Origin of the sequence: Mucilaginibacter sp. JRF (assembly GCF_015223065.1) — a bacterium.
Classification (GTDB): Bacteria; Bacteroidota; Bacteroidia; order Sphingobacteriales; family Sphingobacteriaceae; genus Mucilaginibacter.
This window is the reverse complement of record NZ_JADFBY010000001.1, coordinates 288,358-403,700: the sequence shown is the minus strand read 5'-3', so window position 1 is coordinate 403,700 and position 115,343 is coordinate 288,358. Positions and strand designations below refer to the sequence as shown.

The following is a 115,343-nucleotide window of genomic DNA, read 5'->3' as shown; positions in this document are numbered from 1 at the left end:
GCTGGTAATGTTATGGTTGATACCGCGTTTGTAATTAACGATAGTTTACGTATAACGCCATCATTACCATCAGCTATGTACATATTACCATCATCAGTTAACTGGATACCGGCGGTGTACAAAAAACGGGCATCAGCACCAACACCATCAACCAATGTTGATCCGCTGGTGTAGTAAGCACCCGCTATAGTTGAAACCTGATTAAGTGTGGGCGAGGTAGCCGCGGCACGCAACTCACTATCGCTATCTCCGGGATCAAGTTCACTTGCTTTTTTGCAACCAATGGCACCGCAAACTAAAGCCATCAGTACCCAAACTGTGATTTTCGCTTTCATAACAACACAATAAGTTTAGCTTATTAATCGGTTTATAATCAAATATTAAATATAGATCATTATTAACATACCTACTCTGCATATTTAATATTGAGCCAAAACTGTGCATTGCTGATACCTAACAACTTAAGAGCTGATACTACATCAGGCAAAACAACTTATAATATATAGATATTGACGGATAATATATATGTTGAGCCTATGTATGATTTGATTTTCAAAAACCCTTCTTAAATTATTTAAAAAGATTAAATTGCAATGTCCTCACCATTTAATTTACTTAAGCGCTTATGAATAAAGTATTATCTATCCTGACCGTATGCTGTTTATTACAAACGGCAACTATGGCTCAAACAAAAACCGGTATAGCCATCATCCCCGAACCTGTAAAACTAACCCCACACACCGGGCAGTTTATTTTACCCAAGGAGTTAACAGTGCAAGCCCCCACCAGCGAAAAAATGGCACCGGTGCTTGATTTGTTAAAGAAGAAATTTTCGGCCGCTACAGGTAAAATGGTTCGCGTAAAGGCTGTTGCCCCTGCCGCCGCCATCAAGCTGAGTTTAAATAAAACGGCTGATACTGTTATTGGTAACGAGGGATACTACCTGTCATCAACAGCTAAAGGTGTAAACATAAGAGCCAATACCGAGGCCGGATTATTTTATGGTTTGCAGACCTTGTTTCAGCTGCTTCCGAAAGAGATAGAAAGTAAAGATGTAGTAACGGGTGTTAAGTGGACAGTACCCGCGGTTGAGATAACCGATTACCCGCGCTTTGGATGGAGAGGCTTGATGTTCGACGTATCACGCCACTTCTTTACCAAAAAGGAGGTAATGAGCTACATAGACAATATGGCCAAATACAAGCTAAACCTGTTTCACTGGCATTTAACTGATGATGAGGGCTGGCGTATCGAGATAAAGAGTTTCCCGAAACTGACAACCGTTGGCGCTTATAATGTAAAACGTGAAGGTACGTTCGGCGATTTTATTCCGCCAAAGCCGGAAGAACCACGTAATTATGGTGGATATTACACGCAGGATGACATACGCGAGGTGATCAAATACGCGCAGGATAGGTTTGTGAATATACTGCCCGAGGTTGACGTACCCGGCCATAGTTTGGCAGCGGTAGCCTCCTACCCTGAATTATCGGCAACTGCTGGTGCTGATAAGTATACCGTACGATCAGGAGAAAAGATAATGGACTGGAGCAAACCCGGTCACCCGGCATTGGTTGATAATACTTTGAACCCGGCAGGTGAATTTACTTACCAGTTTTTGGATAAGGTAGTTGGCGAAATAGCCGATCTGTTTCCATTTGGGTACATGCACCTGGGTGGTGATGAGTGCGCCAAAAACTTTTGGGAGCAAAGCGATGCCGTAAAGGATTTAATGAAGCGCGAAAACCTGAAAACACAGGAAGAAGTGCAAAGCTATTTTGAAAAACGACTGGAAAAGATAGTAGAATCAAAAGGCAAAAAATTTATGGGTTGGGATGAGATACTGGAAGGTGGTATAGGCCCTAATGCCGCAGTGATGAGCTGGCGTGGTGTAGATGGCGGTATACAGGCCGCCAAATTAGGCCACGAGGTAGTAATGAGCCCTACCACCTATGTTTATATTGATTACATGCAGGGCGACAAAGTGATGGAACCACATGTATATGCCAGCCTTCGCCTGAGTAAAACTTACGAGTTTGACCCGGTACCTGAAGGCGTTGATGCCAAACTGATAAAAGGCGGACAAGCCAACTTATGGACAGAGCAGGTATACAACATTCGCCAGGCCGAGTATATGACCTGGCCACGTGGTTTCGCACTGGCCGAAAGCGTATGGTCGCCAGCGGCTAAAAAGAATTTTACTACATTTTTCAGCAAGGTTGAACAGCATTTTGCCCGTTTTGATGAAGCCGAGATAAAATACGCGCCAAGCGTTTACGAGCCCGACTTTAAAGCAGGCATGAATACCGACGGTAGCCTGAACGTAGCGCTAACATCCGAAGTAACAGGCCTTGACCTGTACTATAGTTTTGATAACTCCTACCCCGATAATTTTTACCCCAAATATACCGGCGTACTAACCGTACCTATTGATGCTACGCAGCTAAAAGTTGTTGCCTACAAAGGCAAAAAACAGGTTGGCCGCGTAGTAACTATGCCAATTGCCGAATTAAAAAGCAGGATAGTTAAAGCAAAATAACACTTTCTGATATTTTTTTTCGGTACGTAAATAGGTGCCCGGCAGAACATTTCAATGTCATTTGAAAAATGCTCTGCCGGGCACTTATTGTTAGCAAAGGGGTAAATTCTATCTTTGCCGCCATGAATCAACCTGTGCGACTTGAAGCCAATACCGGTAACCGTATATTTTATTTTACTGTTGATAAACTAACCGAGAACGAGGTTAGCATTATGATGTACAACGCATCGTATACCTTTATTCGCACCGGCGCAAGCTGGACAAACCATGTGCTGAACAAGTTTATTATGGCGCAGCACCTGATAAACGAGGTAGTAGCCGTGGCTCAAAAAGCACAATAAATCTTAAAATCTAATTCCCCGTCAGTATACCTGATGTTTAATCTATTAATTTTTCTATCATGAACAGATCAACTAAACTATTGGCCGCGATAATCGCGCTAAGCACTCTTTTTTTAAGCAACACCGTTAAGGCGCAAACCGCACCAGGCCCATGGCGTTTAGGCTTTGGCATTGAGGGTGGCTTACCAACAGGTGATGCCAACGATTTTTATAACATTCAGATCGGCGGTACGGTAAGGTTACAATACAGCCTTAAAAAGAATCTTGCACTAACATTAACTTCAGGCTACTATCACTTTATCAAGAAAGATGAAATAGCAGGTCTGTCTGATCTGCAAATGATACCGGTTAAGGTTGGTATCAAATCGTTTTTCGCGCCGCACTTATATTTTGGTGCCGAAGCCGGTGCTGGTTTTGAACTCAATGAAAGCAATAACACCAAATTACTGTTATCACCGGCATTGGGCTGGGCAGGCAAATCATGGGATTTTGGCGTTAAATACGAGAATTTCTCAGGCCAAAAAAACAACTACGGTGTAGTGGGTTTGCGTGTGGCTTATGGCTTCGGAATATAAAATATTAACGTAGTAAAAAATTCATTATGAGTAATTTGAAAGATAAAACCGCGATAATAACCGGCGGTGGTCAGGGTCTGGGTAAGGCTGTGGCTATAGCGCTGGCTCAGGAGGGCGTACACATTGGCCTGATAGGTCGTAACGAAGAAAAGCTTAAAGCTACATTAGCCGAGCTGCAAGCACTAAACGTTAAGGCATACTACAGCGTTTGCAGTGTTGACGATGAGCAAGCGGTTATAAAAAGCGTAGCTGAACTGGCTGAGGTATTGGGCGGAATAGATATCCTGATCAACAATGCCGGTATCGGCAATTTTGGGTCGATAGAAAGCATGCCATCTGATGAGTGGCAGCAAGTGATCAAAACCAATCTGTTTGGTCCTTATTTTACGGCTAAGGCGGTTTACCCTTATTTGCAAGCCAAAGGCGCGGGCGATATTGTAAACGTATCATCAACAGCAGGCTTGAAAGCCGGTGGCAACATGTCGGCCTACGCGGCATCAAAAGCCGCATTGATATCGCTATCGCAATCCATGATGGCCGAATGGCGCAAGCAAAATATCCGCGTGATCACGCTCACACCAAGCACCATAGCCTCAGAAATGAGCATCAACGGCGGCCTTACCAATGGCAACCCCGAAACGGTATTACAGCCCGAAGACTTTGCAGAATGGGTACGCGACATCCTTAAAATGAACCGCAGAGCCCTGATAGCTAATGGGTCGATATTTTCGAATAATCCTTAAAATGACAATGGCATCAGCAATTATTTTGCTGATGCCATTGTTCCTATTGAACAAATATATCTTAACAGGTTATGATCCTGAGAAATATGCGATCTTCTCAGAAAAGCTCAAAACCTAATTTGCTATCTTATGCTTGGTAAGCTTCCCTCCTATACGCACAAACCTCCGTTCAATCAACATATAAACCGCATAACTAAGCGTGAATGCAATCACGAATGACAGTGATACAAAAAGCACATCACTTGATTGTGGTAACGCTTTTTTTAGACCGTCGAAAATTAAAGGATGTAGAAGGTAAATGGAGTAACTTATCTCTCCAAAAAACAGCAGCGGCACATGTAAAAATTTGGGCAATTCAACTTTGAATTTATAAAAGCCAAGGCAAATGAGTATGCACAATACCGAGAATACTATCCTGTTCACTCCGGTGATTATGCCTGTTCTATCACCATATACAGGGTAAAAAGTAAAGATCAATATACCGGTGACTATTATTCCGAATGCAACCCATGCATTAACAGATACCTTTTTGAAAAAATGCCCCAACAAAAAACCCGACAGGAACAAAAACACCTGATTTAACGGGTTTTGATATATGCCAAATTGAGTAGGTAATGCTTTGCTTGCATCTATCTTGAAAAATGCGAAATAGATAGCTAAACCATAAATAACCGCTGCCAGCAACCAAAATAAAGCGCGTTGCTTAAGCAGCAATATCATAAATATTAAAAAGAACACATAAAACACCAACTCGTTACCTATTGACCATGCGCCTACCGCAATGGCCTTATTCCAGGCAACAAAACCAAAAGCTCCTGTAACGTTTAATACTATCGACTTGGCAGATATATTACGATCAGCTAAAAACACTGTGCTCAAGGTTACCAAGCACAATAAAGGATATATTCTGAATACACGCTTGAGTATAAAGTTTTTTATATCAAGAGCCGTGATCTGAAACCGATCAGCATAAACAATATAAAGTGTAAGCCCGCTTAAAACATAAAACACACTTACCCCATACAAGCCCAACCGGCCTAAAAATGTATCGGCATCAAACACACCTAACAACCAAAGGGCATGATGATAAACCATGATACCCAGTGCCGACATGCCACGCAAGTAATCTAAATTATGAACTCTTGAAGTACCGCTTGTATTCATAACCAATTAATGCTTATACTCTTTGTTAAATATCAATCTAACACAAGCTTCGTTACAATGTATACCATCGTAAAAATAACTTTCATCAAGTTGGTTCCCCGCCGGATCTAATGAACCGATACAAGCAGAACCAGTTTTATCGGCAAGCTCACGATATACACCTTCCGTTTCAATCACTTTTTGGTATGATGGCTCTGTCTTAAAATAATCGTACACCACCGGGTTAAATGGCGACAGGAAGAAGGTAACCTTTACGCCTTTAGCTTTCAAATAGTCAACGAAGCGGGTTAAGGTATTCAGATTTTCAGCTGATATCTTATCGAAGGTTACCTTATCAAAATTCTTCTCCAGTGTAACCGGGTCTTCTACATACTCGGTTGCTTTTTTGCGGACCTCCAGTACCGATACCTCTCTCCTCTTTTTTCCGTATGACATTATTCCATCCGGCGCACGGGTATCACCTTTATTGTACAAACTATCTGATGGTGAATAGCTTGTTTGTTTCATATACAAATTTTTCAACGCGCTTTGAAAGTACGACAGCGACAATAATTGCGATACTGTACCGGCATTGAACTCGTCGGGCTTTATGCTGTCGCGATAGGCAATATTCAATTTCCGGAGCATTGAATAGTAATGTTCACTTACCAGGTGCCACATTTTATGCGGACTGTTCTCGTTTAGCATCCTCGGATCAAGCGTTAAAATAACTTCTTTGGGTTTGAATGCCTGCTGCTCGCAAACATCGTATATGGCCAAAAAATCTTCAATGGCGGCAGATTGCACCCAGGCATTAAAAAACTTTTTTCCCGGAAACATGTCAGCCCCTATGAACTGCCCCCGGCTGGATGATAGCACCAGCACATCGGGTTTATGATTCAATAGCTCAATGGTATATTTTTGCAGTAAACGGCCATCGTAATTGGTAACATTGGTGGCATACTTGCCCTGCGACAGTATACCGGCAACGCCTCTTTCATATTTACCCTTGTTAAATAAATTAGCCGGATCAACAAAGTAATTAACCAGCATAACCACCAGTAATACAGGCAGGGTTAAAGTTAATTTTGATAAAAACTTTCTCATTTAAAACTGGAAGTATATAAATTCATTAGCGCCATAATACCCGAACACTACTATACTTATAATTACAGCATAATAAACCATCCAACGGAAGGCAGCAGGTTGCTGCTCATCAAACTTAAGCGCATGTGTTTTTTCCCTTTGTATCCATTCGGCAATTAACATTACTACAACAAATGCAAAGGTTAACTTAGGGAATGCCTGCGGTTTTGATAGTATTGATGTACTTAGTATGCCTTTGATGTAGATAGCGGCATCTTTTAAACTGGCAGCCCTGAAAAATATCCAGGCAAAAGTGGTGAGCGCGAAAGTTACAGCTATATTGAACACTTCCTTTAAACTTGGCAAAAGCTTTCCCTGGGCGGCAATTTCCAGGTTGCTTCTGTTTCGGTCTGAAAGCAATAAGGGTAAAAAATAAAGCGCGTTAAGGCCACCCCATACCACAAATGTCCAGTTGGCGCCATGCCATACACCGCTCACTATAAATATGATGAAGGTATTACGTATTCGCTTTAACAGGCTAACCTTACTACCACCTAATGGTATATAAATGTAGTCTTTAAACCATGATGATAGCGAGATATGCCAGCGGCGCCAAAACTCTGCGATATCTCTCGAAAAATAAGGGTAAGCGAAGTTTCGCAACAATTCAAAACCAAATAACCTGGCTGTACCAAGGGCTATATCTGAATAGCCTGAAAAATCCCCATATATCTGGAACGCAAAAAAAACAGCGCCGCAAACCAGCGTAGCGGCATTGTATTGTGTTGGATCGTGAAATATTAGGTTGGCATACTGCGCGCAATTATCAGCTATAACTATCTTTTTAAATAAGCCCCAAAATATCTGGCGTAAACCATCGGTAGCTAAAACATAGTTAAAAGTGCGCTTTTTTTGTATTTGAGGCAGCAAATGTGTTGCCCGTTCAATAGGGCCGGCAACCAGTAGCGGAAAAAAGCTTACAAACACCGCGTAATCAACAAAACTACGCACAGGCTTTATACGATCTTTATAAATATCAATAACGTATGACATGCCGTGGAAGGTGTAGAATGATATACCTACCGGCAGTAATATCTTCAGCGTCCATACATTGATCTGTAAACCGAATAACGACACTGCCGCTGTAAACGAGTCGATAAAAAAGTTGTAATACTTAAAAAAAGCCAAAAAGCCCAGGTTGACTATTATACTCAACCAAAACCAAAACTTTTTATGATTACGTGATGTAGCTTCGTGAATTTTTATACCGGTATAAAAATCAAGAAAGGTGGAGAACATTAATAAGAACAGGAACTTATAACTCCACCAACCGTAAAAAAAATAACTGGCAACCAGCAACAGTATGTTTTGAACCTTTAAATTTTTCTTGGTAACAAACCAATACAGAATAAATACAATGGGTAGAAATACTGCAAAATCAAATGAATTAAAAAACATTAAGGTGTCAGTTAGTTGGGATAATGATTTTTGGCTCTGTAATGTAACGCTGCGTGAAGATATTAATTTTTAAACAAATGCGATAATAATGTGAATAATTTACAATTTAGTCAACATAATATTAACTGTTTAATAAATAATCACCTTTAAACAAAGGATTGAAAAGACCTTAAAAAGTGAACGCTCCGATATTTCCCGGAGCGTTCGCTTTTGCTAAAGGATTTAATGATACCGATAAACATTATTCAGCATTGAAACCCCGTTATGCGTTTCAAATGAGCTGAGTACCTGGTTATCGGGTGTGCGGATGCCCCATTTACCCCACATTACGCCGCTGGAGTTGCGTACACCCCAGGCCGCGGTTGCGTTATCATCCAGCCATTGGCCGTAGGTGCTCTGCAAGTTTGCTGATGCTACATAGATACAGGCCCAGCGGGCAAATATTCCTTTAAAGCCCTGGGTGTCGCCGGTATCATATTCGTCGGGTAATATACCGGCAGCATTACACATATTGTTTTTGGTGTAATTCATGGTGTTATTGGCCATGGTAGTATAGTTCACCGCAGGGTATTCGTTACGGAGTACATCGCAAGCGCCTATAAATGTGCCCTGCGTGTAGGTGCGTGTGCCTTCGGTAATTACGTCGGCGGCATTTACAGCGCCTTTCACTTCGCCGGTTGATACGTAGAATTTGTTTACCATCCAGTCCATTATCATTTTGGCTTTGGTTTTATAGTCGGCATTGCCGGTGGCTTGATATATCTTCATGGCACATATTACTGCCGGGGCATTTACGCATACATTTTTCGACTGCTTGTCGGTTTTCCACCACAGGCCGCCGCCTAATTGGGTGTCCCAGGCACGGTTCCAAACAATGTCGAAGTTATTTTTAGCCATATCCAGCATACCACCATCGTTTGTTATGGCATACGCCCTGACGCACATCAGCGCGCCCCAAATAATATCGTCGTTAAATTCATTGTTTTCCCAGGTTACGCCGTAACCATCTCGCATGCCGTTGTACAGGTAATGTATCTTATCCTTAAAATCCTGACTTGGGTTGGCATCATAGGCATCGATAAACATCTCGATAGCTTCAGCCTGCATCCAAAAATCCATACGATTGGTGTGGTTCTGATCTTTCCAGAAATAAGCCTTGTATGATGGCCCGTAGGTGCCATACTGGTTATAAAAATTATTATTGAACACCTGCATAGCCACCAACGCTTCGTTTAAAGTGGGTAATGCCGCGGTGCGCTTCTTAACATCGGTTGACCTATCAGCAGCGGCAGCCAATGGCTCGCTCTTTTTACAGCTTACCGCCAGGCCGATCAATAATACTGATCCCGACAGTACACACATTAGCTTTAAGCGGGATAAAATGGTTTGTTTTTTCATTAGATAGTTTTAATTGGTATGATGAATTAATTGGTTTATAATAGAAAGGCCTTCTCCCGATCAAGAGAGAAGGCCTTGAATGATTATTGAATTTTTATTGACGACACCGCATCGTTCGCGTTAGGCGACAGACCTACAAAATTGGTATTGTTTGAAGTAAGCGTCCACGATTGGCCGGTGAAGTTATCGTTGGCGTACATGGTCACCGTCCAGCCGCTTGGTATTTTTATGGATGATGCCCAATCATTCTCAAACCCAAACTTTTGCAGCTGGCTCAGGGTATAATTTCCTTTCGGGATGATGCCTGTACCATAGCCCGCGTAGTTTACATCAGCAAAAAAGCGTACACCGGTACCCAAACTGGTATCGTACACTGTTGCCTTGCCGTATAAGTTGTTCGAGAAACTCGACAGATAGGTATGCACATCGTTATTTGGCAAATTATAAGTAAGGTAGATACCGTAATTATTGTTGACGGTTTGTGTAGCCAAACTGGCTGCCGTTGCCGAACTTGTTGCCTGAATATCAATAGCCGCCGGACCAAGATTAGCCGCGCTCAACCCCGGAACTGATGGCACGGAATAAGTACCATACATAGCATTCCAGCTGTAGTTTATTTTTGAACCTACAGTAACTCCGTTGTATGATAAGCGTGAAGCTGCGGGGCCGTAGTAGTAAAAAGATATGATCTTGTTAGGCAACAGCTGGCGCAGGGCAGTTACTAAATAAACGAACGAGCTGGCGTTGGGTTGCCCTGTTCCGTTAGCGCCGTAGTTGGCGTACTCGTCGTCAAAGTCAATACCATCTAAATTATAGGTATTAACCGCGTTAGCTAATTGCTGAGCAAAGGCCTGTGCCGCAGCCTGATTAGGGAAGTTGCAAATACCCGCTCCCTGGTGATTACCGAGGATAGATAGCAGCACCTTTATGCCTCTATCCTGCAAAGGCTGTATGTAGGTATTGCGGTTAGTGAGCACATTGCTAACCTGCTGGTTAAAATACAATTCGGCAGTTTGAGTGCTGGTATTGTAATTAATATTTGCCGCGAAGATGATGCCTATATCAAACAACTGCTCGCCGGTGGTTAATTTGTAATTGCCAACATTACGTATATCGGCATAGTTCACCTCTACATAACATACACTTTTGGGTCCGCTGGCACCCAATGCATCGGTACGTTTAGTGGTTGTAGTTTCAACTTTGTTTACTTCAGGATTGGTTTCTTTTTTACAGGCTGAAGATAAGAGCATGAGAATGCCTGTTGCCGCGAAAGCAGCATTTTTTAGTACTAAGTTTGTTTTCATAATTTGGTTTGTAGATTTATAATTGGTGTTAGTTAATACAGATAGCACAAAATTTATCCATAGGCAAATTGATTTAGCTGACAATACAAAACCATACCTCACCAATAATATGGCTGGTAAAAAACATAAAAAAGCACATCAATAGTTTAGGTGCGCAGCACCATCAGGAACAGGGAAAAGGTTTAGCAGTACTAAGAAAAAGCGAAATTTAATTAATTGGTTTACATCAAAGATATAAAAGTTAATTGAAAAGCAAATTTTTGAATTACAAACAGTTGTAAAAAAATAAAGGCCGCATCATCATAAATGATAATGCGGCCTTTAAAATGCTCTTAGGTATATCTACAACTCCCTCACCCAAATATTACGGTAGCTGATAGGTTCGCTTGGATCGCCGTGCGATTGGAGCTTTATTGGTGCAGAGCCGTGAGCCTTGTAAGCAGGCTTACCGATGTAAGGCGTATCGCCCTTTAATTCATAATTGTTTTGCACCAGCACACCATTGTGTATAGCCGTAACCCGCGCGGGCGATTTCAGGCTGCCATCATCATTAAAACGAGGGGCTGTCCATATAACATCGTAAGTTTGCCATTCGCCGGGCTTGCGGGCGGCATTAGCCAGTGGTATGGATTGTTTGTATATGCTGCCTACCTGTCCGTTCACGTAGGTTTTGTTCTCGTAATTATCTAACACCTGCAACTCATAACCACCTGCACCCCAGGGTAAAGCTGCCAAAAAGATACCGCTGTTGCCCCTGCCCTGCCCGGTGCCATGTATTACGGTAGGTATACGGTACTCAATATGCAGCTGATAGTCGGTAAACTTGCGTTTGGTGCACAGGTCGCCTTTGGTTTTATCAACCGTCATAGCGCCACCGGCCAGCTTCCATTTTTGGGTGGCGGTGCTATCCTTTTGCAGTATCCATTCGTCCAGATTCTTGCCATCAAACAAAACAATAGCGTCTGACGGGGCTGCACCTAACACCTTAGCCGGTGTGATCACCTTTGGTTCAGGCGACCATACCTCGGTATCTTCAGGCTTCGCGTTTTGGGCATTTACGGTTAACGAGCATAGGCTTATAGCGCCTATCATATAAAATATCTTCATCGTTTTGTACAATTATTTTTCAAGCGATTTTATCCATAAAGCGATCTTGCGGGCCTCCTCTTTAGGTACCTGTGGCATTGGCGGCATCGGGGTTGAATAATCAGGCCAATGCTCGGGCTTGGGTTCATGTATCAGCGCTATAATTTCTTCAACACTGTACTTACGTTTGGCTACATCAACATACGCCGGGCCTACCTGGCGGGTGTTGGCATTATGGCAGGCTAAACAGGTATTTTTGGTAAGCAAGGTTTTTACCTCGGCATAAGTAGGCGCTTTGCTTGTTGCAGGTGTTGCAACAGCCGGTTTTGCCGGGGTGCCTTTTACCGGCTTTTTAACCGTAGCTGCAACTTTCGCTGCTGCCGTATTTTTAGTGCTTACTGCTGCCATGCTTAATTTTTGCCCTTCGGGAATGTTGTTCAGGGTGTAATATCCTGTTGGGTGTACCAATGAGTATGAATCCTCGGCATCGCGTATACCATCAATGGTAATGGTGTGGATATAATAACGGCGAAGCTTGCTCACGATCAGCCTTGCTTTCAATCCATCATTAGATACCTTTACACCCAGTATAGGGCATTTTTGCTCGTTAACCGGCGGACTACCATACACGCTATGATATTTGTAGATATAACTTTCAACAGAGTATGAAGCGATATCCTCGGCCGTTTTCTTATCAACAGGTTTGGTAAATTCTATCTCAAACCCATCAGGCATGGCACGTACAGCACGCATTTCAAAAGGCACCTTGTTGTTCCATACCAGGCGTTGCAAACCCTCGGTAGCCTCGCCTGCCGAACCCCAGCCACGGTTGGTTTCGCCGGCAAATAAGGAACCATCCTTACCCCAGGCCAGCCTTACTACACCCGATTGAAAACCACTGCGAAAAGGCCATGCCATACCCTGATACTCACCATTCACTTTTTCCATAAACACACGGCTTACCATGCTCTGCCCCTGATCTCCCACTAATAGCTGCCCCTCAAACGGACCGAAAACGCCTTCGGGTATCTTCACAATTTCGGAGTTCGATATACCCAATATACCATGAGGCAGCCAAACCGCAGGCAATTGCAATTGCGGGAAGCTCGGCTTCATTTCAAACTCGGTGTTGAATTTTTCATTAACGATATTTTGCGGTTTAACAGGTTTACCTGCTTTGTCAAACTCCTCACGTAATTTGTTTTTGGCGAAGAATTGCTCTGAGGTAATATTTACCGGCGATCCGGGCAAACCAGCCCAAACCAAACTTGCCGGATGCCCCATGAATGAGCCTTTCTTAACCTGCATTATACTGCCCGATCCTACCCAATCGCCTTGGTTATCGGTATAAAACAGCTCATCATCTATCATGCTGATACCGCATGGCGAACGCATACCTGCCGCCCACGGCTCTACCCTGCCATCCTCAAAAATGTGCAGCGCCCAGCCACGCCAGGGTACCATGCTTTTAGGTATCCACCACGTTGGCGGGAAACCAAGGTTAAGCGTAACAAAGAACGATCCATCGGCAGCCAGTTTTGGGCCGAAGCTATACTCATGATAATTGCCGGATAATGGCCATGCGTAAACGGTTTGAAAGTCATCAGCCACGCCATCCATATCGGTATCGGTCATTTTAGTGAGTTCGCCGCGCTGTACACAGTATAGTGATCCGTTTTTGTAGGCCACGCCCAATACCTCATGCAAACCCGAAGCGAACTTGCGGAAGAATGGTCGCTGGCTTGATGGGTTCTCCACAATAAAAATATCGCCACGGCGGGTTGATACAGCCAAATTGCCATTAGGCATCAGGCAAAGCCCTCCAACTTCCAGTATATTACCTTCGGGAGCAGGCACACGCATTATCTTAAAATAATCATCCTCCTTTGGCGATTCGGCCTGGGCCAAACACGTGATCGGCATTAGCAGGCTTAACAAACTAAGCTTTATATATTTAATGATGCTATTCATTGTTCTTAATTAAAAAAGTATGGAATAGGTTACTTTTTTGCCCATAAGCACTATCAACTCCTTTTTACCCCCGCTATCGCGAATGATGGGTTTTGCGCTTTCATCATTCAGGTGCAGGTAATAGGCCTTATCGTTAACATAATACCAGCCCTTACCTATCTCGTCTATCTTGTCTGCCGCTAATAAGCGCAGGTACAATTTATCTTTAGGTTGGGCAATTTCAACGGTGCGTTCAATACCGTGGCCGCCATCAAGCACGGTGGTAGCGTCGGTTACCTGGGTACCATAAATGGCATATCTAAAGGTGGGTTGCTTATCCTTATCCAGTTTATAGCCGCCGGGTTTAAATCCGGTACCTGCGGTGTCGGTTCCCCATGCGGTTTGTGCGTTGTCCAGCATTTCAATAGCGGGCATGGCGCTGCCAAATTGCAGGGCATAACCCGTAGCGCGCGATGATCCGTCGCCACGCTCGTGCCACATCGGGGTGGCATCTAAAAAACCGCCGCGCCATAATTGTACCAGCATGCCGTTATCAGCATCGTAAGTATAATGTACCTGGGCGCTGCTGCCTATGTTGATGGCATGGGTAACGCGCTTGCCATCCTTCAGATCGATAAAACAACGCAGCAAAGAGTTTTTGCCCGTAACGTTGATGAGTATCGGGTCGATCATATCGTTCGATATCACGTTGGCATCGCTCAATAAAGCCTCACGTACGCCCGGCCCTGAAACTGATAGCGCCAGCGCGGGCTTAGCCCAATCCACTACCTTGGCATAATACAGATCGAACGGCGTTGTCCCTTCCTTTAAAGTGATCTTACCCGTACTGCGGTTATCCTTCAGCGGAACAGCAATGTTTCCACCCACCCGCATAACACCGCTGCCGCCGGGTACACTCAGGTTAAAGGTGTATTCGCCGGGGTTGGTCACTTTAATTTCGCCTGTATAGTGTATCAAAAAATCGTTTTGCAGCGCGCTAACGTTTGATGACAGCAATACCGATGTGCCTTTAGCTTCAGGCTTAGCGGTTTTGTAATCAGGCTCGCCATCAAACTTACCCGTATAAACAGCGTATGCCAGATTCAGCAACTCCGGCCGTGGTTTATCAAAAATGGTATAGCTAATGTTACGGAAAGCTACCGACCCATGATCGCCCTGCAAGCGCAATGGCCCCGAAGCGGTTTCCTGCTGACTAAGCGCGCCACGTGTTGGGCCTGATAGTTCAACATCCTCCTGTATTTTGATGCCATTCAACTCAACCAATAATATACGTGCATTAGCTGTTTTTTTGCCGGATGCATCAAACTTTGGTGCCTGGAAAGATATTTTGATATGCTGCCACACGCCCGGTGCACGGGTTACATTTTGCCGTGGGGCATGGCCATCATAGCCTTGCTGCCCTTCGGGTTTGGTATCATCCCAACGCTCGTAAATGCCGCCATTATCGCCCGCACGGGCATCGGTTACGCCCCAGCTATCCAGTAACTGTATCTCATACAAACCTTGCAGATAGATACCTGAGTTTGAGCCCCGGGCCATCATGTAATCCATCTCGAGGTCAATGTCGCCATGTTGCAGATTGAATAAAAGATCTTGACCGCGTTTTTTATCGTCGGAGATATTGACCAGCACTCCCGATCCTTTTACCGTCTTCACGTTATTAGGTTTATCGGGTTCCATAAAAACATCGCCTGCAATTTGCCAGCTTTTAGCGGGTTTAAAGGCCGACAGATCAGTTAACGGAAGCTTATTAAGCTGCCCGTCTGTTTGTGCCTTTACTGTGAAAGTGCTACATAAGCATATAGCCATGTGTACACCACATATAATGCGTTTACTTTTATTCATTCGGTTTATAATGTTTTTGCGCTGAAGGCCTTTTGCAATCGATTGCTTAATAAATGCTGAGCAATCCGCATATCATAAAAGTGATCTTATTTATTTAAAACCCCTTGTATAATTTTAACCTTTATTTGTATTATATTAACCACATATAGTTAATATATGTCACAACCAGCAAAACACTGCGGGCAATTAAGTGTTACAATTTCTCAGCTATATAAAATACCTATTTAATGGTATTTACGTTTTGATAACAAATACATATATTTGAACTAACATCTACTCAATTTTTTAGAAAAAGCAATGGTCAAACTATTTATTGGCGGGCACCCGCTAAATATGGACGAACTGCAACTGGTGCAGCTTGTGAGCCCTTATGGGCAGGTAGCCACTATTAAAATGGTGCGCGACAGACAAACCAGAAAATCAAAAGGATATTCATTTTTAGAGATAACAGATACTGAAGGTGCCGAGCGTATAATGGAAGCCCTGCAAGGAACCCCCTATGGCGATAAGGAGCTAAAGATAAATATTGTACCGCCCGAAGACGCGTCGGCACCGGCACGCAGACCACAACGCCCGGGTGGCGGTGGTTTCCGTACACCCACTTACGCTAAGGTTGAACGTCATGGTTCGCCATCGTACGGTAACAATGATGGCAATCGCCCACGTCGCCCGCGTAAGCAGTTTTAATACTGATCACATAAAATATATAGATAGCCGTACCAAAAGTGCGGCTATTTTAGTATTCAACCTCTACATTAAAGCCTAAGCCGCCAACCCCTACCCGCTCCCAGTGCGCCTGGCTGGTTTCGCGCCAGATGAATGGCCCGCTTAAAAAGCTTGATGAGAACATGATGCCGCCCCGTGCCGATTGTATCCACTCCAGGCTTACCAAAAAATCATCCTCCACATAAATATTATACGGTTCAAGGTTTATACTGATCTGCTCGTCGTCACGATGTACGGTCACAAAAATATTCTGATGCTGCAAAATTTGATCGGGCAGGCCATTTTTGATGCTGTAAAAGTTCAGTCGTAGCTTAACAGAATCAACAGGGCCTGATGATATGGATGCATTGAACCTTTTAAGGTATGTAGGCGAACGCTTTATTTTGATGATGCGCCCTAACTCGTGCCCCAACCTGCTGCTTGAAAATCCTGAATTTGATGATTTGGATTTGGTGGTATTACCCAATATGGCCTTTTTCCACTTTTTAGGTTTAACCGTAACCTCTTTTAGTTTGATGTTATCCGGCTCCAAACGTACTACCTTACCGCCGGATACAAACACCGCTGATAGCATTAACTGTGGCTTATAGCCTATCATTGATACTTTAACGGTATCGTTGGTACTACCTTTAAGGTCAATTTTATATTGGCCTTTATCGTTAGTAACGGTGCCTGTAGCCTTACCCATAATGCCAACGTTAACGTATGGCAATGGCTGTCCATTTTGGGCATCGGTTACTGTACCTTCAACCACCTGCCCGTATAATATATTACCTGTAAATAACGCGGCAAACAGGGCAAGGATGATCTTCATCGGTATAATTAATATTGGTTAGTGCAGCCCTTTGCGTTTCAACAAGCCGCCGGTGGTATCCTCAATACTTTGTTGTACGATGAATGCCTTGGGGTCAACCTCTAAAATCACCTGTTTTATGGATGGCACTTCGAGGCGGGTAGCCACAGTGAAAACAATATCGCGGGTATCGTTGATCTCACCATCCTTACCGTAGCCGCTTTTGCCCTGGTAAATGGTAACACCACGGCCAAGCTGGTTGGTGATGATGCGGCGTATCAGTTCGCTTTTGGTTGATATTACGGTGATGCCTGTGTATTGTTCCAAACCGTTGAGTATCACATCTATCATTTTGGATGCCGCCAGGTAAGTGAGGATGGAATATAAAGCCGATTCAACACCTAAAAACTTAGCCGCGGTAATGAAGATGATCACATTGAAGATCAAAATAACGTCGTTAACCTTTACTACCTGCGCTTTTTTACTTACCAGCAGAGCGGCAATCTCGGTACCATCAAGCACCGCACCTCCCCTGATAGCCAGGGCGATACCTATACCGATAAATAAACCGCCGAATACCGCGGTCAATAACTTGTCCGACGTAACATCGGGCACGTTAATAAACGCCAGCGCTAAGGATAACCCGGCAATAGCGGCCGTACTTTTTACAGCGAAAAGTGTACCCAGCTTATTATAACCCAACCAAAGGAAAGGCACATTAATAACAAATATGAGTATGGCGATAGGGATATCAAAAATATTTGAGAGCAGCATAGAAATACCGGTTACCCCGCCATCAATAAAGTGGCTTGATAACAAAAATCCTTTTAGTCCGAAAGTTGCAGAAATAATACCCAGAATAATAAGAATGGTATTGTTGATAATGGTCCTTTTAGAGAAGGTAGACATTTTCTTCATTCCCAAATATAACTTTTTTGAGCCTAAAAGCCATTCTTAAATTTTGTTACCTTTGTATTAAACTATTTACTAAGTATTTATGAAAACATTGTTTTTACTTGCAGCCAGCTTATTCATTAGTATAGCAAGCTTTGCGCAAGACGAAATTACCCCGGCCGCTCCGGGTGTAACCTATGGCGATAAAATCAACGCTGCCAATGCCATTCAACTTACTGAATTGAATACCAAACTGGCAAAAGACTCTGTTTATCAGGGTAAAATAACCGGCAAAGTGGTTGAGGTTTGTAAAAAGAAAGGCTGTTTCATGACCCTTACCCAGCCAAGCGGATCGCCTATTATGGTGCGCTTTACCGACTACGCCTTTTTTATGCCGCAAAACATAGTTGGCAAAACTGTAGTGGTTGGCGGTACTGCCAAAGTAAAAACCATACCGGTTGAACGCTTACAGCACTTTGCTGCTGACGCGGGTAAAAGCAAAGAGGAAATCGCTAAAATAACCCAACCGAAAAAGGACATCCAGATAATGGCCGATGGTGTGTTGGTGATGGATTAAGCATCAGCATACATAATTAAATAAAAATGCCCGGTACTTATTGTGCCGGGCATTTTTTGTTTAGCGAAGAACGAACTGCGCTGTATTTCGGCTTTGCTGTTCAAGCAACACCTCCTTACCGGCAACGTACGGCTCAATTGAACTGTTCTTGTAGTGCCTTAAGGTAAGCAGGCTAAGCCCATCGTTATATTTTACTTTGAACTCTTGTTTCAGATCATTTACCAGTCCCTCAAATCGCTCGGTATTCAGATCGATACAAACCGAAAAGCTGAGGGCTGAGGTTTGCAACACATTAGTTTTTACGTGATGTTTGGCGAATATGGCAAATATGCCACTCAGGTGATCTTCGGTTATAAACGAATAATCCTTTGTGGAGATAGATACCAATACCTGATCCTTCTTTAAAATGATAACCGGTTTGGTAAATACTGGCACTACACCCTCTTTTATCACCGTACCCGGAGCATCAGGCTGATTGAATGACTTTACCAGCAGGGGTATATCCGCGTTTTGTAGCGGCTTGATTGTTTTGGGGTGGATAACCGTGGCACCATAATACGTCATCTCGATGGCCTCGTTATAGCTGAGCTCATCAAACTTCACTGTATCAGCAAACAGCTTAGGGTCGGCATTCAGAATGCCGGGTACATCTTTCCAGGTGGTAACCGATTCGGCCTTTAGGCACGATGCGAAGATGGATGCGGTATAGTCCGACCCTTCACGGCCCAGCGTGGTTGTAAAATTTTCGGATGTGCCGCCTAAAAAGCCCTGGGTAACTACAATGCCTTTTTGCAATAATGGTGGTATACCCTGCTCTATGGCTTCGCATGTACGCGGCCAATCAACAATACCCTCGCGGTAGGTATTATCGGTATGTACGTAACTGCGTACATCAACCCACTTGCTGGTTAAGCCGGCATCGGCTAAATAAGCGTTAACAATACGGGTTGATACCAGTTCGCCGATGGATACTATCTGATCGTAAATAAAATCAAAGTCGTCATGCGGTTCGTCCTCTATCGTCCAGTCTATCTCAACAAAGGTATTTTGTATATCATCAAACACCGGGTGCTCGGCATCAAACAACTCCGACATGATGTTGAAGTGATAGGCCTTGATAGCCTCGTAAACATCGTGCATATCATCACGCTGCTCCACGTAGGCACGGGTAAGATCCTCAAGCGCGTTGGTGGTTTTACCCATTGCCGATACCACAACAAGCAGTTGCTGCGCTTCATATTGTTTAACTATGCGGCCAAGGTTTTTAATACCCTCAGCATCCTTTACCGAAGCGCCTCCGAATTTAAATACAAGCATTTATTATTTAGCGTATTGTGTTATTACGGTATTAGGCCGTAACAGTGGTTTAATTTGCTCAAACGGCACAAGCAATTCCGTTTGCCCGGCGGCATAAGGTTTTATCTCGTACTGGTTGTACAAAAACTTTAAGCCTAACGGCGATACCATAAAATTTTTGTTCAGCGCAAATTTATCATTCTCAAAAAAGTAATTGTTAGCTAATGAAGCCTTGTCGCTTAAATTTTCGTTCTTTCTGAATATTTTTTCGGCAATGGCATTAAGCTTAGCGCTGTAGCCATCAATCAGCAGATCATCCAGCGTCAGATCCTTATTGGTATGCGTATCCCAGTTAATATAAGCCGTTGTACTGGCACCATGCGCCCCACCCTGAAAGGTATAACCAGCAACCTCAATAGCCACCAGGTTCGAGTCCTGATGCACTACGCTGGCATGGCTATCCATCTCAAAGTACATTTTGGTATCAGGGTTTTCCTTTTTAAAGGTTTCGTAATCTCCTAAAAAACGTTTGGCATAGGCGTTAAGGCTACTATCTGTTTTACCATCGTAAGCAAACAGCACCAATAACTTATGCTGAACACTATCATTTAACTTAGGTTGCCCGGCAAATTCAGGATACTTTACATTAAAGTGCGTGCAGGTACTATCGGGTTTCTGTCCGCAATCTGCCGCGTGCTGGTTTATGGTTTTGTACTCATAATGCAGCGTGTCCCTAAATATGGCATCTTTTTGTTCAACATGTTTATCGCCCCACTGGCACGATGCAAGCGTGGTTAGCATGGCTGCAATTACGGTAAGGTAGTGTAATGTTCTCATGCTGATAATAACCCTAAAAGTTGAGCAATTGTTCTTTACTTAACGATGCATTTAACCAGCCGGCCTCAATAGCGGCGTTATATTTATTATAAAAATTAATGGCAGGTTCGTTCCAGTCAAGCACCTGCCAGCTCATGCCGTTAAAGCCAAGCTCCTGCGCCTCCTGTACAATACGATCGAACAATATTTTGCCCAAACCACGGCCACGCATGGTTTCGGTAACATAAAAATCTTCCAGATACAGGCGGCAACCCTTCCATGTAGAAAAACGAACATAGTACAAAGCAAAGCCTACTATCAGCCCGTCAATCTCGGCAACAAAGGCCTTCCATACCGGTTTGGCACCAAAGCCGGCCTCCTCCAGTTCATCAAGGGTTATGGTAACCTCCTGCGGGGCGCGCTCGTACAGGGCTAACTCGTTAACCAACTCTAAAATACGGCGGCAATCAGCCTTAATGGCTACTCGTAAATGCAAGTTCATGGCGGCTTAGTTGTTTTTCCAGTGTTTAATTACGCGGTTACCAAAAACGGTGCTGCCCAGGCGTACCAGGTTACTGCCCTGCTCAATGGCTATCTTATAGTCTGACGACATACCCATTGACAGTACATTAAAGCTCTCCTCCTTACGGAAATAAGTTAGCTTGATACCATCAAACAAAGTATGCAATTCATAAAACTCCTCCTTTATCTGCTTCTCGCTATCGGTATTGGTGGCAATACCCATCAATCCGCGTATGCGGATATTCTTTAGTTCAGCCAATTCAGGCGCGCGCAGCAGCTCTATCAGCTCATCATATTGCAGGCCGAACTTGGTTTCTTCATCGGCGATGTATACCTGCAACAGGCAATCAATCACACGGTCGTTCTTCAGGGCGTGTTTGTTTATCTCCTGTAAAAGTTTCAAACTATCAACCGCCTCTATCATGCTGATGAACGACGCAATGTACTTTACCTTGTTGGTTTGCAGGTGGCCAATGAGGTGCCACTCAATATCTTTTGGCAATTGCTCATACTTTTCTACAAGCTCCTGCACGTTGTTCTCGCCAAACAAACGCTGCCCGGCATCGTAGGCCTCCATAATATCCTCAACAGGTTTTGTTTTTGATACGGCCAGCAACGCAACATTTATGGCATCTGTTTCGTTTTTTAAAGCGCGTATGTTATCTGCAATGCTCATTTTTATACGTAATTTTGCTCAATTAAGCCGCTAAATTAAATAATGCGTAAATATATAATCCTGTTTTTTTCAGCTTTGGCTGTTTTATGTTCTTGTGGTGATAATACACCCGATGGTATTTTAGATGAAAAACAGATGGCCGATGTACTCACCGATGTACACGTGGCCAATGGCACTTTGTTTATGATACCCAGCATGCCCGACAGTTTATATAAATACGGCTTAGGCAAATATTTGCTGGTATTTAAACAACATAATACCGATTCGGCACAGTTTACCCGCAGCTATAAATACTATACCAGGGATATTCAACAGTTGGTGGCAATTTATGATGTGGTTAGCAAAAACCTGCAAAAACGGTCAGATTCGCTGAACAAGGTCTATCTGAAAATGCAGCAGAAACCTAATAAGCCAAAACCGCAAAACCCTAAGCCACCGCAAAGTAGCGATACGGCTAAACTAAAGCCTAATAAGGCGGTGAAAGACACGGTTAAAAAGGCAAAACAAAAAGACCTTAAACCGACAAAAACTATCAGCAACCCTGCAAAACCGCAGCACGACAAGCTGATAAAAGATACAGTAAAAAGGATAAAGAGGAATGCTATACCCAAATAACAGTGCTGATAAACTCGGATTTAACGAGATTAAGGAACTGATAAAAGCTCATTGCCTGAGCACCATGGGCCGCCAAATGGTGGACAAGATACAGGTGATGAACAACTACGATAACATCAAGAAATTTTTGAGCCAGGCCGCTGAATTCAAAAATATACTTACCAATGATGCCGCCCTGCCTATTCAGCATTTTTTTGATATAAAAACGCTGGCCAATAAGGCACGTATTGAGGGCGCTTTTTTAAGCGAGGAGGAATTTTACCAGGTACAGGCATCACTATCAACCGTATTCGCGGTTATCGCTTATTTTAACGAGCGCGAAGGCCAATACCCTAACCTGGAGGCTTTATTTGAGCACTTGCCTATCGAGAAATCGATATTGAAAAAGATAGGCCAGGTAATTGATGAAAAGGGCAAGATAAGACCCAACGCATCGCGCGAGTTGATGGATATCACCAGCTCGATAGCCAAGGCCGAGCAGGAAGCCCGCCGTAAAATAGACCAGATATTTAAAAGCGCGGCAGCCAACAATTGGACGGCAGATGGATCGCTCACCATACGCGACGGACGCTTGTGTATACCTTTATTAGCCGAGAACAAGCGTAAGCTGAAAGGATTTGTGCATGATGAATCGGCATCGGGCCAAACGGTTTTTATGGAGCCCGAGGAGGTTTTTACCCTTAACAACCGCGTGCGCGACCTTGAATTTGAACGCCGCCGCGAGATCGTGAAGATACTTACGCAACTAACAGACGAGCTACGCCCTTATGTGCCCCTGCTGCTATCATACCACGGCTTGCTAACCAAGCTCGACTTTGTGCGAGCTAAGGCGTTGTTCGCCATTGATATTGATGGCTCACTGCCCGAAGTAACCAATGATGCTACAATAAACCTGGTTAACGCCCGCCACCCCCTGCTATACCTCAGCTTTAAAAAGGAACAGCGTACCGTGGTGCCGTTAAATGTTAATATTGATGAATCGGCAAGGGTGATCGTGGTATCAGGGCCTAACGCGGGTGGTAAATCGGTATGTATGAAAACCGTTGGTTTACTGCTGATGATGGTACAGGCCGGTTTGCTTATCCCTGCTGATGATACCAGCCGCATGGGGGTATTTAAACAGTTGTTTGTTGATATTGGTGATGATCAGTCTATCGAAAGTGATTTGAGTACTTACAGTGCCCACCTCTCAAAAATGAAATACTTTGCCGAGAATGCGAATGGCAAAACCATGATACTGATTGATGAATTTGGTACTGGTACTGACCCACAATTTGGCGGCCCTATTGCCGAGGCGGTACTTGAATCGCTCAACCAAAAAAAGGTAAAGGGTATGGTTACCACCCACTACTCCAACCTTAAAATATTTGCCAGCAATACCGAGGGATTGGAAAATGCCTCGATGTTGTTCAATAACGTGGAGATGAAACCGCTTTACATATTGGAAGTGGGTAAACCCGGCAGCTCCTACGCTTTTGAGATAGCGCAAAAAATTGGCTTGCCATCGCATGTGCTTAACCTGGCCAAAAACAAAATAAGCGCCGGGCAAAAAAAGGTAGATACTTTGTTGGTTGATCTGGAGCGTGAAAAGAAAGAGATTTACGATACCCGTATAAAGCTGAACAGCCAGCAACAAAAGGTGAATACCCTGCTGGCCGAAAATGCCAAGCTGAAAGAGTATCTGGAAGAAAATAAAAAGAACCTGATACGCGAGGCTAAGCAACAGGCACAAAGCATTATACTAAATGCCAACAAACTGGTTGAAAACACCATTGCCGAAATAAAAAGCAACAACGCCGACAAGGAAAAAACCAAGGCCCTACGCGATAACCTGACCGTTGAACTTAAAAAGAACACGGTTAAAACCGAACAACCCAAACCCGCCGCCAATACCGAGGAAATTCAAAAAGGCGACTGGGTAAAACTTACCGACTCCGAAACTACCGGACAGGTAATGGAAATTAATAAGGATAATGTGGTAATTGCCATTGGCGATCTGCGTACCGTGGCCAAGCGTAAACGGGTGCAAAAGGTATCAAGCTCATCTGTACCGAAGGAGATCAGACGCAGATCAGCCTCAAGCGTGGGCGATTATTCGAGCTTTAGTCCGGAGATTGATGTGCGTGGTATGCGTGGTGAAGAAGCCCTGTACACCATTGAAAAAATGCTTGACCGTGCGTTGATGATGAGCGTTAACAGCATCAAAATACTTCACGGCAAAGGCGATGGCATTTTGCGGAAATTAATACGTGATTATCTCAAAAAATACGATCAGGTTGACCGCATGGAAGACGAGCACGCCGACCGTGGCGGCGATGGTATTACGTATGTATATTTAAGATAGATAGTCTTATAAAAACACCAAAGCCCCGCTAAATAAGCAGGACTTTGGTGTTTTAAACGATATTTTTTCAACCTCGTCATTTTTCACATCTAAACATGTCATTTCGAGCGATAGCGAGAAATCTATCTGCGTTCATAAAAAAGCGGACAGATTTCTCCTCGTACCTCGTTCGAAATGACAAAAGTTTAGGTTACTTTAAATCATCTTGTATAAGTATACGTACCTGCTGATACATTATATGTTTTGTAATCTTTACCGGCGGTATCAGGTACGTTCACTTCGGCGGTGGTACCCTTGGGTACGGTTACCTTTAGGGTGAGTTTGCCGTTCTCTATCTTCCAATCGCTGCTGATGGTGCCGTTAACGCTGTTAAAGCTGGCCTTTGCCCAGGTAAGCTTGCCGCCAATAATGGGTTTAATAACTATCTTTTTATAACCCGGCGCCGCCGATTGTATACCGGTGATATTTTTGTACATCCAATCGCCAATGGCGCCGTAGGCATAGTGGTTAAAGCTGTTCATCACAATGGTTTGGAAGGTACCATCAGGTTTAATACCATCCCAACGCTCCCAAATAGTGGTCGCGCCCATCTTAACCGGGTATAGCCAGCTCGGGAAGGTATCCTGCAACAGCAGCGTGTAAGCCAGGTCTGGGTAGCCATTATCGCTCAGCACATGACACAGGTATGGTGTACCCAAAAAGCCTGTAGTTAAGTGATTATTGTACTGTTTAACATTTTCGGCCAGGTAGGCAGCCGCTTTTTTGCGTGGTTCGCCCTCGGGCAACATGTCAAATTGCAGAGCCAAAACATAGGCTGTTTGTGTGTTTGACAGCACCCTGCCGCTACCGGTAACATACTCCTTGTTAAAGGCATCCTTTATGCGTTTTAACAAAGCTTCGTAACGGGTAGCATCCTCGGTTTTACCTAATACGTTGGCGGCGTTTATTAACAATTGGGTTGAGTAGGCAAAAAAGCATTGCGCTATCTGGTACTTATCGGTTACAGCCTCGGTGCCATCATCATTACCGGGGCGGTAGCTCAGCCAATCGCCAAAGTGCGAACCGTAACGGTACAGATCATCCTTGTTGATGTGGCCTTCCATGTAGCCTACCCATTTCTTCATGCTCTCGTATTGGTCAACAAGCACCTGCTTGTCGCCATATATCTCATACATTTCCCATGGAATGATGGTCGATACATCACCCCATCCGGCCGAACCAAAATCGCCGCCGCCCAATACATGAGGCACTACGTAAGGTATGGCTCCATCCTCACGCTGATCCGCGGCGACATCTTTCAGCCATTTGCTAAAAAAGTTCTTCACGTTATAATTATAAGCCGCAGTGCTGAAAAACACCTGCGCATCGCCCGTCCAGCCCAGGCGCTCATCGCGCTGCGGGCAATCAGTAGGTACATCAACAAAGTTACCGCGCTGCCCCCAGGTAATATTGTGCTGCAACTGGTTAAGCATCGGGTTTGAGCACTCAAAGGTACCGGTCGGCTTCATGTCCGAATACACGGCAACCGCTGTAAAGTTCTCCGGTGTTATCTCTCCGGGGTAGCCCTCTATCTTAATAAACCTAAAGCCGTAAAAAGTAAAATGCGGCTCAAAGGTTTCGCCCACGGCATCGCCGCTTAGGGTGTAGCTGGCAGTGGCTTTAGCGGCACGCAGGTTGGCGGTGTAAAAGTTACCTTCCTTATCCAGCACCTCCGCATGTTGTATGGTGATACGGTCGCCGGCTTTACCTTTGGCTTTAACCACAACCCAACCTACCAAATTTTGCCCAAAATCGATCACCTTTTCACCTTTTGGCGTGGTGATCACCTTTAGGGCCTTAAAGGTTTCGTGTTTCTTTACCGGCTCATTTTCTGTAGGTATCAGGTTCTTATTATCAAACGTTGCTACGGTTACCGGTTTCCATGCGGCATCGTTAAATGTGGCATTGTCCCACCCCTTTTGTGTTAGGGTGTGGTCAACCGCCTCTCCATCATATATTTCATTACCCTGAATTTCGCCATTGGCGGTTTTCCAGTTGTTGTTGGTAGTTATGTTTTCCTTAGTGCCATCGGTATAAACAACCTGTAGCTCGGCTAATAAACCCAGCTTTTTACCCCAACGATCCTTATTATCACCCCAGGCTAAACTGCTTCGGCTCCAGCCATTACCTACGGCCACACCTATAGCGTTTTTGCCTTTGGTAATAAGCTCCTTAACATCATACCGCTGATATTGCAGGCGTTTGTAATAGCTTGTCCAACCGGGAGTAAGATAGCTATCGCCAACACGTTTGCCATTAATATGCGCCTCGTACAAACCATGCGAGGTGATCAACAGCGTAGCTGATTTTACCTTTTTCTTAAGATCAAAAGTAGTACGGTAATACTGCGCGGGCCGGTTAGGGGCTTCATCCGTTGAGGTTTCGATCCAACTGGCCGTCCAGTTTACCGGTGCTTGCTGTGCATATAATGCCTGTTGCGAGCCAAGCATTATCAAAAATGCCGCTAAGGTTTTCTTCATTGGTTATTGCGATAGTTTATAGCCTACTAATTTATACGATCTGAAAGAGCAACTATCACGAACTGTCTGAGGAAATAGATTTATCATCGTAAGATAGTTGTTCGGGCAATGGTTTTATCCGCTTGCCTGAACATCAATCTTAATGAATTTTTCGCAGATACTACGAATTTGGCGCAAAAAAGCACTTTTACGTCGATATTACTTACCCTGCCTGCTCTCGGTTAACCACACACGATAGGCATGGTCGCCACGGTTACCGAGGGCGAAGAATGGTATGGCTGTGAACTGCGTTTTGTTATCAGCCCCCCAGGCTTCAATTACATTTACGCCGCCAAGCAATTGCGGTTTGTTAACTTCTTGTAACAGGATTTCTTTTGTTATGCTGATATTTTTAACATCGGCATTATCATTACCCTCTAACCCATAAACCAGCGGACCGGCGGCAATAGCCAGTTTGTTCTCCAATGTTTTTACTTGCTGGTTAGGCTCAACCAAACGTGGTTCAACAGGCAGGTTAAGTTCAATACGGTCGCCCTTTTTCCATTGACGCTTTATTACCGCGTAGCCTTTGTCTATGTTCAAAGGCTCATCTTTACCATTTACCTTTAATGTTACCTTACCCTTTGTGGCTGAGGTATACAGCCCGTACGGATTTTCGTTACCCTGAGCCCAGCCCGGTACGCGTATCCGCACAGCAAAATTTTGTGCCGATGCAGGGTCAACCGTTAACTCTACCCGGCCTTTCCACGGATATGCTGTGGTTTGTTTTATACTGATATTTTTATTATTCAGTTTGAGTTTGGCTCTGCTGCCAATGAACAGGTTTACATAAACATCCTTATCATCCTGCGCGTAAATAAAGCCGGGCAATGCACCTGCCATCTTCAACAACATAGGCGGGCAACAAGGGCAGCTGTGCCATACCCAGCGAGGGTGTTTATCGGCCACCAGCGGATTTTCGTAATGGTAATGCGTACCATCAAGCGATAAGCCCGACAGGATATTATTGTATAGCGCACGCTCAAACAGATCCATATATTTACCATCGGCCTGTAACTCATTCATACGCTGACTAAAGAATGCCCCGCCAATGGAAGCACAGGTTTCCAGATAGGCAGATTCGGGCAGAAAATAATCATCGCCAAACTTCTCATCATTGGCTATAGCACCCTGCCCGCCTGTGATGAACGTGCGTTTGCCGGCCATGTTATCCCAATAACGGTTAGCTACGCTGATGTAGCGGGCATCATTAGTATGCTCGGCCATGGCCACAATGGCTGTACCCAGCAGGGTTGCCCGCACGGCGTGGCCCTCAATAGTTTGCTGATCAAACACCGGTTTATCATCCTGATTGTAGGCACCAAATGTTTCGCGCTTTCTGGAGCCATCGGCATCGGCAAACACTCCACGTTTTTCAACCCAGTATTTAGCCAAAGCGAAGTAGTCATCAGCCTTTACCGGGGCGCTGACCTGCTTTTGCAGCGCAGGGTTATTTTTAAACAGCAGATACATTTTAAAGAAAGCTTCCTCCGGCCCGGCATGGCCCGGTATTACATTCATCTTTGGGGCATCGCCCATAACCTTACTCATGTAATTGGCCATTTTAACCGCAACGGTTAGCAGCTTGGTTTTGCCTGTGGCCTGATAATAATGAACACCGGCCTCAACCAGCATACCGGCGTTATACATATCGTGTTGCCAGCGGTCGTCACCTCCATTGGTGCCCCAGCGTTGATTCGGGCGGTTAAGGGTAGTGTAAGTATTGATATAGCCCTCCTTATCGGCGGCCTGCGCGGCGGCTATGCGGTCAATATAACCATCCATTTTTTGCTCCAGCTTTTTATCAGGATAAGCCACCAGCAGATCGGCAGCGCCACGTATGGTTTCATAAACCAGGCCATCATACCACGGCGGGCCATCACTTGTGCCGATGTTGGTTTTGCCCTGTGCCACACGGTCAAAGTTCAGAAAAGCATCACGGGTACGGCCTGTTTCCTTTTTTTCCTTAATGATATCCTCACGGTCTGGTTCATATTTACCTTCCAGCTTATCGAAAACATCATACGCGGTAACCGTATGCCAAACCTTTAACTTGGGCGACCAAAAGGCATCGTTCACCTGCACATCGCGCAGGTTAAGGGGTTTGATAATGTATGTTTTTTGTGCCGATGCAGATACGGCCATAGTGCCTGCTATTAGCAGCGAAATATATCTTTTCATAATGGTTTATTTTTCGAACCGTAGGATGGTGTATGATCCTGCCGGGAGTTCATAATTGATGATATTGCCCGGCATATTGCTACGGGTGGTTTTAGCACTTATTCGTTCGGCTCTATAGGCGTATTCACATCGCTTAGCTTACCACTCATTTGTGTGATGGTAGCCTCAGCCTTTCGCCCATCGAAACCGCTTAGCTGCAAACTTGCCGCGATCGGTTTTTCGGCAGGATTTACAATATGTATCACCAATTGCCGGCCATCCTCGCTGCGTGTGGCGGTAACATCAATATCGCCATCGGTACCCGCCTTTACAAGCAGAGGTTGGTGGTTAGCCGATGCCATTTGCTGCGAATAAAAAGGCGGCATTCCCCAAACCTGTAAGGGTGTAAAAAATATCTGACCCTGATCCCACCCGTTATCATTTTGACCGAAAGGTTGTAACGCGTTTGCCGGGCACGAGGTAAGCACAAACTCACCATGACGGCGCACCGCGTTCAGCGTAGTGGCATGCCCCAACGCGCGGCCAACATCGTGCCTGCCGCCGTTTTCCTCAAAAATAGCGCATTTCATTTTGGTTTGCGGGTCCCACTGCTTAAATAGTTGCTGCATGCGGGTAAGGGTGCTATCTACTTTTGAGCCTGAGCGTGGTGCATCGGCGTCGGTATGCAGATCCCAGTAATCGGCCTTGCCGTTAACACCCTTAAACACCCGCTCCATATTTGGCGACTCCGGCCGCCACCATGCCGATTGAATGAACTTTATACTTGCATCCTTAGCATGCATGGCATCATAAAGCAGGTTAAAACGCTCTACGTAATGATCGTACTCCGATGCCACATCGCCATTAAATATTACTTCCTCATTGCCTATCTCAAAGTATTTAACCTTGTATGGCGCCGGATGCCCGTTTTGCGCACGGCGCTTGCCCCATTCGGTATTGGCATCGCCTTTCAGGTACTCCACCAGATCGGCGGCATCCTGTGGTGTTTCCTCAATATTGATGGCGAATGCGGCCTCAAAGCCTGCCGCCTCGCAAAATTGCAGGAAATCCTCAATACCGAAACCATTGGTTGAGTATGGGTACCAATGCCCCGTATAAGGTGGCCGCTTATCGCGCGGACCTATCATCTTTCTCCAGCGATAACCCGCTGCGTTGACCATAGTACCGCCATAGCGTAAAAAGTTAAGCCCCTGCTGCTGCATCTTTGTGCCTATATCAGCACGCAGCGGCAGGGGCTTAAATTGTTCATCGGCACAAATTAAAGTAGCCTGATCTATCCATAATTTGCCTTTGTTGTTTATGGAGATAACAAAACGGGCTTTAGCATCGGTATGATCAGGTTTAAGGTTAAATTCATATCGACTCCAATCAGCAGTAATGCCTTTTAACTGGGTGGTAGCGTAAGTAGTTTTACCGTCTGCGCTCTGCAAACTAAGAGTTACATTACCTTGCAAACCACTACCTTTTAAGTAAACGCTACCTTGATAATTTAGATTGCTACGCAAGCCTATCCCCCACCTGTTAAGCCCTTTGTTGGCTACACCGATAATACCATTGCCGCCATTGTGCACCAGCACTTGCGCCTGTTTACCATTATAAGCATCGGCAACATCTAATTGGTAAGTGCCGTTGCGGGTTGTGTTCACGGCATCCCAAACACTACTTACCTGCAACAATGGCGCGGAGTTAAATTTCTCGCTAACCATTTTGCCATTCTGCGTGATAGAGAATTGGCCGAATGTAACATCAGATCCAAAAGTCCGCAAAGCTATCTTTCCCGCTTTTAATGGTGAATTGCTATCAGCCAATACCGCGACTGGTTCGGTAAAATCGTTCACATATATATTGAATGCACCTGTTTTGGCTACTACTTTCAGCTTAATCCAATCGCTGGGATTTATGTTAATCTTTACTTCCTTTAATGGCGTCCAGTTATTGGCGTGCTTACCTAAAACCAGCATTTGCCTTTGCGGATCAACGCTTACCTCGTAGCCGTCAAAACTATCGGCACCGGTGCGGGCGTTGTTTACATTGAGCAGCAAACCGGCATTGGTACGCTCCCGGCCAAATTTCAGGGATATTTGAGCGCTGTATTCGGCAGGCAATGCTTTGTTCAACACCAATTTATAACCCGGTCCGGCTTTTACGCTTACCTGCCCCGCCTTTGCCGACCATATACCGCCTAAAGTTGTAAAGCCGGTAATAACCGGGCTGGCAGGTGGCTCCTCAAAGCTTTCGCCGTAAATACGCTGACCATATAAACCGCCATAAATTTCGTGGTTAACATCCTCAATACAGGCACCATACAGTCCCGCCGGAATACGGTTAAGTACCGTTAATGCGTCAACCATAATTTTTGCTTGCTGCCCAACCGCCAACATGGGCAACAGCAATGCACCGGCAATACAGGTAAAACGGTTTAAAGTAAATATTTTTAAAGGCATAGATAGTGTTAAAATATTTTTATAATTGTTAACTGTGTACAAAAATGATAGCCAGTACCGATAAAAACCTACACGTTATTGTCCAATATTAACACCATATTGACCGAATGGAACTATTTGAAGAGAAAATACTATTAAACGACCGCCTTTTTGTTGCCAAAGAGGAGCATTTTTCGTTCAATGATTTTCCGTTGCATATCCATCCGGAGTATGAGTTGATCTATATTTTAAAGAGCAGCGGCACCCGTTATGTAGGCGATCATATTGATATTTTTCATGCCCGCGAGTTGTGCCTGTTTGGCCCGAACCTGCCACATACCTTTTACAACAAACACCTGCCCGCCGACCGTGAGGTACACCAATTTGTGATACAATTTAATGAGGACTTTTTAGGTTCCGGCTTTTTTGACAGGCCGCAGTTCAATGCCATAAAATCCTTGTTTCAAACATCGCTTAATGGCATCAGGTTCAGCCAAAAAACAATGGATGATGTTGATGATAAAATAAGGGCATTGGTTTGCGATGATGAAGCACAAGCCGTTGCCGGGCTCATCAGCGTGCTGGCCACTTTAGCCCAAGCCGATGATTTTGAGGTACTGGCTTCGCAGCGGCAAACATCATCAAGCATAAAAAAAGATACCGCCCGCATGAACCGCATTTACCATTACCTGCTCGATAATTTTAAGGAAGAAATAACCGTGCAGCAAATGGCAGCCATGGCCAACTTATCAGTACCCGCTTTTTGCCGATATTTTAAGGCACATACCCGCAAAACCCTATCCGATTTTATTAATGGACTGCGTGTAAACTATGCCTGTCAGCTACTGCGGCTGAACGATAAAACCATATCGCAGGTTTGCTTCGAGAGTGGCTACAACAACATATCGTACTTTAACAGGCAGTTCAAAAGCATTACGGGCACATCGCCATTGGTGTTCAGAAAAAGATCGGCTTGATAAGCAATTATGTAATCAGCCACAGATCAATGATTTGAGGCTGATTACATGGCTAATGCTATTTGTCGTAAACTATACTAAAATCATCAAACTCGGCATGATCCGATGTTGAACCGTAACCGTTGTAATTCAAACCAATGCGGGGGCTCCTGTCCCACTGCGGCAGGTAGCTTGCGGTTACACCTTGCGCTAACGGCACAGCCAACCAACCACCTTTATCTACCTGGTAGTAAAAGGTACAATTGTGCTGGGCATCTACCTTTAACTTTACGCCGATGTTTCGGCCCGCGGCTAATTGCAGGCCGCCGGCCTTATCAAACTTACCGTCGCGCACTGTCCAGCATATTACGCTGTCGCCTTTTACGCCTATGCCCAACGCGGCATTGGCATCGCCATAATAGGCCAAACCTTTCAACTCATTGTTTTGGTTCAGCACAGATACCGATGCATCAAAAGCCGACGCATAAGGGCGCATTGCCAATACAACACCTGTTTTATTATCCTGCGTGGTGGCGCCGCCTAATTGTAGCTTACCATTCAATTGCAGGTAACGCGGTACGCTGTGCCTGAAATCCCACTGCCAGTATTTGGCAAGGCTCATGCCCGTAAAACTATCTGTTAATGATTTTTGAACAGCAGGCACTCCCGGCATAGTTTTAAATACCGGCCAGCCCGTAGCCTTATTCCATTCTACCTGCGCAATCAATCCTTCACGACCTGAAAATACCGTATTATCCTTACTGTAAGCATGGTGCAGGTAATAATATTTACCGGCAGCATCGGTTACAAAGGTGCCGTGCCCCATACATTTCCAGTTGGTATTTTCGTAAAGCACCGGGTTTTTATCATACAACTCATACGGCCCTTCAAACTTGGTTGAACGGGCTACCCTAACATTATAACTACAATCAATACCACAGCAATTACCGGCCGAGTAAAACAGGTAATAGTACTTGCCTATCTTTAAAATGCTCTGCCCTTCAAGCCCTATGCGGGGAGTATCTTTCAGCATCGAAAATGGTTCGCCCTCAAGCTTCAGGCCATCGGCAGATAGCTTACTGCCCAGTATTTCGATAGGCCTGTCATCCAAACCATAAGCCTTAAAGGTGATGTATAGCTGCCCTTTATCGCGAAACAAAAAGGCATCAATGGCCTCCTTACCATAACTCACTACCACACCCTGATCCTTAAATCCACGATCAGGATATTTTGAGGTGGCCACGCCGATGCACGATATACCGTCGGATTTGCGGCGGGCGGTGTAGTATATGTAATAGGTATCGTTTATCTTATAATACTCCGGCGCCCAAAACGAGCCTGATATCCACTCCGGAGTTTGATCAAACACATAGCCGGTAAGCTTCCAGTCCTTTAAATTTTTAGATTGATAAATAGGATAATGCGGTGCCCATTCGGATGATGTTGCTACAGAATAATAGGTATCGCCTACCTTCATCACAGAGGGGTCAGCATAATCGCCGGGAATGGCTGCCGGTATCTGGGCCATGCACACAGCCGTTACGCTAAGCTGTACTAATAACAGCACCACCCTTTTCAAGTAAGTATAGTTCATTGGTAATTGGTTATAGTTTGTCCCAAAAATAACATTCTGTCGCAATTAGCGTGTAAAAGCTTCAATTAAGGTATAAGCCATTATATTAGCACTATGGCTCAACCCTCGCGCATACAACTATTTATTAAAAAGCAGCTAACGCTTTCGGGTATTTTAAACATCCTGTTTATGCTGGCTGTAGTAGCCGTTATTGTTAGCGCTGATGCGAAAGCTTTGCTAATAAGAGGATTATTGAGCATGAAGTTATTTAAGGCAGATGTATCATCCATAGAGCAACCGAAACCCGCTCCGCAATTAATATTTAAGGATAACAAGGGTAATGTAATTCAAACTAACAACTTAAAAGGAAAGGTTATCTACATTAACTTTTGGGCTACCTGGTGCCCGCCTTGTATTGCCGAGATGCCTTCGGTTAATGAACTTTACACCAAATTCAGCAGCAACCCTAACGCCGTTTTTATTTTGGCCGATGTTGACCACGACATGCCAAAAGCCGAGGCATTCCTTAGAAAGCATAAAATTGACGCGCCGTTGTATGTAATGGAGAGCGATATACCTAAAGAGCTGATGAGCGGCACCATCCCCACCACCCTGATCATTGATAAGCAAGGTCGCATAATTTACCGCCACGAGGGTGTTGCCGACTACGCGAGCGATGATTTTATCAAATACTTTGATGGCCTTTTAAAATAGCCGACGCTCTATTTTCTGCTTTCGGGTTTAAACAGTACTGATCCATCGCGTTTAATTTGCCATGAGGTGATGGGGTTTAAGTGATAGCCACCCATATCGGCACCGCGGTAATCAACTAACTGTTTTAAGGTGGGTTGAGTATAGCCGGTTTCGTCGGTAACGCGACTGGCTATTTCGGTTTCGCTGCCATCCCAATACCATAACAGCCTGAAATAAGTATGCGCCTTTGATAGCACCGGCTCCTGCAATTGTGCCACCTGCCAGGTGCGGCCGGCATCGGTAGTAACTTCAACCTTGGTTACCTTGCCCCTGCCCGACCATGCCAGGCCACGTATTTCGTGCCAGCCCGGTTCAACCTTGGCCGGGTATGATGGCGAAGTGATGATAGAGCGTGCATCCATCTCAAAACTAAACTGCCGAATTTTATCCTTTACGGGATAGGTGTATTTACTGGTTTCTTCACGCGTCATAAAAGGTTGGTCAGACAATTCAATGCGCCTGAGCCATTTAACGTTCATGTTCCCCTCCCAGCCCGGTAACAGCAACCGTGCGGGATAACCTTGCTCCGGGCGAATGGCCTCGCCGTTTTGGCCGTAAACTATCATGGCATCATCCCAGGCTTTGCTGGTGGGTATACTACGGGTAAGGTAAGCGGCATCGGCGCCCTCGGCTAAGAACCAATCGGCCTTGGGTTTTATACCTACCTCACGAAACAGCGTTGACAGCATTACACCCGTCCACTCGCTTTGGCTGGTAAGGCCGCAAACTTCCTGCGCGGTCATGTTCTCTTTACCCGAACGGAAATTACCCGAACACTCCAGAAAACATATCCTGCTCACTGCCGGAAAGCGTTTCAGGTCGCGCAGCGTGAATTTCATTGGCTTATCAACCATGCCGTGTATCAGCAGCTCATATTTTTCAGGGTCGATGTTGGGCACCCCGCCATGATGGCGTTCATAATGCAGATCGGATGGTGTTATGGGGCTTAACAGATCCTGCAAGGGCGTGCGTGATGATATATCTGATGGTAAACGCTGCGGCCGCTCATATGGCGACCGCCCGCCTACTTTGCTTGGTCCAGGTCCGGGAGTTATCAGATCATTTGGGGAAGTATCACTCTTACGCCATTTAGCGGGCAGCACCGGTTTTAAGGTTTTGCCCAATGATGTTTGAATATACAGTATGCCCGCCGCCGCCATACCGCCCAATATTTTTCGGCGCGATAGCTTTGCGGGTTTGCTGTTATTGGTTTCGTGGTTCTGCTCCATTTATTATGTACAGCTATTTAACTTCGGGGCCGCCTTTACGGTCGTCATTTATATAATACTTGCGGGCGGGCATCTCTACCCGGGGCAATGTTGCTGCATTCATTACCGCGTTAGCTGGTATTATTTTATTGGCATTAAGTAGGTAGGCCGTAACCGCGTACACCTCGTTATTAGTTAATGATTGCGGTGCATGGTAAGGCATAGCCCGGCGTACATAATCAAAAACCGTTGAAGCGTAAGGCCAGTAATTGCCAATAGTATTGCCTTTACGGCCAACAAAAACGCTATCGCTCACTAAAGCGGGCCCTAATAGTTTTACACCGGCCTCGGCCTCACCCGTTTTACCGTGGCATGCCGCGCATTTGGTTTGGTATACTATTTTGCCTGCCGCCGCCGTGCCCTGCCCCGCGGGTAAGCCTCGCCCATCCGGACTAACATCAATATCCCAGGCCTTGATCTCGGCAGGGGTTGCCGCCTTGCCTAACCCAAAGCTTGCCGGCCAGGGGATGGTATCGGTTGCAGGTACAGCGTTGCCTTGCTTTGTGGCTCTGCCAGCCACAAAAGCGGCGGCGCTTACCCAAAGCAAACCGGCTATTACCGGCAACCATATCAGTTTCACACCTGTCCGTAGGTTATGCATCACTTAATATTTACCTGCCGAGAGCGTGCTTTTTGGCAACTCGTATTTACGCTCGTACCTATCAAGCACCACGTAAATAGAATCGCGGTTTTCGTTAATACCTTGCAGTATTACACGCGAACCATCCCTGGTTTGGTAGTGCAGCACCAAACGCTCACGTTTTGGTTCCTTAACTTTTTCGGCAAACTCACGGTCGCGGCGGGTTGACCACGCTCTTTTATCGATCAGGTCGCGCTCGTTACCAATGTGTGCCAGCGCGGCTTTACTTATCCAGTTATCGGTTTTCTCCTTTTTAGCTGCTGATCTTTCGCCTGCCGCATCAGCGCCGGGTTGCCTGCGTCGCCTGTTGCCTGCAACGTTTTTGTTTTGCAGGTAGAGTACATGATCAACCGTATCAGCAAAATAATGGAAGGCACGCTGCCCGCCCGCTGTACCGGTTATCTCGAAGGTGCGTAAAATATCCCTCATCGGGCTGCCCCCACCGTTTGACAGATCGAGCCATGCAGGTTTGTTCACCTTGAACGTTAATGTAGTCCAGTTCTCAAACGTGGCCTGCTGCCAGCGCGTGGTATCTAAAGGGGAGTATGGTATAACCTGGTTATTTATCCTGAATTCGGTTACATGATAATTGCCACGCAAAGTTTTTACACCTGCTGTTGATGGCTGTTTATATGGATCGTACTTAAAGTTGGCAACCTCGGTATAAGTCAACACGCCAAAAAATATAACAAACGTTAATACTTTTAAGCCGATGCGCGCGTATTTGCCAAAGCCTTTCGACAGATCGGGATAGTAACGAAGCGGCACGGTGGTTTTTTCCTGTATCAGCAGGCGATATAAATTCGGCACATCATCAGCGAAGATGAAACCGCCTAACAATACAAAGTAAAAGGCATAAACGTGTACACCGCCATCGTAAGCGTAGTTTACATAGGTTATATCAAACAACGCGGCAGCTAACAGCAAGCCGCCATAGGTGCTTGTTTTACGGAAAAACAGCATGGCACCGGCCGCAACCTCAACAATACCGCCAAACACCTGGTACCAGGGCACAATACCTACCGACATCCAATAGATCTTTTGCGTAGTAAAATCGCCAAAATCGGTATTCAGTAATCCTAATGATGGATAAGGCATTTGCGTTGGGAATAACTTGGTAAAACCAAACCCGATAATACCGATACCCGCACGGTAGCGAACCACCACGCGCAGCCAGTAGTAAAGTATATTATATTCCTTCCGTTTACGATCAAGCGCGGTCCATATCAGGGCACCTGCAACTGCTATCAGCAAGGCATAACCCCATTCCTGATAATCAGAAAAGAAACCACGCTCATTGGTTTGGGCTGCGGTATTTACTTTTTTCGCGCCGAATGCCTTGATATTTACCGTGTCAGACTGTGTTTGGGTAACGGTTTCGTACCCTCTTTTCTTGCCAAAAAACTGGCTGTAATTGGGCGAGAAACGGGCAATATCATAAATATCGCGGTAATGCGGATGCAGCCAGTCAATGGTAGCCACGTTCTCATACCATCGCCCATCCGTGGGGATAGACAGCAGGATAAAAAAGATGAACGCGATGCGAAAGGCAAATCTTTTTAGTGGCCGCCAGGGTTTACGTTCCTGAGCGGGGGCATTGAGTTGAGCCGGTTTGGCTACTGCCACTTGTTCTTCTAAAACAGACATAGGTTTGTTCGTTTAAAGTTTTATTCTTTCTCTCCTGTCCTGCAACAACAGGTACTTTTTAGGTACCCTGTCAAGCACTACATAAATGGAATCCTGATTTGGTGTGCGGCCCGATAAGGCCAGTGTAGAATCGCTCAGCCAGCTATAGTTCAGCGTTAGCTTTTCGCCCGTGTAATGGCGGTTTTTGTTTTGCAGATGCAATACGTGCTGAAGCGTATCGGCTGTATAGCTGTAATAATGCCGCCCGCCCGAGCCTGCCAGTTCATAATCACGTTCGTTATCATTACGGCTAGTGCGCTCGTAGTTGGATGTTTGCAATACTACCGGGCGGTTTGAGCGTATGCTGATGGTTGCCCATTTTTCAAACACCACATCGCGCCAGCGTATCGGGTCGGTGGTAGAGTATGGGTGATCTTGCTGATTAAGCTTAAACTCGCGCACATTATATAAACCCGCGCTATTAGTAAGCCCCGCCGATTTAGGGAATTGATACGGATCATTTTTATATCCATCCGAAGCCTTAAAGCCATAGATCAACACAAAGAACAGGATAACCAACACCTTTGATACCACCCTGACAGTAGCCAGTTTACCCGGATATACCGGTTTATAATGCACCGGCGCGGTTGGCTTTTCCTCTCCTATTAACCGGTGAATTCGCAAGGCATCCTGTGCCAAAACAAACAGCGCTAATGATATGAGGTAGAAGCTGTACACATACTCCCCGCCATCATAAGCCAGGTTTGATATAAATACGTTACCCGTAAATATCAGGATGATGACAGCGCCAATAGAGGCCGTTCGCCTGAAGAATAACAGCAAGCCGGCCAATACCTCAAATACACCTAAAAAGGTTTCATATGAGGGTACAATACCTAAACTAAGCGAAAACACCTTCCAATCGTTATAATCGCCATAACTGGTATTCAGGTTACTGATGGATGGAAAGGGTGCCTGCAACGGGAATACTTTAATAATACCGTAACCAATAACACCAATAGCCAAACGGTAGCGTACAATTACACGCAACCAGTAGTACAGCTTATCGTACTGTTCATCATTCCATTGCGCTGCCCTCTTTGTTAGGGCGAATGCGCCAATTAGTGCCACTATGGCGATGATAACCCAGTTCAAAAAACTATCGTCGCCAAAAAATGATGGGTTAAAGCGCGTCAGGTTAAATATATCCTGATAATCAAGCTTTAGCCAGTTGATGGAGAACACTTGGCCAAAATAACCAATGCTGATGGGCAATGATTGCAGCAGAAAGTAAATGAACACGAAGCGAAAAACATTTCGTTCGGTTGCCGTCCAGTGGCTGTCGTTGTTTAAGATACCTGTACTCATTTTTCTATGCTTTTAATTGATCAATATCCGGGGTTATTGGGCAGCAGCGATGGATCTATCTGTATCTGCTCCTGCGGCACGGGCAACAATAATTTGTTCGGATCGGTAATCTTCAGCACCGCCTGCGCCCTGCCGGTACGCACCAGGTCAAACCAGCGGTGCGGCTCTAAAGCGAACTCGATACGGCGCTCCTGCTCAATAGATAATAAAATATCAGCCTGAGTTACCGATGTTGTAGTCACAAGCCCTGCACGATCACGCACGGCATTCAGATCGGCACGTGCACCGATCAGGTCATTGGCTGTACCCAGCTGCGCCCTTGCTTCGGCACGTATCAGGTACAACTCAGCAATGCGGATAACAAAACTCGGATCGGCAGCCGGTGTACGGTAATACAAGTTACCATACCAGCGACCCTGATTATCCTGCGCTACCAGCACATTACGGTTACCGCCAGAGTCGGCTTTATTTACCAGGGCTACAAAGGCATCATTAGGTGCCCATTGGCGGGTACCGCCGTTGGTTTGCGGCTGCCATTGGTTACGGTGATTGTTTAATTCCGTTGCGCTGTAAAATATCTCAAATACCGACTCCTGCGTGCCACGCACGTTGTTGGCAAAAAATGCGCTGTATGGCTTAATCAAGGTATAGTTGCTGTTATCGCCAATTATTTTGGTGGCATATTCCTCAGCCTTAGCCCAGTTTTTTTGGTACAGGTAAAACCTTGCCTTTAAGGCCCAAACCGTTTTGCGTGTAGCACGGTAGCGGTCGGTTGTTTCGGTAAGTAAAGGTTCGGCCGTTTCCAGATCGCTCAATGCCTGCGCGTAAACATCGGCTACCGGCTTGCGCCCAAGCCCAATGTTATCATTAGGGCTGGTAGTAGGCTGCGTTATTATCGGCGCGGCACCCCATGTACGGGCCAGATCAAAATATGACAGGCCACGAATAAAGTACGCTTCGCCCAATATCTTGTTCCTGTCGGCATCAGCAAATGAGGCATCCTGCACGCCGGGTACCCTGGCAATAACATTGTTTGCCCTGCTGATGGTTTGGTAGATAGCTACCCAAGCGCCACTAACAGTCGCGTTACCGGTGCTTACATTATGATTGATAAACTCCTGAACCTGTGACTGTGAACCTGTCCATTGAATATTATCGCCCGATAGATAACCTATCGACTGAAAGGTTGTGCTGTAATACCCTCCCGAAGCTAATGATGAATACACACCGTTAAGGGCGGTTTGTGACGATGCCTTATCAAAAATGGTCTGCTCGTCGGATATGGAAGCCCTCGGGTCTACATCCAGGTATTTGTTGCACGATGCCGTCGACAACGATAGTAGGGCTAATATGATATATGATTGAATTTTCATGATGATTGCTTAGAATGTTACGTTTACGCCTAATTGGAAAGAGCGGGGTTGCGGCGGTGTACCCAGATCGATACCCTGCTCATTTTGCCCACTGCTCGCGCTTGACTCCGGATCGAGGCCGGTATATTTGGTTATGGTAAACAGGTTACCGCCAATTGCTGATACGCGCAGGTTTTGTATGCCTATTTTTTCGGTAAGTTTTTTAGGCAGGGTATAACCTATTGTTAACGAGCGCAAGCGCAGGAATGAACCATCCTCCAGCCAGCGGCCTCCGCCATCCTTATAGTTATTGTTATTTATGCCATCAGGGCGTGGGGTATCGGTTATGTCGCCGGGCTTTTGCCATCTGTCAACATTGCTGGCAAAAATTACACGGGCAGCATCGCGGCCACCGCCCGCTTCGCCAAAAAAGCGGTTGTGGTTATATACCTTATTACCGTATGAGAATGACAGCAAAGCGCCCAAATCAAAGGCCTTGTAAGTAAGGTTGGTAGTAAAGCCACCAAAGAATTTAGGCCATATACTGCCTAATATCTGGCGGTCATCAGCGGTTATCTTACCGTCGCCATTGTAATCCTCATAGATCACGTCGCCGGTTTGCGGGTCAACACCCAACTCCTTGTATACCCAGAACGAGTATAATGCGCTACCCTCCTGCTGCAATATCAGGTCGCGGCTACCAAAACGTACAGGGCGGTCAAGCTTTTCTATCTTGTTTATATTGCGCGATATGTTCAGGCTGGTAGTCCAGGTAAAATCCTTGGTTTTGATGTTGGTTGAAGTGATAGCCAACTCCAAACCTTTATTACTCACCTCTAAACCATTGGTGTAAATGCTTGATAAGCCCTGCGTTGCCGCCAACGGACTTTGGATGATACCATCCGAAGTATATTTACGGTAGTAGTTGAACTCGACAGCCAGGCGGTTGTTAAAGAAAGCCGCGTCGACACCTATATTAAATTGCGAGGTACGCTCCCAATGCAGATCGGGGTTGGCAATTTGCTGCGGGGCGGTACCGGCACTGCCCTGGTATGGCGAACCGCTTGCCCACAAGCCTAATGACGCGAAATCGCCCGCGCCGTTCTGGTTACCGGTGATACCATAACTGCTTCGTATTTTCAGATCGGTAAGGAAGGATACATCTTTCAGGAAGTTTTCTTCCTTGATATTCCATGCAGCGCCTACACCAGGGAAGTAGCCCCATTTTTTATCGGCACCAAATGCTGATGAACCATCGGCACGTATACTGGCATCAAATAGGTATTTACCGGCAAAATTATAATCAACCTTAGCGAAGAACGAGGCCAGGTTACGTTTCGACCAGCTTTCTGAACCTGTGGTAACCGCTGCCGACGATATCAGCTTATAAGAGTTATTGGCAAAACCAGTACCTTGCGCATAAGTACGGCTATAAACCGTGCTTGATAGGGTGTTACCCACCAATACGCCGAATGAGTGTTTATCATTGATCTTTTTACGGTAGGTGATCGTTTGCTCATTCAATAATGAACTGCGGCGACCTAATGATGAGGTAGCTAAACCACTTGGCGAGCCGGATAGTAAAAACGTATTCCAGTATTCTGATTCATCGTAATTATTATAATCGGCACCAAAGCTTGTGCGAAATTTCAGGTTGGGTAGTATATCCCATTCGCCGTAAACATTACCTATGTAACGTAAGCTGGTCGAGTTTACATCGTAATTATCTAACAGTAATTGTACGTTATCAAAACCTGCGCGGCCAACTAACACACCCTGATCGTTGTATGGCGACAGGTAAGTTGGCGTGTGCAGCGCGGCCTGTAAAATACCACCTGCCGGGCCATCACCCGCGCGGCCCTCGTTACGGTAAGTACGGGCAAAGGTGTTACTTGTACCAATGGTTACCTTATCGCTCAGTTTTTGATCGAAATTGGCTTTAAAGCTCGCACGATCAAAGTCTATCGGGCGCAATATGGATTCCTGCTTGTTATAGCCCGCGCCAAAATAATACCTCGAGCCATTGTTACCACCGCTTACCGAGGCATCGTAATTTTGTAATCCCGCTGTGCGGAATACCTGGCTTAGCCTGTCATACGTTTGTTGATCTTGAGGATTACCACGACCGGTAGGAAACGCAGCCGTAGCCGGTTGAAAAGGAACTTTAGTTGGATCGCCGCCTGTGTTGATAAAATTCTCGTTAACCATTTGGGCATGCTCAGGGCCGGTAGCCAGCTCCCACAGCTTTGCCGCTTTTGACCATCCTTGCGATATATTCAGATCAACCTTTGGTTTTTGGTTGAATTTACCGCGTTTGGTAGTAACAATAATGGCACCGTTAGCGCCACGAACACCGTAAAGCACCGTAGCCTCGGCATCTTTTAATACCGATATGCTTTCAATATCATTCGGGTTAATATCGGCAATTGGCGATGTAGCCTTGCCGCCTGTGCTGTAGGTTTGTAAGCTGCTGTTCTCAATAAATACACCATCAATAACATATAATGGGTTATTGTTGCCATAAATACTGGTTGCGCCACGCAGCCTTACGTTAATGGTTTCGCCGGGTACACCTGTATTGTTGCTGATCTGTACACCAGCTACCTTGCCTTGTAGTTGTGATTCAAAACTACCACCCGGCAATGCCTTAACATCATCCAGCTTAGCTTTGGTTACCGAGCCTATCAGGTTGCGTTTTTCCTGCGTGCCGTAAGCTACAACCATTACCTCGTTAAGCTCATTGGTTAAGGCTTTAAGGTTAATAACTATGCTTTCGCCGGTGGCATCTATCTCTTTACGTTCGTAACCTATGTAGGTAATAATTAATGTGTATGGAAATTTTTGACCGGTGGTGAATGTAAACTTACCATCACCATCAGTAACTACCTGGTGGGTGGTACCTTTTATTTGTACCGATGCGCCCGGAAGCGGTTCGCGGGTTTTGGCATCTAAAATTTGGCCGTTAAGTTTTGAGTTGATAAGGGGCGGCTGATTTTGCGCACCGGCCCATAACGGTATAAATAATATTAAAGCTAAAATAACTTTTAGCGCGTGCTTAAAATATCGGGGGCTACCCGACCACGGCTCACGCTGAGAACTTTCAATAATGTTGAAGTAACGTTGTTGCATTTTTTATGTTGGGTTGAATATTAATGACCGGGCATGGCAAAGCACCCCCTGACCATTGTTTGTACAATAGGGATAATTTGAATTAATTATTGGGAAGCGTTTAGCGCGCCAACAGACGGCAGACCGTAAGCCTGCCCTTACGTATAGATGAAATTACACGTGTTAGGCGCAGCAGCAACAACATCGCATTAGCGTGGCGATGTGTGTGGTGTTTAGCTGTGCGTAACGTGCTTTCATGATATGGATATTTTGTGGTTAAATACTGCTGTTTCTAAATGAACGGAAGCAAAAGTAATAAAACATTTTAAAAATACAATTAAATCTATAGAAATAGTAGTATTTATTTAAACATTGATACAATTCTTTTACAATTTGTAGATTTTATGGAATTTTTAAGCCAAATTAAGGGGCTACCATAGTATAAGTTACCGTGGTATTATAGGTAGCGGCTGGCTTGCTAAGCAGTTGCGAAACCCTTGAAGCAGGGATGGAATAACGTACATTCAATGTACGGTCAATATCGGCCACGGCGGATGAGGCCAGCTTTTGCGAAGTGGCCGAAAGCGTAACCGTGTTAAAACTACTGCCCGATGCCGGTACAGGCAAAATATCAATAAGTCCAACCGGTAACGAGCTGGTTGAACTTGTTAGAGTAGAACCGGATGCCTTTACATAAACATCAAACGGAGTGGTTTTGCTTAGGGTAAGATGGCCTGACATATCGGCATTAACACCGTTTTTATAAGTAGCCGCCGTATTGAAGTTGAGATTAACATCGGTTTGATTCACCTTCAACTCGGCCAAATCGGCAACAGTTACGGTTATGGGGTAGGTTATGGTTTTGGTGGATGCCAACACCGTTGAACCCGCGTCGAAATACTCCTGGGTTAAATTTGCTGTATAAGTACCTTTTTGTATGAATCCAGCTTTCAGATTGGCCGGAGTAATACTGTACGTATACGTATTAGTTTGTTGGTTGCCCGTAGGTACAGCTATACCACCGGCAGCAGTTAAGTTAGTGTTAGTAGTGGTTGGATTTATCAGCGTGCCTGTTGTTGGCGATGTAATTTGTATACCTACCCGGTTAACACCGGTAGCCGGATCGGCGGCGCCCGAGTAGCCGTTGCTATAAGTAAATGCCGTAGTTCCCGACCTTAACCTTACCCCCACCGGTACCGTGCTTGTAAAAAGCGCTGTGTTGGTAGTACTTACGGTTTGCCCGCTTGTAGTACGAAAATAATCGAGCGAGTTTACATTAAGCTGTACCGAGGTTAATGATGTCGGTATGGTAATAAACGGACTAACTATAACATTGATAGGCACAACTGTTGGAGTAAGCGTGCCCACATTAATACCAATAAGCGCGAAGTTAAGATTGGTGGTGTAAGTACCCGCTTTCCAAATGGTAGTGGCCATATTAGGTATGGTATAACGTAGCGTAATGCCCCCACCGGCAAGCAAACCAAGCAGCGAAGCGTAAATAGGCTGCGGGGTGGTAGATAATGTAATGGTTTGCACCCCGGCTACATCAAGCAGGTTGGCAACTCCCCCACCCGTACCTATAATACGGGCGGTTATTAAATTAGCATTGATCGTTGCTCCCCCTGTGGCCGACAGTGTTGATGCCGCGGTTGACAAGTTGATGCTTGGCGCAACGCTCAGCACAGTAGCAAAGGTTGTCGACTGATGATCGACATATATACTTGCTTGCTTTATATTGGTTTCAGTAATATTAAGGTTTACCTGGCCGTAAGCAAAAATGCACGGCAACAGCAAAAAACAGGTAACGGCTGCCTTAATCCTTAAGATCGATCTCTTTCTTAGCAACTTTTAAGCTTGTTTCTTCACCGCTGTCAAGCAGTGCTACCAGTACATATTTACCCGTTAAGGTTACCGGCAAATCCAGGTAAACTACCTGCTCGTTGCCGGGTAAAAAACTGAGCGCGCGTGGCTCAACCTTATAATCGGTACCGGTTGTTTGGTTAGTAATATCAAAACGCAGGGTACCATCAGTAACTACAGTACCATTACTTTTTACCTTGATGGCAAAGCGCCTTACTTTTACGCCTTTTTCTGTAATTATCCCTCTGTAATCAAACGCCGCGATATCCAGATCTTTTGACAAAGCCGTGGGTTGCGTAAAATAAACATGCACCCCAAACTCCAGCTTTACCGATACGCCTATCCTTGGCGAATTACCTTTAGCGGTGGTTTTGGCAAGCTGCTCATTAATTTGTGTTAAAAACAGCATTGAGTTACTTACCGATGCCGTGGGCAATTTGGCCGGCACGTGCATAGTAACTGTTACTATGGCCGAGCCATTGGCCGGTACGGTAATCACATTAGGCTTTACCTCGATCCACGAGGCGTTGGATGATGGCAATGTATTAGCCGGAGCATATTGCTTTTCGCCTATACTATCCCGTTTCCAATCCATCAATGATGAGCGAAAGATAACCGAGGTAGTGCCGGAATTTGTCAACGTGACCTGCTCGGTAAGCTCCTGCCCGGCATTGCCTGTAAAAAACAATCGCGAAGGGCTTATAGATATGGATTGGGCGTTGGCAGATGCACTTATCAAAATAATATTTAAGAAAACAAGAAAGCTCAATAATTGCGTTTTTAATATTTTAAAGACGTTTTTCATCGAGCCTCCTTACTTTCTTTAAAGTTAATATTATATGATTAATTTGCAGTAACCGTATAGGTCACAACTGTTGTATATGTATCGGCCTTTTTGCCTAATATGGCATTGGTACGAGATATGCTTCCCGGTACCGAATATTTCACATCAAGCAGCTTTTGTATGCCCGGAGCAGCGCTGGTTAATAGTGCAAAATTGTTTACTGATAAGCCATTCGCGATAGCCGGAGTAACACCCAATGTAGTGTTATTACCACCCGCAGGCATTTCAACTCTTAATACAGTTGGTGCAAGCACATCAGTATTTGCGCCTGTACCAGTCAGATTACCAGCACATTTAACATTCAATGTATAATTCTGATTACTTGAAACGGTAAGGTGGCCGCTCATCGGAACCTCAACGCCATTTTGGTAATCGGCTGAATTTACAAAGTTGATGTATACGTCAGGATCATTAACTGTTAATGACAAAACATCTGATAATTGAACGTGTACATTTGTTGTACCAACCGTTTGCGCTTTAGCGGCTCCCAGGCCTGCCACAACTGTCGCGAATAATGCAAATAAAATCTTTTTCATAAAATAATTAATCAGGGGTTATAGAACCTTTTTCGATGTTTAACGTAAAAGAAAATAATTGGTTGCAGACGAAATGAAAAATTATTCCAAATCGCTATAATCATAATATATAGTAATACCCTAATTAATAATACCAGTACCAATTGTTTGTGAGGAAGCTGCTGCTGTTGATCATTCTGAATACAATGTTTTTATCGGGCCTGAAAGCCCAGGTACAAACCGTTGTATGCGCTTTTGAGAGTGACTCAGTACCTGTTTCAAAACGCGATTTGATAGCCACCCGCATCAAACTTCAAAATAAGGGCAACACTACAGCTAATCTTAAATTAGTATCATCAATAGCAGGCAACCTGCTTACCATGCCCGATACCGTTACCCTCCAACCCGGTAAAACACGTATTATACCTGTTAAATTTTTGCCATCGGCAGATGTTTTAGGCGGTGCTAATCCGGCAGTTACTGTATCTTACAAAAACATAAACACCGGCGAGCTGCTTAACGCCCGCCTATTATTAAATATGGACCGCTCGGGCTTGGTGCGCATAGCCGCTACCGACCCTATCGTATATATTAATACTACCACAGGCAAGGCTACCCTGCGTTTCCGTTGCGCTAATATGGGTTATGCTGATGCACAGATAGTGATTAAGCTTACCGTAAACCCTACCGGCCTGCAAATAATAAACCCCATACGTACTTTAAAACTGGAAGCTGCCAGCCAGCAAATTGTAGAGATAGATGCTAACTACATCAGATCGGGAGGCAACGGCATCATCCCTGAATTTAACGTAGTGGCCGAGGTGAGCGATGCTTCGGGTAGTCCGTTATCAACAAGCGTAATACAAGTAACCAGTCTTGGTAGCCGCCGTGCTGATGTTGCCGCAACACAGCATGATCTGGGTAATGTATCGGGCATAAGCTATACCAATATGAATCGCGCGCTTGATTATTATACCCTATCAACCAGCGGCAATATTATACCAACTACCGATAAGCGCTTTGATTATAACCTGAACCTTAACTATTACAACGGCTTAAACACAACCGATATATATGATACCTGGGTAGGTTATACCGGCAAAAACTTCGGTATGCGCGTAGGTAATGTAATGGATAACCTTGATTTTTCGCTCTTCGGGCGGGGCATTAAGCTATCCTTTAATATGGATGAGCACAACAGTGTGGATGCTTATGGCGTGCAAAACAGCTACCTGTTATATTCACAGGCTAACAATCAACTGCCGTTCGCATCAACAGCGGCGCTTAACTATCGTTATAAAAACCAACTTACAGAGGGTAACGTCGCGGCTATATTTAATAACAATCCGCTTACGCGGGTACAAACTCAGTTGGTAAACGGTCGACTGGCTATAGCAACCGGCGAAAAACAAATGCTTGAACTAAGAGGCGGCGCAAGCTACGAAACCGTAAAGGCAACAACAGATAGCAAAGCCGGTGCAGCGGCAGGTGTTAACTATACTTATTTTGGCGAACGCTTTGATATTAACTTTAACAACTACTTTAGCACCGCTTATTACAGCGGTTTACAACGTGGTAGCTTATCGTTGAATAACAGGATCAATTACCGCTTCAACAAAGCACTCAGCGTATTTACCCGTTACGCTTTAATTGAAAACTCGCCACGCTATTTAACTGATACCGTATTATTATATAATGGCTTTTATAATAATACCGCTACGTACGAGGCTGGCTTTAACATCACAGCCGGCCGTTTTAATGTAAGCTTCCACCCGTATTGGTTCAATCAATCATTAAGCCAGGCAAACAACCAGTTAGTACCCGGATTGAACTTAAACGGCGACCTGCGTTCAACATCACAACGCCTGGGCATCGACCTTACCTACACCTTTAAAAGCGGCAAAATGTTTACTATGCTGAGTGATTTTGGCGTAACCGAAAGCAACAACACCCAGCTAAGCAACAGGCGCTACCGTGCGTACCGCATTATGGCTAATTATAGCGGTAGCTGGTGGGGTTTCCATTCGCTGTTGCAAAACGGACCATATTACCTATCAGAAGAAGCTATTGCCAACCAAACCGGCAATAAATACTACGCTTATTCTTTTGGCCCTGATGTACATTTCGCGGCATTTAAAAACAAGCTCAACGTAAACATAACCGACTATTTTAACTATACCGCATACCGTGGCAGCAGTAACCACTCGCTTAACACACAGGTGCAATACCGTATTGATAATGGCTGGGCGCTATCGGGCGAGGTGTTCTACAATGCTTACTCGGCATATAATAACAGCTATAATTTGCAAACCCGTTTAGGCATTGTTAAACGCTTTGACCGTACCGGCACACCGGGTACACAAAAACTTAAGCTAAGTTTTTACGAGGATACCAACCACAATAATCAATGGGATGCAGGCGAAAAAGCCCTGGAAGGTCTGGTTGTAAACATTGCCGATGAAACCAGCACCAATAACAGCGGTCGGTTAAATACCGTTACCGATAAAAAAGGCGTGGTTGAATATGTAAACCTTAAAGAGGGCAATTACTCGGTTAACCTGCTAAAGTCAAACGGGTGGAACTTACCGGGACAGGCTAGCGTTAATCTGTCAAAAAGCAAAAAAATAATGATACCGATGGTAAAGAGCGGGTGGCTTACCGGCAAGATCAATGTAACAAAGCAAGCTTACCTGAATACCAAACCATCGCTTGAAGGCTTAAAGGTTGTTGCCAAAAACGATAAGAATATCACTTTCAGCACCCTGACCAATGAGGACGGTGAGTTTGAATTACCACTACCTATTGACCATTACCTGATAAGCATTGAAGCCGACCCTACTCAATATGCCATTAACAACCAGGGGCAGCAGGTAAACGTTGGCCAAACCAACAAACAGCTTGAGTTTAGCCTTACCGATGAACGCCGCAAGGTTGTTGTTAAGCAGTTTTAACTCGCCTAACTTCAATCAATATTTTCGAGGTATTTGTAGCCGCTGCCGGTGTTTAATAACAATACGCACTCGTCTGCTTTTATCCAGCCTTGTGCCTTTAGTTTTTTGAATGCTACCCATAAGGCAGCTCCCTCGGGTGCTATCAGCATACCTTCTTTAGCCGCTATGTGTTTTACAGCATCGTTCATATCCGCATCATCAATGGCTATGGCGTTGCCTTTGCTTTGGTATAGCACATTCAATATTTGCTTATCGGCGTAAGGTTTAGGTACGCGCAAGCCGTTGGCTATGGTAAACCCGCTATCCTTAAACTCCGACCGCGACTGCCCGCCATGAAATGCCGATACAATACCATCACAACTTGTTGATTGCACGGCAACCATGCGTGGTCGCTCTTTACCTATCCAGCCCAACTGCTCCATTTCGTTAAAGGCTTTCCATATACCTATCAGTCCGGTTCCGCCACCTGTTGGGTAAAAAATAACATCGGGCAGTTGCCAGTTAAATTGCTCGGCCAGTTCATAACCCATTGTTTTTTTACCTTCCAGGCGATAAGGCTCCTTCAGTGTAGACACCTGGAACCAACCATTTTGCACGGCATCATCATTAGCCAGCTTACCGCAATCAGCAATATTGCCATCCACCTCTACAAGATCGGCACCATATAATCTGCATTCATCCTTAAAAACCTTTGGCGTAAGCTGCGGAATATATACTGATGCCTTTATACCCGCCCTGGCACAGTAAGCCGCCAAAGCACCACCGGCATTGCCCGCCGTAGGCGTAACAATATGTTTAATACCCAACTCCTTCGCTTTTGATACCGCCATGCCTATACCTCGTGCCTTGAACGAACCTGTTGGATTGCCTGATTCATCCTTCCAAAAAACCTCGTTATCGCCTGCCTCGGCTTTTAAATTGGCCAGTGGCAATATCGGCGTAAAACCCTCGCCCAGCGTTACAATATTATCAGGGTTGATAACGGGCAGAAACTCATGGTAGCGCCACATGTTGGCCGGGCGACCGGCTAAAAACTGTTCGGGGTTGAGGACTTGCGGCAAATCATATTCGGCAAACAATGTTGATCTGCAATCTTCATTATTGCATACTGTATTTATTTCAGCGGCATTATGCACTAAACCACATTCGGGACAACGCAGATGTTTTAGTAAGGAGAATTTATGAGTATTTGAATTTGATAGCGACATATACTTATATAAACGGTTGGCAAATTAACGCATTAGCAAAACAGATGTATGGCAAACTTTACTATTTTTGCATCAAATCAGATGAAAAAAGTAATTTTTAACAGCCCGGTTACACCACCCTGATACATACCCTTACCCGGAACGGTATGAATTAATTAATTCTTTTGCTCCGTCTATTACTATTGAGCGAAAGATATTTCATGCTGTACACTATTTTCCCAAACAACATTTATAACGATAATATTTATTGATCGGGCATCACCCGATAATATTACATATAGAACTTACTCAACAACACCATGAGCAAAGCTTACACGCCATTTTTCGACTTTTCGCAAAAAATAAATTATAAGAACGAAATATTTGCCGGCCTCACCGTAGCCATGACCATGATGCCCGAATCATTATCATTCGCTATACTGGCGGGCTTCCCACCGTTGGTTGGCTTGTATGCCGCGTTTATTATGGGGCTTGTCACTTCCATATTTGGCGGACGACCGGGTCTTATATCCGGCGGCGCGGGCGCTACCGTGATAGTACTCATCGCCCTGATGAAAAGCCACGGCATTGAGTACGTTTTTGCAGCGGTTGCGCTTGCAGGCGTTTTTCAGATATTGGTTGGCGTATTTAAACTGGGCAAGTTTGTAAGGCTGGTGCCACAGCCCGTTATGTATGGCTTTGTTAATGGTTTGGCCGTAATAATATTTATGGCTCAGCTCAACCAGTTTAAAACTATGGTAAACGGGCATGAAGCCTGGTTAAGCGGCACTCCATTGCTAATTATGGGCGGGTTGGTGGCTTTAACCATAGCCATAGTATTTATTTTTCCGCGCATAACTAAAGCTGTGCCGCCATCATTGGTAGCCATTATTGTGGTATTTGTTATTGTGCTGATTTTCGGCATCCAAACCAAAACCGTGCGCGATATTGCCGCTGTTAGCGGTGGCTTCCCTCCTTTTCATATTCCGGCGGTGCCGTTGAATTTGGGTACCTTGCAAATTATATTTCCATACGCGCTAATTATGGCGGGCGTGGGCTTAACCGAGGGTTTGCTTACCCTGAATTTGGTAGATGAGATAACCACCAGTCGCGGCAACAGTAACCGTGAGTGCATAGCCCAGGGAAGCGCCAATATTTTAAACGGATTCTTTTTCGGTATGGGTGGCTGCCCCATGATCGCGCAAACACTGGTCAATCTTTCGGCAGGTGCAAGGGCACGGCTATCGGGAATTATAGCATCATTAACCATATTAATGATCATTTTATTTGGCGCGCCCATAATTGAGCGTGTACCTATTGCAGCACTTACCGGGGTAATGATCATGGTAGCCATCGGCACTTTTGAGTGGGTGAGCTTTCGCATCATCAACAAAATGCCCAAGCAGGATATTTTTGTGGGCATGCTGGTGGCCCTGATCACTATTTGGCTGCATAACCTCGCTCTTGCTGTACTGATAGGCGTAATTATATCAGCATTGATATTTGCCTGGGAGAGCGCCAAACGCATACGCGCCCGTAAACATATTGACGAGGCCGGAGTGAAACATTACGAAATATTCGGTCCGCTTTTCTTTGGGTCGGCCATGGCATTTACCGAAAAGTTTGATGTAGATAACGACCCAACCCATGTGGTTATTGATTTTAAGGAAAGTCGTGTGGCCGACATGTCGGGCATTGAAGCCCTTAACAAACTCACCGAACGTTACCGTAAGGCAGGAAAATCACTCCAATTAAAACATCTTAGCGAAGATTGCCGCACCCTGTTAAAAAATGCCGAAGGCGTTATTGAGGTTAATATTCTTGAAGATCCGGCCTACCATGTGGCTACCGATCGGCAGTGATTCACAGCCCTTGAAAACCCTTAAATATTGACTGTGAAACGTGTATAATTTTTTCACATTTAACAATTAGCAGTATTATACATTGCTTAAATAATAACGGCGTACGAAAGTATTTGAGCATTCTGTAAGTATAAATGCGTTAACTGTACACACATACCGGCCATGCGCGAAATTTGATTGTGAAATGCATAAACTGGTATGATAATTACGCTATATATAGCACTTACATGTGCAATAGTTTAATTACTTGTGTTTGTGCCGTTTGTAGCTACCGGTATTTACGCCATACAATATTAAGCCTGCCTGCCATGTTTTATAACCTAAACAGCATTAGCGGTTTTAAGTTGAACAGAATAATAAGTTTAATACGTTAAGCATATATACAGCAATTGAACATTATGGACGTACATCACGGTCGGGTAATTGAAAAAGTAATAAGACAAGAGGGATATAGCATTAGTGAGGTGGCACGGTTAACCAACGTTAACAGAAGATCTATTTATAATTGGTTTCATCAGCAAACATTAAAAATTGATATTATTTATAAAATTGGCTTAAGCATTAAGCACGATTTCTCGGTTGAGTTTCCGAGCTTGTTTAAGAGTAGCGACTTTATACCCAACGCGGGTAATAAGGTCAATACCGATAATCAGCAGGATTCGGTATCAGAGCAGCAGATATCATCAAACGATGTGTATTGGAAGGACAAGTACATAAGCTTACTGGAAAAGTACAATGACGCTTTAAGCAGAAGCATTGAACAAAATCCACCGAAAAACCCCCGCGAAAAAAATATCAGTTAATATAAATACATAGAGCACTCGTGCCAAAAACATACTATTAAATATTTGAACCTAAATTTGAGCCCGGTTTGTTATCAAACCGGGCTTTTTTATAATTAACATCGGTTTTTGATATTAAACCATCGATTTGGGGAATTTAAAAATCAATTAACTGTAGAAAATAAACTACACACATGAGTAATAAAATACCCAAAACGAGAAACATAAACCTCACTTAATCTTCAGTCAATTTTATTTAAGTTCAAAAACAACAGTAACACAAATGTTACTTTATAATAAAATCAAAAACTCAAGAGTCTTTTATCATCCGCGAAATACTGAGAAATTGCTTACTCATCACCGCTCAAAAAAGTAGTTGATATTTATGCAAATATTAATCACACAAATAACACACAATTATTTATACGCAGCATGTATAATATAATTTCATAATAATTCTCATATTTCTATAACGATAATCAGCTTTTGAGGATTATCAGGATACTTTTGCCGTTAATATATTGCTTGACTCGGTTTTACTTTTGCTATGATGCCAGGTATTATAAAAATGGATGAGTAAACCCACCATTACTACTCCAAAACCAAACCGGGCGTAATAACCGGGGAAGCCTACGCCCTTCAATATTACCTCGCCTATCAGGGTAAATAATATCTCCAAAACCTGCGTGGCCTCAATAGCGGCAAGAGCTACGGTATTTTTGCTTACCAATTGTGTTGCCTGGTAAAAGCCCACCCCACCCAAAAAGCCCGAGAACAAGGCCGAGTAAAACGATGCCTCGCACTGCGCGAATGATGGCGCACCCGATTTTACATAACCTACAACGGCCAGTATTACGAGCAAGGGCAAACAACCTATGGACATGCCCAGCACCCGTTGCAGAGCATTTAAATGAACGCCCTTATGTTCCAGATCGACCATTAGTTTGCGGTTACCCAGCGGCCAAACCACCGCGCCGATAAGCACCAGCAAAAAACTGAGCAGGGTTCCTTTAGCATCCTGCAACTGGCCAAGCTTTTCAAACTGCATAATGAACACGCCGGTTAGTATGATCAGCGTTATTAATAATGGTCGTTTAGGTACAGCCCGCCTGTGATCGGGATAGATAAAGGGTGCCAAAAGTATACCCGCCAATATATTTACCTGGAACGATGCCGCAACCATCCACCCCGGTGCCCATAAGGATGCTAATGCCAGCGCGGTATACAATGCGCCAAAGCCTATGGTTCCCCATTTAAAAAACAAGACAGGATATTGCCTTATGGTTATAAGTGTTGGTTTGAGTTGCCTTGCCAGCAATACCACAAGCGACAGTATAGGTATCAGGAAAAGGCTGCGCAAAGCGGCTGTCCACGCCCAATGCCCACCCGAACCCGCTATCAGGCTATTAATAATAAATGTTGATGACAGGAACAGGGAAGCGCCAATACCCCAAATAATAGCTAACAGTACCTTACGTTGTTGCGACATACAGCAAAAGTATATCGCAGTAAATTTTAAGCATGGTACTTTTCGGGTAGTTTATATCAATCTGAGGGCTCGGAATTGCGCAGGTGTGAGCGTGGTTTGCTGCTTAAAGAACCGCCCGAAAAAGGCAGGATCATTAAAGCCCAGATCATAGCTGATTTGCTTAATGGACAAGGCCGAAGTTTGCAGCAATATTTTACTTTCGGTAAGCAGGCGTTCCCGCAATAATTCCGCAACGGTTAAACCTGTACTTTCGCGACAAATGCGGTTCAGCTTTTTAATATCAGCCTGCAATTCACCGGCATAAAACGCGGCCTGATGTTGTATCTTAAAGTTCGCCTCTATCAGCTGCTTTATCTTGTAAAATCCGAACCGGGTAGCTACTGCCGAATACTCGACCGGATGTTGCAAAACATGCATCCTGTTAAGTTGTAATAACAGCAAGGCAGTATAGTGCATTAAAATATCAGCATCAGGTTTGGGTGATGCCAGTTCGGGGATCATCAGATCAATAATAGCTTGAAAACTTTGCCCCTGCTCTTGGTTCATATCTACGTATGGATGAGCGGTATATGAATCCAGCACGCCTACTTCATCCTCATGCTTATGAATATCCAAAAAACGACTGAACAACTCATGCCCGAACATGATAAGCCAACCATTACGTTTGAAACGGTCAATTAAATGCACCTGCCCCGGATGCAAAAAATACACCCTACCGGGCTTAACCTCGTACTGCTTAAAGTTGATGAATTGATGGCCGCGCCCCTCGGTGATGTACAATATCTCGTAATGATCGTGTCGATGTGGCGTTACTGAAAGGGCATTAACATTCTCGTGCAGCGGAATAACACGCAGGTAATCGCCCTCCAATAATTTTTGCAAGGGTAATATACTTTCCTTTGCCGCTTTGTTCTTCGCCATTTGCCCGACTAATCTATATCAATATTAGCAGCAAGGCAAATGCCGGGCAAAATTTACTACTTACCAAATATCAACTCACCAAAATATTGGGACTGATGAAAATCGGGCTGATCGCCCTGCACCGGTGCCCAGGTTAAAAAATGAGGTTTGGGCAGATCATCGCCACACTTATAAAAATTCCCTTTGGCTGTTATGCCGGCAAACGACAGTATCGGGCTATGCAAAAAAAGTTGTTTAGGGATAATGGCGAATATTGTCCAGCTCAAGCTCAGGTTATCCTCTTTTTTATGCAGATCGAGTGATACGTTGATGGTTATTTTCTTTATCAGTTCATCCGGCACATCAACCCTGTCTGCCCGGCCAGTTCCATAACCTATTTTCGCGCTACCCAGGCAGTTCAATTCAATATTGTAGTATGCTTGTTCATCGTTAAACGCAATGAAACACTCTACGCAATTATCCTTATAAACATCATCATTAATTTCACGTACCGATGCTTTGAATTGATCCTCCTGCACATAGTATTTTAGCAGTAATTGATCCTCTGTATACGCTATTGAGAAACGGGCGTCGGTATCCGCATTGTAATCCGGCCAGGGATTATTGTCGATGGGTATGCGAGGCAGGGCATCCATCCATTTCGATAAGTCCGGAATATCACCTTGCAGATGATCAGGAATGCGCGGTATGTTTATGCTTTTCATTGGAGTGATCAAATATTTAGCAAGGCGGCACTTTGCACATCAAAAAAGAAAGTACAATCAGTATGTTGCCTTAAAATAGTTGAGGGGTAAGCCTCTACCATGGGTTGATTAAAGGTATTATAAACCGCGTTTGCCTTTAACGGCCCCGGTACAATGCAATATATATGCGGCGCTTTTATTAACGCCGGTATGGTGAGTGTGAGCGCATGGGTTGGCACGGTATCAATTGTATCAAAGCATCCATCGTTAACCTGTTGCTGTCGGCACGCCTCATCAAGCGCTACAACCTTTACAATTTGTTTATCCTGAAAATCAGCTACCGGCGGGTCATTGAATGCCAAATGCCCGTTTTCGCCGATACCCATGGCTACCATATCCACAGGCATGTCAGTTAACAGATCAGTATAGCGTTTGCACTCAGCATCTATATCGACAGCATTCCCGTTCAGGTAATGCACCGAGCGAAACTGAGCATGGCCAAATAACCTGTCGCGCAAAAAATTGCCGAAGCCCTGCGGTGCCGATGCATCAAGCCCCACATATTCATCCATATGAAAGGCATTTACCCGCTGCCAGTCGACACCAGAGGTCAGCAAGGCCGCCAAAAATTCATTTTGCGATGGCGCCGCCGCAAAAACAATGTTCACCTCAGCCTTAATAAGCAGCAACTCGTTTATCTTTTTAACAAAAGCTTCAGCGGCCATCTGCCCCATTAGCTGGCGGGTATCAGCTACTATAATTTTTTGTCCGCTTGTTGTTGGTGTCGCTATCATAAATTTTATGCTGATACCGGCACACCGGCATTGTTTACGTAAATTATCTTTCCGTTTATCATGGTGGTATCTATCGTGATATCCTCGTCGAATATGATGATGTTGGCCAATTTACCGGCTTCGAGGCTGCCCATGGTATCATCAACCTTCATAATGCGCGCCGGGGTTTCAGTGGCCATCTTTACGGCATCTATTAATGGCAATTCGGATAACTGCACCATGTTTCTTACCAATCTATCGGCCGTTGCCACACTCCCCGCGAACGAGCTGCGATCAGGCAGTTTAGCTACATCATCCTCAACAATAACCGGGAGTCCATCCTTCAGGCTACCCAGTATACTTTCGCCCGGAGGCATACCGGCCGCACGCATGGCATCGGTTATAAGGGCTATATTTTCGGTGCCTTTTATTTTGTGTACCAGTTTAAGCAAGGGGGCGGGTAAATGCCTGCCATCCGCTATGATCTCTACCGTCATGCCATCTATCAGGTAAGCGCTTTCAATCACTCCGGCATACCTGAAAGCATTTCGCCTTGTAACGCCCGACATACACGAGTAAAAATGCGTGGCATGTGTAAATCCCTTTTCGTATGCCTTTATCACATCCTCATAAATAGCATCGGTATGGGCAATGGCCGCCAATACGTTGTTGGCGGTCATATACTCGCCGAAGGCCAAAGCACCATTTACTTCGGGCGCGGCGCTCCAGCGCTTTATGTGTTTTGATGCTGATAATATCTCCTTGTACTCCGCCTCAACCGGTTCGCGTATGTAGCGGGGATCTTGCGCGCCGCGCTGGCTCATGGCAAAATACGGGCCTTCAATATGGATACCTATAAATTGCGCTCCACCGGTGTTTTGTTTATCGGCGAGCTCATAAAGTTCGAGCGTTTTAAGGAGATCAGCCTTTTCGCAACTCAGTGTTGTGGGCGTGAGCGCTGTAGTGCCGTACCTGGCATGGGTTTGAGCTATCCCCAGGAAAGCCTCCAGGGTGTTATCCATAAAATCATGCCCGCCGCCACCGTGTACGTGTATATCAATAAATCCCGGCGATATGTATTTGCCCCCGGCATCAATATCTGTAGCGCCGCTAAACTCTATATTTCTATCGGTTACCTCCAGTATTTTATCGCCCTCAACCAGCACACATCCATTATTGATGATACCCGCGGGGGTTATAACCTTACCATTAAAAATTTTATATCTATCCATATCAGCGGATGTTTTTACAGGGAGTTTGGATTGATTCGATGACATGCTCTTGCCCGGCAGCCAAGTTTTTAGCTTAAAGCCATACAGCGCGTAAAACGAGAGGTATATATAACAAGGCAGCAATACCCAGTATGCCAGCCTAACATCATACGCATCAGCAAAATAGCCGTAAATAAGCGGCAGTATGGCGTTGCCGCTCAGGCCCATTATTAATACCGATGCTCCGGTTTTTATAAATCGCCCCAAGCCATCCATAGCCAGCGGCCAGATGCCTGCCCATATCATGGAGTTGGCAAAGCCCAGCAGTACTACAAACCATATAGAAACATCGGTAACGTGGCCCAAAAATGTTATTTGCCCCTGCATGTAAACTATCAGCACGGTTAGTATCATACCCAAAACTGTACAGAACCTTAAAGCCGTTAACTGGCTGATAAATCGGGGGATCAATGTTATGCCTAACAAATAACCAACTATGGTAGCTGTTAGCGTGTATGATGGAAAACTTTTAGCCTCGATTATTGAAATACCCATAGAATGCGCGTAGCCGATAACCGTATCAACTGCCAACACCTGCGAGCCTACATGCAGAAATATAGCCACAGCGCCCAGTATCAAGTGCGGAAACTGAAATATATTGGTTTTGCCTGTGGTTAGCGCGGCTACTTCGTCGGTTTCCTTATCGGTATCAATTTCGGGTAATGGGGAATAGCGTACAAACAGGCCTAACAACAGCAATACAAAACCAACAACCGTGTAAGGCATTACTACCCTATGCAGCAGTTCGGTAAGTGTGGTGGTAAGCGCGGGTTCGGTCATAGTTTTTATTTGCTCGAACAGCTGCTTATCATCCGCCTTAAATATTACTGCGGCAAATAATAATGGAGCCACAATACCCGCGAACTTATTGCATATACCCATAATGCTGAACCTGCGGGCGGCGGTTTCTTTAGGCCCCAGTATAGTGATGTAGGGATTAGCGGCCGTTTGCAATATGGCCAAGCCCCCGCCAAGCGTAAACAAACCGGTAAGGAATAATGAGTAAGCGCGATTATAAGCCGCGGGCACAAAAATAAAAGCGCCTGCCGCCATTACCCAAAAGCCTACCATCATGCCTTGTTTAAAACCGACACGCTTTAACAGGTACGATGCCGGTACCGATAACAGCAAATAAGAAATATAAAACGCGAACGCTACCAAATAAGATTGCTGATGGTTCAGTTGGCAGGCTACCTTGAAGTACGGAATAAGTATAGCGTTGATCCAGGTGACGAAGCCGAAAATAAAGAACAGCATGGCAACCACAGCCATAGCCTTTACATTGTTTTGTTGCCCATCATTTGTTTGTGCCATACTCAATCCCGTTTGCGCGATAAGCGATCGTACAACAATCCTATTTTTTGGTTACGCAGCCTGTTCTGCTCCTGTAGCTCGGGTACGTAAAAAACATCTTTATTCAGGGCGATGAAGCGTTTGTCGATATCATTAGAGCGAAGATCTTTCAGCATGGCCAGCACCTGCGGCACTTTATCTTCCGTAAAATCAGGAGAGTTTACCATGATCTCGGCTTTGCTGTATTTAAGGTATTGCACCCGCATATCAGCCATCAGCACGTAATGAGCAAACTCCTGCTGATTAGCGCGGGGTTTTAATTTGGCGAATACCGCTTGCACCTGCGTGGCAGTATCTATTTCCTGATCAATAGTACGGTTTGCGGGCACCATTTTGCCCTGACTTACCTCGTTTACACGGGTGGTAAGCGCATTATAAAACTGTTGGGCATCGGCATCATTAAACCCGTATTTGGTTTTAGCATATTGCAGGATGAACTGCCGGGTATTGAACTTTTCGGGAGCTTTGAGGCTTTCAAAAAAGCCATCAATTAAAATATTAAAGCCGGTTATGGGGTAAACATATCGTACCGCCTGTAAAAAATAAATATCGCTGGCGGTTTCAAACGTAGGCGAATATAGGCCGGATGTTGACCACGAGGTCATGACCATCCCTTGATAACCCAGCTTTGCTGATTGAGGTATAAAATCGGTTATGTTTTGAAAATGCTTGGCCCAATCCACCAAAAACAAATGATCAGGCGAACTGCGGATAGACGGCGCGCCCCAAACCTCAAAGCCATAACTCATCATCTTTTCGTGATCGCCGAAGCGGTTGAGTGGCCAGCCATAATTCCAGTCGATCAATATGGTTTCTTTAGGTAAGGTTTTTAGCGCGTCGGGGTATTTCAGCGCGATATCATTCCATATTACGGGGCGTTTACCCAGACTTACCACTACATCGCACAGCATTTTTATATAGTCGCCATATAGGCGCCCCATGCCAACTTCGGCAACTTTCTTTTTTGATTCGGGGCCACGACCTAACAAATACGTTTCATCTCCACCAATATGAAAATACGGCGACCGATGTGTGGAGATCATATCCTTATACAGATCGGTAAACAACGCTTTGGCTTCCTGCTCCCTGATGGGGTTTACCTGCGAGTAATCCTTTTTATCCTCACGCAAATTCTCGTAGCGGTAGTTTTGCAAGATATACTCTACATGCCCAAAACTTTGTTGCAGGGGTATAACATCAATACCTAATGATGTACAGTAATCAATAAAGCCGGTAACCTCGGCACGGGTATAAGCATAGCGATTGGGTATGGCCTGGTGGTTTTTATAAGGATAAGTGCCCTCCCACTCCATGATCAGTGTATTGATGCCGCCACTCTTCAATTTTAACGCGAAAGCATTAAGCGCGGGCATTTTCATTACCTGCACCCGCAGATCGAGGTGAAAGCCTTTTATCCTGAACCCACTGTTAGCAGCTTGCTGTGTTTGGGCTGATGCAATGCTGAACATCAATAAAGGCGCTATCACTACGGCTATAAACCATCGGCAATATTTAGATAAAGTATCAATCATCATAGATCAGAATAAAGTGAATGGATCAACACAAATTCTCGGCACGAAAGGAGCGTTAAATAAAACGTTAACGTACACGAAAATAAAGATATATTTTTCCAATCCAAATATTTCATCAAAAAAATAAAGGATCACTGAAGTATACCTGTTTGATTCGGGTACCACTTTAGTGATCCTATATTAGCAGGATGATGGTGATTTACAACCGCTACTATTTAAGCATTAATTTACGTACGGTATGTGTTTTGGTATCGGTAAAATAAAGTGAGTTTTCGTTATCGCCAAGGGCAAGGCTAAATGCATTAACATCAGCGCCAAAGCCTACCCCATCGCGCCCATCGGGATTGGTGGCGTTTGGCCCTGCAAGTTTTATGAGCTTACCGTTCTCTATCTTTTGGATAAAGCCGCTTGCTGCCAGGTATATGGTACGGCTATCAGCATTCAATACAATACTGGTTATCTGCCCCAAAATCAGGCCTCTGTATATAGGAGCCACAACGCCGCCAGGTGTCCGCTTGTACAAACCACTACTGTAAGCAAAGTATATTACTTTATTACGCCCGACAAATAAGCCCGACAATGTTCGACCACGCTCTGTAGACGGATCAAATAAATAACTTACACTAAAGCCCTGACTAACGCCATCCTCCAGTTGATGCTGACCTATTGAGTAACCGCTTGTATACCAAAAAACATCTTTATAAGGGTCTTTAGCCAAATGTGCCTGAACAGTATAAGGATAGGAATCTTCCCTGATCACCTCCCTTGCGGCATTAAATATGTATGAGTGACTATAAGCATCGCCATCGGTATCAGCAATAACATGCAGATTCTTCCTGTTGTCCTCGCCTACATACAATGGTTCATCCACTAAAAACTTAACTCCTTCACGCTTCAAAATTTGGGTAGAAACAGTACCATCAGGCGATATCTTACGGATGGCATCATTATCCCTGTCGGCCACATATAACGATCCATCCTTTAAATACTGTAATCCCCAAGGCCTGCTAAAGCGTGCAATACTTCCCTTTCCATCCACAAAACCCGGGGAATTGGCCATACCGGCAATTGTTACCACTTTGTTGGTAGTACTACTGGCCGTTTCGGTAAGGTTGCCGGTAGATGTTAATGTTTCAGGATTAATTTGCTCGCCCTTTTTACAGTTTGACAGGCAAACAATCACCATCCCCAGGATGGCGGCATAGGTAAATTTGGTTTTCATAACCTGCTGATTTAAATTGGTGTAACTAAATCTAAGCAGTTATTATTTATTAATAAAGCACCATTAACCGATAGTTACCAAACTGAGCAAACCGTATTTAAAACGAGCATCAACTGATAAGGACGTAACCCGGATCATGGGTCCATCGGCTCGTCCATATCAATTTGGAGCGAGGTAATGATGGGGTAAAACTCTAAAGTTTTTTCGGTGAGGCGCTTGCCGAGTTTGTAAGGCACGTATCCTAACTCGTTGATGCAGCGCTTATCCATCTTTTCTATAAAATCATTCTGATATTTATCGGTAACTATCAGCCCCGGCTTATCCATAGGCATACCGTATCTAAAGGCCAAACGCACATCATTACGAATATTGGTAGTGGTATGGCGGGCATGTGGTTCGATGATCACCGCGTTTTCGGGCAGGTGCAATACATTGATCATGTATTTGCGCATCTCCACGGCCTCGTTAAAAGTAGTTTTAAAGGGATGCACCGCACCGCCTGATACTATTACGAACGGCGCCTTACCGGCAAAATATTCGCGGGCGGCAAACTTGCAGCGCAGCATACCGCCGCCGCTTAAGGGAGTGGTCGGGTTATCGGGCCCGGCGCCGGGTACCAATATATGGCTGTATGGGTACGATGCCCATTTAATTTGCTTTACACGCCCGGCAGCGGCACGGTTGGCGGTGGTGGCCATGGGCTCATAATCGCCCGCGTTGCGGCGTTCGTTTATTTCCAGATACAACAAAGCGGCTTTAAGCGCGGGTTCAAAAAACAATGAGCCGGGATTTAACTCATCAGCCACTTCGCTCGAGCTATCGTACATCAGTATATAATAACCCTTCTTCTTCACATCAAAGCTGATAGAATCACTTTGCGGATAATTAGGCTTTTTACCTTCGGCATATACCTCAATGGTATGATTTACCGCATCAGCATCCTGCTCCCAGGCCTTTACCAATAACTCCTCCGGAGTTTTTGCGGCAATATTCACATACGTGCCTGATGGCGCCAGATGATCTTTCACCAACTTATCAAGCGCATTACCGGGTTTGTACAGGGCAGAAAGGCGTGCACTTACCAAATCAATATCATCATCAGTAAGTTTGAGTTTGGCGGGCAAACATAGTCCATCCTTACAATCCGCTAATGAAGTTTTCAGTGCATCCATCCTTTTTTGAGCCAGGGCCTTAAGTTCGGCATCAGTGGCTAACAAGGCATTCGCGTTCTTGTCGAATTCTAAAAGAGTAAGCAGATAGTAATTCTTGGTCTTAACCCAATCGCCATCCGAAACCAGCTTATAATCCGCCCGTGGTGCGGGCACTTGTGCCTTGGTTAGTCCGAAACTAAAAATAAGGGCTATGGTCAGTATGAATGCGCTATATTTTGTCATGCCGTATAGTTTATTATTGCTAATATACTTTTTTTGTAAGATGTGATCAGCTCTCCTGTTTGAGCCTGACCACCTCATAAGCACGTTGCAACTGAGCCATGAACTGCTCAATGTTAACCGGTTTGGAGAGGTAATCGTCCATACCGGCCTCTATACATTTCTCCCTGTCATCGGCCATGGCATTGGCCGTCATGGCAATAATAACCGGTTGATGGGGAATGGATGCACGTATCACCCGGGTAGCTTCAAGACCATCCATATCGGGCATTTGCACGTCCATCAGTATCACATCAAAATCCCGTCGCTTTACTATGTCAAGCACTTCAACACCGGTTTCGGCCAGCTCAGCCTCGTAACCCAATTTGTTCAGTACACGGAGTATTAGCTTTTGGTTGATCAGGTTATCCTCAGCCACTAAAATATTAAGCGGATGTGTGGTAGCAAAATCAGTTTGTAATAATGGCTGCTTGGGAGCATGAACTACGTCAGGCCCTTGTTGCTGAAAGGCTAACTGTATTTCGCGATACAGCATTTGCTGCCTTACCGGCTTGGTCAGTATCGCCCTGAAAAGATCAGGAAAACGTTGCCGGGTTTCATCGCCTATGGAGCTTAGCAGTATAACAGGTAGCATTGGGTACCCTGAGCGTATTTGCCGGGTTAATTCCACACCATCCATCTCAGGCATTTGCATATCAGTAAGTACCAGATCAAAGCTCTTATTCTGTAAATATTGCAATGCCTCCGCTCCTGATGATACGGTGACAGGCACCAGCTGCCAGTTTTCAAGCTGAACTTGTAGTATGCGGCGGTTGGTTTCATTATCATCAACCACCAGTACTCTCTTACCCTCATTTCCGCTCATTTGACCGGCTTCGGGTAATAATATATTATCATTCCCCCTACCGACATTTACCGTGAACCGGAATGATGTACCTACATTAAGCTTGCTTGTAACACTAATATGGCTGCCCATAATATTGATCAATCGCTCGCTAATAGCCAAACCCAGGCCTGAACCTCCATATTTACGCGTGGTTGATGAATCAACCTGCGAGAACGATTGGAACAGCACCGGTATCTTTTCATCAGGAATACCTATGCCAGTATCCCGAACCTCAAAAATCACCGCAACATCATCAACTGTGCTTTGCTCCGCATCTTTGCCTATCTGCAAAAACACTTCGCCTTTTTGAGTGAATTTAATGGCGTTGCCAACCAGGTTTATCAGTACCTGCTTAAGGCGCATACTATCGGCGATCATTACCATAGGTAACTCAGCATCAATATGATACATTAGGTCGAGCTGCTTATCTGCCGCCTTACCGGCAAAAATATCCATCACCTCCTCTATGGCGGCACGCAGGTTAAACTCATGCAGATCAAGTTCCAGTCTGCCCGATTCTATCTTCGAAAAATCAAGGATATCATTGATAACATTCAGCAATGCCTCGCCGCTGTTTCTGATCACCTCTACATATTCAGTTTGTTCGTGGTTTAATGTAGTGCCCTGGAGTAATGAAGTCATGCCGAGAACGCCATTCATCGGGGTACGTATCTCATGACTCATGGTAGCCAAAAACACACTTTTTGCCTGGTTAGCACGCTCGGCTTCTTCACGGGCTTCATGCTCCATTTGGTTAAGCTCGTTCAGTTCAACTGCCTGTGCCTGTAATTCTTCTGACTGCGCATGCAGTTCTTCATTCAGATCCTGCAACTCAGCCGATTGCTTTTTAAGCTGATCGGCACGTTCATCAATATGTTTAATGTACTGACGGATGCTTTTTTTGAGCAGATCAAAATCGTTATACAGTTTTTCTATCTCGATACTACCCGGAATAAAGCGCTTGCTTTTTTCTATCGGTTCCTCAGCACGAAAATCTGAATCTATATAATCGGCCATACTGGCATTTAACGCGCTGATATCCCTTGTTAAATACTTTGCCAATACCCAGCTCAATACAATAACAACCAACAAACAGCATACACTGATGATGATCAGCATACGGTTAAATTTGAGATGCATAGTGGCTGTTTGAGCTTCGGCTATAGCTTTTATGTGCGTATACTGCTGCTCAAATTTATTGATCGACAGCAAGGTTGATGGAACAATACCTTTTTGGTTGTGAATACCGAGAGCCTCGGTTAATTGCACCAAACGGATAAAGCGGTTACAGTAAGCTTGCAAAGCGATCTGTTCCTTACTACCGGCTTTAGTATTCGATAGTGTTTTTTTGTACTGACTGTTATATACATCAGCAAACACCAGATCGCCACGCAGCATGTAATCCTTTTCGTGCCTGCGAAGTTGCAGAATATCTATTTTAGGCAGAGCTGTTGAATCTTCCAGAAAATGGGCGTAACGGCGCATCGCACCCTCTAAACCTTCATCTTGAAAACCACGTTCGTAAAAACGGCGTTTTAACTCGGCACCGTAATGCTGGGTTTGATCGCAATATTGCCCCACTTGTTTGATGGACTTACTGATGCGTAAACCATTCTCGGCAGCCGATAAATGAAGCTTATTGATTTGCCCCGCGATATCTTTTTGCAAGGCCAAAAACTGATCAATATTTTGTTGATGACCGGTGCGATAAAATTCGGGGTCGTGGTAGCCTGTTAGCAGGAATTGTTGTAATTGACTGTTACTTTCCAGATACTTAACCTGCAAGCTGCCCAATGATGACATGAACGCGTTTACGTGTTTTTGTCGCTGATTTACGAGCAAAGAAACCACGAGCCACAGCAAAATGACAGCGATAAACGAAAGAAAACTCAACAATAACCTGACCCGGAACGATCTTAAGATTTTACCTAACGCGCGCACAAACAATTTTACGCATATTTAGCTTGGCAGTTGTTAAGCCAATGTTAAGTTGTTAAGTTTCAAACTTAAGCGAGAGTTTATTTTATCATATTTGTTAAGCAACTTGCTCAAATAATAAACTATACAACTATTAATACTGTTATTACCATTATGCAACAATCAGCCAGTACCATAACTTCAATAAAAGCAGGCGAAGGCCAACAGTATAATGTAGCCGGAGGACAATACCGCATTTTAGTTAGCAGAGCAGATACCGACGGCAGCTATGCCGTTATTGAAATGAACGTACCTCCCGGTGGCGGGCCACTCCCCCATGCTCACCCCGAAATTGAGGAAACCTTTTATGTGGCCGAGGGCGAGATTGTTTTTAATACTGATAACGGACCGGTTAGTGTATCTGCCGGTAGCTTTGTACGCATACCGCTTAATGGCGGCGTGCATGCCTTCAAAAACACATCGGGCAAGCCTGCAAGGCTTCTATGCACCGTTATGCCCGCCGGATTAGATGAAATGTTTAAAGAAGTAAGCACCGCTACACCCGAGCAGATACCGGCCATTATTACCAAGTATAACCAGCAACTTTACCCGGCAGATTATTTTGATAGTAAAGCGGGTTAATTATCATTTGTATGAATAACGGGTTGAGTTTGAGCCGGGATTTTTAACCCTTTCGGGAGATCAGGAAGATACAAGATCAAAAAGCATGATCCTTTTTATCAGTCACTATGGCGTGGGCGAATGCCCTGCGTATTACGCCCATCAGTTCCTCCAGTTTCATGGGTTTTGATATATAATCGTCCATTCCGGCGGCAAGGCAGGCGCTCTTATCTTCGGGCATAGCATTAGCGGTCATGGCTGATATGTACGGTTGCCTTAAATCCGACTTACGGAGTATACGTGTGGTATCCAGGCCATCCAGTTCGGGCATTTGTATATCCATCAGTATCAGCTCAAATGAGTTTTGTTCAACCAGTGCTAACACCTCGTTACCGTTTGATGCTATCTGTATATCGTACCCCATTTTTTCCATGATACGTTTAATCAACTTTTGATTGATGAGGTTATCTTCAGCAACCAAAATACTCAGCGGGTAGCTTTCGCTAAATAATTCCTGTGATGATTGTGCCACCTCACTAACCTGCTGCGATTGCCCTTGTTTAGCTAAAGCGCTGTTAATAGCCTGGTAAAGCGTGCGCTGCTTAACCGGCTTTATCAGCTTCATATCGGTGCTTTCCGGTCCGCTTATGGTCTGATTATTACCAATAGTTAAAAGTTCAATAATTGGCGTACGCTTTGCAGTTTTTGATTTGTAGAGCAGTAGTTGATCTTTTTCAGCATCGTTACCAATATCAACCAATAACAGATCAACCGTTTCTTTATCCAAATATCGCAAAGCCTCATCCCATGTTTGGGCGCCAAAAACTTGCATATTCCAGCCATACAGCTGGTCTTTTAACACCTGTTGCTGAAGCTGGCTCGCGCTGATGATCAAAACCTTGTGCCCGGCGATGGCAGCAATATCAGGCTGTGCAGTATTCCGTTCAGGCGACCGTAAAACCTCAATCTCAAAACCAAAGGTGGCACCAGCCTCTGTATTGTTCTTTACCCATATATTACCGCCCATAAGCCCTACCAGGCGCTCGCTGATGGCCAGCCCCAAACCAGAACCACCGTAACGGCGGGTGATAGACGAATCGATCTGTGAAAAAGCCTTAAATAATAGTGGTATCTTTTCTTCAGGTATACCGATACCCGAATCCTGAACGGTTATACCGATCTTTACTGATTTACCCGGGGATGATCGGATCAAGTGAACATTTACAAAAATCTCTCCTTCGGCAGTAAACTTCAAGGCATTGTTTACCAGGTTTATCATCACCTGTTTTAATCTCAGGCTATCGCCTATCACAAAATCAGGCAGATCCGCGGCTATTTGATAAATGAGGCTGATGCCCTTACGGGCGGCTTCCTGTAAAAATATGTCCATCACCTGCTCTACGCACCTGCGTATATTAAATGATGCCATTTCAAGCTCCAGTTTGCCCGATTCTATCTTGGTAAAATCAAGAATATCATTAATAACATGCACCAGGCTATCACCGCAGGTAATAATGGTATCGGTATACTCCCGTTGCTCGGGAGTAAGTTCTGTTTGGTTAAGCAGTGCGGCCATGCCTACAACACCGTTCATCGGCGTGCGTATCTCATGGCTCATAGTAGCCAAAAACAAACCTTTGGCCTCGTTGGCTTTGTCGGCCTCTTTTCTTAAATTATATTCCTCCTGTCTTTGCTTGGCCAGCTCATCCGACTGCGCGTGTAGTTCTTCGTTGATAGACTGCAACTCCTCTGATTGTGCCAGCAATTCGCTATTCAGCAATTTTAAGGTTTGCGATTGCTGTGAAATGGTTTCGGTCCTTTTCTCTACCTGTTCTTTCAGCACTGTTTTTTGCTTCAATATTTCACGAACCCTCCAACGGTAGATCGAATAGACAGTTAGGCCCACGCCAACAACAAATAAAATTCTGAACCACCATGTTTCCCACCACGGGGGCAATACCTTGATGTTTAACTCAAGCATTTTTGATGACCACATACCATTATCCGACTGGCTTTTTACCATGAGCACATAGTCGCCGCCGGGCAGGTTGGTATAAACAGCCGAATTACGATGCCCCACAAAATTCCATTCCTTATCAAAACCAATCAGTTTATAAGCATAGCTTTTTTTAACGGGCGATAAATAATCCAACGAAGCGAATTGCAGCGACAGAACCGATTGCTCATAAGATAGCTCTATCTCCTTAGTTTCGGTCATGGTTTGTTTTAGTGGCGATGGCTTGCCGGGCATACTTACCTCAACCGATTTATTAAACAACAGCAGATCGGTAAAGGCCAGTTTAGGGTTGTACTTAGATTGCCCTACAGTTTGCGGAGAGAACACATTATAGCCGTTAACCCCGCCAAAATAAATATCGCCACTGGCATCTAACATGGCCGAGTGAGGTTTAAAAGCGCCCACCTGCAAGCCATCTTCATCAGTAAAGTTGGTAAACCGTTTGGTAGAAGCATCGTACCTGCTGATACCTGTATTGGTACTGATCCACAGGTTATGGTTGCGATCCTCCTGTACGGCAAACGTGTTATTGTTGGGCAGGCCGTCAGCAACGGTAAACGTTTTTGATTTTTCGCCATTGGCGTAGATCACGCTCAGGCCGGTCATGGTACATATCCAAACATTATCCTGATGATCCTGGTAAATATCAAGTATCGGGTTATTGTTAAAACTGTTTTTATCAACCTGCTTAATATGCTTAAAACTATTTTTTACCGGATCGAAAATGTCGATACCCGAAGCATTGGTGCCCACCCATAACAAGCCATTTTTATCCTGAAGTATGGAGTTTATCCTGTCATCGGCAATGGTATTCTTGTTTTGCACATCGTGCCTGTGATGTACAAATTTATCATCGCCAGGATCATAAGAATCAAGCCCTCCACCAAAGGTGCCTATCCATAATTTGCCATCAGTGCCGATGATCAGGTTATAGATATTGTTAGCACCAATACTACTGGCATCATTATCATCATGGCGATAATTCTTAACCTCATGAGTTTTCAGGTTGTACCTGATCAGCCCGTCATTCCAGGTAGCTATCCAAAGGTTTTTGTGATCATCCTCCTCAACTTTTAACACGAAGTTGCCAATCTCCTGCTGCTTGCCTGTGCCCAGCTTAAGCCTCACGAATTGCCCTGTTTGGCGGTTCAGTCGGTTCAGGCCTCCACCATCGGTGCCTATCCACAGGTTGCTGTCGGTATCTTCAAGAAAACACAATACAAAATCGTTAGACAGGCTGCCTTTTGCCGAACTGTGCCTGAACCATGCAAAATTCTCTTTACTTTTCTTCAGTAGATTCACACCGCCGCTAAAGGTGCTCACCCACATATTATCAGCCTGATCCTTTAAAATAACATCGATAGAGTTATTGGTTAAGCTACCATTGTCAACATCATCATGAAAGTACCTGATCAGCGTATTGCGCTCGTAATTAAAAATGCAAAGGCCGCCATTTTCAGTACCTACCCATAAATTACCATGATCATCCTCACCTATGCACTGTATACCATGGTTCCTGATCGCGTCGGTACCTATTTCCGGCTGGTTGAAATGCTGAAAATCGTTCTTCGCAGGTTCAAACAAATTTAAACCCCTGGTACCTGCTGATATCCAAAGCCTTTTGGCTGAATCCTCGTAAATAAAATTGACGTTATTGCCCGAAATGGAGTTAGACTGATCATCACGATAAGCAAATCTTTTAAAGGATCTGGTAGCTCTGTCGAATAAATTAAGGCCTTTGTTTTGAGTACCTACCCAAATGTTGTTCTTATGGTCAATGAATACCGTATTGAGATTATTTTCGCTGATGCTGGCCGGATTTTGATCATTCTTAAAATGCTCAAAGCTGTTTGATCTGGGGTCGAAATGATCGAGCCCGTTATCAGCGGTAGCTATCCAAAAGGTGCCATCTTTATCGGCAACAATGCGTTTTAAATTGTCGCTTGCTATACTGTTTTTGTTTTTTTCGTTGTGGCGATAACGGATAAACTGATTGGTTTTCCTGACAAAACGGTTCAGTCCGCCTAAAGTGGTAATCCAAAGGTCGCCGTCAGCGTCCTCTATTAAATTGGTGATGAAGTTGTTTGAAATACTGGCTTTATCGTTACCGTTGTTTCGAAAAACTTTGAATGAGTAACCATCGTAACGGTTAAGCCCATCCTGACTGCCCAGCCACATAAAGCCTTGCCTGTCCTGCAATATGCAGTTCACGGTAAGCTCTGACAGGCCATCCTTTAAACCAAGATGCTCAAAATGAAGCTGACGCTGCTGTGCCTGGCTATTGATCGAACAAATAAATAAACACAGTATAACGAAAAACTTCCACTTAACCATTACTCAATGTCACCAAAATATTACAGACAATTAATATAGAGATAATATCAGTTATACGAGTATTTTAATGTTAAAGTTTTTAAAATCGGGTTTAGTGGAGTGGTTTTCAGTCGGCTATATGTAACGCGGTTAATTCATCAGCAAACGATATTCCAACGGTGTTTGGTTGATTTTGCGGCGAAATAATTTGTTGAACGATTGCGGATAATCAAAACCCAGGCGGTAAGCAATTTCAGCCACTGTAAGGTCGCTGCCGGTTAATAAAGTTTTGGCTTTTTCAAGCAGATGATCCTGTATATGTTGCTGCGCACTCCGGCCGGATATGTTTCTCAACAGATCGCTCAGATATTTGGGAGATCTGTTAAGCTGCCCGGCGAGGTATGCAACCGTTGGTATACCACTTGATATCAGCAGTTCATCATCATTAAAATAAGCGTTCAACAAATTTTCAACCTCGGTTAAAAGTTGATGGTGCGCGGGCTTGCGGGTGTTGAATTGCCGCAGGTAAAAACGCTGGCTGTAATGCAGCAACAGCTCCAGGTGCGATATCATTACATCTTGCGTTAATCCGTCAATAGAGGTATTTAATTCCTGGAGAATATTATCGGCAATGCCATTCATCAGCGCCTCCTCTTTTTCTGACAGAAAGAGTGCTTCGTTAATGGCGTAAGAAAAGAAATTGTAACTCTCAATTTTCCGGGCCAGAGGATAACCTTTCAAAAAATCAGGGTGAAAGGCTACGCACCACCCTTCCAGCCGATGATTTTCGGGAACGGTAGCCACTAATTGACCGGGCGCGAAGAACGACATCAGGCCTTCATCATAGTCATAATAGCCTTGCCCATACTTTACCTTGCCGATAACTTTCTTTTTGAGTGAGATGCAATACACATTCAACATCAAGGCACGAAACCGCTTATCAGGATTATGCTTGATATCCTCCATCCTGAAAACATCGATCAGCGGATGCTCCGGGCTGGGCAACGACAATACACGGCGGTGCTCGGCAATGGTATCAATAGCATAAGGTGTGTATTTGCTCATTGTTGGTAATATAGTAAGTAAAATATGCAGGGCAAGCCACGCCTACCCCGCGTTAAGAAATTATCTGTCGATACCGGTCATTGAACTGGCATCATAACGATCGCCGGTGCTGGCGCCTAACGGCACAATGGCTTCTAAGCGGTTCAACTCATCAGTAGTTAATACAATATCGGCAGCCGCTATGTTTTGCTCAACATATTTAACCCGTTTAGTACCGGGGATAGGCACATGCCCCTTAGCCAACACCCAGGCAATGGCCAGCTGAGATGGGGTAACGTTTTTCTCGGCGGCGATAGCGTTAACCGCGTTCACCAGCTCCAGGTTCTTGTAAAACTGCTCACCCTGAAAGCGTGGGATGTTTCTGCGAAAATCATCAGCCGGGAAATCATCGGGGCTTTTCAGGTCGCCGGTCAAAAAACCACGCCCAAGCGGTGAGTAAGCGATCAGGCTGATGCCTAACTCGGCCAGCGTATCGGTTATTTTTGCTTCCTCTACATCCCGCTCAAATAATGAGTATTCGGTTTGCACGGCCGTAAGTGGATGCACTGCGTGCGCTTTGCGTATAGTTGCTGATGATACTTCGGACAGGCCGATGTATTTTACCTTACCTTCCTTCACCAAATCGGCCATCGCCTCAACGGTTTCTTCTATCGGGGTATTCGGGTCAAGGCGGTGCAGGTAATACAGGTCGATGTAATCTGTATTCAGATTTTTCAGTGAACGTTCGGCGGCTTTTTCAATATATGCCTTAGAGCCGTTATAGTTCCATGTCAGTTGCTCGTTATCATCAACCTCGTAACCAAACTTGGTGGCTATAATATATTGATCGCGCTTACCGTGAATAGCTTTGGCTATCAGTCTTTCATTCAGTCCGGGGCCATACATATCGGCGGTATCTAAAAAGTTGCCGCCCAGTTCGAGCGAGCGGTGCAGGGTGGCAATGGCTTCGGCTTCATCGGCCTTGCCGTAAATATCCCAACCATTCATGGAGGTCATGCCCATGCAGCCAAGCCCAACCTCGGGCACTATTAAACCCTGACTACCTAATTTTACTTTTTTCATGGTATATATCTCTTTTTATTGATGAAACAAATCTCAGGGTTTCGCTATTGGTTAATGTGTCCGCAAGGCTGAATGTTGTATCCATATGCGAAAATGTTAGAAACAGTACTTTGGACACAACTATGTCCGATTTGGAAACATTGATACCTATCTCTATCCCGACCTTTGCTTTATAAAAACGATATAACATCATGCAAAAAGCAATTTTTATAACAGGCGCCTCATCCGGTTTGGGTAAGGCCACCGCCAAATTATTTCAGCAAAAAGGCTGGAAGGTAATAGCCACCATGCGTAACCCTGATAAGGAAACGGACCTGGCCGGGCTTGAAAATGTAACCCTGCTACAGTTAGATGTTACCGATACCAACAGTATTGAAGCCGCCGTTACTGTCGCTATTGGCTCGGATGATGTTGATGTGGTTTTTAATAACGCAGGTTACGGATTAATGGGCTCATTAGAAGCCTTAACCGATAAGCAAATATTAAAGGAGATAAACACCAACCTGTTAGGTGTGATCAGGATAACAAAGGCTTTTATTCCGCATTTTAGGGAGAGGAAGCAGGGTTTGTTTATAAGCACTACATCAATGGGTGGCTTTTTGGGCTTTCCGCTGCATTCTATCTACCACGCTACCAAATTTGGGGTTGAGGGTTGGTCAGAGAGCATGTCGTTCGAGTTAGGATTGCATAACATCGGCATCAAAACCATTGCTCCCGGTGGTATTTCTACCGATTTCACCGGGCGTTCGCTTGATCGTAGTTCGCACCGGGCATATACAGAACTGGAGGATAAACTTTTCGCCAATATTGACAGGATGATGGAAGCGGCTGCAACTCCCGAACAAATAGCCGAAATAGTTTACGAGGCAGCCACAGATAATAAAGACCAGGTGCGATACGTTGCCGGCAACGATGCCAATGCTATGTATGCAAGGTGGCTGGAGATTGGTAAGGAAGATTTTCGTAGAGAGATCAGGCAACAATTTCTGGGTCGATAAAATAAGCAGGCAGGCAACTAAAACCCGTCTGCCTGTTTGTTACATTTGTATAACAAGCATGATAACCATCAATTCCATCACCGAGTTTCATCGCCTGCGGAGCCTGCCCGATCCGGTTCATCCCTTGATCAGTTTGTTTCGGGTGGAGGATCTGCGCTTTAGTAATGATGCAGCATGGAAGCAGTATTCGCTGAACTTTTATTGCGTGTCCTTAAAAAGAGGCATCACCAGCAAGGTAAAATACGGGCAGCAATATTATGATTTTGATAAAGGCCTGATGACCTTTGTTGCCGCCGGGCAGGTACAAACTTTAGAGATACCCGAAGGTGGTTTGCCCGAAGGTAGCGTAGGCGTAGGTCAGGCGCTATTATTTCACCGCGATCTGTTGCATGGGCACCCATTGGCGGCAGCTATTAAAAACTATGGCTTTTTCTCTTACTCGTTATACGAAGCGCTCCATCTGTCAGAACATGAAGAACAAAACGTAGCCGATGTATTCGACAAGATAAACCGTGAGATACAGCACATTGACAGACATACGCAGGAGATCGTACTATCGCATATCGACCTGCTGCTTAATTACAGCAAACGTTTTTATGAGCGGCAATTCATTACCCGCAAAGCTGTTAACCATGATCTGCTGACTAAAATGGATAATTTGCTGACCAATTACTTATCAGATGCAGCGGCTTTAAAGAACGGGCCGCCAACGGTAGAGTATCTTGCTGATCAGCTTAACCTATCATCGCACTACCTGAGCGATATGCTACGTACATTAACCGGTCAGAGCGCGCAGCAGCATATACATGATAAAATGGTTGACAAAGCCAAAGAATACCTGAGCACAACTCAACTCACGGTTGCAGAGATTGCCTACCAATTAGGATTTGATTATCCGCAATCGTTCAACAAACTATTCAAAAAGAAAACGGATCTATCGCCGCTGGAGTTCAGGCGTTCGCTTAATTGAGTTAATCCAGGCTAATTTCAAATAGTTAGTACGTTCTTCCCTGCTTTGAGTGTATGCTCCTTACCTTTCCAAATAAGCTTACCGGCAGTTTTACCGGGAAGATTGATATTGATATTCCATTTCCCTTTTTTTAGTACGTATGCCACATCGATCATTCCGTTCGGATGCGGCATTGAACCGCTGATATTGGTTATCTGACCCAAATTTGGTGTTATGATGATATTTTGAAAACCCGGTGTTTCACTATCTATACCCAATATGGTACGATAAATCTCAATATTGGGGCTTGCTCCCCAGGCATGGCAGTCAGATCGGCTAACCTGCGCATCGGGTTCTTCCGCCCAGGTGGTTAAGCCCAGTTTCATATCATCCTTCCAAACACCCAGCCATGACAGGTAATCATTACCCATACCTGCCTTGGTAAGCGCCAGGTGCATATAGTATTTAAAGTAGATAGAGCATTGCGCCAGCGTACTGTCTGATAATATCCGCTGGCCTATCCCCTGCCAATTTTCTTTAGGTGCAGCGCCTGTAAGTATAGCCAAACTATTAGCATGTTGCGAGTAGCTGTTCTTCTCCGCAGTTTCCGCGAAAAGCTGTTTATTATCGTCCCAATATTTTTTACGGATGGTTTGTAAAAGCTGCTCCGCTTTTTTGTGGTAATGATCAGCAAAGCCGGCCATCCCAAGTTTTTCTTCCATAGCCGCCGCCCATTGGTAGGCGTACAGTAATTGCATATCCATCACTGCCGAACTACCGTCAGCCCCTTTTGGTGCATTGCCCCAATCCCAGCTGTGGCCTTCAACCCAATCTGCAAACGTCCAAAAAGGTACATCCTTCAGCGAACCATCCGCTTGCTGATATTGCTCAAAAAATCCTAATATGGCGCGTTCGCCGGGGAGTTTGCCTTTAACAAATGCTTCATCATTACGATACATCCAGTAATCGTGCAGCATGCCAATGTACCATAGCGAAAACCCGGGTATTACCTGGTTACAATTACTTGGCCAGCGGCTTTGCGTTACGCCCTCGGGCAAACGAGAGCCGTCTATCTGGTTAATGGAATTGCGCGCCAGGCTATCATTACCCGCGTTGTAGTACGATACCAGGGCTTGTATGCGGGTATCACCAATGTATTGCAGCTGTTCATAATAAGGGCAATCAAAATAAGTTTCAATAGCGCAGAGCCTTGCCGTGCGCCAGCCTATGTCCATTATCTTTTTTAATTCTGTATCGGCGGTATTCAGTTTAGCCTTTAGCCTGAACGGATAACCTGTAAATGTGCCGTAAAAATCATTAATGGTAAGCGGCGCATCGCCCGTTCTGATGGTTAATTGTATATAACGATAGGTACGCCAATATAGCGTGGTATATTTTTGCCCTGCATTGCCGTTGGATATCAGGCTATCGCTACGCCCAATAAACTCTTTGCCCTCCACCTCATTCCTGTTACCTTTCTTTCTTCTGCCTTCTGTTTGTTTTTCATACAACGTTTCCGCGTAGCGGATGGCGATACCCGCGCCTTTACCGCCGCTAAACTCGAGGTTGGTGTAGGCGTTGGTCAATGTATCCTGATCCAACAGTAATTTTACAACAGTATTAGCCGGGATAACCAGCGGCACCTTAGCTTTCGGGAAACCGGCGGGCACTTTGATGCCGATAGCTTTCCGCAGGGTTGATATGCGCTGATCGGTCAGCTCCATTTGCGCTATGGGCGATTGCGTAAGCATCCAGCCAAAGCCATCACCCTGTCCTTTTGGTTTCGCTTCAAACAGTTCATCCGGAGTACCCCATTGGCTATCATCAAAGTCAACCGACTGCCAACCGGTGATCAGTTTGTTCATATCCACTATCTCGCCTTTGCTTGCAGCAATAGGGAACCAACCCGGGTGTGGTTGATAGGCTTGCTCCTGTATAACTTTCCAGCTTTTATTGGTGTTGATAACATCCTCATCCTTCCCCTCGCCCTGCAACATAAAGGCCGTACGAAAACTGATCTGAGCCACTGGACGAAACTCCGCCTCATTAAAAACCAGTGCCGCGATAATATTTTTGCCCGGTTTAAGGTAAGGAGCCAGATCGACGGTTTCATAATTCCACGAATACATATCGCCCCGAGCCGGCCCTATCGAAACCAACTTTTCATTTACGTACAGCTTGTACCGGTTATCGGCAGATACATTTACTTTGAAGGTAGCCGGTCTTGATGCCAGCGAAATGTTTTTGCGGAAGTAGTAAATACCATATTCCGTACCCGGACTGCCTTTCTTAGCTATCCAGTTGGCCGACCATTTATGTGCCTGATCAGACGGGGATTGAGCATACGCAACTGAACAAAATAAAGCAGATATTAATAAAAGCAGCCTGGATAGATGATTGATCATTTTCATGGAAAAGGTTGATTAACAAATGGTATACATTGGTCGCCCTAAAATAACTTATTATTTCCGCGAAGCGTCCCCCACTGTCTTGTCAACCATTAGCCGCTTAATTTTCAATAGGGCTTACTGAGTTATCCTGCTCTTTTCCTTTTTTAACATCCAACTTGCTAAAGCGCCAAGTCATCACTATACCGAATGATTGGTATGGTATCCGGCGTAAATTATAGCTGGTATAAGGCAGGCCGTTACCTGTAGCTGCCTGGGTAATGGTGGTTACCTGATCTACATATTTAGCGAACGGATTGGTTGTAGTAAAGCCAATGCTGGCCTTTTTATTCATAAACTGTTTGCGCAACGCGAAGTTGTACGAGATGAATTTAGGCGTACGCCCCTGAATATTACGCATGGACGAATTGTAGTTACCAAACACTTCGGCAACCAAAGTGCCCGATATATCATAGGTTAAATTAAGATTGGTGCGTAATGACATGGCGCTCACCGTGGGGCCTCCGTATACCGAATTAACAATGTATTTATTAATGAGCGAAGTATTGGTGCGCAAATTAAACTTATCGCCAATTGGTAGCGAACCCGAAAGGGTTATCCCGGTATTTTGCTCTGACCCGATGTTTTGCGGACTATTTACCGCCACGTTATGGTACACCGTATCGCCTACCTGATATTCACTGTAAAAATTGGTATACGATTTCACATCGTCGCTGTTATGCCTTGAAAACAACGCCACATACAGGTTGCCGCCATTGTTGAACGACCGGTTATAGCCCAACTCAAAAACATTCCCTATCTCGGGCTTTAGCAAGGGGTTACCGGTAGTAATATTGTAGGGATCGCTCAGATTAAGGAAAGGGTTGATCTCACGATAATCCGCCCGTTCTATTCTCTTGGTGTAACTTAGTTTTATTGATGATGCATCATTTAGTTTATGCGATATTACTGCCGTAGGCACCCAGGTATTGTATGATGGAATGGCCGTACCCGGAAAATCTATCCCGGTATTGGTATGCTCAAACCTGCCTCCGGCTTTAATATCAAAGAAATTGAATGCCGAGAAACCCAACGACAGATACCCTGCATAAACTTTTCGGTTATAGGCCATGATGTACGATTGATTTGGATCGTAAGCGTAATTACCGGTGCCGGGGTTATAGGTGATCACGTTGGCCGTGCTGTTAATATCCTGTAATATGGTTTTAGCCCCTGTTTCCAGCAACACAGTTTTGAAAGCGGATGCGTGTAGTCTATCGAAATATTAGTTTCCCTATCCCGGCCCGGGTTATTGCTTGATGACGCGGCAAACGGATCAGTCTGGCCATTATAAACCTGCTGCTGATCATACGCCGAATTATTACGACCCGCACTCGCGGTATAAAGTACATCCAGCTCCTGGCCATCCCGTTTAAACTTATGTTTGTAGGCCATGCTCCAATCGTAACTATTGGCGCTGAACTTACTGAGTGATGTACGGTTACTCAGCACATCTGCCATGCCTGTTGTTAGTTGCTGCTGCATGGTGATACCCTCGTTTCTGTTACTAAAATGATCAATACCGAACGAGCCTGTAAAATTATCGTTCCTGGTAGGCGACCAATCCAGATTAATACCCGATTCATAACCCGCCCGCCTAAAATTACTCGAACCATCCTGTATCAAACGGGTGGTATTGCCGGATGCATCCGTCGAGGTACGATCATTCAGATTCAGAGTACGTGTATTGATCTGCGCGTTTCCGCTAAAAAAGGCGGATACACCGAAATTACCATTACGGATATTCAAGTTAGCCGAACCATTCTCTCTCCTTGTACCGGCAGATAAATTCACGTTACCATTAATGCCAAGTATCTTATTATCCTTTAGTATAATATTGATAATACCTCCAAGTCCTTCCGCATCGTACTTAGCGCCGGGACTGGTGATCACCTCTATACTTTTAATCTGGCTTGCCGGTAACGATGCCAGCACATCGGGCAGGCTGCTGCCAAAAACGGTTGAGGGTTTGCCATTGATCAGGAAGCGTACGCTTGAATTTCCCTGTAACTCTACGTTACCATCAATATCAACACTTACCTGCGGCACTTTCTTCAAAATATCAATAGCCACTCCGCCCTGCGAGGTCAGATCGTTAGCGGCATTGTATACCATCTTATCTATCTTGTTTTCAACCATAGGCGGCTTGGCGGTAACCGTTACTTCGGTTAGCTGCTTATTTGCGGCAGTAAGGTTGATGATGCCTAAATCTACTTTGTTTTGTGTAATAGTTACATCAGCAGAGGTATAGGTTTGGTAACCCATAAAGTTGACAACGATATAATATTGGCCGTCCTGCAATTGGTCGATATTAAAAATACGGCTGCCATCTGTTACCGCACCACCAGTTGGCTTGGGGTTTCCCTTCGCAAACACACTTACCGTAGCATAGTCAACCGCTGTCTTATTAGCGGCATCTACTACCTTGCCTGTAATTCTCCCTTTATTTTGCGCCATCGCGAGGCTTGCTGATAGTATCATCAGCACCATTGTTATCCATTTCATTTGCAACAAAACTCCCTGCCGATTTTGGATTAAATCTGGAGAGTACTATTTGCAACACCGTTGTTACAACTCATGTATTTAAAAGCTGGCCACATAGGTCAATCCAAAAGTGCCGTTACTAAAGGAGGGCATTACAAGCGATGATGAGGTTTTCTCCTCGCGTTCAATGGGCACGTCTGTGTTGATGGTTCGTTCAGGCTTTACAAACAACTTGCGGATATGCGGGTACAGCAGGTATGCGCCTTTAGTAGCCAATATACCGAACCCGGCACCGGCAATAACATCACTAAACCAATGATCGCGATGATAGATGCGAAATGCTCCCGTGGTTGTGGCAAAGGCATACCCCACTACAGTGTAATAAGGCGATCGGTCACCAAACTCCTGCGCCATAAACTCCGCCGTCAGGAAAGCATTAGCCGTATGGCCCGACGGAAAAGAATAACGATCAGCCCCGTTAGGCCGAAGGCGATGCGTGGAGTGTTTTAAACCCATAACCGTCAGGTTCATCATTCCTTCTGATAGCAGCAGAATCATTGTACGATCAATAAAAGTATTTTTACCGTGCACACCCGCCAGGTTGAGGCCGTAAACCATTACTACGGGCGCAACCTGAAAATAATCTTCAATAGTAGCACGCGTCGAAAAATTGTGCTCATCCGCTTCGCGGTAGATGTATTGATCAAATCGACGCAGCGGTTTGGCATAAAATGATGCCAAACCATAAGTCACCATAGCAGCCGGCGGAATCAGCGCGCCCAGCTTACTATGCAAGTGTTGCACCGTATCAGGTGCTGTTAATAGATCCTTTTTCAGGGTATCGATATAATCTGCCTTTCCCGTATCCCGCATAACGGTTTGGGCTGATAAATTAACAGAGATCAGCAGTGATCCCAATAAAATAGCGATTCTCATACGCGGTATTAAAACCACTATCTTACCTAATCAAACTGTAGAAATTCTGTAGTTTTCTATATCACCATTTAAATTGCAGGGTTAAATAATACGCCCTCGGATCAGACGGTAAAATACCCGGGCCAGGGTAACCGTCAGCCCTCCGCGTGAAGTACTTTTTATTAGCCAGGTTATTAATGGTGCCGTACAGGGTAAACCATTTCCAGTTATAGCTGGCATTCAGGTCCATAACCTGGTAGGCAGGTACCGCGCCATCAACCGCCCGTGGAGAGAATTCGGCATTGGTAGCATCCGAATATTGTTTGCCCACGTGCGAAAACTGGTATGAAATATCAAACTTACGGTTACCGAATGATATGCCCGACCTGAATAATATAGGTGGCACAAACTCCACTAAATTACCTTTAGCAACGGAGGCATCTTTACTGCTGATGTATTTGGCATCAATAGCGGCAAAATTAGTGTAAACAGATAATTTATAACGGCTTGCACCCTGACTGATGGCCTTAAGCAGATCAGCTTCTATAAGGCTTTCAAAACCTATGTTTCGGCTATCACCAATGTTCAGACGCAGGCGGTATGTATCCAGCCCGTCGGCACTTTTTACATTTACCGAGCCGATGCGATCATTATAGCGCAGGTAAAAAACACTCAGATCATAACGCAACCAGGCATTTAGTCCGCCACGCACACCACCATCGGCGGTATAGCCTTTTTCGTCGGCAAGGTTAGGATCAACACGCGCGTTAGGGTTAAGTACACGTATGTCGTTAAAATTTACCGAGCGGTAGTTTTGAGAGATGTTCGCATATAGCTCCATTCCGTTAACCGGTTTGTATGATGTACCTATACCGAAGAATATAAACTTGCGATCGTTCGACTTACGTTCATAATTCTGGATGTACTCAAAATCAGGATAAGGGCTTGACCGTGTTGTGTAATAACCGTTGGCATTGGTTGATATATACTCAAACCTGGCTCCGGGTGTAACGCTCCATTTATCTGTTATCTGGAAAATATTTTCGGTAAACAAAGCCACATTAGTACCCGGAAAACGATAGTCGGAGCTGCTCGGAAAATCTCCGGTATACTTAAAAGTTGGTCCGCTGCCATCATCAGCATTACCCTGACTGCGTAGCGTGAGTCCTTTGTATACCCTTACGCCGGTAAGCAACGTACTGGTTTGGCTCTCACTTAATTTATACTGATGTAGCATCCGTAATTCTGACCCATAATTTTGGTACTTATCTGCCAGCAAATCACGCGCACCACCCGGGTCAGGGCGATCAATATAACTCAGTATACCCAACGCTTTACGGCCGGCATGTAATGTATAGCTACGCCAGTTAAGCTTGGTACTTGGGTTTAGCTGATAATCAAATGTAATACTGGCAAGGTTCCAGTTTACCCTGAACCAATTACGCTCCCTTACAGATTGCCCCGGATCGGCGGCAAAATCAGCATCGGTAAGTCCGCCCGGTAAGTGGGCTAAGTAGTACATGTAAGTATACTCGCCGGTTACTTTTAGCTTGGGGGTAAGCACATAATCAAGATGCAGGTAAGCGCCATGCTGATCGAATTCGCTGTTAGGACGCCAGCCATCTCCTCGCTTATATTGATAAAAGGCGTAGTAGTTAAGCTTTTTGTTTTTACTGGTACCGCCAACGCTATTAAAGGTATTAAAGAAACCGAAAGAGCCTGCCGTTTGTCTGCTGGTTATCTCAAACGTTTTATTTTCGGGGCCTTTTTTCATTACGAAGTTTACCATGCCGCCAAACTGTGTGCCGTACTGTAAACTGGCCGCCCCGCGAATGATCTCGATACGATCAACAGCCTCGGTAGACGGCGCATAATAACTTTCGGGATAGCCCAGCGCATCGGCACTAATATCATAACCATTTTGGCGGGTATTAAAGTTTGATACACGGCTTGGATTAAGCCCGCGCCCGCCTATACCTAATTGAAGACCTCCCCCATCATATTCTATAATGTTGATGCCTGCCGCCCTGCTATATATCTGGCGGGCATTGTTTGTAGCCTGGTTAATATTGAGGCTACCAACGTTAATTACCTCCGTTTTTTTACCGGCATATATAGCGGTACCCTCTACCTGCTTCAAATTGCCCGAAGCCATTTTGCCCGCGCTATCTCTGATGCTCACCTCGTCAAGTTCCTGATTTCCGGTATCATCAAGAAATATATTTAAGTTTAGATCTTTATCGGCAATAGTTACCTTTTGATGATACGGTTTCATACCAATATAGGTAACCGTCAGTTCATACTTACCGGCAATAACAGTGAGGTTAAAATTCCCGTCGGCATCCGAAACGGTTTTCAATTTGCCCGGAGAAAGCGTAACAGTAGCCCCGTTAACCGGTAAGCTATTGTTTTTGATGCTACCATTAAGCCTTAATTGTTGTGCCGATGCCCGGCCGCAGCAAAGCAACAGGCACAGCATCAATATAAATGAGGTATACTTATTTTTCATGTTTAGTGTAGGGCAATACCCATGTATAATGCTGCCAGCTCAAGGGCTGCACAGCCAGGTTTACGGTGGTATTAATGTATGGCTTTGAACGCTCACCGTTTAGCGTTACGTAAGCCTCGGCATATACTTCGGGATTCTTTATACCCCTGGCCGTATATACTTTTGCCAGATAATGAGCGTATCGCAACATCATATCGGGCTGGGTGCTCATCATCTTATCCTGCAAGGGTGTTAACCATGCGTTGTTGTTAACTTCATAGGTTTTGCCTGTACCCGGTTCAACCACCCGAAAAAAGGTATTGCCCGATTTTTCCATAAGCATTACACGCCAAGAGAAACGGTAACCTTCCTCGTACCAAAACAATCTGCCGGGATATAGCAGATATCGCAGCGGTACAACTATCTGAAGAAAAAAATAAAGCAACAGCCCTGCGGACATCCAGGGAATTACCGCGTTGTTAAACCGGTATGTTGTGTTCCTGTTCCTTTTATCATCGTGAAACCCAAACAGCCTTTTAATTTTTAACAGGATGTACCGATGCTCATCGGCACTAAAGAATATAGTGCTCCCAACCATCATTACATAAGGGAACATACCGATACCCGGAAAAAATATAGCCGTTGCCGTATGGAAGATCAGCACGAACAGGTACGCGAGCCGCCTTGTACGCCGGTTGATCAGCAGGAATGCGATACTCAGATCATACACAGCCCCAAACCAGCTAAACAGATAGGCTATCCATTCCTTATACATCAGCTCCCCTACAATGGGCAAATGACTTTTGGCGGGTAGCCATATCTTCATAGGCATAGCCTGCAACATCCAATCGGCATTGAGTTTGGCAATACCTGCAAAAAAATACACTATACCCATTTGCAGCCTGATGATGCCGATGGTCCATAACGGTACGCTATCGCGTTTAAGTTGTGGCCATATCAATGTGTCAACTGACCAGCTTCTGCCGGCGGGCAGCCAGATAAGCATAAAGGCCACCAAACTGATAAAGTAGTAATGGTTGAGATAATTAGTTACATCAATCAGCTCAACATACGTAAAGGCCATAAAAAAAACCGAGGCCGAAAGCCGGTATAAAAAACCAACGGCTAAAAAAAACGAACTTAAGGCAATGGCTCCGAATAGCAGATGCATACCGGTATCGCCCAGTGGCCTTACCCAATCAAAGCCTATGTAGGTAAAGTAGAATTTGGGCGCTATGTATTGCGAGGTGATCCATCCGTTTACCCAAAACCTTATGGTACCGGCCAGCATCATCAGGCCGAATAATATGCGGAAACTGACGAGTGGCGCGATAGACACCTGACGTTGTAATCGATCAAATACCTTGAACATGCTTTTATTTAGTCGCCGTCAGTATCCTGATAAGTGATACGAACACCCGTTGCCGATGCTACATCTGTTTTGATAAGCGTAAGCAGCTTTTGTATCTCGATATATGCCGCGTCTATCTGCGTTCGGTTGGCGGTTAGCGCGGTACTGTACGGATCAGGAATTGTTTTCAGCGCTGTAATGGCGGCATCAAACTGTTTCAAAACATCAGTATTCAGCTGTTCTTTTTTAAGCGCGATCAGGTAATCGGCCATTCCCTTGCCGTTGCCACCACCGGTGTACATGGCTTTCAGGTTCGTCAGGTTCTCGGTAGCCAGTGCAATAGATATACCGGCATTATAGCCCTCAACATTTTGCGGATATTGTACACCCCCTGATTGTTTACCGTAAGGCCAGCCAATACGTGGTCCTTTCATCTGATCCATTTCGTAGGCGAACTGGTTGATCATGAACGCGATGGGGCTACCGGCATCAGAGCGGGTATTGCCTATAAAATCAGCACGATAGCTATCCTTCCAGTTGCTTAACACTCCTGCAACCAATGTTTTCATCCGGGTAAGCAAATCCTTAACATACTTTTTACGGTTGGCGTTTCCTGCTGAATTTAACTTGCTCAACGCATCTGATGCGAACAAAAGATGATCGAGCGCCGGGAAGCCTTGCTGCACTGTGGTACTGTTCATGGTAAGATCGTAGCTGCCGCGTGTTACGTTCCCTTCTATCGCGGGGATATCCGTAGGAAAGCTATTCAAAAAACTATTCAGTATCACCCTTTCTGCCGGGCCAAACTGATCAACCGATATATGCTGAAATTGCAGGTAAGCATTTTTAAATGCCGCTTTAAGCACAACCTGATTTTCGGTTGTTGGCACATCTAAAAATACATTTACAGCGGTTTCAAATGTATTGAGTTGGGTTTGCATACCGGTGTATGCAGGTATGATCAGCGCATCGGCGTAATTGGTGAGCATGGCTGTTTTATCAAACCCACCGGCATTATTATCAGGGCCGCCAGGGTTTGAGCTTTTTGAACAGGCTATCACTAAAGCAGAAACAGCGATCAGTATAATGGCTATAATTTGTTTTGTGCGGTTGAATACTCTCATTTCAACTAATTTGATTTAACAATACAAAAGCTTCCCGGGCCATATATGGCATCCGGAAAGCTTTTTATAAAGGGCTTTTTAGGCCCTCAACTATTTTTTAGTTTAAGGAATAAGTTGTTTTTAGTATGGTTTGCGCCTGTACCAGTTTAGCAAAACCAGCCTCATTTACCAGGGTGTAGAAATTGGTATTGATGATGGTTTGCAAAGCGGTATAGTTTTCGGCAGATAGCTTGCTTTTTGCTGGGCGATATTTAAAGCATGACAGGAAGCCATAACCCTCTGATAAAGCGTGGAACTGAACGGCTAAGTCGTTAACACTTGTTGATGCAGTTGGGATAGTTACGTATGCCAAAGCAGCAGCGGCAACTAATTGCTCCCATTTTTCCTGAATTATGGTGATCTGCGCGTTTACTACTGTGTAATCCTTAGCGCCGATAGCGGCACGGCCTTTCAAAAACGCGTTGAATATTACCTTACCCGCTTCAATGGTTTTACCGCGTTCGGCCAGGTACCCACCCCATAATAACGGACGGTTAGGATCTGTATTAGGATAAGTAGCTTCCGGATCGTAATTGGCAGGTACGCCAAGGTAACCAAAAGCCTCATCCCAGGCACGCTGCATTGCAGTGCTGCCATTGGTAACGGTATTATTATCGGCAGATGGTACTGAGGTTAACAAAGTCATGGCTTCTTTAAAGTAAAGCGCGCCCATCATGCCTTTGGCAACACCCTGGTTAGCTTCCATACCGGTTGGGCCAACCAGGCGTTTGGTTGTGCCGCTCATGTAAAAACCGGCTGTACCGTTAGTAGCGGCCACACCGTTTTGCAAACTATTTGATGCTTGTTGAGTGAAATAGGTAGTAAATACTGTAGGGTCGGCGGTTTTTTGCGCTAAAGTAACTCCTGAAGTATTCAGCGTAGCATCTGCAAATGGTGCATTGGTGTTGTTAAAATAATCATTAGCCTTGGCCGCGGTTACTGTAGCGTTGTTGCCGGTACCTAAGTAGCTATTTAGCTCAACACCCATTTTAACACGTTGCGTTGATGACAGGTAATTAGCGCCTGAGAAGTTATAGGTAGTTGGCACTTCGTACGGAGGTATAACGTTATCATTGTTATTGTTATCATCATCCTTTTTACAAGATGTTACCGAGATCAAACCCATGATCAGGAGTGCCGGTATGGTGCGGAAATTTTTCATCATTTGCGTGAACTGTTTTTAATAAGTCTAAATAAATTGTTTATTTTGTCGCAAATATGACGGGGCATTCTTAAGAAATTCTTAAGTAAATATCAGTCCGAGAAAATAATTTGACTTTTTTTAATTCCAGATATGAAAGTATTGTTTGTTGAAGATGAGCCGGTACTAATGCAGGAGATGCTTCAGTATTTTGGTACACAGGGGCACTTGTGCGAATCGGCAACAACCTACTTCAGGGCCGTTGATAAGGTGACTTCGTTTGATTATGACCTGATCGTACTGGATCTGAGATTGCCCGATGGATCGGGATTGCATTTGATACCGCATATTAAAAAGAAGACATACAATACAGGATTGATCATCCTCACAGCCAACAACACCTTAAACGATAAACTGGAAGGCTTTAAACACGGCGCGGATGATTACCTAACCAAGCCGTTTTACGTTGAAGAACTTAACGCCCGCATAAATGCTGTTTACAACCGCAAAACCTTAAACAATCAGCATACAAAAACATTTGGCGGCTTTGCGCTTGATACACAGATGAAAACCCTCAGCTTTAATGGCGAGCAGGTTACACTCACAAAAAAGGAATATCAACTGTTACTTTATTTTTTATTGAATGCCGACCGGGTGATGAGCAAATCATCCATTGCCGAACATATTTGGGGAGATCATTTTGATGAGTCGGACAATTTCGACGCCATATATGTACACCTCACCAACCTCCGTAAAAAACTTGCCCGCCACTCGGGTATCGACCATATTGTTACCGTATACGGACTTGGATATAAATTTTTTAGCGAGTGAAACTACTTGTTAAAACCAGTTTGCGTTACCTGTGGCTTAGCCTGGCCACACTTATTATAGCGGCCGGATTGCTGTTTTGGATGTTGAAATTTAAAGTCGGCGAGGAGATGCGCGAGCAGTTGCACCTATCATCTGACCTGATATTTAATGAGCTAAAGCAAGGCAAAACCGTGATGCATCCCATGGTTGAAATTGAAAAGCTGGATAAGCAAAAATTCGCTGAAACCATAAGTTTTAAGGACACCCTGATATATGATCCTTTACAAAACGAAGCGGAAAATTATTATTTACTAACCGAGCGAAAACTCACCAATGGCCAATATTACCAGGTAAAGGTTTTAACCGCTTACATTGGCTGGAGCGAATACCTGAAAACCATTGTGGGCATTTTTGCAGCCGTATTGTTTTTGTTGCTGTTTGTTGGCGCTTTGATCAACCATTACGGTAACCGCAAGCTTTGGCAACCATTTTTGATAAACCTGGCACGTATCCGTTCCCACTCTATAAAAAGCGAGAACAAGCTTGTTTTTGAACCATCAAACATTGATGAGTTTAAGGAGCTGAACATAGTATTGGCCGAAGCTGATGAGCGTAACAGGGAGCAGTATATCGAGCTAAAGGAGTTCAATGAAAATGTATCGCACGAGTTACAGACCCCACTAAGCATCGTTAGGGCAAGGTTGGAAAGTATCAGTCAGTTAGCGCTTACGGATGAGGCTGCCATTCTGCTTAAAGAGGCTAAAACTTCGTTAGAACGACTACGAAAGATCAATAAAGGGTTACTACTTCTGACAAAAATATCAAACGATCAAATTGATGATCCGGTATCACTTTCGTTATCAAACACCCTCGCCGGCCAACTCGAAACATTTGCCGAACTTTTTGTAGCCAATGGGTTAACCCTCGATATTAACATTAAAAGCACCTACGTACAGGCTGACCCAAACCTGGCCGAGATACTGATCTCCAACCTTATTACCAATACGCTGGTTTATTCTGATCGCCCGGGTGTGGTAAATATCGGGTTAGCTGATGGGTATTTATACTTTGAAAACCCTGGTCCTGCCCTGCCATTTTCTGAAAAGGATATTTTTGTACGATTTAAAAAAGGCAAAAAAGGTGTGGGTTTAGGTCTGGCTATAGTAAAGCAGATATGCCAGCGCTACAACTGGCAAATTAGTTATAGCTATACCGATAGACGGCACCGATTTGATATTACTCTTAATTAGCACTACATCAGCATTCAGAATTTCTCCAGAATTGGGTGATAGCTTTGTTGCTGATGACTGCCTTCATAATAGCGCAAACCAAAAGTTACGTTAAAAATTTACTCTCTGAGCATTTGCCTGAAAATATGTTTTTCCATAATCTACAACACACCCAGGATGTGGTGATGACGGTATCAGAAATAGCTATCCACGAAAAATTATCGCCCCGCGAACAAACCGTTGTTACCGTGGCCGCGTGGCTGCACGATACGGGCTACTGCTTTCAGTATAACGATCATGAAGAAGCCAGTTTGGCCATTGCCGGAACATTTTTAAGGCAACACCAGCAAGACGCTATGTTTGTACAGGATGTTTTGGATTGCATAGCGGCAACAAAAATGCCTCAACAGCCAAATACTCAGTTACAGAAAATTTTGTGCGATGCTGATCTTGCTCATTTGGCAAGTACCGATTACATACTACGCGCTACATTATTGCGGCAGGAATGGGCTGCAATATTAGGTAAGCAATACACTGACGATGAATGGATAGCCGGCAATATTGAGATGCTTAGGGGCAAACCCTATTTTACAACTTACGGTAAACGTTTTTTACAAATAGGCAGGGCGGCTAATGCAGCAAAACTTGCCAAAAATCTTTAAAATATAATTCGAGATAAACAAAAAAAGGCCATGCATCCGCATGGCCTTTTAGTATCTAACTTGATAAGAGGTTACAGTTCTCTAACCCAAATATTCCTGAAGCTTAGCGGCTCGCTTGGGTCGCCGTGGGCTTGCAGGTAAATTGGTGCCGGACCATGCTTTTGGTATGATGGCTTGCCAATGTATTGTGTTGGACCTAAAAGTTCGGTGTGGTTTTGTACCAGTACACCGTTCAGTATGGCGGTAACATAGGCTTTGGTTTTTACGCTGCCATCCTCGTTAAAGGTTGGGGCGGTCCAAATTACGTCGTAAGTTTGCCACTCGCCCGGTTTACGCGTTGGGTTAACCAGCGGTGCAAATTGCTTGTATATACTACCGGCCTGACCGTTAACATACGTTTTGTTGTTGTACGAATCCAGCACCTGCAACTCGTAACCGGCATCGCCTTTGCCTATCGAAGCCAGGAAAATACCGCTGTTCCCCCTGCCCTGGCCTGTACCGGTAATGTTGGCAGGCACACGCCATTCAACATGCAGTTGATAGTTGGTGAATTTACGTTTGGTTACAATGCCGCCTTCGCTCTTTTTAACAGTTACGGCGCCACCGGCAACATCCCATTTCGCGGGTTTGCTGTTATCCTCTGCTGATGCCCATTCGTTCAGGTTTTTGCCATCAAACAATACAATAGCGTCCGCAGGTGCATCAGCTGTGGTTTTGCCGGGGGCTACCACTTTGGGTACCGGCTCCCACACCTCAGTATCTTCGGGCTTGGCGTTTTGCGCAAAGGCCGATAGGCTGCCAAAAGCCAGCAGCAATGTTAATATGGTTTTATTATTCACAGTGTTATTATAAATTATACAGATAGTGTTTTTACGTATGATATGCTTTCGCCAATGCTCACATAAGGATCAATATTGGTGAAGTTTTCCTGCTCAACAATAAAGTGCTTGATGCCTGCTTTTTGAGCAGCGGCAAAAATAGCTTTATAATCTATCAGGCCTTTACCTACTTCGGTATTAAGCTCTTTGTTGGCTTTATCGGCATCCTTTACGTGTACCAGTTTAAACCTGTTCGGGTTTTCGGTAAGCATTTTAACCGGATCAAGGTTTGAGCGATATACCCAATACAGGTCAAGCTCAAGGGTTACCAGGTTCACATCGGTTTCCTTCAATAATACATCGTAAAATGAAGTATCGCCAACCGGTTTCCATTCAAAATTGTGGTTGTGGTAACCAAATTTTAATCCGGCTTTTTTGATCAGTTCACCCGCGGCGTTGAATTTTTGCGCCATGGCTTTACACTTATCAACCGTATCGATCAGGTCGCCGCCCATCCAAGGTAATATCACGTAGGTTGAGCCGATGATCTTAGCGGCTTCGATAGCCTCATTCAGATCCTTATCGGTACCATCGCGGAAATACGATTCTATACCGAAGTGTCCGCTTGGCGAAACTAACCCGTTAGCTTTCAGCAACTGACCGTAAGCTTTGGCATCTAATCCCCAAAAACCATTCTGTTTTGAGTAGCCATAAGTTTCAACCTCTTTATAACCCGCTTTGGCAACCTTTTCGGTTACGCCTTTAACGTCTTTCGGTAGGTAATCGCGCAGGCTGTAAAGCTGTAGGCCAACTTTACTTACGCCTTTGGCCGATGACAGATCGGGCCTTAAAAGCATGGCAGCGCCTAACAATCCGGCCTGACCTAAAAATGTACGTCTGTTTGTCATGTGCAATATTTTGTTGTTATTACTTTGATTAAATATCAATGATTAAGTTTAATTACAATACAATTTCGGCATCCTCGGCATTAACACCGGGCTGAGTTTCAACGTGTTTTTTGTCCTTGAATAATAAAAGGAACAACACCAATACTACAGCGGCAATTGCGGCCGGTACCAACCATATAGATTGCCAGTTGATAGCTCCATCAGCAGCTATATTTGAGTCATATACTTTTCCTGATAAAATTGAGCCGATCAGCATACCTACACCATAAGTAGCGAGGGTAATAAAGCCCTGAGCTGAACTTTTGAATTTCTCGCCAGCTAAGTTATCGGTATATATCTGGCCTGTAACGAAGAAGAAATCGTAACAGATACCATGCAGAACTATACCTCCTAAAAGCATCCAGTAATTAGTATCGCCGTTACCATACGCAAATAATACGTAGCGCACTACCCAGGCTAACATACCTATGGCAAGCATCTTTTTAACACCTAACCGTACAAAAAAGAAAGGTATACATAGCATGAATACAGTTTCAGAAACCTGACCTAATGATTGGGTTATGGTACTACCTTTTACACCTGCATCCTGTAAGTAAACATTAGCAAAGCCGTAGTAGAATGCCAAAGGAATACATATTGCTACTGAGGCTATGAAGAAAAACAGGTAAGATTTATTTTTCAATAAACCAATAGCGTCAAGGCCTAAAATGTCGCCAACTGATACTTGTTGTCCTTTTTTAACTGGCGGAGTAGCTGGTAAAGTGAAGCTTAATACACCCAATATAAGTGAAGCTGTGCCTGACATTTTAAAGGTATTAACCAACGCTGATTCACTACCCAACTTATCCCAGCTTAACCAGCTAACTAAAAAGCCGGCAAATATCCACCCTAAAGTGCCTAATACCCTTATTGGAGGAAATTGCTTTTGTGGATTATCCATTTGGCGGAAAGCAACAGAGTTTACCAATGCCAAAGTTGGCATGTATAAAATCATGTAAATCAAAATATTAGGATAAAATGCGGTAAAACCTTCCGAGGTTGATGCTCTCCATAAAAGTAACCCGCCTAATAAATGTAATACACCTAATATTTTTTGTGCCGAGAAAAATCTGTCGGCAATCAAACCAATAATAAATGGTGCAACAATAGCCCCTATTGATTGAGTGAGATATGCTGCGCCAACTTCAGATCCGGAGCTTTTAAAGTTCTTGATCAAGTAAGTTCCCAGGTTTACAAACCAGCCACCCCAGATGAAAAACTCCAGGAACATCATGGCTGATAATTTAAAACGGTTAGTAAAGGTCATTTTTTATGGTTTGTTTGGTTTAATTATTATTTAACCGCTAATATATACTTTACCATCTCTTTTGCATCATTTTTTGACACATTAGCGTGCGGGCTCATCGGTATCTGCCCCCAGTTGCCCGAGCCTCCGTTGATCACCTTATCGGCAAGCATATCAATATTAGCCGTGGTTGGTTTATATTTTTTGGCCACATCGGCATACGCCGGACCAACCAGCTTAGCATCCTCCTTGTGGCAGCTCAGGCAATCACTACCCTTTATCAGCTCCCCGCCTTTTACCGAACCGGCAAAGGCTTCCGGCTTTTCAGGTTTCTCGGCTTTCTCCGGTTTTTCCGCAGCTTCCGGTTTCTCTGCCTTTTCAGGCTGTTCGGGTTTTTCGTCTGATGTTAGTGCCGGTTTTTCCGTTGCCGAAATGGTGTCGCCATCCGTTACCGAATCAGGCGCTGCTACCTCTGTTTTGTCGGCAGCGGTAGTATCGGCATCCTCGGTATTGGTTCTACTTTCGCCACCGCATGATGCGAATAGTATACCCAAGGCAAGTATTGTAAAAAGCTTTTTCATAGGCTACATATTTGTCATTTCGAGCGATAGCGAGAAATCTGTCGCTATGCTATGAACGCGGATAGATTTCTCCTCGTACCTCGTTCGAAATGACATTTGTTAATATTCTAATACTTCATCATTTAAAAATCTCCAGTCAGAATTTTGTGTGTTTATCAAAAGATCTTTCTTATCCCTACGCCACTTTTTTAATTCCTTTTCTCTTTGAATTGCATGATCAATGTGTGTAAAACGCTCGTAATATATAAGATACTTACAATTATATTTCTTTGTAAATGAGCTAATGCTCGTATCGTTATCCGTATGCTCAAATAATCTTCTCGTAAGATCGTTTGTTACACCGATGTAGAGTACACTTCTATTAACGTTTGTTAATATGTAAACGTAATAATTGTGATTCCACATAAATTCAAAATAGTCCTGTCATTTCGAGCGGTAGCGAGAAATCTCTCGCTTTGCCACGAACGCGGATAGGTTTCTCCTCGTACCTCGTTCGAAATGACAATGTTTTATATTTATTATTCCTGTCATTTCGAGCGATAGTGAGAAATCTCTCGTTTGCTATGAACGCGGATAGATTTCTCCTCGTTCCTCGTTCGAAATGACAGACTTTTATTTTATTATTCCTGTCATTTCGAAAGATAGTGAGAAATCTCTCGCTATGCTATGAACGCGGATAGATTTCTCCTCGTTCCTCGTTCGAAATGACAGACTTTTTTTCTTTACTCCAACCCCAGTAATCTTCTGTTATAAGCCTCATCACCGCCTGCTGATGCAAAATCATCAAAGGCATGGTCGGTTACGTGGATGATATGGTTTTTGATGAACTCGGCACCTTCGCGCGCGCCATCTTCCGGGTGTTTAAGGGCACACTCCCATTCCAGCACAGCCCAGCCCTCAAAATCATAAGCGGCCATTTTGCTGAATATCGCCTTAAAGTCAACCTGCCCATCACCTAACGAGCGGAAACGGCCTGCACGGTCAACCCAGTTTTGATAACCACCATATACACCCTGGCGACCAGTCGGGTTAAACTCGGCATCCTTAACGTGGAACATCTTGATACGTTCGTGATAAATGTCGATATATTCCAAATAATCAAGACATTGCAGCACAAAGTGCGATGGATCATACAGTAAACAGGCACGTTTGTGGTTGTTCACTTTCTCAAGGAACATCTCATAAGTAATACCATCATGCAGATCCTCTCCCGGATGTATCTCATAGCAAAGGTCAATACCATGCTCGTCAAACACATTCAGGATAGGCTCCCAGCGTTTGGCAAGTTCGGTAAAAACAGTATCAACCAAACCGGCAGGGCGTTGCGGCCAAGGGTAAACGGTTTGCCATATTAGTGCGCCGCTAAAGGTTACGTGTGCATTCAAACCCAGATTTTGTGATGCCTTAGCAGCATATTTCAGTTGCTGTACCGCCCATTCCTGACGGGCTTTTGGGTTATTACGATATTGCTGGGGCGCGAAGGCATCAAACAACTGATCGTAAGCCGGGTTAACAGCAACCAACTGACCTTGCAAGTGGGTTGAAAGTTCGGTGATCTCTAAACCGGCTTCGTTAACAATACCTTTTATCTCGTCGGCATAAGTTTGGCTTTCGGCAACTTTTTGTATGTCGATGTAATGCGGATCATTGGTTGGCAACTGCACGCCTTTGTAGCCCAAACCCTTTGCCCAATCGCAAATAGATTTCAGGTTATCAAACGGTGCATTGGGGCCAACAAACTGTGCTAAAAATATTCCGGGTCCTTTAATTGTTCTCATAAGTTTATGTTGGTTTTTATTAGATCACAAAATCAGTCCATTTTTTATCTGATTTGCCCGAGGCGATCACATTCTCTACAAATGCCATCCCACGCACACCCTCATCCACACCAGGGAAATCAAGCCATTCAGGCTGAGCCTCCTTACCTTCAATAGTAGCTTTAACCGTTAAGGCAAAGTTTTTATACAGGTTAGCGAATGCTTCCAGATAACCTTCGGGATGACCGGCAGGCGCACGCATGTTGCTGGTTACATAGCTGCTGGTATAGCTACCGCCAGTACGCCATATTTCGGTTGGTTTATCCAGATATTTTACAAGCAAGGTGTTGGCAATATCCTGCTGCCATTCAATACCACCGGTTTCGCCGTATATGCGAATTTTAACGTTGTTCTCGTCGCCCGCGGCTACTTGTGTAGCCATCAGCACACCGCTTGCACCGTTATCGTATTTTAATAATACCGCGCCATCATCGTCAAGCTTACGGCCTTCAACAACTATGTTTATATCGGCATTAAGCTTGGTGGTTTGCAGGCCGGTAACATATTCGGCCAGGTTAAAGGCGTGGGTACCAATATCGCCCATGGCACCGGCAATGCCGCTTTTACCCGGATCGGTACGCCATGAGGCTTGTTTGTTGTCATTACCCTCTAAAAAGGTACTCAACCAGCCTTGCGGATACTCCACATATACTTTACGTACCTTACCGATCTTGCCTGAAGCGATAACCTGTTTTGCCTCTTTAACCATTGGATAGCCGGTGTAAGTATGCGTTAAGCAAAACAGTTTGCCGCTGCTTTTTACCACCTTTTCCAGTTCCTTTGCTTCATCAAGCGTAAAGGTCATGGGCTTATCCAATATTACGTGAAAACCATTTTCTAAAGCCAGTTTGGTTGGCTCAAAGTGAACATGGTTAGGTGTTACTATGCTGATCACCTGTACGCGTTCATCCTCCGGCAGTTGCTTTTCTTTTTCAATAAGCTCCTGGTACGAAGTATAGGCACGCTCGGGCGATACACCAAGCTCCAGCCCGCTGGCGCGAGATTTTTCGGCATTGCTGCTGAATGCGCCGGCCACCAGTTCATAATGGTCATCAATACGTGAGGCAATGCGGTGGATAGCGCCAATAAAGGCACCCTGCCCACCGCCGATCATTGCTAATTTCAGTTTCATCGGTTGTGTTTATATTCTCAGATTATATTCAGTCGGGGCTGTTGGGTGTAATTATACACCCAGTTTCCAGCCCTCGCGGTATTCGCGTTTTACAAACTGGTTAACGGCATCAAAGTTGGTAACCTTCATGTTCTGGTTATCCCAAATCAGTTTAATATCGTTACCAGGGAATGTGCTTTCGCCCTTGGCATTCTTCACCTCAACGGCATGACCTCTTATCGAAAGGTTGGCCATCAGCAATGCCTCGGTTAACGGACCGGCAATTTCAAACGGTGAGCTGACCTCCATTTTGCCGTAACCGGCTAAACAAGCTTCAACCCACTGGCCGTAGTGACCTTCATCACCACCCGGAACACGTTTAATGGTTTTGGCAATATTAGCCTCCTTAGTGCGTGATAATGGCAGCAATTGCGGATTAACCGCGTAAGTACCTGCCATCATTTTACCTTTTGTGCCGATGAACAACATACCGTTGCCACCATCGCCAAATACTTCGTTAGGAGCAAGCTCTGCCGGTCTTTCAGGTTGTATGCCGCCGTCCATCCAGTGTACGGTTACATCGCCTTGTGTTTTAGCCGTTTTAGGGAAAGTTAGGGTGATATGGCTTGATGGCGGGCAGCTCTCAGGGAAATATCCCTTCCTGAAGATATCGGTATAAACCGTACCCACGCTTGATTGTACATCCTTAACATAAGTCAGATCAAGCAGGCGGAAGGCAGGCTCCATAATGTGGCAACCCATATCGCCAAGAGCGCCTGTACCGTAATCCCACCAGCCGCGCCAGTTAAATGGTACTAATTTTTCTATATAGTCTTTATTAGGCGCGGTACCCAACCAAAGATCCCAGTCCAGTTCTTTTGGTATGGTTGCCTTGTTAGTTGGCCATGGAATACCCTGTGGCCATACCGGGCGGTCTGTCCAGCAGTAAATGGTATGAACATCGCCTATCATGCCTGCATCAAACCATTCCTTTAACTGCCTTACACCATCGCCTGATGCGCCCTGATTACCCATTTGGGTTACTACCTTATATTTTTTAGCTGCATCGGTTAAAATGCGTGCCTCATAAATATCGTGCGTTAATGGTTTTTGTATGTATACGTGCTTTTTAAGCTGCATAGCCGCCAACCCAATAATGGCGTGATTATGGTCGGGTGTTGAAACCGACACGGCATCAATATGCTTGTGCTCTTTTTCGAGCAGTTTACGCCAATCCTTATAGTATTTTGCTTTAGGGAAATTCTTTACTGACTCGGCAGCTTCGCGATCATCAACATCACACAGGTAGGCTATCTCGGCCTTACCGCTTTTGTAAAAATTGGCAATATCGCTTTTACCTTTACCACCGGCACCTATACCGGCAACAATAAGCTTATCGCTTGGGGCTGTAAAACCCTTACCACCAAGCACATGGCGTGGCACAATCATGAATGAAGCCGCTGCCAGCGCGCCGCTTTTTATAAAACTCCTTCTCGAATTGTTTTCAGTTTCTTTTGTCATAGTAGTAAGTACCGGTTGGTTTAGTTTATTTAATTGATTTTAAAGATTTCCTTTTTTCATTTCGTTAACGGCGTAATCAACCGATCGCGCGGTGAAGGCCATATAGGTTAGCGATGGGTTTTGGCAAGCGGTTGATGTCATGCAGGCGCCATCGGTAACAAAAACATTGCTACAGGTGTGTACCTGGTTCCATTTGTTAAGGATGGATGTTTTAGGATCGTGCCCCATACGCGCGCCGCCCATCTCATGAATATCCAAACCCGGCGCTTTGCCTTTGGTTATTTCCTTACGGATATTTTTAAAGCCAGCGGTTTCAAACATCTCGCCCACCTGCTCCAGGTAATCATTGGTCATCTTGTGGTCGTTATCATCATAATCAACCGAGATGCGCAGCAGCGGCATACCCCATTCATCTTTCTGATCCTTGTCCAGCTTTACGTAATTACTTTCCTTCGGTATGGTTTCGCCCATCATGTGCGAACCTACACCCCAGCCACCTAACTCCGGGCTGCCCAATGAGTTTTTCAGCTTGCTGCCCACGCCCGATGAATCGGTATGTGTAGACCGATAAGCGCCTAAGCCCGCGGCATAGCCACGCAAAAAGTCGGTTTCCTGCTTTTGTACGTTACGGAAACGTGGTATGTAACCACCACCCGCCGGATTGCGGCCCTCTGTTTTAAACTCCGTAAAGCCTTCCACATCGGCATTAACCGTTGCGGTGTACAGGTGAAATGCTACGTATTTACCCAGCACTTCGCTATCATTACCCAGGCCATTAGGAAAACGGTTTGAGGTAGAGTTAAGCAATATCATATTGGTATTCAGTGCCGCGGCATTTACAAAGATGATGCGGGCATAATACTCTATAACTTCTTTTGTATTGGTATCGATAACACGTACGCCGGTGGCTTTCCCCTTGTTTTCATCGTAGATAATCGATTGCACTACCGAAAACGGCCTTAACGTCATGTTACCTGATTTCATGGCCCAGGGAATGGTTGAAGCATTGCTGCTAAAGTACCCGCCAAACGGACAACCACGCTGGCAAAGTACCCTGTTTTGGCACTGCACCCTGCCCTGCTCAAAGTGTATGGGCTCAGGCTTTGAAAGGTGCGCGCAACGCGCGCTGATCACGTGGCGATTGTTGTATGTTTTTTTAACGTGATCGCTAAAATATTTTTCGACGGTATTTAATGGGAAGCCCGGCAAAAACTCACCATCAGGTAGCTCGGCAATACCATCTTTATTACCCGATATACCTGCAAACTTTTCGACATAGCTGTACCACGGGGCAATATCAGCATAACGTATAGGCCAGTCAACAGCGAAGCCATCACGTGCGGGGCCTTCAAAATCAAAGTCGCTCCAGCGTTGGGTTTGGCGTGCCCACAATAACGATTTACCACCTACCTGGTAGCCTCGTATCCAATCAAAAGGTTTTTCCTGTATATAAGGATGCTCTTTATCCTTCACAAAAAAGTGCGCCGCATCCTCATGAAAAGCATAGCAGCGTGACACAATGGGGTTTTCCTCACGTACAGCCAGTGGTATCTCGTTACGGTGCTTAAATTCCCAGGGATACATGTTGGTGGTTGGATAGTCAATGTTATGTTTAACATCGCGACCACGCTCAAGCACCAGTGTTTTTAAACCTTTACCTGTTAACTCCTTAGCAGCCCAGCCCCCGCTTATTCCCGATCCAATAACTATGGCATCAAATGTGCGTTCCTTAACGCTGTCGATGTTCAAATTAGCCATGCTTAACTGCTGTATTTTTTGTTTTAACAGGCACGTTCACGTTATACCGGCTTGGCACCAGCTCGTAAACCACCTTTTTTGTCATGAAATATTTTGATTGCGTATATCCCTGCACTGTTTTATCCTTGGTGATGCGGTAAAATCTGTTCAATTCGGCAGGGAGATCGTTCTTTTGTTCGATAGAAAGCAGCAAGGCCTCACGTTGCGCCTGCGGCCACAGGGCGAACGGCTTGGCGTTCTTTTTCGCGGCAATGGCAGCGAATTGCTTTAAGCCTTCGGCAAACTGTTGCTGATCATGCTTACCATAACAATCATCAAGCATAAGTAACACAAACAGGTGCAGGCCCATATCCTTAGCGCCGGGAGTGGTGGTTTTAGGAATGATGGTTTCGGCAACCTCGGCCAGCAATTTCTCCTGCGCCGGGGTGATGCTTAAATTCTTTAACTGAATAAGATTGGTGTCGCCGGCAAGCATATTCTTAGGGAACAGCGTAGCTCCTCCTAATACCAATGCCAGATTTTTTATTGCAACTCGTCTGTCCATTAAAACTATTTTCAGTATTGATAATTTAACGCTAACAAGGCATTAAATTTAGGTCCGGCTGTGGTAGGCCGTGTTTTTCAAACATAATAACTTTATTATTAAAAAAGTATTATGCGATAAATAAGTTACTAATACCCCCACTTTTTCATCACCTTTAAATCAATACCTACACTTTCGGTTTGGCCGAGGCCCTGGTATTCCTCCTGCTCTATTACAAAGTATGATGTACCTCCGGTTTTGCGGGCAGCTTTAAGTATCTGTTTTAATGGCAATAAACCTTTATCCAACTGGCAGCTCTCGTATTTGGGTTTACCATTTTCGTCGCCTATTTTGATCATGTTCTTCACATGCATCAGCTCAAAACGGTTAGGATATTTTTTGATGTAGTCCATAGCATTCGCGCCTGCCATGTACATATTGCCCATATCCAGTTGCTGCACTACCAGCGCCGGATCGGTATTTTGAAGCATATAATCAAATATAAGTACCCCATCAATACGCTGCTCAAACTCAAACTCGTGGTTGTGATAGCCGAATTTCATACCGTACTTTTTGCAAAGCTCACCGCATTTGTTGAATTGATCCATATAAGGCTTCATTTCATTGGCCGTCATAGCCGCGCCTGATAGCGACGGACTGATCACAAATCGCTGACCAATAGCGGCTGCATCTTCAATGGTTTGCTTCCATTTATCGGTAAAATCATTTTTGGAGGTATCCCAATCCTGGCGGGCCATGGTGGTGTGGCCGCTGGGCATGGTGAGGCCGTTATCATTCAATATGGCTTTGAATTCCTTAACGGTAAAGCCGTAAAACTTACGGTCGTTGTAATTAGCGTGTTCTATGTGGTGATAGCCTTGTTCGGCAAGCTTTTTTAATGTCGCTTTAGGGTCGGCGCGCATTTCATCACGTACCGAGTATAGTTGCAAAACGGTGCGCTGCAATTTATTATCGGCAGCAAAAATATGGTTAGGCATAGCCGAGGCCGCAGCCAATACGGCCGTGCTTTTTAAAAAGCTTCTTCTGGAGTAGTTCATGTATTTGTAATTGGTTGGTGGTACAAAAACCGTGTTAACAAACCCATCACAACGGTATCTGCCCTACTAAAGTAATTATTGCCGCCGTAAATTGAAAGTTTAATCGGGCAAAATTAAGCCGCATCAAAAAAGCCACCTTGAGGTGGCTTTCTATATATCTTAAATTTCGGTTATCAGCAAACCTGTTTTGGGGCATATCTTATCAACAACAACCGGCACCGGTTTATAATACTGCTGGTAAAAGCGCTTCTTCGAATCGTTATAACAAGTTACCGCGCCAAAAAAGTGCATAGCCTTAATATAATACCAGGCCATATCAATTTGGTAAGGCTTAAAGCCCGAACGCGCGCTTTTAGGGAACAGGTGGTGATTATTATGCCACTCGCCCGCCACAATACCCGGCCAAAGTTGATTAACCGACATATCGTTACGGTTATGGTCAACACCTTCGCGGCGCATATCCTTGCCTTTACCGTGGCCTTCGTAATTAAAGGTACGCACACCTACTGCCCAAAAACCGGCAGCGCCAAGTAAGGCACAAGCCAAAGCTATACCACCAAGCAGGTAGAACACGGTAAACCAAAAGCCCCAGCTTAACAACACACCTGCAATGGTATAAAACGGATTGGCAACCGTGCCCCATTTTTGATATTGCTCATAGGTGTTGGCTGTTACGCCAGTATGTTTCATCAGGCTTACACAACGGTTATAATCACTCTTGTTCATGTTGCGATTTATAGGCTGATGATTGGCATCGGCCAAAAAGCAATATAAAAAACCGCCGGTAGCATTATACGGATCGCCAGGCTGATCAGAAAGCGCGTGATGTACGTGGTGCGAAATCACATAAATTTCTTCGGGGATAATTTTAAGCGTAAGGTTTTGTGTAACAAAACGCCAAAAATTATTGCGGAATTTAAAGGCCCGGTGGGTGCAGTAGCGGTGATACCAGATGGTACCATGCGTACCCATAATTACCATGCTGTATAAAAAGGTTATTAACAGCAGTTTTAAGCTAAAGTATTTGAATATGAACAGCAAAAAGAAAGGCGTTAAAGCCAATACCATCAGCCAGCTCATTAATGGCAGCCAGTTGCGGCGGTCTTTAATAACATTCATGCGGCTTGCAAATGCTTTTAATATTTCGGTCGGCGAAGGTTTTGAAAGGTTACCATCGCTATCCTGCCAACCGTATGCAGGTGCTTCGAGTACCGTATGAATAAAGGCCATAAATTAAAATGGGATTTAAAAATTTAAACTATTAGGAAAGTGGGAAGGTAAGTATTATTTATCACACTATTGTAAAAATCCTACAACGCGTGTGTATAAACTTGCAGAGAGATTACAATGCTTAAACGGTGCTTTATCATTTAAATTGCCTCAAATTGTTATTTAATGCAACATTTATATTACAACGTGTATGGCTATTAAACTATGGGGTATCTTCATTGTCGAACACGCAACTTAACCCCACAACTGCCAATTGAAAAAACTTATACTCAGCTTTTTTGCACTTATATTTTTCGTAGCCGCTTATGCTCAAAAAACGCGCGAGGTTACAGGCTCAGTAATTGATAGTACCAACGTTACCCTGCCTGGCATGAGCGTAAAGCTGGTTGGCTCTAATGATAGCCTATCGGTAGCTACAGATATGGAAGGCAAGTTCAAATTCGGGGCTGTTAAAAGCAGCACATTTAAACTTACCATAACCGGTATAGGCTATGAGGTATTTAAAGGGGATTTTAAACTTACCGACGCGGCATCGGCCAGTTTGAAGCCTATTAAACTGAAAACGCAGATCAATATTTTAGGAATTGTAAACATTACCGCATTGAAACCGCCCATCACCATAAAACAGGATACTGTGGAGTATAACGCCTCCGCCTATAAGGTACGTGATGGCTCACCAACGGAGGATCTGTTGAAAAAGATGCCCGGTATTGATGTGGACAAGGATGGCAATATTGTAGCCCACGGCAAGGCCGTAACCAAAGTTCGTGTAAACGGTAAGGATTTTTTTGCCGGCGATCCTAAACTGGCCACACAAAACCTGCCTGCCGATATTGTGGAGAACATTCAGGTGATTGATGACTACGGCGATCAGGCCAACTTAACCGGTATTAAAACCGGCGAACCAGCCAAAATATTGAATATCACCATTAAGAAGAACCGAAACGTAGGCAACTTTGGCAGAATAAACGCGGGCATAGGTACCGATAGTCGTTTTAACACACGGGTATTTGTCAACCATTTTAATAATCAGCAGCAGATATCAGTATTGGGTAATTTTAACAATACCGACGGCAATCAAAACGGCATTAATACCCAGCGTTCGGGCCAGGTGAGGTTTAGTGATGAGTTTGGTAAGATGTTCAAATTTGATGGCCGATATAGTATTGATGATAATGATCGTAATACCATAAGTTCATCCTTACGTGAGGAACTATACAACTCGGGAGCTATAACCCGTAATAACCAAAGTAACAATACCAACTGGAGCACCAGCCACCATGTTGATTTTAACCTTGAATTTAAGCCTGATACACTTAACTTTTTTAAGATCAGCCCGAACCTGAACATCAACACATCCGGCAACGATAATAACCTCAACTTTATAAATACCCGCAACGGCATTACCGATGTTGGTCAGCAATTTAATAACAGTAATAACCGCTCACCAAGTTATGGTGGTAACTTGCTGTTCAACCATCGCTTTCATAAAAAGGGCCGTAATTTTAGCGTGAACCTGAATTTCAACTCGTCGGACAATACCAATAACGCGCAAGACCTTTACAATGCCCAAAATCAAGAAACCAGCCTGCGAGATACTATTTATCAGCAAATAAATACAGCCGGTTCAACCGACAGGTTTGGTACCAGCGTTTCGTTTACCGAGCCGCTTGCCGAAGGCATGTTTTTAGAGGCTAACTATAACTACAGCTATACCAATAATAAAAACGACCGCTTTAACTATCGCATCAACCCGTATACTAATGAACTCACATATGTCGATTCGTTGAGTACGGTTTATAACTATCAGTTCATCAACAACCGTTTTGGATTAAATCTGCGCAGCATAAAAACTAAATACAACTTTACGGTGGGTATGGGCATACAGCCTACTACTTTGCAGGGTGAGTTTCAGGGTACACGTACATCGCGCAATACGGTGAACTACATACCCAACGCTAACTTTATATACAAGTTTACGCCTAACCGCACGCTTACCTTTAACTTTAACGGCTCGAACCAGCAGCCCAACTTTTATCAGCTACAGCCTAAGCCCGACCTGTCGAACCCGCAAAACCGTGTGTATGGCAATCCCGACCTTAAGCCGGAATTTAACATGCGCTACAGCTTACGCTTTAACCAGTTTAACGTGCAAAGCGGCAACTCATTATTTGTTAATTTAGATTATAACACCACCGCTAACAATATAGTATCAAACACCCGCCCGGTACGATCAAACGATACTACGGGCACTGATAACAATGGCAGACTGATACAGGAAACCCGCTATTTAAATACTGATGGCTTTTACTCTATAAACGGCAATTATGCCTTTACTACTAAGCCGTTTACCAATAAATCGTACACGGTATCATTTAATGGCAGTAGTAATTATAACAACCAGGTAGCATTTATTGAGGATGAGCGCAACCTGGTTAAAAACCTTGTGCTTACACAGGGCTTAAAATTCAGGGCCGATATTGATAGCATTATGGATACCGAAATAAGTGGGAATTATAGCATCAATACGTCAAAAAACAGCCTTTCTAACGAAACCCGTCCACTCAATCGTAATGTTAATACCTGGCGCTTAGGGCTTGATGGGCGAAACTACTTTTTTGACGGATGGATATTAGGCTATAATCTGACCAGAGAAATAAACAGCGGCTTTGGCTCGCGCAGTGTGAACCCTACCATTATCAGCACTTATATCGAGTACCAGTTTTTGAAGCAGAACTCGGCATCGTTCAGGTTACAGGGGTTTGACTTGCTTAACCAGAATACGGGCATTAGCCGATCGGTTAACGGCAACGTAACCGTCGATTCACGTACTAACCGTTTAGGGCGATATTTTCTGTTTACTTTTAGCTACCGTTTCCGCAAATTTGCGGGCGGCGGCATGGGTGGCGGCAATCGTGGCGAGCGCCGCGAAGGTGGCTTTGACCGTGGCGCCCGGGGTGGTGGCGGAGGCGGCGGTGGTGGCCGACGAGGATAATACCAATAAATAAACACAACCATAAAACCGCGACCTGTAACCTTATGTTATTAATTTGAATTTTACAGCGATGAAATACCTGCTTATACTTTTACTATTCCTTATCACAACAACATCGTACGGCCAAATAACCCGCAAAAAAAGCGAAAAGCTGATCGAGGATGTACAGGAAAACTATACTGTTTTGGCTGATAGCCCTTCGGTAAAGCATGGGCTTTACCAAGCCATATACCGTAAAAAAACCGCCATTGCCAGCGGTAAATATGAGCGTGGCAAGCGTGTAGGGGTTTGGCACTTTTACAGCAAAAAAGGTGTGCTGTTGCAAAATTATGATTATGACAAACATGCCATCACCTTTTCATCTCCGGTGGATACTATGCGGGCGGTACGCTATGTAATTGATGACGAGATAAAACCTAATGATGCCATATCGGCACCGATAAAGCCGGGCAGCGTATATTTTGGTTACCTGGCTTATGTTAGCCAAATAAAGGTTCCATCCAGACTGGGTGAGGAAATAGACGTTTCAAACCTGAGCGCGATAGTTGAGCTTTTGGTAAGCCCCGGCGGCAGACTGGCTGATTTTAAGATACGTGTTGTATCGCCCAGCGGATACATCAATAAAGTGGCTGAAATTCCGCTTGATACTTTAACTAATGAGGACAGGATATTTTTACCGGCCACAAAAAACGGCGAGAATGTGGGCATGACGGTGATCATTACCTGCCGGTTTGATAACCGTGGGAGAATATATTTTTAAACAGAAAAGGCGCTTCATGAAGCGCCTTTTCTGTTAGTATATCGTGGTATTAATGACCGTGGTGACCATCCGGACCGTGGGCATGGCCATGAGCCAGTTCTTCTTCGGTTGCGGGGCGTACATTAAGCACAGTGCCTTTAAAGTGTAACTCCTGGCCTGCCATAGGGTGGTTAAGGTCAACTATAACCGCATCCTCGGCTATTGATACTACCTGACCGCGGAAACGGTTGCCATTATTATCCTGTAAAGGAATAACGCTGCCAATTTCAGGAATTTCAGTTCCTTCAAACATCTCCTTTGGCAAATTAGCTACTGCTTCATCATCATATTCACCATAAGCATCTTCGGCACTCAGGCGAAACTCATAAGCATCACCGGTTGAGTGGCTGCTTAAGTTTTCTTCAAATTTTGGCAACATCTGGCCTGCACCATATAAAAAGGTTAGTGGTTGCTCCTCGGTCGCGCTTTCTACTTTTTCTTCGGTACCATTGTTATCAACATACAAATCATATGTTAACGATACTACGTGCTTTGGTTCAATTTTCATTATAGTCGTTTTTTTATTATAAGTAATCAGGCTTCAATTTGTTTTAAAGCCTCGTTAACAGTTAGTGATGGTAAGCCGCAGGTTTTATCACGGCACACAAAAATCTGTGTTTCATCTCCAAACTTCTCTTGCAGCAAAGGTAAACTTCCTGCGTTGCCGCCCAACATTATTTTGTTAGGAATGTAAGTTTTTTCAATATCACGGCGGTAGCTTTCGTGCTCAGCACCGGTAATAGCTACTTCATATACACCATACACCTCATCAGTAAGCAGCATTATCCAGTTTGAATATACCGAACCATACTTACCCAGATAAGGCATAATGTTACGCAACAATTGCGCCGAAATTTCGGTGTATTGTTCATCATCATACAACAGACCCAGCTTTTTAAGGTTGCGCGCCATGGTTGAATTTGATGCAGGTGTAACCCCATCCATAATTTCTGATTTACGGGCTATCAGCATTTCATCGTCGGCAGCGGTGTAAAAGAAGATGCCTCCCTCCTCGTCGTAAAAATTACGGATGGCCACATCGGCCAAGGTACGTGCGCGGATTATCCACTGTTCGTCAAACGTAACCTCGTATAGTGTAATAAAGGCATCAACAACATTGGCGTAATCATCCAAAAAGGCTAAACCATCGCCGCCCGGTACATCCTTTTTATATAAACGCGATAGCTTGCCTGATGCGTTGATCAGGTTATTGACTATGAAATTAGCGTTTGATATCGCGCATTGCAGGTATCTGTCCTTATTAAAAGCGCGGTAAGCATCACAAAGCCCTTTTAGCATAAGGCCATTCCATGAAGCTAATATTTTGTTATCCAGTCCCGGCCTGATACGCTCGCCACGGGCTGTGAGTAATTGCTGTTTAAGGCTTGTTATCTTTTCGCGCAGGAAATCAATTGTCAATCCCAGATCGGCAGCAAGCGCCTCATCATCCCGGTTACGGAAAAATACATTAGTATGCTCCTCCTCCCAGTTACCATCGGCAGTAGCGTTATAATATATAGCGAACAGGTCGGCATTCTCACCTAATATCGCCGTTAATTCATCCTTTGTAAAAGTGTAGAACTTACCCTCTACCCCTTCGCTATCGGCATCAAGGGCTGAGTAAAAGCCACCATCCGGCGATGTTAGCTCGCGCAAAACAAATTCAGTTATCTCGGCGGCTATCTGCTTGTAAAGCGGTTCGCTTTTCCAGGTATAAGCTTCGGCATACAGGCTGAGTAATTGCCCGTTATCATACAGCATCTTTTCAAAATGCGGTACATGCCAATGGCCGTCGACCGCATAACGGGCAAAACCACCGCCTACATGATCATATATCCCGCCGTAAGCCATCTTTTTCAGGGTCAGATCAACAGCGGCTGTTACCTCGGCATCTTTACTCAAATGGGCATAGCGCATCAGGCTTATCCAGCTATTAGGCATCGGGAACTTTGGTGCCGCGCCGAAGCCACCCTCTACATTATCAAAATACTTTTTCCAGTTATTGATGATGGTTTGCAGATCTTTCAGCGTGTAGGCATCTTCAGTCTTTGCAATAAAATCAACCGATTCATATTGGTTGATGCCTTCGGTTAACTTTACCGCGTATTCTTCAGCTTCCTGTGGTTTTTGCTTGTAAAAATCGGCCAGGTTGAACAATAACGACACCCACTCATTTTTACGGAAATAAGTACCGCCATAAATAGGCCGCTGATCGGGCAGGCAAATGCAGTTCAAAGGCCAACCGCCGCGGCCGGTCATTAACTGTACGGCACTCATGTATATCTGGTCAACATCGGGGCGTTCCTCGCGGTCAACCTTAATGCAAACAAAATATTCGTTCATCACGGTGGCTACCTGCTCATCCTCAAAGCTCTCATGCTCCATTACGTGGCACCAGTGGCACGCCGAGTAGCCAATACTTACCAATATCAACTTATTCTCGTCCTTAGCTTTTTGCAAAGCCTCCGGCCCCCAGGGGTACCAGTCTACCGGGTTATTAACGTGCTGAAGTAAGTATGGTGATGTTGAATTAGCCAGATGGTTCATTTAATATAAATTTTACAGACCCTGATTTGTTTTTGCGAGTTGCAAATCTGTAGCAAACAAATGGCAATTCCATCATACCGGGGTTATAATTTTCAACAAAAAGCGCCGTGGTAAAGAATATACCACGGCGCTTCAATATCAGTATATGGCTTATATTATGGCCAGATACCCAGGTTTTGGTATGATACCGCTATTTTGTTGATAGCGCCAACAAAAGCCGCGGTACGCAGGGTATCTATCTTTTCAACCGTTTTGTAGGTTTCACGTATCTCGTGGTACGAGCGGATCATGGTATCCTCTAAGCCCGAGTTAACCAATTCCAACTCCGACGAGCCTTTAACAATAGTAGCACGCTGAGCCGGGGTTAATGATAAACCGGTAATACCTTCAACCATGTTAACCAGGTTAAGGTTGTTATTCTCCTCAAACCTGCGGTTGATACGGCCAAATGCCACGTGCGAAAGGTTTTTTAACCACTCGAAATATGATACGGTTACACCGCCCGCGTTAGCATACATATCAGGGATGATGATACCGCCTTTAGCGTAAAATATCGCCTCAGCCTCCGGAGTAGTTGGACCGTTAGCGCCTTCGGCAATAATCTTGGCCTGGATACGACCGGCATTTTCAGCTGTGATCTGGTTCTCTAAAGCCGCCGGCACCAATATATCACATGGTTGCTCTAAGCCTTCGCCTGATTCTTTGAACTCCTGCTTAGCACCGGCATAGCCTAAGATTGACCCGGTTGATTTGCGGTGCTGGAATACAGCCTCAACATCTAAACCATCGGCATTATAGATAGCGCCTTCAAACTCACAGATGCCTACTATTATGCCACCGTACTCCTGTAAAAACTTAGCGGTATAAAAACCTACATTACCTAAGCCCTGTACAATGATGCGTTTACCGGCAATGCCTGTGGTTAAACCCAGTGCCTGCATATCGTCAGCAAAGCTCACACACTCGCGTATGGCAATGGCCACACCACGACCGGTAGCTTCACGACGACCCTGTATACCATGCAACGCGATAGGCTTGCCTGTTACGGCGCCCATAGCATCCAGCTGGCCGGGGTTCATGGTGGCATAGGTATCGGCTATCCAGCTCATTTCGCGCTCGCCTGTACCGTAATCCGGCGCAGGTACGTCAATGCTGGGGCCTATAAAATTCTTTTTTATTAGTTCGACAGTGTAACGTCGGGTGATGTTCTCTAACTCCTGTACGCTGTAGGTTTTAGGGTTGATGCGTATACCACCCTTTGCACCGCCAAAAGGCACGTTAACAATGGCACACTTGTAAGTCATGAGCGCGGCAAGGGCCATCACTTCATCCTCGTTAACAAACTCGCTGTAACGTATACCGCCCTTGGTTGGCGATTGGTGGTGTGAGTGCTCAACGCGCCATGCGTCAATAACCTCAAAGCCATTACCACGGCGTATAGGGAAACGGAAACGGTAAACACTATTGCATGATCTGATCTGATCGAGCAAACCGGCATCGTGCTTTGTAAACTTAGCGGCGTAATCAAAATTTTTGCATACGTCCCCAAAAAAATGGGTATCCTGAGCTAAAATCGAATTATCTGACATAAAAAAATAAGTATGAGTAAATAATTGGGTGTTAAAACATGCGCAAATTTGACACAAATTTTAGCACAACTGCAAATGCCAAAACGCATAGTGTTTAGGCTACACTACGTAACAATTAAAATAAAGCAATGTTTAAATAACGCAGGCTAAACTTTTGAACTATTTTTCGTTTTCGACTTTTTTTAATCTTTTATCTATCGAGAACAGATAAATGGCCAAACCAACAAAAATAATGGCCAAAGTAGCCACTACAACGTATATTTTGCCCGAGCTGCGCAGGGTATCCGCCATTTCAATATCGGCACCGTTTTGGGCGAACACAGCCGTAAAGCTTAATAGTAATACTATAAGGGATAATATCTTCTTCATCATTAATCAAGGGAATTCTGTTTATATTCAATTAGGCGGATACGGTAACGCAGGGTAGCAATCCATACCGCGAACAGGCTCCAGGCAATAAACGCCGGGTACAATATCATACGCATCTTGCTATCCAGATCGAGCTTACCAAAGGCCGGGTTGCCACCGTTACCCGGGTGTAATGAATCCGTCATACGCGGCAGTACCATGATCAGCACTATCATTACCGGGAAGGCAAAAATGTTATAGATAGCCGATATTTTAGCTCGTTTTTGCTCCTCATCAATGGCATTACGTAGTACTAAATAAGCACAGTATAGTAAAAACGCGATAGCGGCGCTGTTTTGCTTGGGGTCGTTACTCCAATACTCGCCCCAGGTATATTTAGCCCATATCATGCCGGTTACCAGCCCTAAAATAAAAAAGAAAACGCCTACGTTAACGCATTCAACCGCTATCAGATCGTGCTTGGGGTTTGATGAACCCAGGTATTTAATGCTGTAGATAACCGATATAGTGAACACCGTGAACATGGCCATCCACATAGGTACGTGGTAATAGGTGTTACGTATGGTTTCGTGTACGATGGGTAAACGCGGTACGTTTATTAATAAACCGGCTATTAGCGTGTAAAGTATCACCACAACGGCTAATACCTTCCACCACCATTGATAAATAAACTTCATAAATTAGTTTGTGGGCACAAATGTAGTAATTTTTAATGTACAACATTCGTGGTTGCCTTGTCGGTTTACGGTAAATTTGGGGCGGATTAATCGCCCGGCATATAATCCAGCGGCAGTAGTTCGGCCAGTTTGGCTTTTGACCACGTGCCCTCCAGCATGGGTGGGTCCTGCAAAACACGGCCGTTCATATCAAAATACAATACCGGTTTTGAGAATGTCATCACACTGGTTTCAAAATTCTCCATATCCAGCGGGCGGTACAGATCCCTAAAATTAGTTTCTTCGTGTTTTTTGGTGTAGATAACGTACAGCAAATACTTGTTCACCCCCATACCAAAAACACCCGGATCATCCGTCTTGAAAAAGAATTGATTGCGTTTAAATGCCTCTTTGCCCAGCACCTCGTGGTAAAACTTGGGCATGTTAACCATGTTGATCCAATAATTCGCCGAATCGCGGTTGGTAGTTCTGAACTGCTTTATTTTGCGTTGTATCAGTTCTTCAGGCGCACGGGCAGGATTTAGTTCACGCATAAAAGGCTTAACTATGAAACCATCCTCCTCATAAGTATCAGCATAAACCGAACGGAAGAAGTGCTTGGCCGAACCATAGTAAGCTTCCTTACGCTTATCTCTCCATTTTTGCTTTTGCGATTCGCTGCCGGGCAATTGCTCAAACAATGCCCTACCCTCGTATGATACGATGCCGTTCAGCTTATCGGTCTTAAAATCATTGATCATGTATTTAACACGATAACCCAATGCACGGTTCTCTACCACCAAAAACTCATCAGTATAAGCCTCTAACAGCTTTTTTGAGCTTTTGTATGATAGGCTTACCACCCTCGGGTTAACCACGTAGCATTTCTTTGAATTTTCGGATGTGCCGATAAAGTCCTCCTTAAATATCTCGTAGTTCTTTTTCCAGTCGGCATCCGTCATGATGACCACCTCGCGCAGCATCATTGATTTTTGGCGCAGATCGATATTTACGGTAAGTGTTTTATTGCTCACCATAATGGTTTGCACTTCCTCCTGATAGCCTACACTTGTTATAACTAACTGGTATTGGCCCGGCTTTACACCACGCAGCGTAAAGGTACCATCATCGGCAGAGGTGGTGCCAAAGGTGGCGTTGTTTAAAAACACACTGGCCTTTGCCATAGGTTGTTTGCCACCCGCAGTGGTTATTTTACCGGTAATGGTGCCATCCTGAGCTAATGCAGAGCCGCAAAACCCGATCAATAAAATAATGGTGAGGTATGTGGTAAAATACTTTAATCGCGCCATAAATAGGGAAATAACAACAGTGATGTTGCGATAACTATTGCGTTAATGGCGGCCAATGCGCCTATGTGCCCATAATTCAAACTACGATCCAACCCATCCATAGCGTTTTTACTGAACCGCACCAATATTAATATCACCGGGATAATGACCGGGAAACTTAGTATGGCCATCAGCGTACCATTATTGCCCGCTTTTGAGGCAATGGCCGATATCATTGTAAAAACGGTCGAGAAACTAATGCTGCCAATTATTACCGATGCAAAGTACAGCAAAGGATCGCCCACCACGTTTTTAAAGAACACCACGTAAACTAAAATAGCCAGCGTGCTTAGCAGCGCCATTAGCAGCATGTTATAGATTATTTTTGACAGGATAATTGCCTGCGGACTGGCAATGGAATAGTAATACAGCAAGCGCCCCCTGCTCTCTTGCACAAAGCTTTTGGCTATGGCATTTACTGATGCAAAAAGCATGATGATCCAGAACAGCACATTCCATACTATGGGGTAGCCGCTGCTGCCTGTAAAACCGGCGCTCAGGTTAAAGGCTATATAACAAACAAACACTGTTGATACCACATACAGCAGCACGCCGTTAAACGCGTATTTTGATCGCCACTCTAGCAATATCTCCTTTTTTAACAGGGTAAGCGTTTGGTTAATAAGTTCCATTGGCTGCAAATATAATAAGCGTGGGTTTGTGATTTGCTTTTGCGGCTATTTTTAAAAGCCCTAACTTTACAATTATGCCTGTGAAT

90 protein-coding genes and 1 pseudogene (2 of these 91 only partly in view) are annotated in these 115,343 nt (G+C 44.6%); 22 read left to right on the top strand and 69 right to left on the bottom strand.

Annotated features, from left to right (window positions below; translation table 11 throughout):
* A protein-coding gene (locus IM792_RS01655; protein WP_194099936.1) for a hypothetical protein crosses the window boundary here: on the bottom strand, window positions 1-335 show its 5' end (the start). Its footprint begins 703 nt before the window's first position; only the first 335 of its 1,038 coding nucleotides appear in the window; its start codon is at window positions 333-335; the stop codon falls past the left edge of the window.
* Between the two features lie 290 nt (window positions 336-625).
* On the opposite strand from IM792_RS01655, the gene IM792_RS01650 reads away from it, so the two are divergent.
* The 4 genes from IM792_RS01650 (at window position 626) to IM792_RS01635 (ending at window position 4,198) form a co-directional block, all read left to right on the top strand.
* Window positions 626-2,539 carry a family 20 glycosylhydrolase gene (locus IM792_RS01650; RefSeq protein ID WP_194099935.1) on the top strand — a complete coding sequence of 638 codons (1,914 nt, stop codon included), beginning with the start codon at window positions 626-628 and terminating at the stop codon, window positions 2,537-2,539.
* 122 nt (window positions 2,540-2,661) lie between these two features.
* Window positions 2,662-2,880, top strand: coding sequence for a hypothetical protein (locus tag IM792_RS01645; RefSeq protein WP_194099934.1), 219 nt, complete (start codon window positions 2,662-2,664; stop codon window positions 2,878-2,880).
* 59 nt (window positions 2,881-2,939) lie between these two features.
* A complete protein-coding gene (locus IM792_RS01640) occupies window positions 2,940-3,455 on the top strand; it encodes a hypothetical protein (RefSeq protein ID WP_194099933.1) in 516 nt (171 codons plus the stop codon).
* A 26-nt stretch (window positions 3,456-3,481) separates the two neighbouring features.
* Window positions 3,482-4,198: a 3-ketoacyl-ACP reductase gene (locus IM792_RS01635; protein WP_194099932.1), complete on the top strand. Its 717-nt coding sequence runs from the start codon at window positions 3,482-3,484 to the stop codon at window positions 4,196-4,198.
* 114 nt (window positions 4,199-4,312) lie between these two features.
* On the opposite strand, the gene IM792_RS01630 is transcribed toward IM792_RS01635, so the two are convergent.
* The 8 genes from IM792_RS01630 to IM792_RS01595 all read right to left on the bottom strand — a co-directional run bounded on the left by IM792_RS01630 (window position 4,313) and on the right by IM792_RS01595 (window position 15,489).
* Window positions 4,313-5,362: an acyltransferase gene (locus IM792_RS01630; protein WP_194099931.1), complete on the bottom strand. Its 1,050-nt coding sequence runs from the start codon at window positions 5,360-5,362 to the stop codon at window positions 4,313-4,315.
* Window positions 5,363-5,368: 6 nt separating this feature from the next.
* Window positions 5,369-6,448, bottom strand: coding sequence for a hypothetical protein (locus IM792_RS01625; protein ID WP_194099930.1), 1,080 nt, complete (start codon window positions 6,446-6,448; stop codon window positions 5,369-5,371).
* Window positions 6,449-7,885 carry an MBOAT family protein gene (locus IM792_RS01620; RefSeq protein WP_194099929.1) on the bottom strand — a complete coding sequence of 479 codons (1,437 nt, stop codon included), beginning with the start codon at window positions 7,883-7,885 and terminating at the stop codon, window positions 6,449-6,451.
* Window positions 7,886-8,107: 222 nt separating this feature from the next.
* Window positions 8,108-9,283 (bottom strand): glycoside hydrolase family 76 protein, encoded by a 1,176-nt coding sequence (locus IM792_RS01615; RefSeq protein WP_228084883.1) that lies wholly within the window; start codon window positions 9,281-9,283, stop codon window positions 8,108-8,110.
* A gap of 83 nt (window positions 9,284-9,366) precedes the next feature.
* On the bottom strand, window positions 9,367-10,587 hold the full coding sequence (locus IM792_RS01610; protein WP_228084882.1) for an endo-beta-N-acetylglucosaminidase H: 1,221 nt from the start codon (window positions 10,585-10,587) through the stop codon (window positions 9,367-9,369).
* A 342-nt stretch (window positions 10,588-10,929) separates the two neighbouring features.
* Window positions 10,930-11,694, bottom strand: coding sequence for a DUF1080 domain-containing protein (locus IM792_RS01605; RefSeq protein ID WP_194099928.1), 765 nt, complete (start codon window positions 11,692-11,694; stop codon window positions 10,930-10,932).
* Between the two features lie 12 nt (window positions 11,695-11,706).
* The gene (locus IM792_RS01600) at window positions 11,707-13,644 is read right to left on the bottom strand and encodes a c-type cytochrome (protein ID WP_194099927.1); all 1,938 of its coding nucleotides are present in this window, start codon (window positions 13,642-13,644) and stop codon (window positions 11,707-11,709) included.
* Window positions 13,645-13,653: 9 nt separating this feature from the next.
* Window positions 13,654-15,489: a DUF1080 domain-containing protein gene (locus IM792_RS01595; RefSeq protein ID WP_228084881.1), complete on the bottom strand. Its 1,836-nt coding sequence runs from the start codon at window positions 15,487-15,489 to the stop codon at window positions 13,654-13,656.
* 297 nt (window positions 15,490-15,786) lie between these two features.
* On the opposite strand from IM792_RS01595, the gene IM792_RS01590 reads away from it, so the two are divergent.
* Window positions 15,787-16,176, top strand: coding sequence for an RNA-binding protein (locus IM792_RS01590; protein WP_194099926.1), 390 nt, complete (start codon window positions 15,787-15,789; stop codon window positions 16,174-16,176).
* 49 nt (window positions 16,177-16,225) lie between these two features.
* Here the strand turns inward: IM792_RS01590 and IM792_RS01585 are convergent, their stop codons facing one another.
* Window positions 16,226-17,029 (bottom strand): carboxypeptidase-like regulatory domain-containing protein, encoded by an 804-nt coding sequence (locus IM792_RS01585; protein ID WP_194099925.1) that lies wholly within the window; start codon window positions 17,027-17,029, stop codon window positions 16,226-16,228.
* A gap of 18 nt (window positions 17,030-17,047) precedes the next feature.
* Window positions 17,048-17,926, bottom strand: a complete 879-nt coding sequence (locus tag IM792_RS01580; protein WP_228084880.1) for a YitT family protein — start codon at window positions 17,924-17,926, stop codon at window positions 17,048-17,050.
* Window positions 17,927-18,005: 79 nt separating this feature from the next.
* On the opposite strand from IM792_RS01580, the gene IM792_RS01575 reads away from it, so the two are divergent.
* The gene (locus IM792_RS01575; protein ID WP_194099924.1) at window positions 18,006-18,479 is read left to right on the top strand and encodes a DUF4920 domain-containing protein; all 474 of its coding nucleotides are present in this window, start codon (window positions 18,006-18,008) and stop codon (window positions 18,477-18,479) included.
* 60 nt (window positions 18,480-18,539) lie between these two features.
* Here IM792_RS01575 and IM792_RS01570 read toward each other — a convergent pair whose 3' ends face one another.
* Genes IM792_RS01570 through IM792_RS01555 form a run of 4 tightly spaced genes read right to left on the bottom strand, consistent with a single transcriptional unit; the run spans window position 18,540 to window position 21,789 of the window.
* Window positions 18,540-19,796: an aspartate kinase gene (locus tag IM792_RS01570; protein WP_194099923.1), complete on the bottom strand. Its 1,257-nt coding sequence runs from the start codon at window positions 19,794-19,796 to the stop codon at window positions 18,540-18,542.
* A 3-nt stretch (window positions 19,797-19,799) separates the two neighbouring features.
* Complete coding sequence (locus IM792_RS01565; RefSeq protein WP_194099922.1) at window positions 19,800-20,612, bottom strand: DUF3298 and DUF4163 domain-containing protein; 813 nt, start codon at window positions 20,610-20,612, stop codon at window positions 19,800-19,802.
* A gap of 13 nt (window positions 20,613-20,625) precedes the next feature.
* The gene (locus tag IM792_RS01560) at window positions 20,626-21,093 is read right to left on the bottom strand and encodes a GNAT family N-acetyltransferase (protein WP_194099921.1); all 468 of its coding nucleotides are present in this window, start codon (window positions 21,091-21,093) and stop codon (window positions 20,626-20,628) included.
* 6 nt (window positions 21,094-21,099) lie between these two features.
* Window positions 21,100-21,789, bottom strand: a complete 690-nt coding sequence (locus IM792_RS01555) for a YggS family pyridoxal phosphate-dependent enzyme (protein ID WP_194099920.1) — start codon at window positions 21,787-21,789, stop codon at window positions 21,100-21,102.
* 42 nt (window positions 21,790-21,831) lie between these two features.
* On the opposite strand from IM792_RS01555, the gene IM792_RS01550 reads away from it, so the two are divergent.
* Entirely contained in the window at window positions 21,832-22,404 is a 573-nt protein-coding gene (locus IM792_RS01550) for a DUF4296 domain-containing protein (RefSeq protein WP_194099919.1), read from the top strand.
* Window positions 22,388-24,748, top strand: coding sequence for an endonuclease MutS2 (locus tag IM792_RS01545; RefSeq protein ID WP_194099918.1), 2,361 nt, complete (start codon window positions 22,388-22,390; stop codon window positions 24,746-24,748). Before IM792_RS01550 ends, IM792_RS01545 begins: the two co-directional genes overlap by 17 nt.
* 200 nt (window positions 24,749-24,948) lie before the next feature.
* Here IM792_RS01545 and IM792_RS01540 read toward each other — a convergent pair whose 3' ends face one another.
* From IM792_RS01540 to IM792_RS01530, 3 genes are all read right to left on the bottom strand, one after another.
* Window positions 24,949-27,267: a glycoside hydrolase family 78 protein gene (locus tag IM792_RS01540; RefSeq protein ID WP_194099917.1), complete on the bottom strand. Its 2,319-nt coding sequence runs from the start codon at window positions 27,265-27,267 to the stop codon at window positions 24,949-24,951.
* Window positions 27,268-27,465: 198 nt separating this feature from the next.
* Window positions 27,466-29,487: a beta-L-arabinofuranosidase domain-containing protein gene (locus tag IM792_RS01535; protein ID WP_194099916.1), complete on the bottom strand. Its 2,022-nt coding sequence runs from the start codon at window positions 29,485-29,487 to the stop codon at window positions 27,466-27,468.
* Window positions 29,488-29,585: 98 nt separating this feature from the next.
* Window positions 29,586-31,931, bottom strand: a complete 2,346-nt coding sequence (locus IM792_RS01530) for an alpha-L-arabinofuranosidase C-terminal domain-containing protein (protein WP_194099915.1) — start codon at window positions 31,929-31,931, stop codon at window positions 29,586-29,588.
* A 107-nt stretch (window positions 31,932-32,038) separates the two neighbouring features.
* Here IM792_RS01530 and IM792_RS01525 point away from each other — a divergent pair, with 107 nt between their 5' ends.
* Window positions 32,039-32,887 (top strand): AraC family transcriptional regulator, encoded by an 849-nt coding sequence (locus tag IM792_RS01525; protein WP_194099914.1) that lies wholly within the window; start codon window positions 32,039-32,041, stop codon window positions 32,885-32,887.
* A gap of 58 nt (window positions 32,888-32,945) precedes the next feature.
* Here the strand turns inward: IM792_RS01525 and IM792_RS01520 are convergent, their stop codons facing one another.
* The gene (locus IM792_RS01520) at window positions 32,946-34,460 is read right to left on the bottom strand and encodes a family 43 glycosylhydrolase (protein WP_194099913.1); all 1,515 of its coding nucleotides are present in this window, start codon (window positions 34,458-34,460) and stop codon (window positions 32,946-32,948) included.
* Between the two features lie 93 nt (window positions 34,461-34,553).
* Between IM792_RS01520 and IM792_RS01515 the strand changes: the two genes are divergently transcribed.
* Complete coding sequence (locus tag IM792_RS01515; protein WP_194099912.1) at window positions 34,554-35,153, top strand: TlpA disulfide reductase family protein; 600 nt, start codon at window positions 34,554-34,556, stop codon at window positions 35,151-35,153.
* Between the two features lie 8 nt (window positions 35,154-35,161).
* Here the strand turns inward: IM792_RS01515 and soxC are convergent, their stop codons facing one another.
* From soxC to IM792_RS01470, 9 genes are all read right to left on the bottom strand, one after another.
* Window positions 35,162-36,421 (bottom strand): sulfite dehydrogenase, encoded by a 1,260-nt coding sequence (gene soxC / locus IM792_RS01510; protein ID WP_194099911.1) that lies wholly within the window; start codon window positions 36,419-36,421, stop codon window positions 35,162-35,164.
* A gap of 13 nt (window positions 36,422-36,434) precedes the next feature.
* Window positions 36,435-37,061 (bottom strand): cytochrome c, encoded by a 627-nt coding sequence (locus IM792_RS01505; RefSeq protein ID WP_194099910.1) that lies wholly within the window; start codon window positions 37,059-37,061, stop codon window positions 36,435-36,437.
* 3 nt (window positions 37,062-37,064) lie between these two features.
* Window positions 37,065-38,747, bottom strand: a complete 1,683-nt coding sequence (locus IM792_RS01500) for a hypothetical protein (protein ID WP_194099909.1) — start codon at window positions 38,745-38,747, stop codon at window positions 37,065-37,067.
* A 12-nt stretch (window positions 38,748-38,759) separates the two neighbouring features.
* On the bottom strand, window positions 38,760-40,094 hold the full coding sequence (locus IM792_RS01495) for a DoxX family protein (protein ID WP_194099908.1): 1,335 nt from the start codon (window positions 40,092-40,094) through the stop codon (window positions 38,760-38,762).
* Between the two features lie 20 nt (window positions 40,095-40,114).
* A complete protein-coding gene (locus IM792_RS01490; protein ID WP_194099907.1) occupies window positions 40,115-41,467 on the bottom strand; it encodes a RagB/SusD family nutrient uptake outer membrane protein in 1,353 nt (450 codons plus the stop codon).
* 9 nt (window positions 41,468-41,476) lie between these two features.
* Window positions 41,477-44,575 carry a TonB-dependent receptor gene (locus tag IM792_RS01485; RefSeq protein ID WP_194099906.1) on the bottom strand — a complete coding sequence of 1,033 codons (3,099 nt, stop codon included), beginning with the start codon at window positions 44,573-44,575 and terminating at the stop codon, window positions 41,477-41,479.
* A 402-nt stretch (window positions 44,576-44,977) separates the two neighbouring features.
* On the bottom strand, window positions 44,978-46,345 hold the full coding sequence (locus IM792_RS01480; RefSeq protein ID WP_194099905.1) for a hypothetical protein: 1,368 nt from the start codon (window positions 46,343-46,345) through the stop codon (window positions 44,978-44,980).
* A gap of 25 nt (window positions 46,346-46,370) precedes the next feature.
* A complete protein-coding gene (locus IM792_RS01475) occupies window positions 46,371-47,222 on the bottom strand; it encodes an Fn3-like domain-containing protein (RefSeq protein ID WP_194099904.1) in 852 nt (283 codons plus the stop codon).
* A gap of 38 nt (window positions 47,223-47,260) precedes the next feature.
* On the bottom strand, window positions 47,261-47,797 hold the full coding sequence (locus IM792_RS01470; RefSeq protein ID WP_194099903.1) for a hypothetical protein: 537 nt from the start codon (window positions 47,795-47,797) through the stop codon (window positions 47,261-47,263).
* Between the two features lie 149 nt (window positions 47,798-47,946).
* On the opposite strand from IM792_RS01470, the gene IM792_RS01465 reads away from it, so the two are divergent.
* A complete protein-coding gene (locus IM792_RS01465) occupies window positions 47,947-50,727 on the top strand; it encodes an SdrD B-like domain-containing protein (RefSeq protein ID WP_194099902.1) in 2,781 nt (926 codons plus the stop codon).
* 11 nt (window positions 50,728-50,738) lie between these two features.
* Here the strand turns inward: IM792_RS01465 and IM792_RS01460 are convergent, their stop codons facing one another.
* Entirely contained in the window at window positions 50,739-51,935 is a 1,197-nt protein-coding gene (locus tag IM792_RS01460) for a threonine synthase (RefSeq protein ID WP_194099901.1), read from the bottom strand.
* Between the two features lie 299 nt (window positions 51,936-52,234).
* On the opposite strand from IM792_RS01460, the gene IM792_RS01455 reads away from it, so the two are divergent.
* Together IM792_RS01455 and IM792_RS01450 are read left to right on the top strand one after the other, a co-directional pair.
* Complete coding sequence (locus IM792_RS01455) at window positions 52,235-53,776, top strand: SulP family inorganic anion transporter (protein WP_194099900.1); 1,542 nt, start codon at window positions 52,235-52,237, stop codon at window positions 53,774-53,776.
* 398 nt (window positions 53,777-54,174) lie between these two features.
* Window positions 54,175-54,579 carry a helix-turn-helix domain-containing protein gene (locus IM792_RS01450; RefSeq protein WP_194099899.1) on the top strand — a complete coding sequence of 135 codons (405 nt, stop codon included), beginning with the start codon at window positions 54,175-54,177 and terminating at the stop codon, window positions 54,577-54,579.
* A 475-nt stretch (window positions 54,580-55,054) separates the two neighbouring features.
* Here IM792_RS01450 and IM792_RS01445 read toward each other — a convergent pair whose 3' ends face one another.
* The 10 genes and pseudogenes from IM792_RS01445 to IM792_RS01400 all read right to left on the bottom strand — a co-directional run bounded on the left by IM792_RS01445 (window position 55,055) and on the right by IM792_RS01400 (window position 67,882).
* Window positions 55,055-56,047 (bottom strand): multidrug resistance efflux transporter family protein, encoded by a 993-nt coding sequence (locus IM792_RS01445; protein ID WP_194099898.1) that lies wholly within the window; start codon window positions 56,045-56,047, stop codon window positions 55,055-55,057.
* 51 nt (window positions 56,048-56,098) lie between these two features.
* Window positions 56,099-56,968, bottom strand: a complete 870-nt coding sequence (locus tag IM792_RS01440) for a helix-turn-helix domain-containing protein (RefSeq protein WP_194099897.1) — start codon at window positions 56,966-56,968, stop codon at window positions 56,099-56,101.
* A 56-nt stretch (window positions 56,969-57,024) separates the two neighbouring features.
* Window positions 57,025-57,672 (bottom strand): carbohydrate-binding family 9-like protein, encoded by a 648-nt coding sequence (locus IM792_RS01435; RefSeq protein ID WP_194099896.1) that lies wholly within the window; start codon window positions 57,670-57,672, stop codon window positions 57,025-57,027.
* A gap of 8 nt (window positions 57,673-57,680) precedes the next feature.
* Entirely contained in the window at window positions 57,681-58,445 is a 765-nt protein-coding gene (locus IM792_RS01430) for a glucosamine-6-phosphate deaminase (RefSeq protein WP_194099895.1), read from the bottom strand.
* A gap of 5 nt (window positions 58,446-58,450) precedes the next feature.
* A complete protein-coding gene (nagA, locus tag IM792_RS01425; protein WP_194100768.1) occupies window positions 58,451-59,656 on the bottom strand; it encodes an N-acetylglucosamine-6-phosphate deacetylase in 1,206 nt (401 codons plus the stop codon).
* A 60-nt stretch (window positions 59,657-59,716) separates the two neighbouring features.
* Window positions 59,717-61,009 (bottom strand): annotated as a pseudogene (locus tag IM792_RS01420) (sugar MFS transporter); the annotation flags it as partial.
* A gap of 2 nt (window positions 61,010-61,011) precedes the next feature.
* On the bottom strand, window positions 61,012-62,583 hold the full coding sequence (locus IM792_RS01415) for a beta-N-acetylhexosaminidase (RefSeq protein ID WP_228084879.1): 1,572 nt from the start codon (window positions 62,581-62,583) through the stop codon (window positions 61,012-61,014).
* 208 nt (window positions 62,584-62,791) lie between these two features.
* Window positions 62,792-63,802, bottom strand: coding sequence for a hypothetical protein (locus IM792_RS01410; protein WP_194099894.1), 1,011 nt, complete (start codon window positions 63,800-63,802; stop codon window positions 62,792-62,794).
* 134 nt (window positions 63,803-63,936) lie between these two features.
* Window positions 63,937-65,196, bottom strand: a complete 1,260-nt coding sequence (locus IM792_RS01405; RefSeq protein ID WP_194099893.1) for a YdcF family protein — start codon at window positions 65,194-65,196, stop codon at window positions 63,937-63,939.
* A 46-nt stretch (window positions 65,197-65,242) separates the two neighbouring features.
* Window positions 65,243-67,882: a response regulator gene (locus IM792_RS01400; RefSeq protein WP_194099892.1), complete on the bottom strand. Its 2,640-nt coding sequence runs from the start codon at window positions 67,880-67,882 to the stop codon at window positions 65,243-65,245.
* 288 nt (window positions 67,883-68,170) lie between these two features.
* On the opposite strand from IM792_RS01400, the gene IM792_RS01395 reads away from it, so the two are divergent.
* On the top strand, window positions 68,171-68,638 hold the full coding sequence (locus IM792_RS01395; RefSeq protein ID WP_194099891.1) for a cupin domain-containing protein: 468 nt from the start codon (window positions 68,171-68,173) through the stop codon (window positions 68,636-68,638).
* Between the two features lie 76 nt (window positions 68,639-68,714).
* On the opposite strand, the gene IM792_RS01390 is transcribed toward IM792_RS01395, so the two are convergent.
* From IM792_RS01390 to IM792_RS01380, 3 genes are all read right to left on the bottom strand, one after another.
* Window positions 68,715-72,968, bottom strand: a complete 4,254-nt coding sequence (locus IM792_RS01390) for a two-component regulator propeller domain-containing protein (RefSeq protein ID WP_194099890.1) — start codon at window positions 72,966-72,968, stop codon at window positions 68,715-68,717.
* Between the two features lie 129 nt (window positions 72,969-73,097).
* On the bottom strand, window positions 73,098-74,012 hold the full coding sequence (locus IM792_RS01385; RefSeq protein WP_194099889.1) for a helix-turn-helix domain-containing protein: 915 nt from the start codon (window positions 74,010-74,012) through the stop codon (window positions 73,098-73,100).
* Window positions 74,013-74,072: 60 nt separating this feature from the next.
* Complete coding sequence (locus tag IM792_RS01380; protein ID WP_194099888.1) at window positions 74,073-75,074, bottom strand: aldo/keto reductase; 1,002 nt, start codon at window positions 75,072-75,074, stop codon at window positions 74,073-74,075.
* 191 nt (window positions 75,075-75,265) lie between these two features.
* Here IM792_RS01380 and IM792_RS01375 point away from each other — a divergent pair, with 191 nt between their 5' ends.
* Window positions 75,266-76,072 (top strand): SDR family oxidoreductase, encoded by an 807-nt coding sequence (locus tag IM792_RS01375; RefSeq protein ID WP_194099887.1) that lies wholly within the window; start codon window positions 75,266-75,268, stop codon window positions 76,070-76,072.
* 58 nt (window positions 76,073-76,130) lie between these two features.
* Window positions 76,131-77,042, top strand: a complete 912-nt coding sequence (locus IM792_RS01370; protein ID WP_194099886.1) for an AraC family transcriptional regulator — start codon at window positions 76,131-76,133, stop codon at window positions 77,040-77,042.
* 17 nt (window positions 77,043-77,059) lie between these two features.
* Here the strand turns inward: IM792_RS01370 and IM792_RS01365 are convergent, their stop codons facing one another.
* From IM792_RS01365 to IM792_RS01330, 8 genes are all read right to left on the bottom strand, one after another.
* The gene (locus IM792_RS01365; RefSeq protein ID WP_228084878.1) at window positions 77,060-79,426 is read right to left on the bottom strand and encodes an alpha-L-rhamnosidase C-terminal domain-containing protein; all 2,367 of its coding nucleotides are present in this window, start codon (window positions 79,424-79,426) and stop codon (window positions 77,060-77,062) included.
* Between the two features lie 103 nt (window positions 79,427-79,529).
* On the bottom strand, window positions 79,530-80,657 hold the full coding sequence (locus IM792_RS01360; protein WP_194099884.1) for an outer membrane beta-barrel family protein: 1,128 nt from the start codon (window positions 80,655-80,657) through the stop codon (window positions 79,530-79,532).
* Entirely contained in the window at window positions 80,597-81,973 is a 1,377-nt protein-coding gene (locus tag IM792_RS01355; RefSeq protein WP_194099883.1) for a TonB-dependent receptor, read from the bottom strand. The genes IM792_RS01360 and IM792_RS01355 overlap by 61 nt, the downstream gene beginning before the upstream one ends.
* A 78-nt stretch (window positions 81,974-82,051) precedes the next feature.
* On the bottom strand, window positions 82,052-82,825 hold the full coding sequence (locus IM792_RS01350; protein WP_194099882.1) for a phosphatase PAP2 family protein: 774 nt from the start codon (window positions 82,823-82,825) through the stop codon (window positions 82,052-82,054).
* A gap of 124 nt (window positions 82,826-82,949) precedes the next feature.
* On the bottom strand, window positions 82,950-85,376 hold the full coding sequence (locus tag IM792_RS01345) for a TonB-dependent receptor (RefSeq protein WP_194099881.1): 2,427 nt from the start codon (window positions 85,374-85,376) through the stop codon (window positions 82,950-82,952).
* Window positions 85,366-86,727 (bottom strand): HTTM domain-containing protein, encoded by a 1,362-nt coding sequence (locus IM792_RS01340; RefSeq protein ID WP_194099880.1) that lies wholly within the window; start codon window positions 86,725-86,727, stop codon window positions 85,366-85,368. The genes IM792_RS01345 and IM792_RS01340 overlap by 11 nt, the downstream gene beginning before the upstream one ends.
* A gap of 8 nt (window positions 86,728-86,735) precedes the next feature.
* Window positions 86,736-87,830 (bottom strand): imelysin family protein, encoded by a 1,095-nt coding sequence (locus IM792_RS01335; protein WP_194099879.1) that lies wholly within the window; start codon window positions 87,828-87,830, stop codon window positions 86,736-86,738.
* Window positions 87,831-87,927: 97 nt separating this feature from the next.
* Window positions 87,928-89,034 (bottom strand): DUF4856 domain-containing protein, encoded by a 1,107-nt coding sequence (locus tag IM792_RS01330; protein WP_194099878.1) that lies wholly within the window; start codon window positions 89,032-89,034, stop codon window positions 87,928-87,930.
* Window positions 89,035-89,163: 129 nt separating this feature from the next.
* Between IM792_RS01330 and IM792_RS01325 the strand changes: the two genes are divergently transcribed.
* The 3 genes from IM792_RS01325 to IM792_RS01315 are packed head-to-tail and all read left to right on the top strand — an operon-like array spanning window position 89,164 to window position 91,711.
* A complete protein-coding gene (locus IM792_RS01325) occupies window positions 89,164-89,841 on the top strand; it encodes a response regulator transcription factor (RefSeq protein ID WP_194099877.1) in 678 nt (225 codons plus the stop codon).
* Entirely contained in the window at window positions 89,838-91,070 is a 1,233-nt protein-coding gene (locus tag IM792_RS01320) for a HAMP domain-containing sensor histidine kinase (RefSeq protein ID WP_194099876.1), read from the top strand. The genes IM792_RS01325 and IM792_RS01320 overlap by 4 nt, the downstream gene beginning before the upstream one ends.
* Window positions 91,071-91,123: 53 nt before the next feature.
* On the top strand, window positions 91,124-91,711 hold the full coding sequence (locus IM792_RS01315; protein ID WP_194099875.1) for an HD domain-containing protein: 588 nt from the start codon (window positions 91,124-91,126) through the stop codon (window positions 91,709-91,711).
* A 71-nt stretch (window positions 91,712-91,782) separates the two neighbouring features.
* Here the strand turns inward: IM792_RS01315 and IM792_RS01310 are convergent, their stop codons facing one another.
* From IM792_RS01310 to IM792_RS01255, 12 genes are all read right to left on the bottom strand, one after another.
* Window positions 91,783-92,550 (bottom strand): DUF1080 domain-containing protein, encoded by a 768-nt coding sequence (locus IM792_RS01310; protein ID WP_194099874.1) that lies wholly within the window; start codon window positions 92,548-92,550, stop codon window positions 91,783-91,785.
* Between the two features lie 14 nt (window positions 92,551-92,564).
* Window positions 92,565-93,437, bottom strand: a complete 873-nt coding sequence (locus IM792_RS01305) for a sugar phosphate isomerase/epimerase (RefSeq protein WP_194099873.1) — start codon at window positions 93,435-93,437, stop codon at window positions 92,565-92,567.
* A gap of 52 nt (window positions 93,438-93,489) precedes the next feature.
* On the bottom strand, window positions 93,490-94,743 hold the full coding sequence (locus IM792_RS01300) for a nucleoside permease (protein ID WP_194099872.1): 1,254 nt from the start codon (window positions 94,741-94,743) through the stop codon (window positions 93,490-93,492).
* 26 nt (window positions 94,744-94,769) lie between these two features.
* A complete protein-coding gene (locus tag IM792_RS01295) occupies window positions 94,770-95,303 on the bottom strand; it encodes a c-type cytochrome (protein WP_194099871.1) in 534 nt (177 codons plus the stop codon).
* A 99-nt stretch (window positions 95,304-95,402) separates the two neighbouring features.
* Window positions 95,403-95,708: a GIY-YIG nuclease family protein gene (locus IM792_RS01290; protein WP_194099870.1), complete on the bottom strand. Its 306-nt coding sequence runs from the start codon at window positions 95,706-95,708 to the stop codon at window positions 95,403-95,405.
* A 317-nt stretch (window positions 95,709-96,025) separates the two neighbouring features.
* Complete coding sequence (locus IM792_RS01285; protein ID WP_194099869.1) at window positions 96,026-97,081, bottom strand: sugar phosphate isomerase/epimerase; 1,056 nt, start codon at window positions 97,079-97,081, stop codon at window positions 96,026-96,028.
* Window positions 97,082-97,100: 19 nt separating this feature from the next.
* On the bottom strand, window positions 97,101-98,252 hold the full coding sequence (locus tag IM792_RS01280) for a Gfo/Idh/MocA family oxidoreductase (protein ID WP_228084877.1): 1,152 nt from the start codon (window positions 98,250-98,252) through the stop codon (window positions 97,101-97,103).
* Window positions 98,253-98,303: 51 nt separating this feature from the next.
* On the bottom strand, window positions 98,304-99,752 hold the full coding sequence (locus IM792_RS01275) for a Gfo/Idh/MocA family oxidoreductase (protein WP_194099868.1): 1,449 nt from the start codon (window positions 99,750-99,752) through the stop codon (window positions 98,304-98,306).
* A 39-nt stretch (window positions 99,753-99,791) separates the two neighbouring features.
* On the bottom strand, window positions 99,792-101,510 hold the full coding sequence (locus IM792_RS01270; RefSeq protein ID WP_194099867.1) for a GMC family oxidoreductase: 1,719 nt from the start codon (window positions 101,508-101,510) through the stop codon (window positions 99,792-99,794).
* Window positions 101,503-102,054, bottom strand: a complete 552-nt coding sequence (locus tag IM792_RS01265; protein ID WP_194099866.1) for a gluconate 2-dehydrogenase subunit 3 family protein — start codon at window positions 102,052-102,054, stop codon at window positions 101,503-101,505. The genes IM792_RS01270 and IM792_RS01265 overlap by 8 nt, the downstream gene beginning before the upstream one ends.
* A gap of 128 nt (window positions 102,055-102,182) precedes the next feature.
* Window positions 102,183-103,091: a TIM barrel protein gene (locus IM792_RS01260; RefSeq protein ID WP_194099865.1), complete on the bottom strand. Its 909-nt coding sequence runs from the start codon at window positions 103,089-103,091 to the stop codon at window positions 102,183-102,185.
* A 159-nt stretch (window positions 103,092-103,250) separates the two neighbouring features.
* Window positions 103,251-104,321: a fatty acid desaturase gene (locus tag IM792_RS01255; RefSeq protein WP_194099864.1), complete on the bottom strand. Its 1,071-nt coding sequence runs from the start codon at window positions 104,319-104,321 to the stop codon at window positions 103,251-103,253.
* A gap of 253 nt (window positions 104,322-104,574) precedes the next feature.
* Between IM792_RS01255 and IM792_RS01250 the strand changes: the two genes are divergently transcribed.
* Both IM792_RS01250 and IM792_RS01245 read left to right on the top strand, forming a co-directional pair.
* The gene (locus tag IM792_RS01250) at window positions 104,575-107,316 is read left to right on the top strand and encodes a TonB-dependent receptor (protein ID WP_194099863.1); all 2,742 of its coding nucleotides are present in this window, start codon (window positions 104,575-104,577) and stop codon (window positions 107,314-107,316) included.
* Between the two features lie 70 nt (window positions 107,317-107,386).
* On the top strand, window positions 107,387-108,076 hold the full coding sequence (locus IM792_RS01245; protein WP_194099862.1) for a hypothetical protein: 690 nt from the start codon (window positions 107,387-107,389) through the stop codon (window positions 108,074-108,076).
* 49 nt (window positions 108,077-108,125) lie between these two features.
* On the opposite strand, the gene IM792_RS01240 is transcribed toward IM792_RS01245, so the two are convergent.
* From IM792_RS01240 to IM792_RS01210, 7 genes are all read right to left on the bottom strand, one after another.
* Window positions 108,126-108,623 (bottom strand): peptidylprolyl isomerase, encoded by a 498-nt coding sequence (locus IM792_RS01240; RefSeq protein WP_194099861.1) that lies wholly within the window; start codon window positions 108,621-108,623, stop codon window positions 108,126-108,128.
* A 26-nt stretch (window positions 108,624-108,649) separates the two neighbouring features.
* A complete protein-coding gene (locus tag IM792_RS01235; protein WP_194099860.1) occupies window positions 108,650-110,662 on the bottom strand; it encodes a thioredoxin domain-containing protein in 2,013 nt (670 codons plus the stop codon).
* Between the two features lie 155 nt (window positions 110,663-110,817).
* Complete coding sequence (locus IM792_RS01230; protein WP_194099859.1) at window positions 110,818-112,251, bottom strand: Glu/Leu/Phe/Val dehydrogenase; 1,434 nt, start codon at window positions 112,249-112,251, stop codon at window positions 110,818-110,820.
* A 159-nt stretch (window positions 112,252-112,410) separates the two neighbouring features.
* The gene (locus IM792_RS01225; RefSeq protein ID WP_228084876.1) at window positions 112,411-112,623 is read right to left on the bottom strand and encodes a CcmD family protein; all 213 of its coding nucleotides are present in this window, start codon (window positions 112,621-112,623) and stop codon (window positions 112,411-112,413) included.
* Window positions 112,623-113,288, bottom strand: coding sequence for a cytochrome c biogenesis protein CcsA (gene ccsA / locus IM792_RS01220; protein WP_194100764.1), 666 nt, complete (start codon window positions 113,286-113,288; stop codon window positions 112,623-112,625). Before ccsA ends, IM792_RS01225 begins: the two co-directional genes overlap by 1 nt.
* Before the next feature lie 95 nt (window positions 113,289-113,383).
* Window positions 113,384-114,586: a carboxypeptidase-like regulatory domain-containing protein gene (locus IM792_RS01215; RefSeq protein WP_194099858.1), complete on the bottom strand. Its 1,203-nt coding sequence runs from the start codon at window positions 114,584-114,586 to the stop codon at window positions 113,384-113,386.
* On the bottom strand, window positions 114,574-115,257 hold the full coding sequence (locus tag IM792_RS01210; protein ID WP_194099857.1) for a heme exporter protein CcmB: 684 nt from the start codon (window positions 115,255-115,257) through the stop codon (window positions 114,574-114,576). Before IM792_RS01210 ends, IM792_RS01215 begins: the two co-directional genes overlap by 13 nt.
* A gap of 74 nt (window positions 115,258-115,331) precedes the next feature.
* Between IM792_RS01210 and IM792_RS01205 the strand changes: the two genes are divergently transcribed.
* Window positions 115,332-115,343, top strand: the 5' end (the start) of a protein-coding gene (locus IM792_RS01205) for a methylated-DNA--[protein]-cysteine S-methyltransferase (RefSeq protein WP_194099856.1). It continues 477 nt past the right edge of the window; 12 of the gene's 489 nt are visible here — the first part of the coding sequence; the start codon lies at window positions 115,332-115,334; its stop codon lies off the right edge, out of view.

Excerpts from the sequence above, each read along its gene's own strand:
- IM792_RS01650 (WP_194099935.1), top strand. The coding sequence starts at position 626 with ATGAATAAAGTATTATCTATCCTGACCGTATGCTGTTTATTACAAACG.
- IM792_RS01645 (WP_194099934.1), top strand. The coding sequence starts at position 2,662 with ATGAATCAACCTGTGCGACTTGAAGCCAATACCGGTAACCGTATATTT.
- IM792_RS01640 (WP_194099933.1), top strand. The coding sequence starts at position 2,940 with ATGAACAGATCAACTAAACTATTGGCCGCGATAATCGCGCTAAGCACT.
- IM792_RS01635 (WP_194099932.1), top strand. The coding sequence starts at position 3,482 with ATGAGTAATTTGAAAGATAAAACCGCGATAATAACCGGCGGTGGTCAG.
- IM792_RS01630 (WP_194099931.1), bottom strand. The coding sequence starts at position 5,362 with ATGAATACAAGCGGTACTTCAAGAGTTCATAATTTAGATTACTTGCGT.
- IM792_RS01625 (WP_194099930.1), bottom strand. The coding sequence starts at position 6,448 with ATGAGAAAGTTTTTATCAAAATTAACTTTAACCCTGCCTGTATTACTG.
- IM792_RS01620 (WP_194099929.1), bottom strand. The coding sequence starts at position 7,885 with ATGTTTTTTAATTCATTTGATTTTGCAGTATTTCTACCCATTGTATTT.
- IM792_RS01615 (WP_228084883.1), bottom strand. The coding sequence starts at position 9,283 with ATGAAAAAACAAACCATTTTATCCCGCTTAAAGCTAATGTGTGTACTG.
- IM792_RS01610 (WP_228084882.1), bottom strand. The coding sequence starts at position 10,587 with ATGAAAACAAACTTAGTACTAAAAAATGCTGCTTTCGCGGCAACAGGC.
- IM792_RS01605 (WP_194099928.1), bottom strand. The coding sequence starts at position 11,694 with ATGAAGATATTTTATATGATAGGCGCTATAAGCCTATGCTCGTTAACC.
- IM792_RS01600 (WP_194099927.1), bottom strand. The coding sequence starts at position 13,644 with ATGAATAGCATCATTAAATATATAAAGCTTAGTTTGTTAAGCCTGCTA.
- IM792_RS01595 (WP_228084881.1), bottom strand. The coding sequence starts at position 15,489 with ATGAATAAAAGTAAACGCATTATATGTGGTGTACACATGGCTATATGC.
- IM792_RS01590 (WP_194099926.1), top strand. The coding sequence starts at position 15,787 with ATGGTCAAACTATTTATTGGCGGGCACCCGCTAAATATGGACGAACTG.
- IM792_RS01585 (WP_194099925.1), bottom strand. The coding sequence starts at position 17,029 with ATGAAGATCATCCTTGCCCTGTTTGCCGCGTTATTTACAGGTAATATA.
- IM792_RS01580 (WP_228084880.1), bottom strand. The coding sequence starts at position 17,926 with ATGAAGAAAATGTCTACCTTCTCTAAAAGGACCATTATCAACAATACC.
- IM792_RS01575 (WP_194099924.1), top strand. The coding sequence starts at position 18,006 with ATGAAAACATTGTTTTTACTTGCAGCCAGCTTATTCATTAGTATAGCA.
- IM792_RS01570 (WP_194099923.1), bottom strand. The coding sequence starts at position 19,796 with ATGCTTGTATTTAAATTCGGAGGCGCTTCGGTAAAGGATGCTGAGGGT.
- IM792_RS01565 (WP_194099922.1), bottom strand. The coding sequence starts at position 20,612 with ATGAGAACATTACACTACCTTACCGTAATTGCAGCCATGCTAACCACG.
- IM792_RS01560 (WP_194099921.1), bottom strand. The coding sequence starts at position 21,093 with ATGAACTTGCATTTACGAGTAGCCATTAAGGCTGATTGCCGCCGTATT.
- IM792_RS01555 (WP_194099920.1), bottom strand. The coding sequence starts at position 21,789 with ATGAGCATTGCAGATAACATACGCGCTTTAAAAAACGAAACAGATGCC.
- IM792_RS01550 (WP_194099919.1), top strand. The coding sequence starts at position 21,832 with ATGCGTAAATATATAATCCTGTTTTTTTCAGCTTTGGCTGTTTTATGT.
- IM792_RS01545 (WP_194099918.1), top strand. The coding sequence starts at position 22,388 with ATGCTATACCCAAATAACAGTGCTGATAAACTCGGATTTAACGAGATT.
- IM792_RS01540 (WP_194099917.1), bottom strand. The coding sequence starts at position 27,267 with ATGAAGAAAACCTTAGCGGCATTTTTGATAATGCTTGGCTCGCAACAG.
- IM792_RS01535 (WP_194099916.1), bottom strand. The coding sequence starts at position 29,487 with ATGAAAAGATATATTTCGCTGCTAATAGCAGGCACTATGGCCGTATCT.
- IM792_RS01530 (WP_194099915.1), bottom strand. The coding sequence starts at position 31,931 with ATGCCTTTAAAAATATTTACTTTAAACCGTTTTACCTGTATTGCCGGT.
- IM792_RS01525 (WP_194099914.1), top strand. The coding sequence starts at position 32,039 with ATGGAACTATTTGAAGAGAAAATACTATTAAACGACCGCCTTTTTGTT.
- IM792_RS01520 (WP_194099913.1), bottom strand. The coding sequence starts at position 34,460 with ATGAACTATACTTACTTGAAAAGGGTGGTGCTGTTATTAGTACAGCTT.
- IM792_RS01515 (WP_194099912.1), top strand. The coding sequence starts at position 34,554 with ATGGCTCAACCCTCGCGCATACAACTATTTATTAAAAAGCAGCTAACG.
- soxC (WP_194099911.1), bottom strand. The coding sequence starts at position 36,421 with ATGGAGCAGAACCACGAAACCAATAACAGCAAACCCGCAAAGCTATCG.
- IM792_RS01505 (WP_194099910.1), bottom strand. The coding sequence starts at position 37,061 with ATGCATAACCTACGGACAGGTGTGAAACTGATATGGTTGCCGGTAATA.
- IM792_RS01500 (WP_194099909.1), bottom strand. The coding sequence starts at position 38,747 with ATGTCTGTTTTAGAAGAACAAGTGGCAGTAGCCAAACCGGCTCAACTC.
- IM792_RS01495 (WP_194099908.1), bottom strand. The coding sequence starts at position 40,094 with ATGAGTACAGGTATCTTAAACAACGACAGCCACTGGACGGCAACCGAA.
- IM792_RS01490 (WP_194099907.1), bottom strand. The coding sequence starts at position 41,467 with ATGAAAATTCAATCATATATCATATTAGCCCTACTATCGTTGTCGACG.
- IM792_RS01485 (WP_194099906.1), bottom strand. The coding sequence starts at position 44,575 with ATGCAACAACGTTACTTCAACATTATTGAAAGTTCTCAGCGTGAGCCG.
- IM792_RS01475 (WP_194099904.1), bottom strand. The coding sequence starts at position 47,222 with ATGAAAAACGTCTTTAAAATATTAAAAACGCAATTATTGAGCTTTCTT.
- IM792_RS01470 (WP_194099903.1), bottom strand. The coding sequence starts at position 47,797 with ATGAAAAAGATTTTATTTGCATTATTCGCGACAGTTGTGGCAGGCCTG.
- IM792_RS01460 (WP_194099901.1), bottom strand. The coding sequence starts at position 51,935 with ATGTCGCTATCAAATTCAAATACTCATAAATTCTCCTTACTAAAACAT.
- IM792_RS01455 (WP_194099900.1), top strand. The coding sequence starts at position 52,235 with ATGAGCAAAGCTTACACGCCATTTTTCGACTTTTCGCAAAAAATAAAT.
- IM792_RS01450 (WP_194099899.1), top strand. The coding sequence starts at position 54,175 with ATGGACGTACATCACGGTCGGGTAATTGAAAAAGTAATAAGACAAGAG.
- IM792_RS01445 (WP_194099898.1), bottom strand. The coding sequence starts at position 56,047 with ATGTCGCAACAACGTAAGGTACTGTTAGCTATTATTTGGGGTATTGGC.
- IM792_RS01440 (WP_194099897.1), bottom strand. The coding sequence starts at position 56,968 with ATGGCGAAGAACAAAGCGGCAAAGGAAAGTATATTACCCTTGCAAAAA.
- IM792_RS01435 (WP_194099896.1), bottom strand. The coding sequence starts at position 57,672 with ATGAAAAGCATAAACATACCGCGCATTCCTGATCATCTGCAAGGTGAT.
- IM792_RS01430 (WP_194099895.1), bottom strand. The coding sequence starts at position 58,445 with ATGATAGCGACACCAACAACAAGCGGACAAAAAATTATAGTAGCTGAT.
- nagA (WP_194100768.1), bottom strand. The coding sequence starts at position 59,656 with ATGGATAGATATAAAATTTTTAATGGTAAGGTTATAACCCCCGCGGGT.
- IM792_RS01415 (WP_228084879.1), bottom strand. The coding sequence starts at position 62,583 with ATGATGATTGATACTTTATCTAAATATTGCCGATGGTTTATAGCCGTA.
- IM792_RS01410 (WP_194099894.1), bottom strand. The coding sequence starts at position 63,802 with ATGAAAACCAAATTTACCTATGCCGCCATCCTGGGGATGGTGATTGTT.
- IM792_RS01405 (WP_194099893.1), bottom strand. The coding sequence starts at position 65,196 with ATGACAAAATATAGCGCATTCATACTGACCATAGCCCTTATTTTTAGT.
- IM792_RS01400 (WP_194099892.1), bottom strand. The coding sequence starts at position 67,882 with ATGTCATCATTGGGCAGCTTGCAGGTTAAGTATCTGGAAAGTAACAGT.
- IM792_RS01395 (WP_194099891.1), top strand. The coding sequence starts at position 68,171 with ATGCAACAATCAGCCAGTACCATAACTTCAATAAAAGCAGGCGAAGGC.
- IM792_RS01390 (WP_194099890.1), bottom strand. The coding sequence starts at position 72,968 with ATGGTTAAGTGGAAGTTTTTCGTTATACTGTGTTTATTTATTTGTTCG.
- IM792_RS01385 (WP_194099889.1), bottom strand. The coding sequence starts at position 74,012 with ATGAGCAAATACACACCTTATGCTATTGATACCATTGCCGAGCACCGC.
- IM792_RS01380 (WP_194099888.1), bottom strand. The coding sequence starts at position 75,074 with ATGAAAAAAGTAAAATTAGGTAGTCAGGGTTTAATAGTGCCCGAGGTT.
- IM792_RS01375 (WP_194099887.1), top strand. The coding sequence starts at position 75,266 with ATGCAAAAAGCAATTTTTATAACAGGCGCCTCATCCGGTTTGGGTAAG.
- IM792_RS01370 (WP_194099886.1), top strand. The coding sequence starts at position 76,131 with ATGATAACCATCAATTCCATCACCGAGTTTCATCGCCTGCGGAGCCTG.
- IM792_RS01365 (WP_228084878.1), bottom strand. The coding sequence starts at position 79,426 with ATGATCAATCATCTATCCAGGCTGCTTTTATTAATATCTGCTTTATTT.
- IM792_RS01355 (WP_194099883.1), bottom strand. The coding sequence starts at position 81,973 with ATGAAATGGATAACAATGGTGCTGATGATACTATCAGCAAGCCTCGCG.
- IM792_RS01350 (WP_194099882.1), bottom strand. The coding sequence starts at position 82,825 with ATGCGGGATACGGGAAAGGCAGATTATATCGATACCCTGAAAAAGGAT.
- IM792_RS01345 (WP_194099881.1), bottom strand. The coding sequence starts at position 85,376 with ATGAAAAATAAGTATACCTCATTTATATTGATGCTGTGCCTGTTGCTT.
- IM792_RS01340 (WP_194099880.1), bottom strand. The coding sequence starts at position 86,727 with ATGTTCAAGGTATTTGATCGATTACAACGTCAGGTGTCTATCGCGCCA.
- IM792_RS01335 (WP_194099879.1), bottom strand. The coding sequence starts at position 87,830 with ATGAGAGTATTCAACCGCACAAAACAAATTATAGCCATTATACTGATC.
- IM792_RS01330 (WP_194099878.1), bottom strand. The coding sequence starts at position 89,034 with ATGATGAAAAATTTCCGCACCATACCGGCACTCCTGATCATGGGTTTG.
- IM792_RS01325 (WP_194099877.1), top strand. The coding sequence starts at position 89,164 with ATGAAAGTATTGTTTGTTGAAGATGAGCCGGTACTAATGCAGGAGATG.
- IM792_RS01315 (WP_194099875.1), top strand. The coding sequence starts at position 91,124 with ATGACTGCCTTCATAATAGCGCAAACCAAAAGTTACGTTAAAAATTTA.
- IM792_RS01305 (WP_194099873.1), bottom strand. The coding sequence starts at position 93,437 with ATGACAAACAGACGTACATTTTTAGGTCAGGCCGGATTGTTAGGCGCT.
- IM792_RS01300 (WP_194099872.1), bottom strand. The coding sequence starts at position 94,743 with ATGACCTTTACTAACCGTTTTAAATTATCAGCCATGATGTTCCTGGAG.
- IM792_RS01295 (WP_194099871.1), bottom strand. The coding sequence starts at position 95,303 with ATGAAAAAGCTTTTTACAATACTTGCCTTGGGTATACTATTCGCATCA.
- IM792_RS01290 (WP_194099870.1), bottom strand. The coding sequence starts at position 95,708 with ATGTGGAATCACAATTATTACGTTTACATATTAACAAACGTTAATAGA.
- IM792_RS01285 (WP_194099869.1), bottom strand. The coding sequence starts at position 97,081 with ATGAGAACAATTAAAGGACCCGGAATATTTTTAGCACAGTTTGTTGGC.
- IM792_RS01280 (WP_228084877.1), bottom strand. The coding sequence starts at position 98,252 with ATGAAACTGAAATTAGCAATGATCGGCGGTGGGCAGGGTGCCTTTATT.
- IM792_RS01275 (WP_194099868.1), bottom strand. The coding sequence starts at position 99,752 with ATGACAAAAGAAACTGAAAACAATTCGAGAAGGAGTTTTATAAAAAGC.
- IM792_RS01270 (WP_194099867.1), bottom strand. The coding sequence starts at position 101,510 with ATGGCTAATTTGAACATCGACAGCGTTAAGGAACGCACATTTGATGCC.
- IM792_RS01265 (WP_194099866.1), bottom strand. The coding sequence starts at position 102,054 with ATGGACAGACGAGTTGCAATAAAAAATCTGGCATTGGTATTAGGAGGA.
- IM792_RS01260 (WP_194099865.1), bottom strand. The coding sequence starts at position 103,091 with ATGAACTACTCCAGAAGAAGCTTTTTAAAAAGCACGGCCGTATTGGCT.
- IM792_RS01255 (WP_194099864.1), bottom strand. The coding sequence starts at position 104,321 with ATGGCCTTTATTCATACGGTACTCGAAGCACCTGCATACGGTTGGCAG.
- IM792_RS01245 (WP_194099862.1), top strand. The coding sequence starts at position 107,387 with ATGAAATACCTGCTTATACTTTTACTATTCCTTATCACAACAACATCG.
- IM792_RS01240 (WP_194099861.1), bottom strand. The coding sequence starts at position 108,623 with ATGAAAATTGAACCAAAGCACGTAGTATCGTTAACATATGATTTGTAT.
- IM792_RS01235 (WP_194099860.1), bottom strand. The coding sequence starts at position 110,662 with ATGAACCATCTGGCTAATTCAACATCACCATACTTACTTCAGCACGTT.
- IM792_RS01230 (WP_194099859.1), bottom strand. The coding sequence starts at position 112,251 with ATGTCAGATAATTCGATTTTAGCTCAGGATACCCATTTTTTTGGGGAC.
- IM792_RS01225 (WP_228084876.1), bottom strand. The coding sequence starts at position 112,623 with ATGATGAAGAAGATATTATCCCTTATAGTATTACTATTAAGCTTTACG.
- IM792_RS01215 (WP_194099858.1), bottom strand. The coding sequence starts at position 114,586 with ATGGCGCGATTAAAGTATTTTACCACATACCTCACCATTATTTTATTG.
- IM792_RS01210 (WP_194099857.1), bottom strand. The coding sequence starts at position 115,257 with ATGGAACTTATTAACCAAACGCTTACCCTGTTAAAAAAGGAGATATTG.